The 114,066-nt window shown below is 50.2% G+C and carries 100 protein-coding genes and 40 pseudogenes (1 of these 140 cut by a window edge); 70 read left to right on the top strand and 70 right to left on the bottom strand.

Features of this window, described 5'->3' with window-relative positions:
* On the bottom strand, positions 1-386 hold the 5' portion of the coding sequence (locus tag ACQGXV_RS32795) for a hypothetical protein (RefSeq protein WP_440867845.1). 64 nt of this gene lie to the left of the window's left edge; 386 of the gene's 450 nt are visible here — the first part of the coding sequence; the start codon lies at positions 384-386; its stop codon lies beyond the left edge, outside the window.
* Positions 387-723: 337 nt separating this feature from the next.
* On the opposite strand from ACQGXV_RS32795, the gene ACQGXV_RS32790 reads away from it, so the two are divergent.
* Positions 724-1,647 (top strand): IS5 family transposase, encoded by a 924-nt coding sequence (locus tag ACQGXV_RS32790; RefSeq protein WP_440863224.1) that lies wholly within the window; start codon positions 724-726, stop codon positions 1,645-1,647.
* A 281-nt stretch (positions 1,648-1,928) separates the two neighbouring features.
* Here the strand turns inward: ACQGXV_RS32790 and ACQGXV_RS32785 are convergent, their stop codons facing one another.
* The 3 genes and pseudogenes from ACQGXV_RS32785 to ACQGXV_RS32775 all read right to left on the bottom strand — a co-directional run bounded on the left by ACQGXV_RS32785 (position 1,929) and on the right by ACQGXV_RS32775 (position 4,144).
* A complete protein-coding gene (locus ACQGXV_RS32785; protein ID WP_440864352.1) occupies positions 1,929-2,138 on the bottom strand; it encodes a leucine-rich repeat domain-containing protein in 210 nt (69 codons plus the stop codon).
* Positions 2,139-2,682: 544 nt separating this feature from the next.
* Positions 2,683-3,523 (bottom strand): annotated as a pseudogene (locus ACQGXV_RS32780) (IS5 family transposase).
* 279 nt (positions 3,524-3,802) lie between these two features.
* Complete coding sequence (locus ACQGXV_RS32775; RefSeq protein WP_440864351.1) at positions 3,803-4,144, bottom strand: YebY family protein; 342 nt, start codon at positions 4,142-4,144, stop codon at positions 3,803-3,805.
* 433 nt (positions 4,145-4,577) lie between these two features.
* On the opposite strand from ACQGXV_RS32775, the pseudogene ACQGXV_RS32770 reads away from it, so the two are divergent.
* Positions 4,578-5,785 (top strand): annotated as a pseudogene (locus ACQGXV_RS32770) (IS256 family transposase).
* 374 nt (positions 5,786-6,159) lie between these two features.
* A complete protein-coding gene (locus tag ACQGXV_RS32765; protein ID WP_440864350.1) occupies positions 6,160-7,299 on the top strand; it encodes a malate/lactate/ureidoglycolate dehydrogenase in 1,140 nt (379 codons plus the stop codon).
* Here the strand turns inward: ACQGXV_RS32765 and ACQGXV_RS32760 are convergent.
* The 3 genes and pseudogenes from ACQGXV_RS32760 to ACQGXV_RS32750 all read right to left on the bottom strand — a co-directional run.
* Positions 7,263-7,454 (bottom strand): YebW family protein, encoded by a 192-nt coding sequence (locus tag ACQGXV_RS32760; RefSeq protein ID WP_264625007.1) that lies wholly within the window; start codon positions 7,452-7,454, stop codon positions 7,263-7,265. The two genes, ACQGXV_RS32765 and ACQGXV_RS32760, sit on opposite strands and share 37 nt — an antisense overlap.
* A 74-nt stretch (positions 7,455-7,528) precedes the next feature.
* Positions 7,529-8,982, bottom strand: a pseudogene (rsmF, locus tag ACQGXV_RS32755) (16S rRNA (cytosine(1407)-C(5))-methyltransferase RsmF).
* 108 nt (positions 8,983-9,090) lie between these two features.
* Positions 9,091-9,495: pseudogene (locus tag ACQGXV_RS32750) on the bottom strand (MlaD family protein); the annotation flags it as partial.
* A gap of 35 nt (positions 9,496-9,530) precedes the next feature.
* On the opposite strand from ACQGXV_RS32750, the gene ACQGXV_RS32745 reads away from it, so the two are divergent.
* On the top strand, positions 9,531-9,896 hold the full coding sequence (locus ACQGXV_RS32745; protein WP_440862584.1) for an IS630 transposase-related protein: 366 nt from the start codon (positions 9,531-9,533) through the stop codon (positions 9,894-9,896).
* Complete coding sequence (locus ACQGXV_RS32740; protein WP_440862665.1) at positions 9,820-10,353, top strand: IS630 family transposase; 534 nt, start codon at positions 9,820-9,822, stop codon at positions 10,351-10,353. Before ACQGXV_RS32745 ends, ACQGXV_RS32740 begins: the two co-directional genes overlap by 77 nt.
* Positions 10,354-10,374: 21 nt before the next feature.
* On the opposite strand, the pseudogene ACQGXV_RS32735 reads toward ACQGXV_RS32740, so the two are convergent.
* Both ACQGXV_RS32735 and ACQGXV_RS32730 read right to left on the bottom strand, forming a co-directional pair.
* Positions 10,375-12,600: pseudogene (locus ACQGXV_RS32735) on the bottom strand (MlaD family protein); the annotation flags it as partial.
* Positions 12,554-12,976, bottom strand: a pseudogene (locus ACQGXV_RS32730) (paraquat-inducible protein A); the annotation flags it as partial. The pseudogenes ACQGXV_RS32730 and ACQGXV_RS32735, both read right to left, overlap by 47 nt.
* A gap of 18 nt (positions 12,977-12,994) precedes the next feature.
* Here ACQGXV_RS32730 and ACQGXV_RS32725 point away from each other — a divergent pair.
* Positions 12,995-13,816 carry an IS630 family transposase gene (locus ACQGXV_RS32725; RefSeq protein WP_440864349.1) on the top strand — a complete coding sequence of 274 codons (822 nt, stop codon included), beginning with the start codon at positions 12,995-12,997 and terminating at the stop codon, positions 13,814-13,816.
* A gap of 20 nt (positions 13,817-13,836) precedes the next feature.
* On the opposite strand, the pseudogene ACQGXV_RS32720 reads toward ACQGXV_RS32725, so the two are convergent.
* The 3 genes and pseudogenes from ACQGXV_RS32720 to ACQGXV_RS32710 form a co-directional block, all read right to left on the bottom strand.
* Positions 13,837-14,653 (bottom strand): annotated as a pseudogene (locus ACQGXV_RS32720) (PqiA/YebS family transporter subunit); the annotation flags it as partial.
* Between the two features lie 28 nt (positions 14,654-14,681).
* On the bottom strand, positions 14,682-15,215 hold the full coding sequence (locus ACQGXV_RS32715; RefSeq protein ID WP_440862665.1) for an IS630 family transposase: 534 nt from the start codon (positions 15,213-15,215) through the stop codon (positions 14,682-14,684).
* Positions 15,139-15,504 (bottom strand): IS630 transposase-related protein, encoded by a 366-nt coding sequence (locus ACQGXV_RS32710; RefSeq protein ID WP_440862584.1) that lies wholly within the window; start codon positions 15,502-15,504, stop codon positions 15,139-15,141. Before ACQGXV_RS32710 ends, ACQGXV_RS32715 begins: the two co-directional genes overlap by 77 nt.
* Before the next feature lie 249 nt (positions 15,505-15,753).
* Here ACQGXV_RS32710 and ACQGXV_RS32705 point away from each other — a divergent pair, with 249 nt between their 5' ends.
* The 8 genes from ACQGXV_RS32705 (at position 15,754) to ACQGXV_RS32670 (ending at position 23,849) form a co-directional block, all read left to right on the top strand.
* Positions 15,754-16,653 carry a transposase family protein gene (locus ACQGXV_RS32705; protein ID WP_440863873.1) on the top strand — a complete coding sequence of 300 codons (900 nt, stop codon included), beginning with the start codon at positions 15,754-15,756 and terminating at the stop codon, positions 16,651-16,653.
* 386 nt (positions 16,654-17,039) lie between these two features.
* The gene (locus ACQGXV_RS32700) at positions 17,040-17,546 is read left to right on the top strand and encodes a GAF domain-containing protein (protein WP_440864348.1); all 507 of its coding nucleotides are present in this window, start codon (positions 17,040-17,042) and stop codon (positions 17,544-17,546) included.
* An 84-nt stretch (positions 17,547-17,630) separates the two neighbouring features.
* The gene (proQ, locus tag ACQGXV_RS32695) at positions 17,631-18,332 is read left to right on the top strand and encodes an RNA chaperone ProQ (RefSeq protein WP_440864347.1); all 702 of its coding nucleotides are present in this window, start codon (positions 17,631-17,633) and stop codon (positions 18,330-18,332) included.
* Positions 18,333-18,352: 20 nt separating this feature from the next.
* Positions 18,353-20,404, top strand: coding sequence for a carboxy terminal-processing peptidase (gene prc, locus ACQGXV_RS32690; protein WP_440864346.1), 2,052 nt, complete (start codon positions 18,353-18,355; stop codon positions 20,402-20,404).
* A 263-nt stretch (positions 20,405-20,667) separates the two neighbouring features.
* Entirely contained in the window at positions 20,668-20,916 is a 249-nt protein-coding gene (locus ACQGXV_RS32685) for a FeoA family protein (protein ID WP_440864345.1), read from the top strand.
* A gap of 50 nt (positions 20,917-20,966) precedes the next feature.
* Complete coding sequence (locus ACQGXV_RS32680) at positions 20,967-21,194, top strand: FeoA family protein (protein WP_440864344.1); 228 nt, start codon at positions 20,967-20,969, stop codon at positions 21,192-21,194.
* A gap of 81 nt (positions 21,195-21,275) precedes the next feature.
* Positions 21,276-23,597: a Fe(2+) transporter permease subunit FeoB gene (feoB, locus tag ACQGXV_RS32675; protein WP_440864343.1), complete on the top strand. Its 2,322-nt coding sequence runs from the start codon at positions 21,276-21,278 to the stop codon at positions 23,595-23,597.
* 30 nt (positions 23,598-23,627) lie between these two features.
* Positions 23,628-23,849, top strand: a complete 222-nt coding sequence (locus ACQGXV_RS32670; protein ID WP_440864342.1) for a FeoC-like transcriptional regulator — start codon at positions 23,628-23,630, stop codon at positions 23,847-23,849.
* 48 nt (positions 23,850-23,897) lie between these two features.
* On the opposite strand, the pseudogene ACQGXV_RS32665 reads toward ACQGXV_RS32670, so the two are convergent.
* The 3 genes and pseudogenes from ACQGXV_RS32665 to ACQGXV_RS32655 all read right to left on the bottom strand — a co-directional run.
* Positions 23,898-24,533 (bottom strand): annotated as a pseudogene (locus ACQGXV_RS32665) (extracellular solute-binding protein); the annotation flags it as partial.
* A gap of 10 nt (positions 24,534-24,543) precedes the next feature.
* A protein-coding gene (locus tag ACQGXV_RS32660; protein WP_440864341.1) for an IS3 family transposase occupies positions 24,544-25,709 on the bottom strand; the annotation gives its coding sequence in 2 pieces (ribosomal slippage) (positions 24,544-25,466 and positions 25,466-25,709; 1,167 coding nt in all).
* A 57-nt stretch (positions 25,710-25,766) separates the two neighbouring features.
* A complete protein-coding gene (locus ACQGXV_RS32655; RefSeq protein ID WP_440864340.1) occupies positions 25,767-26,303 on the bottom strand; it encodes a helix-turn-helix domain-containing protein in 537 nt (178 codons plus the stop codon).
* Positions 26,304-26,385: 82 nt separating this feature from the next.
* Between ACQGXV_RS32655 and ACQGXV_RS32650 the strand changes: the two genes are divergently transcribed.
* Complete coding sequence (locus ACQGXV_RS32650) at positions 26,386-26,658, top strand: helix-turn-helix domain-containing protein (RefSeq protein ID WP_440864339.1); 273 nt, start codon at positions 26,386-26,388, stop codon at positions 26,656-26,658.
* 37 nt (positions 26,659-26,695) lie between these two features.
* Here the strand turns inward: ACQGXV_RS32650 and ACQGXV_RS32645 are convergent, their stop codons facing one another.
* Complete coding sequence (locus ACQGXV_RS32645) at positions 26,696-27,595, bottom strand: transposase family protein (protein WP_440862939.1); 900 nt, start codon at positions 27,593-27,595, stop codon at positions 26,696-26,698.
* 88 nt (positions 27,596-27,683) lie between these two features.
* Here ACQGXV_RS32645 and ACQGXV_RS32640 point away from each other — a divergent pair, with 88 nt between their 5' ends.
* The 4 genes and pseudogenes from ACQGXV_RS32640 (at position 27,684) to ACQGXV_RS32625 (ending at position 30,144) form a co-directional block, all read left to right on the top strand.
* Positions 27,684-28,133 carry an IS30 family transposase gene (locus tag ACQGXV_RS32640; protein WP_440867767.1) on the top strand — a complete coding sequence of 150 codons (450 nt, stop codon included), beginning with the start codon at positions 27,684-27,686 and terminating at the stop codon, positions 28,131-28,133.
* Positions 28,134-28,955 carry an IS630 family transposase gene (locus ACQGXV_RS32635; RefSeq protein WP_440864113.1) on the top strand — a complete coding sequence of 274 codons (822 nt, stop codon included), beginning with the start codon at positions 28,134-28,136 and terminating at the stop codon, positions 28,953-28,955. It begins immediately after the preceding gene.
* A 38-nt stretch (positions 28,956-28,993) separates the two neighbouring features.
* Positions 28,994-29,281, top strand: a pseudogene (locus tag ACQGXV_RS32630) (IS30 family transposase); the annotation flags it as partial.
* Complete coding sequence (locus tag ACQGXV_RS32625) at positions 29,281-30,144, top strand: IS30 family transposase (RefSeq protein WP_440864338.1); 864 nt, start codon at positions 29,281-29,283, stop codon at positions 30,142-30,144. The pseudogene ACQGXV_RS32630 and the gene ACQGXV_RS32625, both read left to right, overlap by 1 nt.
* 149 nt (positions 30,145-30,293) lie before the next feature.
* On the opposite strand, the gene phoQ is transcribed toward ACQGXV_RS32625, so the two are convergent.
* The 7 genes and pseudogenes from phoQ to rluE all read right to left on the bottom strand — a co-directional run bounded on the left by phoQ (position 30,294) and on the right by rluE (position 37,093).
* Positions 30,294-31,745 carry a two-component system sensor histidine kinase PhoQ gene (phoQ, locus tag ACQGXV_RS32620; RefSeq protein WP_440864337.1) on the bottom strand — a complete coding sequence of 484 codons (1,452 nt, stop codon included), beginning with the start codon at positions 31,743-31,745 and terminating at the stop codon, positions 30,294-30,296.
* A 2-nt stretch (positions 31,746-31,747) separates the two neighbouring features.
* Positions 31,748-32,428 carry a two-component system response regulator PhoP gene (gene phoP, locus ACQGXV_RS32615; protein ID WP_440864336.1) on the bottom strand — a complete coding sequence of 227 codons (681 nt, stop codon included), beginning with the start codon at positions 32,426-32,428 and terminating at the stop codon, positions 31,748-31,750.
* A gap of 216 nt (positions 32,429-32,644) precedes the next feature.
* Positions 32,645-34,015 carry an adenylosuccinate lyase gene (gene purB / locus ACQGXV_RS32610; RefSeq protein ID WP_440864335.1) on the bottom strand — a complete coding sequence of 457 codons (1,371 nt, stop codon included), beginning with the start codon at positions 34,013-34,015 and terminating at the stop codon, positions 32,645-32,647.
* 147 nt (positions 34,016-34,162) lie between these two features.
* Positions 34,163-34,789: a high frequency lysogenization protein HflD gene (hflD, locus tag ACQGXV_RS32605; RefSeq protein WP_440864334.1), complete on the bottom strand. Its 627-nt coding sequence runs from the start codon at positions 34,787-34,789 to the stop codon at positions 34,163-34,165.
* A gap of 3 nt (positions 34,790-34,792) precedes the next feature.
* Positions 34,793-35,899: a tRNA 2-thiouridine(34) synthase MnmA gene (mnmA, locus tag ACQGXV_RS32600; RefSeq protein ID WP_440867766.1), complete on the bottom strand. Its 1,107-nt coding sequence runs from the start codon at positions 35,897-35,899 to the stop codon at positions 34,793-34,795.
* Positions 35,900-36,005: 106 nt separating this feature from the next.
* Positions 36,006-36,473 carry an NUDIX hydrolase gene (locus tag ACQGXV_RS32595; protein ID WP_440864333.1) on the bottom strand — a complete coding sequence of 156 codons (468 nt, stop codon included), beginning with the start codon at positions 36,471-36,473 and terminating at the stop codon, positions 36,006-36,008.
* Positions 36,466-37,093 (bottom strand): annotated as a pseudogene (rluE, locus tag ACQGXV_RS32590) (23S rRNA pseudouridine(2457) synthase RluE). The gene ACQGXV_RS32595 and the pseudogene rluE overlap by 8 nt, the downstream one beginning before the upstream one ends.
* Positions 37,094-37,224: 131 nt before the next feature.
* Here rluE and icd point away from each other — a divergent pair.
* The gene (gene icd, locus ACQGXV_RS32585; RefSeq protein WP_440864332.1) at positions 37,225-38,478 is read left to right on the top strand and encodes an NADP-dependent isocitrate dehydrogenase; all 1,254 of its coding nucleotides are present in this window, start codon (positions 37,225-37,227) and stop codon (positions 38,476-38,478) included.
* Between the two features lie 136 nt (positions 38,479-38,614).
* On the opposite strand, the pseudogene ACQGXV_RS32580 reads toward icd, so the two are convergent.
* The 4 genes and pseudogenes from ACQGXV_RS32580 to ACQGXV_RS32565 form a co-directional block, all read right to left on the bottom strand.
* Positions 38,615-38,821: pseudogene (locus tag ACQGXV_RS32580) on the bottom strand (integrase); the annotation flags it as partial.
* A 15-nt stretch (positions 38,822-38,836) separates the two neighbouring features.
* On the bottom strand, positions 38,837-39,025 hold the full coding sequence (locus ACQGXV_RS32575) for a transposase (RefSeq protein ID WP_440867765.1): 189 nt from the start codon (positions 39,023-39,025) through the stop codon (positions 38,837-38,839).
* Positions 39,026-39,047: 22 nt separating this feature from the next.
* Positions 39,048-40,037, bottom strand: a pseudogene (locus ACQGXV_RS32570) (IS256 family transposase); the annotation flags it as partial.
* A gap of 57 nt (positions 40,038-40,094) precedes the next feature.
* Positions 40,095-40,388 carry a transposase family protein gene (locus tag ACQGXV_RS32565; RefSeq protein WP_440864331.1) on the bottom strand — a complete coding sequence of 98 codons (294 nt, stop codon included), beginning with the start codon at positions 40,386-40,388 and terminating at the stop codon, positions 40,095-40,097.
* A 3-nt stretch (positions 40,389-40,391) separates the two neighbouring features.
* Here ACQGXV_RS32565 and ACQGXV_RS32560 point away from each other — a divergent pair.
* The 6 genes and pseudogenes from ACQGXV_RS32560 to ACQGXV_RS32535 form a co-directional block, all read left to right on the top strand.
* Positions 40,392-41,036: pseudogene (locus ACQGXV_RS32560) on the top strand (IS256 family transposase); the annotation flags it as partial.
* A 35-nt stretch (positions 41,037-41,071) separates the two neighbouring features.
* On the top strand, positions 41,072-41,293 hold the full coding sequence (locus tag ACQGXV_RS32555) for an IS630 transposase-related protein (RefSeq protein WP_440864330.1): 222 nt from the start codon (positions 41,072-41,074) through the stop codon (positions 41,291-41,293).
* Between the two features lie 67 nt (positions 41,294-41,360).
* Positions 41,361-41,894, top strand: a complete 534-nt coding sequence (locus ACQGXV_RS32550; RefSeq protein WP_440862665.1) for an IS630 family transposase — start codon at positions 41,361-41,363, stop codon at positions 41,892-41,894.
* Between the two features lie 22 nt (positions 41,895-41,916).
* Positions 41,917-42,243 (top strand): annotated as a pseudogene (locus tag ACQGXV_RS32545) (transposase); the annotation flags it as partial.
* A 58-nt stretch (positions 42,244-42,301) separates the two neighbouring features.
* Positions 42,302-42,808: pseudogene (locus tag ACQGXV_RS32540) on the top strand (IS3 family transposase); the annotation flags it as partial.
* 17 nt (positions 42,809-42,825) lie between these two features.
* Positions 42,826-43,476, top strand: a pseudogene (locus ACQGXV_RS32535) (integrase core domain-containing protein); the annotation flags it as partial.
* A 201-nt stretch (positions 43,477-43,677) separates the two neighbouring features.
* Here the strand turns inward: ACQGXV_RS32535 and lpxP are convergent.
* Positions 43,678-44,601, bottom strand: coding sequence for a kdo(2)-lipid IV(A) palmitoleoyltransferase (lpxP, locus tag ACQGXV_RS32530; protein ID WP_440864329.1), 924 nt, complete (start codon positions 44,599-44,601; stop codon positions 43,678-43,680).
* Positions 44,602-45,506: 905 nt separating this feature from the next.
* Between lpxP and ACQGXV_RS32525 the strand changes: the two genes are divergently transcribed.
* The 5 genes and pseudogenes from ACQGXV_RS32525 to ACQGXV_RS32505 all read left to right on the top strand — a co-directional run.
* Positions 45,507-45,710 (top strand): hypothetical protein, encoded by a 204-nt coding sequence (locus tag ACQGXV_RS32525; RefSeq protein WP_440864328.1) that lies wholly within the window; start codon positions 45,507-45,509, stop codon positions 45,708-45,710.
* A 28-nt stretch (positions 45,711-45,738) separates the two neighbouring features.
* Positions 45,739-46,104, top strand: coding sequence for an IS630 transposase-related protein (locus tag ACQGXV_RS32520; protein ID WP_440862584.1), 366 nt, complete (start codon positions 45,739-45,741; stop codon positions 46,102-46,104).
* Entirely contained in the window at positions 46,028-46,561 is a 534-nt protein-coding gene (locus ACQGXV_RS32515; protein WP_440867764.1) for an IS630 family transposase, read from the top strand. Before ACQGXV_RS32520 ends, ACQGXV_RS32515 begins: the two co-directional genes overlap by 77 nt.
* A gap of 49 nt (positions 46,562-46,610) precedes the next feature.
* Positions 46,611-47,129: pseudogene (locus ACQGXV_RS32510) on the top strand (IS30 family transposase); the annotation flags it as partial.
* 35 nt (positions 47,130-47,164) lie between these two features.
* Positions 47,165-47,743, top strand: a pseudogene (locus ACQGXV_RS32505) (transposase); the annotation flags it as partial.
* Between the two features lie 34 nt (positions 47,744-47,777).
* Here the strand turns inward: ACQGXV_RS32505 and ACQGXV_RS32500 are convergent.
* Positions 47,778-47,954 (bottom strand): annotated as a pseudogene (locus ACQGXV_RS32500) (transposase); the annotation flags it as partial.
* 36 nt (positions 47,955-47,990) lie between these two features.
* Between ACQGXV_RS32500 and ACQGXV_RS32495 the strand changes: the two are divergent.
* Both ACQGXV_RS32495 and ACQGXV_RS32490 read left to right on the top strand, forming a co-directional pair.
* On the top strand, positions 47,991-48,356 hold the full coding sequence (locus tag ACQGXV_RS32495) for an IS630 transposase-related protein (RefSeq protein WP_440862584.1): 366 nt from the start codon (positions 47,991-47,993) through the stop codon (positions 48,354-48,356).
* Positions 48,280-48,813, top strand: coding sequence for an IS630 family transposase (locus ACQGXV_RS32490; RefSeq protein ID WP_440862665.1), 534 nt, complete (start codon positions 48,280-48,282; stop codon positions 48,811-48,813). The genes ACQGXV_RS32495 and ACQGXV_RS32490 overlap by 77 nt, the downstream gene beginning before the upstream one ends.
* 26 nt (positions 48,814-48,839) lie before the next feature.
* On the opposite strand, the pseudogene ACQGXV_RS32485 reads toward ACQGXV_RS32490, so the two are convergent.
* A pseudogene (locus ACQGXV_RS32485) lies at positions 48,840-49,103 on the bottom strand (transposase); the annotation flags it as partial.
* A gap of 44 nt (positions 49,104-49,147) precedes the next feature.
* Between ACQGXV_RS32485 and ACQGXV_RS32480 the strand changes: the two are divergent.
* From ACQGXV_RS32480 to ACQGXV_RS32445, 8 genes and pseudogenes are all read left to right on the top strand, one after another.
* Positions 49,148-49,483: pseudogene (locus tag ACQGXV_RS32480) on the top strand (MFS transporter); the annotation flags it as partial.
* A gap of 272 nt (positions 49,484-49,755) precedes the next feature.
* Entirely contained in the window at positions 49,756-50,637 is an 882-nt protein-coding gene (htpX, locus tag ACQGXV_RS32475) for a protease HtpX (RefSeq protein ID WP_440864327.1), read from the top strand.
* A gap of 301 nt (positions 50,638-50,938) precedes the next feature.
* Positions 50,939-51,424 (top strand): annotated as a pseudogene (ogl, locus tag ACQGXV_RS32470) (oligogalacturonate lyase); the annotation flags it as partial.
* A gap of 85 nt (positions 51,425-51,509) precedes the next feature.
* Positions 51,510-51,698 carry a hypothetical protein gene (locus ACQGXV_RS32465; protein ID WP_440864326.1) on the top strand — a complete coding sequence of 63 codons (189 nt, stop codon included), beginning with the start codon at positions 51,510-51,512 and terminating at the stop codon, positions 51,696-51,698.
* Positions 51,699-51,747: 49 nt separating this feature from the next.
* Entirely contained in the window at positions 51,748-52,959 is a 1,212-nt protein-coding gene (locus ACQGXV_RS32460) for an IS256 family transposase (RefSeq protein ID WP_440864325.1), read from the top strand.
* 3 nt (positions 52,960-52,962) lie between these two features.
* Positions 52,963-53,736 carry a transposase family protein gene (locus tag ACQGXV_RS32455; RefSeq protein WP_440864324.1) on the top strand — a complete coding sequence of 258 codons (774 nt, stop codon included), beginning with the start codon at positions 52,963-52,965 and terminating at the stop codon, positions 53,734-53,736.
* 52 nt (positions 53,737-53,788) lie between these two features.
* Positions 53,789-53,923, top strand: a pseudogene (locus tag ACQGXV_RS32450) (oligogalacturonate lyase family protein); the annotation flags it as partial.
* Between the two features lie 189 nt (positions 53,924-54,112).
* Positions 54,113-54,199: pseudogene (locus ACQGXV_RS32445) on the top strand (oligogalacturonate lyase family protein); the annotation flags it as partial.
* Between the two features lie 39 nt (positions 54,200-54,238).
* Here ACQGXV_RS32445 and ACQGXV_RS32440 read toward each other — a convergent pair.
* Complete coding sequence (locus ACQGXV_RS32440) at positions 54,239-55,213, bottom strand: IS30 family transposase (RefSeq protein WP_440862690.1); 975 nt, start codon at positions 55,211-55,213, stop codon at positions 54,239-54,241.
* Positions 55,214-55,302: 89 nt separating this feature from the next.
* On the opposite strand from ACQGXV_RS32440, the pseudogene ACQGXV_RS32435 reads away from it, so the two are divergent.
* Both ACQGXV_RS32435 and kdgR read left to right on the top strand, forming a co-directional pair.
* A pseudogene (locus ACQGXV_RS32435) lies at positions 55,303-55,776 on the top strand (oligogalacturonate lyase family protein); the annotation flags it as partial.
* Positions 55,777-56,111: 335 nt separating this feature from the next.
* The gene (kdgR, locus tag ACQGXV_RS32430; protein WP_440864323.1) at positions 56,112-56,903 is read left to right on the top strand and encodes a DNA-binding transcriptional regulator KdgR; all 792 of its coding nucleotides are present in this window, start codon (positions 56,112-56,114) and stop codon (positions 56,901-56,903) included.
* Positions 56,904-57,029: 126 nt separating this feature from the next.
* Here kdgR and ACQGXV_RS32425 read toward each other — a convergent pair whose 3' ends face one another.
* The 3 genes from ACQGXV_RS32425 to ACQGXV_RS32415 form a co-directional block, all read right to left on the bottom strand.
* Positions 57,030-57,743 carry an IS3 family transposase gene (locus tag ACQGXV_RS32425; protein ID WP_440864322.1) on the bottom strand — a complete coding sequence of 238 codons (714 nt, stop codon included), beginning with the start codon at positions 57,741-57,743 and terminating at the stop codon, positions 57,030-57,032.
* Between the two features lie 138 nt (positions 57,744-57,881).
* Positions 57,882-58,028: a hypothetical protein gene (locus ACQGXV_RS32420; RefSeq protein ID WP_440864296.1), complete on the bottom strand. Its 147-nt coding sequence runs from the start codon at positions 58,026-58,028 to the stop codon at positions 57,882-57,884.
* Positions 58,029-58,087: 59 nt separating this feature from the next.
* On the bottom strand, positions 58,088-58,366 hold the full coding sequence (locus ACQGXV_RS32415; protein WP_440862591.1) for a transposase: 279 nt from the start codon (positions 58,364-58,366) through the stop codon (positions 58,088-58,090).
* Positions 58,367-58,423: 57 nt separating this feature from the next.
* Between ACQGXV_RS32415 and ACQGXV_RS32410 the strand changes: the two are divergent.
* The 4 genes and pseudogenes from ACQGXV_RS32410 to ACQGXV_RS32395 all read left to right on the top strand — a co-directional run.
* Positions 58,424-58,624, top strand: a pseudogene (locus tag ACQGXV_RS32410) (GNAT family N-acetyltransferase); the annotation flags it as partial.
* A gap of 110 nt (positions 58,625-58,734) precedes the next feature.
* Positions 58,735-58,977 carry a YebO family protein gene (locus ACQGXV_RS32405; protein WP_440867763.1) on the top strand — a complete coding sequence of 81 codons (243 nt, stop codon included), beginning with the start codon at positions 58,735-58,737 and terminating at the stop codon, positions 58,975-58,977.
* A gap of 113 nt (positions 58,978-59,090) precedes the next feature.
* A complete protein-coding gene (locus tag ACQGXV_RS32400; RefSeq protein WP_440867762.1) occupies positions 59,091-60,473 on the top strand; it encodes an amino acid permease in 1,383 nt (460 codons plus the stop codon).
* A gap of 126 nt (positions 60,474-60,599) precedes the next feature.
* The gene (locus ACQGXV_RS32395; RefSeq protein ID WP_440864321.1) at positions 60,600-61,811 is read left to right on the top strand and encodes an IS256 family transposase; all 1,212 of its coding nucleotides are present in this window, start codon (positions 60,600-60,602) and stop codon (positions 61,809-61,811) included.
* A gap of 13 nt (positions 61,812-61,824) precedes the next feature.
* Here ACQGXV_RS32395 and ACQGXV_RS32390 read toward each other — a convergent pair whose 3' ends face one another.
* Together ACQGXV_RS32390 and ACQGXV_RS32385 are read right to left on the bottom strand one after the other, a co-directional pair.
* Positions 61,825-62,157 (bottom strand): transposase family protein, encoded by a 333-nt coding sequence (locus ACQGXV_RS32390; protein ID WP_440864243.1) that lies wholly within the window; start codon positions 62,155-62,157, stop codon positions 61,825-61,827.
* Positions 62,109-62,396 carry a hypothetical protein gene (locus ACQGXV_RS32385; RefSeq protein ID WP_440864320.1) on the bottom strand — a complete coding sequence of 96 codons (288 nt, stop codon included), beginning with the start codon at positions 62,394-62,396 and terminating at the stop codon, positions 62,109-62,111. Before ACQGXV_RS32385 ends, ACQGXV_RS32390 begins: the two co-directional genes overlap by 49 nt.
* A gap of 32 nt (positions 62,397-62,428) precedes the next feature.
* Between ACQGXV_RS32385 and ACQGXV_RS32380 the strand changes: the two are divergent.
* Positions 62,429-62,684: pseudogene (locus ACQGXV_RS32380) on the top strand (transposase); the annotation flags it as partial.
* A 188-nt stretch (positions 62,685-62,872) separates the two neighbouring features.
* A pseudogene (locus ACQGXV_RS32375) lies at positions 62,873-63,550 on the top strand (IS5 family transposase); the annotation flags it as partial.
* Here the strand turns inward: ACQGXV_RS32375 and ACQGXV_RS32370 are convergent.
* Together ACQGXV_RS32370 and ACQGXV_RS32365 are read right to left on the bottom strand one after the other, a co-directional pair.
* Entirely contained in the window at positions 63,537-63,746 is a 210-nt protein-coding gene (locus tag ACQGXV_RS32370; protein ID WP_440864319.1) for a transposase family protein, read from the bottom strand. The pseudogene ACQGXV_RS32375 and the gene ACQGXV_RS32370 sit on opposite strands and share 14 nt — an antisense overlap.
* Before the next feature lie 3 nt (positions 63,747-63,749).
* Positions 63,750-64,790, bottom strand: a pseudogene (locus ACQGXV_RS32365) (IS256 family transposase); the annotation flags it as partial.
* Between the two features lie 104 nt (positions 64,791-64,894).
* On the opposite strand from ACQGXV_RS32365, the gene ACQGXV_RS32360 reads away from it, so the two are divergent.
* Entirely contained in the window at positions 64,895-65,869 is a 975-nt protein-coding gene (locus ACQGXV_RS32360; protein ID WP_440862690.1) for an IS30 family transposase, read from the top strand.
* Here ACQGXV_RS32360 and ACQGXV_RS32355 read toward each other — a convergent pair.
* The 4 genes and pseudogenes from ACQGXV_RS32355 to ribA all read right to left on the bottom strand — a co-directional run bounded on the left by ACQGXV_RS32355 (position 65,821) and on the right by ribA (position 68,515).
* Positions 65,821-66,357, bottom strand: coding sequence for an IS630 family transposase (locus ACQGXV_RS32355; RefSeq protein WP_440867761.1), 537 nt, complete (start codon positions 66,355-66,357; stop codon positions 65,821-65,823). The two genes, ACQGXV_RS32360 and ACQGXV_RS32355, sit on opposite strands and share 49 nt — an antisense overlap.
* Positions 66,281-66,646, bottom strand: coding sequence for an IS630 transposase-related protein (locus ACQGXV_RS32350; RefSeq protein ID WP_440862584.1), 366 nt, complete (start codon positions 66,644-66,646; stop codon positions 66,281-66,283). The genes ACQGXV_RS32355 and ACQGXV_RS32350 overlap by 77 nt, the downstream gene beginning before the upstream one ends.
* A 104-nt stretch (positions 66,647-66,750) precedes the next feature.
* A pseudogene (locus tag ACQGXV_RS32345) lies at positions 66,751-67,791 on the bottom strand (IS481 family transposase).
* A 124-nt stretch (positions 67,792-67,915) separates the two neighbouring features.
* Positions 67,916-68,515: a GTP cyclohydrolase II gene (gene ribA / locus ACQGXV_RS32340; RefSeq protein WP_440864318.1), complete on the bottom strand. Its 600-nt coding sequence runs from the start codon at positions 68,513-68,515 to the stop codon at positions 67,916-67,918.
* A gap of 308 nt (positions 68,516-68,823) precedes the next feature.
* Between ribA and pgpB the strand changes: the two genes are divergently transcribed.
* The 7 genes from pgpB (at position 68,824) to yciH (ending at position 73,252) form a co-directional block, all read left to right on the top strand.
* Complete coding sequence (gene pgpB, locus ACQGXV_RS32335; RefSeq protein ID WP_440864317.1) at positions 68,824-69,591, top strand: phosphatidylglycerophosphatase B; 768 nt, start codon at positions 68,824-68,826, stop codon at positions 69,589-69,591.
* A 227-nt stretch (positions 69,592-69,818) separates the two neighbouring features.
* Positions 69,819-70,127: a hypothetical protein gene (locus tag ACQGXV_RS32330; RefSeq protein ID WP_440864316.1), complete on the top strand. Its 309-nt coding sequence runs from the start codon at positions 69,819-69,821 to the stop codon at positions 70,125-70,127.
* Positions 70,128-70,139: 12 nt separating this feature from the next.
* Positions 70,140-70,316, top strand: coding sequence for a hypothetical protein (locus ACQGXV_RS32325; protein ID WP_440864315.1), 177 nt, complete (start codon positions 70,140-70,142; stop codon positions 70,314-70,316).
* A 155-nt stretch (positions 70,317-70,471) separates the two neighbouring features.
* Positions 70,472-70,777, top strand: a complete 306-nt coding sequence (locus ACQGXV_RS32320; protein ID WP_440864314.1) for a LapA family protein — start codon at positions 70,472-70,474, stop codon at positions 70,775-70,777.
* A 12-nt stretch (positions 70,778-70,789) separates the two neighbouring features.
* Positions 70,790-71,959: a lipopolysaccharide assembly protein LapB gene (gene lapB, locus ACQGXV_RS32315; RefSeq protein WP_440864313.1), complete on the top strand. Its 1,170-nt coding sequence runs from the start codon at positions 70,790-70,792 to the stop codon at positions 71,957-71,959.
* 232 nt (positions 71,960-72,191) lie between these two features.
* Entirely contained in the window at positions 72,192-72,929 is a 738-nt protein-coding gene (gene pyrF / locus ACQGXV_RS32310) for an orotidine-5'-phosphate decarboxylase (protein ID WP_440864312.1), read from the top strand.
* On the top strand, positions 72,926-73,252 hold the full coding sequence (gene yciH / locus ACQGXV_RS32305) for a stress response translation initiation inhibitor YciH (protein ID WP_440864311.1): 327 nt from the start codon (positions 72,926-72,928) through the stop codon (positions 73,250-73,252). The genes pyrF and yciH overlap by 4 nt, the downstream gene beginning before the upstream one ends.
* Before the next feature lie 42 nt (positions 73,253-73,294).
* Here yciH and osmB read toward each other — a convergent pair whose 3' ends face one another.
* Positions 73,295-73,507 (bottom strand): osmotically-inducible lipoprotein OsmB, encoded by a 213-nt coding sequence (gene osmB / locus ACQGXV_RS32300; protein WP_440864310.1) that lies wholly within the window; start codon positions 73,505-73,507, stop codon positions 73,295-73,297.
* 281 nt (positions 73,508-73,788) lie between these two features.
* The gene (locus ACQGXV_RS32295) at positions 73,789-74,808 is read right to left on the bottom strand and encodes an IS110 family transposase (RefSeq protein ID WP_440864309.1); all 1,020 of its coding nucleotides are present in this window, start codon (positions 74,806-74,808) and stop codon (positions 73,789-73,791) included.
* 573 nt (positions 74,809-75,381) lie between these two features.
* Here ACQGXV_RS32295 and araD point away from each other — a divergent pair.
* On the top strand, positions 75,382-76,077 hold the full coding sequence (gene araD / locus ACQGXV_RS32290) for an L-ribulose-5-phosphate 4-epimerase (RefSeq protein ID WP_440864308.1): 696 nt from the start codon (positions 75,382-75,384) through the stop codon (positions 76,075-76,077).
* A 2-nt stretch (positions 76,078-76,079) separates the two neighbouring features.
* Here the strand turns inward: araD and yczR are convergent.
* A pseudogene (yczR, locus tag ACQGXV_RS32285) lies at positions 76,080-77,497 on the bottom strand (MocR-like transcription factor YczR).
* 139 nt (positions 77,498-77,636) lie between these two features.
* On the opposite strand from yczR, the gene yczE reads away from it, so the two are divergent.
* A complete protein-coding gene (gene yczE / locus ACQGXV_RS32280; protein ID WP_440864307.1) occupies positions 77,637-78,254 on the top strand; it encodes a membrane protein YczE in 618 nt (205 codons plus the stop codon).
* Here the strand turns inward: yczE and ACQGXV_RS32275 are convergent.
* The 5 genes and pseudogenes from ACQGXV_RS32275 to ACQGXV_RS32255 form a co-directional block, all read right to left on the bottom strand.
* Positions 78,222-79,182: pseudogene (locus ACQGXV_RS32275) on the bottom strand (carbon starvation CstA family protein); the annotation flags it as partial. The gene yczE and the pseudogene ACQGXV_RS32275 overlap by 33 nt on opposite strands.
* A 118-nt stretch (positions 79,183-79,300) precedes the next feature.
* Entirely contained in the window at positions 79,301-79,828 is a 528-nt protein-coding gene (locus ACQGXV_RS32270; protein WP_440864306.1) for an IS630 family transposase, read from the bottom strand.
* Positions 79,829-79,833: 5 nt separating this feature from the next.
* The gene (locus ACQGXV_RS32265) at positions 79,834-80,217 is read right to left on the bottom strand and encodes an IS630 transposase-related protein (RefSeq protein ID WP_440864305.1); all 384 of its coding nucleotides are present in this window, start codon (positions 80,215-80,217) and stop codon (positions 79,834-79,836) included.
* Between the two features lie 198 nt (positions 80,218-80,415).
* Positions 80,416-82,353, bottom strand: a complete 1,938-nt coding sequence (locus tag ACQGXV_RS32260; protein ID WP_440867760.1) for an exoribonuclease II — start codon at positions 82,351-82,353, stop codon at positions 80,416-80,418.
* A gap of 196 nt (positions 82,354-82,549) precedes the next feature.
* Positions 82,550-84,959 (bottom strand): annotated as a pseudogene (locus ACQGXV_RS32255) (FdhF/YdeP family oxidoreductase).
* 272 nt (positions 84,960-85,231) lie between these two features.
* On the opposite strand from ACQGXV_RS32255, the pseudogene ACQGXV_RS32250 reads away from it, so the two are divergent.
* A pseudogene (locus ACQGXV_RS32250) lies at positions 85,232-86,137 on the top strand (LysR family transcriptional regulator).
* 56 nt (positions 86,138-86,193) lie between these two features.
* On the opposite strand, the gene fabI reads toward ACQGXV_RS32250, so the two are convergent.
* The 5 genes from fabI to ACQGXV_RS32225 form a co-directional block, all read right to left on the bottom strand.
* Positions 86,194-86,982, bottom strand: coding sequence for an enoyl-ACP reductase FabI (gene fabI / locus ACQGXV_RS32245; RefSeq protein WP_440864304.1), 789 nt, complete (start codon positions 86,980-86,982; stop codon positions 86,194-86,196).
* Between the two features lie 166 nt (positions 86,983-87,148).
* The gene (gene sapF, locus ACQGXV_RS32240; protein ID WP_440867759.1) at positions 87,149-87,964 is read right to left on the bottom strand and encodes a putrescine export ABC transporter ATP-binding protein SapF; all 816 of its coding nucleotides are present in this window, start codon (positions 87,962-87,964) and stop codon (positions 87,149-87,151) included.
* A complete protein-coding gene (gene sapD / locus ACQGXV_RS32235; protein ID WP_440864303.1) occupies positions 87,964-88,956 on the bottom strand; it encodes a putrescine export ABC transporter ATP-binding protein SapD in 993 nt (330 codons plus the stop codon). Before sapD ends, sapF begins: the two co-directional genes overlap by 1 nt.
* 15 nt (positions 88,957-88,971) lie before the next feature.
* On the bottom strand, positions 88,972-89,862 hold the full coding sequence (sapC, locus tag ACQGXV_RS32230) for a putrescine export ABC transporter permease SapC (RefSeq protein WP_440864302.1): 891 nt from the start codon (positions 89,860-89,862) through the stop codon (positions 88,972-88,974).
* 313 nt (positions 89,863-90,175) lie between these two features.
* Positions 90,176-91,231 (bottom strand): linear amide C-N hydrolase, encoded by a 1,056-nt coding sequence (locus ACQGXV_RS32225; RefSeq protein ID WP_440864301.1) that lies wholly within the window; start codon positions 91,229-91,231, stop codon positions 90,176-90,178.
* 394 nt (positions 91,232-91,625) lie between these two features.
* Here ACQGXV_RS32225 and ACQGXV_RS32220 point away from each other — a divergent pair.
* Together ACQGXV_RS32220 and ACQGXV_RS32215 are read left to right on the top strand one after the other, a co-directional pair.
* Positions 91,626-92,741, top strand: a pseudogene (locus tag ACQGXV_RS32220) (IS256 family transposase); the annotation flags it as partial.
* 599 nt (positions 92,742-93,340) lie between these two features.
* Positions 93,341-94,146 (top strand): IS5 family transposase gene (locus tag ACQGXV_RS32215; protein WP_440864300.1). Its coding sequence is split into 2 segments (ribosomal slippage): positions 93,341-93,691 and positions 93,694-94,146, totalling 804 coding nucleotides; the frame shifts between segments, so codons are not numbered across the junction.
* Positions 94,147-94,532: 386 nt separating this feature from the next.
* Here the strand turns inward: ACQGXV_RS32215 and ACQGXV_RS32210 are convergent.
* From ACQGXV_RS32210 to pspF, 11 genes and pseudogenes are all read right to left on the bottom strand, one after another.
* The gene (locus ACQGXV_RS32210) at positions 94,533-95,339 is read right to left on the bottom strand and encodes an IS5 family transposase (protein ID WP_440864299.1); all 807 of its coding nucleotides are present in this window, start codon (positions 95,337-95,339) and stop codon (positions 94,533-94,535) included.
* A gap of 71 nt (positions 95,340-95,410) precedes the next feature.
* On the bottom strand, positions 95,411-95,854 hold the full coding sequence (locus ACQGXV_RS32205; RefSeq protein WP_440864298.1) for a hypothetical protein: 444 nt from the start codon (positions 95,852-95,854) through the stop codon (positions 95,411-95,413).
* Positions 95,855-96,137: 283 nt separating this feature from the next.
* A pseudogene (locus ACQGXV_RS32200) lies at positions 96,138-96,428 on the bottom strand (transposase); the annotation flags it as partial.
* Between the two features lie 11 nt (positions 96,429-96,439).
* Entirely contained in the window at positions 96,440-97,153 is a 714-nt protein-coding gene (locus ACQGXV_RS32195; protein ID WP_440864297.1) for an IS3 family transposase, read from the bottom strand.
* 175 nt (positions 97,154-97,328) lie between these two features.
* The gene (locus ACQGXV_RS32190) at positions 97,329-98,303 is read right to left on the bottom strand and encodes an IS30 family transposase (protein WP_440863602.1); all 975 of its coding nucleotides are present in this window, start codon (positions 98,301-98,303) and stop codon (positions 97,329-97,331) included.
* A 94-nt stretch (positions 98,304-98,397) separates the two neighbouring features.
* Positions 98,398-98,544 carry a hypothetical protein gene (locus ACQGXV_RS32185; RefSeq protein WP_440864296.1) on the bottom strand — a complete coding sequence of 49 codons (147 nt, stop codon included), beginning with the start codon at positions 98,542-98,544 and terminating at the stop codon, positions 98,398-98,400.
* 59 nt (positions 98,545-98,603) lie between these two features.
* Entirely contained in the window at positions 98,604-98,882 is a 279-nt protein-coding gene (locus ACQGXV_RS32180; protein ID WP_440862591.1) for a transposase, read from the bottom strand.
* 54 nt (positions 98,883-98,936) lie between these two features.
* Positions 98,937-99,674 (bottom strand): annotated as a pseudogene (locus ACQGXV_RS32175) (IS110 family transposase); the annotation flags it as partial.
* A 468-nt stretch (positions 99,675-100,142) separates the two neighbouring features.
* Positions 100,143-101,105: a putrescine export ABC transporter permease SapB gene (sapB, locus tag ACQGXV_RS32170; protein WP_440864295.1), complete on the bottom strand. Its 963-nt coding sequence runs from the start codon at positions 101,103-101,105 to the stop codon at positions 100,143-100,145.
* Positions 101,102-102,796: an ABC transporter substrate-binding protein SapA gene (gene sapA / locus ACQGXV_RS32165; protein WP_440864294.1), complete on the bottom strand. Its 1,695-nt coding sequence runs from the start codon at positions 102,794-102,796 to the stop codon at positions 101,102-101,104. Before sapA ends, sapB begins: the two co-directional genes overlap by 4 nt.
* A gap of 387 nt (positions 102,797-103,183) precedes the next feature.
* On the bottom strand, positions 103,184-104,176 hold the full coding sequence (gene pspF / locus ACQGXV_RS32160) for a phage shock protein operon transcriptional activator (protein ID WP_440864293.1): 993 nt from the start codon (positions 104,174-104,176) through the stop codon (positions 103,184-103,186).
* A 241-nt stretch (positions 104,177-104,417) separates the two neighbouring features.
* Between pspF and pspA the strand changes: the two genes are divergently transcribed.
* From pspA to pspC, 3 genes are read left to right on the top strand one after another with little or no spacing between them, the layout of a single operon-like run.
* Positions 104,418-105,083, top strand: a complete 666-nt coding sequence (gene pspA, locus ACQGXV_RS32155) for a phage shock protein PspA (RefSeq protein WP_222160511.1) — start codon at positions 104,418-104,420, stop codon at positions 105,081-105,083.
* A gap of 58 nt (positions 105,084-105,141) precedes the next feature.
* A complete protein-coding gene (pspB, locus tag ACQGXV_RS32150; protein WP_222160512.1) occupies positions 105,142-105,384 on the top strand; it encodes an envelope stress response membrane protein PspB in 243 nt (80 codons plus the stop codon).
* Between the two features lie 20 nt (positions 105,385-105,404).
* Positions 105,405-105,764, top strand: a complete 360-nt coding sequence (gene pspC, locus ACQGXV_RS32145; RefSeq protein WP_440864292.1) for an envelope stress response membrane protein PspC — start codon at positions 105,405-105,407, stop codon at positions 105,762-105,764.
* A gap of 306 nt (positions 105,765-106,070) precedes the next feature.
* On the opposite strand, the pseudogene ACQGXV_RS32140 reads toward pspC, so the two are convergent.
* Both ACQGXV_RS32140 and ACQGXV_RS32135 read right to left on the bottom strand, forming a co-directional pair.
* Positions 106,071-107,269, bottom strand: a pseudogene (locus ACQGXV_RS32140) (IS256 family transposase).
* A 224-nt stretch (positions 107,270-107,493) separates the two neighbouring features.
* Positions 107,494-107,808, bottom strand: coding sequence for a transposase family protein (locus ACQGXV_RS32135; RefSeq protein ID WP_440864291.1), 315 nt, complete (start codon positions 107,806-107,808; stop codon positions 107,494-107,496).
* 32 nt (positions 107,809-107,840) lie between these two features.
* Between ACQGXV_RS32135 and ACQGXV_RS32130 the strand changes: the two genes are divergently transcribed.
* The 5 genes and pseudogenes from ACQGXV_RS32130 (at position 107,841) to tyrR (ending at position 112,558) form a co-directional block, all read left to right on the top strand.
* Positions 107,841-108,770: an IS5 family transposase gene (locus ACQGXV_RS32130; protein WP_440864290.1), complete on the top strand. Its 930-nt coding sequence runs from the start codon at positions 107,841-107,843 to the stop codon at positions 108,768-108,770.
* Positions 108,771-108,798: 28 nt separating this feature from the next.
* Complete coding sequence (locus ACQGXV_RS32125) at positions 108,799-109,620, top strand: IS630 family transposase (RefSeq protein WP_440864113.1); 822 nt, start codon at positions 108,799-108,801, stop codon at positions 109,618-109,620.
* An 81-nt stretch (positions 109,621-109,701) separates the two neighbouring features.
* Positions 109,702-109,788 (top strand): annotated as a pseudogene (locus tag ACQGXV_RS32120) (YcjX family protein); the annotation flags it as partial.
* Positions 109,785-110,844 (top strand): annotated as a pseudogene (locus ACQGXV_RS32115) (TIGR01620 family protein). The pseudogenes ACQGXV_RS32120 and ACQGXV_RS32115, both read left to right, overlap by 4 nt.
* Positions 110,845-110,986: 142 nt before the next feature.
* Positions 110,987-112,558, top strand: a complete 1,572-nt coding sequence (gene tyrR, locus ACQGXV_RS32110) for a transcriptional regulator TyrR (protein ID WP_440864289.1) — start codon at positions 110,987-110,989, stop codon at positions 112,556-112,558.
* A 49-nt stretch (positions 112,559-112,607) separates the two neighbouring features.
* Here tyrR and tpx read toward each other — a convergent pair whose 3' ends face one another.
* Positions 112,608-113,111 carry a thiol peroxidase gene (tpx, locus tag ACQGXV_RS32105; RefSeq protein ID WP_222160515.1) on the bottom strand — a complete coding sequence of 168 codons (504 nt, stop codon included), beginning with the start codon at positions 113,109-113,111 and terminating at the stop codon, positions 112,608-112,610.
* Positions 113,112-113,164: 53 nt separating this feature from the next.
* On the bottom strand, positions 113,165-113,896 hold the full coding sequence (mpaA, locus tag ACQGXV_RS32100; protein WP_440864288.1) for a murein tripeptide amidase MpaA: 732 nt from the start codon (positions 113,894-113,896) through the stop codon (positions 113,165-113,167).
* Between the last annotated feature and the right edge of the window lie 170 nt (positions 113,897-114,066).

The following is a 114,066-nucleotide window of genomic DNA, read 5'->3' as shown; positions in this document are numbered from 1 at the left end:
TTTCTAACATTCAAAGATCTGATGGAATTCGGCAAATCATCAGGTAATTCAGTTACTACATTATTACTTATGTCTAAAAATTCTATAAAATTAGGTAAATGGCTTGGTATTGTGTTTAGCCTGTTATTTTTTAAGTTTAAACCCATAAGAGCGTCTGGTAGATTCCTGATTGTACCCTCCAATCGGTTGTTTTCAACGTAGATAATTAGAAGGGATGAAGGTAAGTTTTCAGGTAATCTTTTTAGACGATTATGTGATAGGAATAACTTAGATAAACTCGCGGGTAAGTTTTTAGGGAGAGTGATTAATTTGTTATTTTTGGCATCTATCACGGCTTTGTTGAATAATTTAAGATGCTGATTTATATAAGCATTATAAAATTTCAACGACTAATCTTTCCTCTCGGAATGCTTTTTATTGTGCTAACTATTTGATTTGTCGTTCTAACAAAATACATTCTCTGTAAATGCATTCTAACTAAAGAAGATGTAAATCAAACGGTTAAATTATTCAACAAAGCCATCTATCACTTGAAGATTTTCTGGTAAACATTCAGTCAATGTATGAAGTTGATTTCTACTAATATCCAAAGTCTTAACCTGTTTGGGAATAATGCCAGGTAATGTGCTTAAGTTCAACATGCTCAAGGCTTTGTTGAATAAATCGAACTTTCAGGGGATCGCCGGATCAAAGCACTATCATCGCTCCCGATAGCAGCTCCCCATGGCAAAGCAAAAGTTTAAAATCACCAACTGGCCCACCTACAACAAAGCACTCAGACAACGCGGCTCCCTGACGGTCTGGCTTGATGAGTCCGCCATCGCTGCATGGACTGACAGTGCTTCGCCTGAAGGTCGTGGTCGGCCGCTTTACTACACCGATATGGCTGTTACCACGGTTTTGATGATAAAGCGCGTGTTTAACCTGTCGCTCCGGGCATTACAGGGCTTTGTCGACTCGGTTTTTACACTGATGAGCCTGCCACTGCGCTGCCCGGACTACTCTCTGGTCAGTCGGCGGGCAAAAACCGTCAGTATCAGCATAAAAACGCCAACGCGTGGTGAAATCTCGCATCTGGTCATCGACAGTACCGGTCTGAAGGTCTTTGGCGAAGGTGAATGGAAAGTCAGGCAGCATGGGGCTGACAGACGAAGAGTGTGGCGCAAGCTTCATCTGGCAGCAGACAGTGCGACGCATGAGATTATCTGTGCCGACTTATCGCTCAGCGGAACGACAGATGCGCAGGCACTGCCGGGCCTGATTAACCAAACCCACCGAAAAATCAGGGAAGTGTCAGCAGACGGTGCTTATGACGCCCGTTACTGCCACGATGCGTTGCTAAGAAAGAAAATCAGGCCCCTTATCCCGCCGCGAAGCGGAGCCAAATACTGGCCGGACAAGTACCATGAACGTAACCATGCGGTGGCGAATCAGCGTCTGAGCGGGAGTAATGATATGTGGAAAAAGAAAGTGGGTTATCACCGACGTTCAGTGGCAGAAACAGCGATGTTCCGCATAAAAACTTTGCTGGGTGGCCATCTGAGCCTGCGTGACTATGAGGCTCAAGTAGGTGAAGCCATAGCGATGGTCAAAGCGCTGAACCGTATGACGTTGTTGGGTATGCCACACAGCGTCAGGATAGGATAACAGGTGTAGCAGAGGGAGTCATCCTGTAGGCTAATTCTGATTTATTCAACAAAGCCCATGCTCAAATCAAGGGAATCAGTTTTTCTTTCCAGAGCATCTCGCATTCTTCGCACTGCAACGGGCTTTGTTGAATAATTTAACCGTTTGATTTACATCTTCTTTAGTTAGAATGCATTTACAGAGAATGTATTTTGTTAGAACGACAAATCAAATAGTTAGCACAATAAAAAGCATTCCGAGAGGAAAAAATAGTCGTTGAAATTTTATAATGCTTATATAAATCAGTATCTTAAATTATTCAACAAAGCCACTGCAACGTCGCGTTGTTCCCCCATACGTTGTGAGGAATTCTTTCCCCATTCAGACCAAATCTTATAATACTCCCATTCATTTTGCTCTGATGTTGTAGCCTGCGAAGAAATAGCTATCGCTGGCGTTGTATTCATCAATGATTTTGAGTATAAAATACCCTCTTTTTTAATAGTAAGCATGTTAACTATCCTATTAATTAGTTTTTACAATTTTCGCCTAAAGAAAGAGATTTGTGATATCAAATAATAGGAATTACGGTGAAATGTGTAAAGATGCCAGAGTGTTAGGAATCTAATTTGAAGATGATAGGTAATACTATTTACTGAAACGTCTTCTCTCATGCAGGATATTATTGCCGTCCGGCGTCATGCCAAGCGTGTTCTGGCTAAAGATGGCTTTGTTGAATAATTTAAGATACTGATTTATATAAGCATTATAAAATTTCAACGACTAATTTTTCCTCTCGGAATGCTTTTTATTGTGCTAACTATTTGATTTGTCGTTCTAACAAAATACATTCTCTGTAAATGCATTCTAACTAAAGAAGATGTAAATCAAACGGTTAAATTATTCAACAAAGCCGCTAAAGATAGCTATGTAAGTTTACACTGAATACAGAATGTAGGGCTGATTTCAGACATTTGCGGGCCGAGTCAAGAAAGCATTATACAATCAATTAGATAAAAAAAGACCGAATACGATTCCTGTATTAGGCTGTGTCCCTTAATTACGTAACCGGGCGTAAAACAAGCGGATGCAGCCCAGTTTCACCATTGCTAGATAGTTTCTTGCCGTTTTTTCATAACGTGTGGCAATCCGTCTATATTCCTTTAAACGGCCAAAACATCTTTCTACAACGTTGCGACGGCGATAAGCATCACGATAAAGTTGTGAGCGTCCATCTGAAGCCAGTTTTTCATTTGATTTTCGGGGAATAACCGTTTTTATCCCTCTTCTTTTCAACTTGTTACGGAGTGCATTGCCAGAGTAGGCTTTGTCAGCCAGTACCGCATGACCACGACGCTTCATGCTACCGTTCTGCCGTTGCACGCCAATGCCGTCCAGGAGTCGTAATGCGAACAGGCTTTCGTGAGCCTGCCCAGCACTCAGTACGATATTTAGCGGGATGCCGCTTCCGTCAGTCGCCATGTGGATTTTGGTGCCATAACCACCTCGTGAGCGACCCAGGCTGTTATCGTTGGTAATATCGGGATGTTTTTTTGAGCGCCAGCCGCACATTTGAGCGCACGGATATTGCTGCCATCCAGCGCAATGGCTGACCAGTCAACAAGTCCATGAGCATCAAGAAATGAAAGTAACCTATTAAAAATAATGTTAATAACTCCAGACTTTGACCATCTATTGAAACGGTTATAAACGGTTTTCCATGGGCCGTAACGTTCAGGTAAATCACGCCATGGGGCATCTGAACACAGTATCCAGAACATGCCGTTGACGATTTTGCGATGTTCTGCCCATGGCCGGCCTGCGGAGATGTCAAAACGGTTGGTAACAAGGGCTCAATGATTGCCCATGCTTCATCAGAAAGATCGTAGCGAGCCATAATCCAAAAAGTGTCCTAGAAACAGATGGATACTATAGCTCAAGCAATTAAGGGACACAGCCTAGGTCTAGGGAAATGGCTCTTGGGAGAGAGCCTTGCGCTAAAAGTTGGCATTTGTGCAAGCTGAATCAGCCTTGCCCTTTAAAGCGTAGCCAACTTCTCACTGATTACCAGTGTTGCAGAGTAGTTCGTTTCATAACTGGAACAGCTTTCACACCTCAAGATAACGCACCATTATCCATGCATTAACATGTGGCTGAAATGTAGTCAGTTTTTAAATCACCCTGCGGCGCAAAGCTGTTCACCGCGTTCGATAAATGGCTGTAAATCTTTCTTCTTGCCCGGTTCAGTGGGGTCGTCCAGCCAGATCACGATCGGTTGCCCATTAACCTGGCCGTTTTTCATTTGCGCCTGTGCGGCCGCGTTAAGTGGGTACTGCATCAGCGTCCCGGTGCTCAACGCAAAAACAGCCTTACCCGGGCGGCAAATCAACTGGACCTCTTCACGAGTAAACGCCCAACGTTCGCCATATTGCTGGCGGCTTAACGTCACCAACTGGGCGGCGGCAATGGCATCAGCACCAAGCGTGGCAAGGGTTAGCGCTAAAATGATCTTTTTCATCGTGGTATCTCTGTGCTGAGCTGATAACGTGGCAAAACTACCTATCGTTAATCAGCGAGTTACATAAATGAATCTGAACGCGATCATAAGGGCTGCGCGCGGTGAAGTCGAGCCATGGATACCATCGGTGTGGTTGTCATCAAGCGTGTTGCTTAATAGTGAAATAAGGGTGTTTCGGTGATTGAAGTAAATTTTACGCTGTTCTGAGATGGAAATTCCAAAGACCGGCGCTAAGGAGTAAGAAGGTATCATCAATAAAGGGTCTACGATTCCGTAAAATTTGGGTCATGCAACCGAGGCGCTTGATACCCGCGATGGCGTGTTCAACTGTAATACGGATGCCCGAGATTATTTTATTTTCTTGTTTTTGTTCGAGACTGTAAAATAATCTGTGTAAATGGCATTTTGAGGAAAACCTTCAAAGGATAACAAAATGCCTATCAGCAACGAACTTATCAACTGCTTCAAGATTGTCACTCCCCTCAGGATCTGCTGGGTGAATCAGGCCTACTCAAGGTGCTGACTAAAAGACTGGCGGAACGGGTTCTTGAAGCTGAGATGGAGATGCACCTTGGGTATGCTAAGCATGACCCGGCAGGTAATCATTCAGGCAACTCCCGCAATGGCAAGACATCCAAGAGCGTACGTAGCCAAAATGGGGAGATCGAGCTCGATATTCCGCGCGACCGCAACAGTACCTTCGAGCCGGCACTGATCGGTAAGAACGAAAAACAGCTTAACGGCTTCGATGACCGCATTATTTCTCTCTATTCCAGAGGGTTATCAACCCGTGATATTCAGGCACACTTTAAAGAAGTCTACGGGGTCGATGTTTCCGCTGGCTTCATTTCTCAAGTGACCAATGCTGTGATGGATGAAGTTAAGCGCTGGCAGCAACGGCCGCTGGATGCGCTTTATCCCATTGTTTACCTTGACTGTATTGTTGTCAAAAGCCAGGACGGCGGAGCCGTGGCCAACAAGTCTGTTTATCTGGCCCTCGGCGTCAACGGCCAGGGCGAAAAAGAGCTGCTGGGGCTATGGATAGCCAAAACTGAGGGGGCCAAGTTCTGGTTATCTGTGATGACAGAACTGAAAAATCGTGGGCTAAAGGACATCTTCGTCGCCTGCTGCGATGGCCTGAAAGGCTTTCCTGATGCCATTGAAGCTGTTTACCCGCATACGCGGGTACAGCTCTGCATTGTGCATCAGGTGCGGAACTCGCTGCGCTACGTCGGCTGGAAAGAGCGTAAGGCGGTTGCTGCTGACCTGCGCACCATCTATAGTTCCGCAACGCTAGAGGGCGCTGAAGAGGCCCTGGATGCCTTCGCGGCCAAATGGGATGAGCAGTTCCCGACGATCAGCCCGTCGTGGAGAAATAATTGGGAACGTCTCATCGTCATTTTTGACTTTCCGCCGGAGATCCGCAAGGTTATCTACACCACCAACGCGATAGAGTCGTTAAATGCTTCATTGCGCAAGATAACGAAAACGCGACGAATATTTCCAACGGATGACTCGGTGATAAAATTACTCTATCTAGCCTTGCATAATATCTCTGCTAAATGGACCTTGCCAATCAGAGACTTGAAACCTGCTATGAGCCAATTCATGTTGATGTATGGAGAACGAATCTCCGGTTAAGCAATGGAGCCATTTACACAAAATTCTTTACAGACTCTGGCGAGGAGCAACCCGCTGTAAGCAACAGCAGGAGAGATAAGGGTATTACAGCGCGGTAGTTCATGGCGATCCTTGGATGATCACGGCGTACTCTTCCTATTATAGAGCAGTCAGGTACGGGGCTGAGGGCGCGAATCGTGCTGCTAACAATAGACCAGGGTTTTGATCTTGATTAACGCAATAGTGCGTCAGGCGCGATGAGGCATTTAATCCCTGCGCTTTCAGCGGTAGGATAATGAGGCAAACACAATAATCATCTATAACTCCCTCTTTTTCATGATATTAGAAAATGTGATATCTGGAGGCGGAAGGGAAACAATCAAGGAAATTGTCCTATGTTAATCTCCGAGCGTCAGCTTCGAGACGTTACGTACCTTTTATTGCAAAAGGCAGGTTCACAGGCTGATGAGGCGCGCTGTGTTTCCGATCATCTGGTCAATGCCAACCTCAAAGGTCATGATAGTCACGGCGTCGGAGTGTTGCCGCACTATGTGGCATTTATCGCCAAAGGGATCATGCATCCTAATACGCCGGTACGTTTGTTGCGTGACGGGGGAGCGGTATTGCAGTTCATCGGCGATCGTGGTTTTGGTCAGCGCACCGGTAAAGAAGCGATGGAGCAGGCGATTGCCAGAGCAAAAACCACTGGCGTGTGCCTGATGACGCTGGCCTCCACATGCCACCTCGGACGGATTGGCACCTACGGTGAAATGTCGGCCGAGGCGGGGATGGTGGCGATTCATTTTGTCAACGTGAATGATTTGGATCCGATTGTGGCACCATGGTGCGGCCGTGAGGCGCGTTTTGGTACCAACCCCATCTGCATCGCATTTCCTAAAAGTGAATATAACCCACCGTTTGTGCTCGATTTTGCCACCAGCATCGTGGCGTTGGGCAAAACGCGTGTGGCCTATCTGGCCGGCAAGACGTTTGATGAAGAGGTGATGCTCGATAGTCAGGGCGTTTCTACCAACGATCCCAAAGTGATGTGGGAAGATGAAAAACCCGGCGCGCTGAAACCCATTGCACGCCATAAAGGCGGCGGGTTGGTGCTGGCGGCAGAGATGCTGGCAGGGCTGCTCTCTGGCGGCGGTACAATCCAGCCGGATAATGAGCGTAAAGGGGCGATCATGAATAATATGACAACGATCGTTATTGACCCGGCGGCAATGGTATCGATGGACTGGCTGCAAAAAGAGTATGATGCCATGCTGGACTATGTGCGGACCTGCCCGGCGGCGGATGCTGAACATCCGGTGCTGATTGCCGGTGAGCCAGAACGTATTGCCTGCGCACAACGTCAGGCTAACGGGATAACGCTGTCCGATCAAGAGTGGGCCAATATCGTTGCTGCGGGCGTGTCTTTAGGGATGACGGAGCAGGAGTTTGCTGTCGTTTTATGCCCCATTATGGCGCGTATGCCTGCTGTGCATACGCGTCAAAACTCGGCGCGTTCATGGGCCGGGATCCAATAGCCGTCGATAAAATCCTCTATCGGAAAACATCCCGCCCGTCGTAAATGTTGCTCATCCATCGCACTCAGGCACTGCGCTTCATTGAGATAGGCATCAATGACAAGATTTTCGCAACCGTGGCCGAGATAACAGATAAAGACAACCAGTGCGTACATAGGCGTTTACCCTCCCAGTCACTGGCAGTAGCCCTAGCGAGAGTGTAGATGAAAATGAGGCACTGAGAGTTAAACTAACCCTGTTTACCGTGCTGCGTGCCGGCACCATCACGCACCAGTTCGCGCGGAAGATTGTTTTTTATACGGCTGCCGATACGTTTGGTCAATCCGACCGGTGTGTGCTGATAGGTGAGCACTACTTCATCGCCGGTAGGGAGTTCGTCGGGATAACTGTCGCGCCCCTGATACCATTCACAAGCCAGCGCGTCGCTCAGTGCGTAAGCGTGTGGTGCCTGTGCATCTGCCAGCGAAAACCTTTGGCATAGCGTTCCGCCAGTTTGAGGCCAATGCGCGAGAAGCGTATCTTGCCAAACAACGCACTGAGTGCGGTGGGAAACAGCCAGATTTCATTGTCACGCAGCCAGAGTTGCTGCTGCTCTGGATCCCAGACCAGGCCTGCCTGATTGGCAGAAAGCGTCACCGCGTGTTTATCTTTGCATGCTACTGGCGTGAAGGGGAACTTACCCACGTTAAAACGCGGTATGGGTAACAGGGGGATGGTCGCGGTTTTGCGCAACCGCGCGACAAAGAAACCTTCACTGTCGTAAATTTGCGGGAATACGTGGAGATATCCCTCTTCAGTCAGCGCATCTTCTGCGCCGGGGAAGAGGTCACCTAACGCTTCGATCGCACAGGCCTGAGGGAATGCATCGAGCAGATGCTGACACACCTGCTGGTTTTCCTGGGCGTTGAGCGTACAGGTTGAGTAAATGAGTACACCTCCAGGCTTTAATGCATGAAACGCGCTGACGATCAGTTCCTTCTGGGTTTGCGCCAACTCCGCCATACTTTCCGGTGACCAGTGGCGCATGGCATCCGGGTCTTTGCGTACCACGCCTTCGCCGGAACACGGCGCATCAAGCAGAATGGCGTCGAACGTCTCAGGCAGGGCCGCGCCGAATACGCGGCCATCAAAGTGCGTCAGCGCACTGTTGTGTACGCCGCAGCGGCTGATGTTGGCATGCAGTACCTTGACCCGGCTGGCCGAATATTCGTTAGCGACGATCCCGCAGTTATTGCCGAGCCGTGCCGCAATTTGTGTGGTTTTCGACCCTGGTGCTGCGGCCACGTCCAGCACCAATGGCGATGGGGTTATCTCTCGCGACAATAACGCGCTTTCCTGCGCGTAAAACAATGCGCTGACCGGCAGCATTGAGCTGGATTCCTGCAAATAAAACAGTCCACTTAAATGGGCAACCGTGTTGCCCAATCGCAGTTGTGTTTCATCCGGGCTGACCACCCAAAACCCTTCTTTACACCAGGGGATTGATGCCAATTGCCAGCCCCAATCCGCCGCCAGTGCCAAAAAGTCATTCACGCTAATCTTCAACGTGTTGACGCGCAGACTGCGCCTTAACGGACGCTGGCAGGCAGCAATGAATTCATCAAGGGACAGATGCGCGGGCATGATGTACTGAATCGCCTCAAGAAACGCGGAGGGCAAAGAAGGAGAGAGGGGCTTCACCACGGTGGTAATACCTCGTTACAATAGCAGAAAAATGCGGGTGATATTCTGATAGTGTAACACGGCACGTGGCTGCCGTCGCTCATCACGCGACGGCAGGATCAACGCTGGTTATTCAGGAATGGCAGTACCCCATTCGCGCCACTCTTTGGGCTCTTGTCCCAATAATAGGAAATGCTTACCGGGGGTGGCAATCGGCGCTAAGGGAACGGCGGGCGGGGTGGCAAAAGCGATACCGCCGCGAATAAATTGCTGGAAGGTACCGGTTTTCAATAAGCCGCCGCCCAAGCCAAACTCCAGTTTGTAGCCCGATGCCAGCCAGAATACCGAATTGCTGCGCACCAGATGCTGGTGTCGCTTGCTGATACGCAATGCCACCATCACCCGATCGGACAGCGGTCCCAGAGAAAGGCCAGTAACCGTCCCCACCTCAACGCCGCGAAATAGCACTGGTGTCGCCACTTGCAGCGCACCGGCTTCCGGCGCATCAACCACGATATTCAGCCCATCTTGATATAGCTAAACGACTTAATTTTGATTACATTATTTAAATGAGCTATTCAATTGATTTTAGACGTAAAGTGATATCTACACGGAAAAACGAAGGGTTGAGTATCCGAGAAACAGCGAAGCAATTTCGGATTGGCCCTGCCTCTGTATCGCGTTGGATTAATCAAATAGAGTCAAAAGCATCGACCACGCGTCAGCGAAAGATCGATAAATCCGAGTTGATAAAAGATGTTGAACAATATCCAGATGCTTACCAAAAAGAACGTGCAGAGCGTTTTGGCGTTTGTCAGAAGGCCATTTGGCAAGCGCTTAAAAAGCTGGGATTGACCTATAAAAAAAACTCTACGTCATCCGAAAGCCGACGAAAACGCCCGGCAGGGATTTCAACAAAAAAAACAACAGTATGAAAAAGAAGGTAAACCTATTGTTTTTATTGATGAAAGTGGTTTTTCACACGATGCCCCACGGACTCACGGCTATTCCCCAAAAGGTCAACGGTGTTTTGGCCTGAAGAACTGGGGAGCTAGGGGAAGAACAAATGTTATCGGCGCTTTATTAGGCACAACGCTGTTTGCTATCGGATTATTTGATATCAATATTAACAGCGATGTTTTCTATGCCTGGGTCACACAAGTCCTTATCCCAGTACTCCCTAAAAACAGTGTAATCATGATGGACAATGCCACTTTTCACAAAAAACATAATATTCAACAAGTCATCATCGATGCAGGGTATATGGTGGAGTATTTGCCTACATATTCGCCAGATCTTAACCCAATTGAGCATAAATGGGCACAAGCAAAAAGCAAAAAAAGAGAGATGGGTTGCGATACAGAGAGTTTGTTCTCAGTCCATATGGTGTAATCAAAATTAAGTCGCTTGGCTATAACGGGAATCGGAAATGGTCGCCTGTTGCAGTTCGAATTGGCGCTGTTGCGCCCCGTTGCCTGGCTCGACATTAATGTAGGGTTGGAGCAGGGTTTCCAGATGATCGACGCCAGCTGCTGAAATTTGCGGCGTCACCACTGAAAAGCGCGTGCCGGCACTAGCAAAGGCGTTAACGTACTCGGGGTAGAGCACCGCTTGCGCCAATACATCGTTGCGCTGTTCCGCCAGCTTAAGGGAGTCCAACCGACCAATCTCAATACCAAGGTAGCGAATCGGCATGCCGGCTGAGAGTGAACTGGCGTCATAAGTCCGCAATTCAATGCGGCTACCGATCGCACGTGCAGCGGTTTCAGTGTTATACAGCAGCCGCTTTCCGCCTTTGGTTTCAGGAGCCCCTTCGAGATTATCGAAACTGATGGCGCCTTTGATTGCCCGGTTAAGGGGCACGGCCTGAACCGTCAGTCCGGAGGTGCTCAGTTGCACGCGGGCTCCGCCCTCGGCCCAGAACACGCTGCGTTCAGTCAGCAGTTTGCGATACTCCGGATGCAGGTAAACCTGGACGTCGAAGGTTTCTGCACCGGGACGAATACGCATGATTTCGCCGACCTGAAACTTGCGGTATAACACAACCGAGCCTTCCTGAATGTCCGGTAGACTGTCGGTGACCAGCGTTAAGGTTGGGCTGGGCGTGCTGCCTTTGATGCCTTCTTGCGCATTATCCCGATCACTAAACAGGGTATAGTGAGCCAGCGGCTCACCTTGTGTACCGGGTAACACCATCACACCGCCGCTGAGCCACTCTTGCGGGCTGGCTCCGATCATTTGCACGCCCTCCAACCCCAGTTTGACGTTTAGCCTGCTGTTGACGATAAAGATGCTGTCTTTGTGCAGCAGAGCACGGTATTCGGGTTCGATGCTAGCATCGAAGGTGACGCCTTTTTCGGTCAGCGTGCGCTGAATGATCTGCCCGATCTGTACGCCATGTAGCAACACGGGTTGGCCAACATCAATGCCATAGCTCTGTGCGGCAGACAACTGAACGGTCAGCGTATCGGGACGTAAGGCCTGCGTGCCATCAATCAGTGGAAATATTTGGCGCGGCTCTCCGTCGCCGGGAATCAGAGTTAGCGTTGGACCGGTTAACAGGCGAGAGAGGTTAAGATCGTTCAAGGTCAGCCGTGGTTTGGTGAGTTCAATACGTGTGCCTTCACGCATCAGCGGTACAACAGAGGGGTCGATAATCAACTTTCCGGTGACATTCCCGTTGCCAGGGTCCAGCACCAGTTTTTGTACACTGCCCACTTCCAAACCCTGATAAAGCAGCGGTGTTTGTCCGGTTTTCAGCATATTGGCGGAGGGAAGCGTTAAGGTAATCGCCACACCGCGCTGGCTTTGCGCCAGATTAGGGTAGAGTCGGTATGCTTGTTCCGCGCTGGCGTTATCGCTTCCATCCGGTGAGTCAAATGCGACAGCGCCATTGACCAGTGCCGCCAGGCTTTGCATTTCTACTTTGGCGCCGCCCGGGCTGATATCCGCCTTGATGCCGGACACATTCCAAAAGCGGCTCTCTTTCTTGATTAAATGCGTGAAGCGGCGCTCGATAAGAACATCAACTGTCACGCCTTTATTATCTGGGGTTACGGTGTAATCGTACACTTTTCCGACGGGTATCTTGCGGTAATACACCAGCGAGCCCGCGTTGAGTGACCCTAGGTCATCGGCATGCAGATGCACCAGTAACTCCCCACTGTTGACCCGGTATTTCGGTTGAGTATCCAGCGCAGAAAAGTGCGCCTGCGGCTCGCCGGGGCCGGGCATCATACCTATATAGTTACCGCCAACCAGAGCGTCAAGGCCGGAAACGCCAGCTAATGAGGCTTTGGGGGTTACCAGCCAGAATTGTGTCCCGCTGCGTAGCGCTTCTTTCATGTCACTTTTAATGCTGGCTTCAACCTGAATGGTCCGCAGGTCTTCACTCAGCGAAATGTTTTGTACCGTCCCGATTTCGACACCTTGATAACGCACCGGAGTTCTGCCAGCCACGATGCCGTCAGCAGAGATAAAATCAATGGTGACCGTGGTTCCGCGCTCTTGCTGATTGGTGTAGAGCAACCAGCCGGCAATCAGCAGTGCAATAAAGGGCAGCAGACAGAACGGCGATATACGACGCCTATGCTTAATCGCGGTTCGTGTTGACTCGGGTGTTGTTGAATCGTGTTCCATGGGTATCCCACATTAATCGGCTATCCAGCCATTCCGCAGCAAGAATGGTCAAAATAACGGCCGCCCCAAAATAGAAGGCCGCCGGGCCTAAGGTAAAAGCCAACAGTTGGTCGCGATTTACCAGCGACATCATCAAGGCGATGACGAACAGATCCAGCATCGACCAGCGGCCAATCCAGATCATGGCACGTAACAAGCGCATGCGCGTCATGATAGCGCGCTGCGTGTGCAGATGTATGCTCAACAGCAGGGTGCTCAGCACGATAACCTTGGTGAAGGGCACCAGTATACTGGCGATAAAAACCACCGCCGCGACAGACACATTGCCGTTTGCCAGCGAGAGAATACCTGACAGGATATAGCTAAACGACTTAATTTTGATTACATTATTTAAATGAGCTATTCAATTGATTTTAGACGTAAAGTGATATCTACACGGAAAAACGAAGGGTTGAGTATCCGAGAAACAGCGAAGCAATTTCGGATTGGCCCTGCCTCTGTATCGCGTTGGATTAATCAAATAGAGTCAAAAGCATCGACCACGCGTCAGCGAAAGATCGATAAATCCGAGTTGATAAAAGATGTTGAACAATATCCAGATGCTTACCAAAAAGAACGTGCAGAGCGTTTTGGCGTTTGTCAGAAGGCCATTTGGCAAGCGCTTAAAAAGCTGGGATTGACCTATAAAAAAAACTCTACGTCATCCGAAAGCCGACGAAAACGCCCGGCAGGGATTTCAACAAAAAAACAACAGTATGAAAAAGAAGGTAAACCTATTGTTTTTATTGATGAAAGTGGTTTTTCACACGATGCCCCACGGACTCACGGCTATTCCCCAAAAGGTCAACGGTGTTTTGGCCTGAAGAACTGGGGAGCTAGGGGAAGAACAAATGTTATCGGCGCTTTATTAGGCACAACGCTGTTTGCTATCGGATTATTTGATATCAATATTAACAGCGATGTTTTCTATGCCTGGGTCACACAAGTCCTTATCCCAGTACTCCCTAAAAACAGTGTAATCATGATGGACAATGCCACTTTTCACAAAAAACATAATATTCAACAAGTCATCATCGATGCAGGGTATATGGTGGAGTATTTGCCTACATATTCGCCAGATCTTAACCCGATTGAGCATAAATGGGCACAAGCAAAAAGCAAAAAAAGAGAGATGGGTTGCGATACAGAGAGTTTGTTCTCAGTCCATATGGTGTAATCAAAATTAAGTCGCTTGGCTATAGTGTCCTCTTTACGTGCACCATTGACGTAGAGAATCGAGATGGGCAGAAGGTTGGCGGGCACCAGAAATACGATGGCGCTGATCAAGGCCGCCCACGATTTTTGCAGGCTGTGGCGGCGACGTGCTCGTAATGGGGTATGGCAGCGAGGGCAGCGCCCTCGAGTGGGAATGGGGCGTGAGCTGGTGAAATGGCAGGCCAGACACAGGCGATAACGTTCCGGATTGATCACCGGATGCAGCCGGGGGTAGAAACGTAGCCAGAGTTGATCTGGATTCAGGTGAATCAAGGTTAACAGACTCAGCAGGGTCAAAGTGAGATAGGCCACCATGCCGTGGCCTATCTCAATATCGGAAAACTCGCGGATCTTGATGGCTGCAACGGCCAGCCCGACCAGATAAATATCGAGCATCATCCAGGCTTTCAATTTTTCCAGCAACAGCAGAATCGGCCGCAGATTCATACCAATGCGCGGAGCAAAAAAGAGATACAGCAGGGAAATCATCAGCGTAACCGGTACGCCTACGGTACAGAACGCCACCATACTGGCGGTGACCGGGTGTCCTTGCTGGGTCATCTGCCAGATGCCTTCAAACAGGCTGGCATTGATCGCGACACCCAGCAGTCGGATATCGAGCAGGGGGGCGGTATAGGCGAAAGGCATTAACAACAACATCGTCGTGGCCATCGCGGCCAGTCGTGTCATTGACCAATCGCGCCCTGAACCGACGCGGGTGGAACATCGCGGGCAGGTGGCATACTCCCCCTTTGCGCATTGCCGGAAGCAGAAACAGCATGTCGCAACCATGACAACGGTGATATAGCCAAGCGACTTAATTTTGATTACACCATATGGACTGAGAACAAACTCTCTGTATCGCAACCCATCTCTCTTTTTTTGCTTTTTGCTTGTGCCCATTTATGCTCAATTGGGTTAAGATCTGGCGAATATGTAGGCAAATACTCCACCATATACCCTGCATCGATGATGACTTGTTGAATATTATGTTTTTTGTGAAAAGTGGCATTGTCCATCATGATTACACTGTTTTTAGGGAGTACTGGGATAAGGACTTGTGTGACCCAGGCATAGAAAACATCGCTGTTAATATTGATATCAAATAATCCGATAGCAAACAGCGTTGTGCCTAATAAAGCGCCGATAACATTTGTTCTTCCCCTAGCTCCCCAGTTCTTCAGGCCAAAACACCGTTGACCTTTTGGGGAATAGCCGTGAGTCCGTGGGGCATCGTGTGAAAAACCACTTTCATCAATAAAAACAATAGGTTTACCTTCTTTTTCATACTGTTGTTTTTTTTGTTGAAATCCCTGCCGGGCGTTTTCGTCGGCTTTCGGATGACGTAGAGTTTTTTTTATAGGTCAATCCCAGCTTTTTAAGCGCTTGCCAAATGGCCTTCTGACAAACGCCAAAACGCTCTGCACGTTCTTTTTGGTAAGCATCTGGATATTGTTCAACATCTTTTATCAACTCGGATTTATCGATCTTTCGCTGACGCGTGGTCGATGCTTTTGACTCTATTTGATTAATCCAACGCGATACAGAGGCAGGGCCAATCCGAAATTGCTTCGCTGTTTCTCGGATACTCAACCCTTCGTTTTTCCGTGTAGATATCACTTTACGTCTAAAATCAATTGAATAGCTCATTTAAATAATGTAATCAAAATTAAGTCGTTTAGCTATAACGCCCATAGGCAACGCCAGAGCGTGCCTGGGGGACGGGCGGGCGCGGAGCGCTATGCGTGGCAGAACCCACTATGCTGTATATTTTCATTACGCCGGATTGCGCTGTGAAGGTCGTCAGCATCATAAAACTAGTTGCTGAATAGAGACTTGCATTTTTTGTCAGGCTATTGAGAATAAAAAGAGGTTTAACTTAGAGAATAAAGGTTTGAAATGATCAACAAAGAGCGGTTGTTACGAGATAATCGTTTATGTAAAGCAATCATTGGATTATCAGTCGAAGAATTGAAAAATTTAGCCGCTGAATTTTCAGCTTGTTATTTGATTTATCGGCAAAAGAATCGAAAAGATCACGAGCGGCAGATGGGTGGAGGGCAGAAAGGATTTATCCCAACCCCATTAGATAAACTGCTTTTTATTTTATTGTATTTAAAATGTTATCCGACCTATGATTTGCAAGGACTTCTTTTTGGTTTAGATAGAAAACGGGTATGTCGCTGGGTAAAAATATTATTGCCGGTTTTAGAGATGACCTTGGGGCGAGAATGTGTTTTGCCCGCTCGTCAAATTCGCTCTGCTGAGGAATTTTTTCGCGCCTTTCCTGGAGTTAAAGACGTCTTTATTGATGGGACAGAGCGACCTGTCCAAAAGCCTAAGAATCTGCGTCGGCGAAAAAAAATGTATTCGGGAAAGAAAAGACAGACCACTCGAAAAGGGCTTATTATGACTGACGAAACAAGGCAAATTGGATTTATCCCCATGAGCAAAAATGGGCGCCGTCACGATAAACGCTTACTCGATAAAGTCGATATAATTCGCCATATTCCTCCTGAGGTAACCATCTGGGCAGATACCGGTTTTCAAGGTATAGATAAACAGCATCCTAATACACAAATCCCAAAAAAAGGAACTCGAAAAAGACCTTTATCGCCTGAACAAAAACAAGAAAATAAAATAATCTCGGGCATCCGTATTACAGTTGAACACGCCATCGCGGGTATCAAGCGCCTCGGTTGCATGACCCAAATTTTACGGAATCGTAGACCCTTTATTGATGATACCTTCTTACTCCTTAGCGCCGGTCTTTGGAATTTCCATCTCAGAACAGCGTAAAATTTACTTCAATCACCGAAACACCCTTATTTCACTATTAAGCAACACGCTTATAGCCTACTTCCGGGGATGCACGGTAATTGAATGTGTAGGCGTGGTTTCAGGAAAATCAGATGTCTGGCTAGGGTGAATGAAATGTGCGCAATACGCTGACGAAGCGAATGTTGTTGTGGCATGCTGTGCAGTATGTCTCAATTCATCCTGTCACGTTTATGTGAATAAAAACGCAAAAGCGTATATTCTTCTTCTCTTGTGGGAGACGCTGCCGATGTTGTCAGGCAGGGTGATTGAAATTATGGGATTATGCCCCTGAGCTAACGATACGCGTTGCGTCAATCGGTTAGGGATGGAGTGATCCGGTATTTGGAAAAACTGAATTATTATTTATGAACAAACCATCATTTTATAGGGATCTTGTCAGCGATCTTACTGCTCTGATTACGGGTGAACGCCGCTTTATCACTATTTTGGCCAATAGCAGTGCGCTTTTGTTTGAGCGTCTGGAAGGCGTCAATTGGGCGGGTTTTTATCTTCTGGATGATGACACGCTGTTTCTTGGGCCATTTCAAGGTCGGGTTGCCTGTGTGCGCATTCCTGCGGGCAAAGGCGTTTGTGTGCGCGCGATTGCGGAGAACCTCATTCAAAGTGTCGATGATGTGCATGCCTTTCCTGGTCACATCGCCTGCGATGCCGCCAGTAATGCCGAGATCGTGTTGCCGCTTTCTGTCAACGGCCAACTGATTGGCGTGCTGGATATTGATAGCACGTCCTATGCGCGTTTTGACGCGGATGACGAAGAAGGTCTTAAAGCGCTGGTCGCCGTGCTCTGCGCACAATTGCAACAGAGCGATGTGCTGATTTTTATCAATTCTCTCACGCAGAGAGAAGGATAACGTAGCAATTGCTGATGGCGTCATTATAATGTCGCCTGTTCATGCCTGCGCTGGTTGGCAAACCCGTTGTAATCAGGAAATTTCATGGAAAATCAACCTAAGTTGAACAGTAGTAAAGATGTCATTGCCTTTTTGGCAGAACGGTTTCCGCTTTGTTTCACCACTGAAGGTGACACGCGGCCTTTGAAAATCGGTATTTTTCAGGATCTTGTCACGCGTGTGTCGGAGACTGACAGTGTGAGTAAAACGCAATTGCGTTCTGCGTTGCGCCTTTATACCTCCAGTTGGCGTTACCTGTACGGCATCAAGCTGGGTGCGCAACGTGTGGATCTGGATGGCAATCCGTGCGGTGAATTGGAACAGCAGCATGTCGATCACGCTCGCAAGCAGTTGGAAGAAGCGAAAGCGCGCGTTCAGGCGCAGCGAGCTGAACAGCAAGCGAAACGTCGTGCCGCAGGTGAAACCACCGATCAACCTGCGCGTCAGCGTAAACCTGCCCCGCGCCGCGAGCGCCCAGCAGCCGACAGTGCTCCGCGTCAACCTCGTACCACTGCGCCGCGTGCTTCCGCGCCTCGTCAGCCCAAAGCGGCTACCGAGCGTGCGCCGCAACCGCAGCGCGTTAACGTGACGGATATTACCGCCCTGAAAATTGGTCAAGAGATCAAAGTTAGAGCGGGTAAAGATGCCATGGACGCTACGGTGCTTGAGATTGCCAAAGGTGAAGTTCGGGTTCAACTGGCTTCCGGTCTGGCGATGATTGTGCGTGCAGAACACTTGCAGTTCTGATACGGAGGGCCAACCAGGGCATGAACACATTAATACGAATGACGGTGCTTGCTGCCGCATTGCTCGCAGGCGTGAGCGTGGCCAAAGAAGCACCTGTCTCACGCAGTGAAGCGATTGCGCGCAGTGAGATGATCACGCGTGCAGATCAGATTCCTCAACTGCACCAGGAACTTCAGCATGCCACCGAGAGCGTTCGCATCACACTGCGTTTCTTACGCTCGCACTACCGGCAGATAGCGCTCGATGAACAATTTTCCGAGAAAATTTTCAACCGCTATCTCAATATGCTGGACTACAGCCATAACGTGCTGTTGGCTTCCGATATTGCCGAATTTTCCAACCAAAAAGGGCAGTTAGGCGAAGATCTGAAAGGCGGCAAACTGGACGTGCCCTATGCGCTCTACAATCTAGCGCAAAAGCGCCGTTTCGAGCGCTTGCAATATGCCCTCTCAGTATTAGAAAAACCCATTGATCTCGCAGGAACAGACACCATCGAGCTGGATCGCAGCAAATCGCCGTGGCCGCAAAATGTCGGTGAGCTGAACCGCCTGTGGGATGCCAAAGTAAAATTTGACTTGCTGACGTTAAAACTCACCGGTAAAGACGACAAAGAGATCAAAGAAACGCTCACCAAGCGTTACCAGTTTGCTATCCGTCGTCTGGCGCAGAGCAACAGTGAAGACGTTTTTCAACTGGTGATGAATGCGTTTGCGCGAGTAATGGATCCCCACACCAGTTATTTATCACCGCGTAATACCGAGCAGTTCAATACCGACATGAGCCTTTCTCTGGAAGGTATCGGTGCGGTGTTGCAGATGGATGATGATTACACGGTTATCAATTCCATGGTGGCGGGTGGCCCGGCGGCAAAAAGTAAAAGCATCACCGTTGGCGATCGCATTGTCGGCGTCGGGCAAAACGGCGAACCGATGGTGGAAGTGATTGGCTGGCGACTTGATGACGTGGTGGCTTTGATTAAAGGCCCCAAAGGCAGCAAGGTGCGGCTTGAAATCTTGCCCGGTGGCAAAGGCACTAAAACCAAAACCGTCACCTTGACCCGTGAGCGTATTCGTCTGGAAGATCGCGCGGTGAAAATGTCGGTTAAAACCGTGGGCAAAGAGACCATCGGGGTGCTGGATATTCCCAGTTTTTACGTTGGCTTGACGGATGACGTCAAAGTGCAATTGCAAAAGCTGGAAGAACAGAATGTGAGCAGTATTGTCATCGACCTGCGCGGCAACGGCGGCGGTGCGCTGACCGAAGCGGTAGGACTTTCCGGTCTGTTTATTCCCAGTGGTCCGGTGGTGCAAATCCGTGACAACAACGGCAAGGTGCGCGAAGACAGCGATACTGATGGTGTGGTCTACTACAAAGGTCCACTGGTCGTGTTGGTTGACCGTTTCAGTGCGTCGGCATCGGAAATTTTCGCCGCCGCCATGCAAGACTACGGTCGCGCGTTGATTGTGGGTGAACCGACCTTCGGTAAAGGCACAGTGCAACAGTATCGCTCCTTGAACCGTATTTACGATCAGATGCTGCATCCGGCGTGGCAGGGATTGGGTTCGGTCTCCTACACCATTCAGAAGTTTTACCGTATTGATGGCGGTAGCACGCAGTTGCGCGGCGTCACGCCGGATATCTTGATGCCAACAGGCACAGAAGCGGTTGAAACCGGTGAGAAATTTGAAGACAACGCCTTGGTCTGGGACAGCATCAATGCGGCACGCTACGGTAAACTGGGTGATCTGAAACCCTTCATCAATGCATTGAAGGCGCAGCACCAGTCACGCGTTGCCAAAGATCCTGAATTCCAATATATCATTCAGGATGTTGCCCGTTACAACGCCAATAAAGAGAAACGTAATATCGTTTCCCTTAATTATGCTCAGCGTGAAAAAGAGAATAACGACGATGAAGCGCTACGCCTGAATCGTCTTAACGAACGCTTCAAACGCGAAGGCAAAAAGCCGCTGAAATCTCTGGATGATTTACCCAAGGATTATCAGGCCCCGGATGCCTATCTGGAAGAGACGGTGCATATTGCCAGCGATCTGTCGCACAACGTGAAATAATCTTACTTCATGTAATAAAACCCCCAGTCAGCCTAGCGGTTGACTGGGGGTTTTATTTTTAGTGTTTTCTGATGCTTTTATTCACCTCGGAAAGCGGGAATGAGCGATATTTAATTTTTGTTTGATGTGTATCAAGTATATTTATACCTGTGCATTTATCATTGATAATCGTTATTAATTTTGTTCTTTTTCTGAGCATTTACAGCAATTATACCGCATGTATTCACCCATGGGTTCTGCGGTTTCTCTTTAAGAGCCCAACTATGACGCCAGGTATACACACTCTTCTTGATATTCCCCTCAATGTCAGCGCTGTGGTTGCGCGAATTCGTCTCAGCGGTGAGTACCACCAGCGTTTACTGGAGTTAGGTATTCGCGTCGGGGGTGAAATTCGGGTTATTCAGCGTGAAGTAAATCAGCCGTTGATGCTGGCTGCGGGCGATGGCCGTATCGCGATTAATTGGGATATGGGCAAGCAGGTTTGGGTGGCACCGCAGGTTACCCAAGGTTGATGCCATCTGGCAGCAACAGGGTGGCATTCATTCAACGAGGAGTGGTATTCATGACAGAGGACGTATTTCCCGTAGGCAGTTCTTGGCGTGTGCAAGGTTACCAAAAAGGATCGGCAGATTACCGCAAGCGCCTGCTGGCGTTAGGGGTGACACCGGGCGTGATCTTCACGGTCACCCGGGTTGCGCCGTTGGGCGATCCTATCGAATTGCGTTTGCGTGGTGCTGCTATCAGCGTGCGCAAGAGTGAAGCACAAATATTGATCCTGGAGCCGTGCTGATTTTCAGGGTCTGGATTTGCCAGGTATGTGGATTGCAAGGCATGCCTGCCTGATAAAAGCTCGTTCGAGTAAGGAACCGTTATGGTCACACATCCCGTCATTGGTGTTGTTGGCAACCCCAATTGTGGCAAAACCACCCTGTTCAACCTGCTGACAGGGGGAAAACAAACGGTGGGGAATTGGCCCGGTGTCACCGTCGAGAAAAAGGTCGGTCAGTTCCTCTACAAAGGCCAACGTTTCACTCTGGTCGATCTTCCCGGAGTCTATTCGCTCAATCCGGCCTCGGAAAGCGCGGAGGATGAGCGCGTCACGCGTGATTATATCCTCTCCGGCGAAGCACATTTGATGCTGAATATTCTTGATGCGGCCAATCTTGAGCGAAACCTGTATCTGACGGCGCAGTTGCTGGACATGAACGTGCCAATGATCGTTGCGGTGAACATGATGGACATCGCCTCTTCGCGCAAGCTGGAGATCGATATTGCCGCTCTGCAAAACCGGCTAGGTTGCCCCGTGATTCCCATTACCGCCAGCCAAAACAAAGGGATGGATGTGTTGCGCCAGGTGTGCCTGTCCGCACTGTCGGATATTCGTTCACCCAATGTTGAAGTGCCTTATGATGCGGCGCTGAAAAATGCTGCGGTGCAAATGGCGTTGCATTTAACGGATATTCCAAGCGTAACTCATCCGTATTGGTTGGCGCTGCAATTGCTGGAAGGGGATGCCACGGTTCGCACTCGCTTACCGGCGCCGCTGTTGGCAGAGATGGATGCACAGGTTGCCACGCTCACAGAAACCTATGACGATGAACTGGATATCTTCCTTGCCGATGGGCGTTATCAGTTTGTCACCTCCATCGCCAATCAGGTGGTGATTCGCCGCAGCAACGTCTCCGCAACGCTCACTGATAAAATTGACCGTGTGGTGCTGCACCGCTTTTTCGGTATTCCTATCTTCCTGCTGGTGATGTACCTGATGTTTATCTTCACCATTAAGGTGGGGAGTGCATTTATCGATTTTTTCGATCAGTTTGTCGGCGCGCTGCTGGTGGATGGATTAGGGACGCTGTTGCGCGCTATCAACACACCAGAGTGGCTGGCGACGCTGGTGGCAGACGGTATTGGTGGGGGTATCCAAACGGTTTCCACCTTTATTCCGGTTATTGGCTGCCTGTATCTGTTCCTCTCCTATCTCGAAGACTCCGGGTACATGGCGCGAGCTGCGTTTGTTATGGATCGCTTCATGCGCAGCATTGGGCTGCCAGGCAAAGCGTTCGTGCCTTTGATTGTTGGCTTCGGTTGCAACGTGCCTGCTGTCATGGCCACGCGTACCATGGAGAAGCATAGCGATCGCATGGTCACGGTAATGATGGCACCCTTTATGTCGTGCGGGGCGCGCTTACCTGTCTATGTGCTGTTTGCGACGGCATTGTTTACCAGCGGCGGACAGAATTTGGTATTCGGACTCTATCTGGTTGGTATTTTTGCCGCTATCGCCACCGGCTTTATGCTGAAAAACACCGCGCTACAAGGCGATGCATCAGCGTTTGTCATGGAGATCCCTCCGTACCATTTACCGGGGCTACGCAGCGTATTGATCCGCACCTGGGATCGGCTCAAGGGGTTTATTCTGCGTGCAGGTAAGCTGATTGTCGTGGTTGTAACTGTGCTCAGTTTTTTCAACTCCATGGGCACCGACGGGTCGTTTGGCAATCAGGACAGTGATAAATCAGTGCTTTCCTCCATCGGGCAGAAAATTGTTCCAGTGTTCGCGCCAATGGGGATAAAAGCGGAAAACTGGCCTGCCGCTGTCGGTGTTTTCACCGGCATTTTCGCCAAAGAAGCGGTGGTGGGCACACTGGATTCACTGTATGGCGCGATGGCTGACAGCCAGTCCGGTGAGCAGGAACAGGACACACCGTTTAATCTGGGCGACAGCGTTGTTGCTGCACTGGCAACCATTCCGGAGAATCTAGCCAAACTCGGTGGTGAACTTCTCGATCCGTTGGGCATCAACGTTGGCGATTTGAGCGATACCGCCGCCGTAGCAGAACAGAACGAATTTTCCGTCTCATCGCTGGATATCATTGTGCACCTGTTCGATGGTCGCTTGGGCGCGGTAGCCTACTTACTGATGGTCTTGCTGTATGTGCCTTGCGTCGCGGCATTATCCGCTATCTGGCGTGAAGTGGGTACGGCATGGGCGCTGTTCTGTTTCGTGTGGACGATAGAGCTGGGCTATGGTGCTGCGGTGCTGGTGTATCAGGCAGGGCGGTTTGCTAACCATCCCCTTTATTCTGCCTCGGCTATCGCGGCGGTGCTTGCCGTGTGGGCAATAACCGTCTTTTTCCTGCGCCGCAATGGCAACTTAAGGCAGCAATCTGCGGTGGTGCGAGCAGCGTAAAACCATGGCCGTGCGAGTCAGGAGGATGAGATGACACTGATTGAACTGCGCAATTTTGTGAAGCAAAGGCAACGCGTTTCGTTGCAAGAGATCAGCCAACGCTTCCACGTCGAAACCGGCGTGGTTGAAGGCATGATAGCGCTCTGGGTTCAGAAGGGAAAAATCAGCAGCCACGAAAACACCAGTGGCGGTTGTAGCGGCTGTTGTTCCTGTGAGAAAGGACTACGGCTTTACTATGAATGGGTCGGGTGATTATTCATCATAAAAGGCTAGCCGCGCTATGCGGCTAGCCTTCACGGATTAACGGCCGGCTTTCAACTGTTGAAAATAGTTTTCATACAGCGTGCTGGCGTTGCCAACGTCGTTTTGCCATTCCCCTTTCTGAATTGTCGCTTCATCTGGGTAGAGCGTCTTGTCATTTGCTACCTCAGCGGGCAGTAATTTTTTTGCTGCCAGATTAGGCGTCGGGTAACCGATGGTTTCGGCAACCTTTGCCGCCACATCCGGACGCAACAAGAAGTCGATGAGCTTCATGGCACCCTCTTTGTTCTTGGCGTTGGCAGGGATCGCCAAACTGTCCATCCAGAAGATGCCACCCTCTTTCGGCCAGATAACGTCGAGCGGCGTGCCCGATTGGCGGGCTACGTAAGCAGAGCCGTTACAGACCATACCCAGATTGACTTCGCCCTCGATAAACGGGTTACCGGGGTTATCGGAGTTAAAGGTGAGCACGTTTGGCATCAGCGTCTTTAACTCGGTATAGGCGGCTTCAATCTCTTTCGGATCGGTGGTATTGGCCGAGTAACCCAGTTTACGTAACGCAATCTGAAACACTTCACGGGCATCGTCGGTCAGCAACAGGCTGCCTTTATACTTCGCATCCCAAAAATCACTCCAGCCGGTTACCGTTGCCGGGTCGATGGCTTCCCGGTTGATGCTGTAGTGGTCAACTAAATTTGGCCACCCTACCTGACTGTTGATGGAACAGCCGTTCTGATTCATTTGGTGTTAACCCACCGTTATACCAGTGAGGTCTGACATCGCTATAATAATGGGTTATGTAGCGAATAATGGATGATTGAGCAGTACTAAAGCTTTGGTAGCCAGTCGTTGGCACCCATTCAGTCTTCAGACTACGGAAGAATCGCTCCATCGGACTATTATCCCAACAATTTCCTCTGCGACTCATACTTTGGGTCATCTGATAACGCCACAATGCCTGCCTATACTGACGACTGGTGTAATGGCTTCCTTGGTCACTATGAAACATGACTTGTTTGGGATGCCCACGCAGTTCCCAAGCCATTTGTAGTGCTTTGGCTGTTAATTCTGAATCTGGCGAAAACGACATTGCCCAACCCACGGGTTTTCGGGCAAATAAATCTAATACCACCGCCAGATACGCCCATCGGTCGCCTGTCCAAATATAGGTTACATCGCCGCACCAAACCTGGTCAGGCTTGGTCACAGCGAACTGCCTATTGAGCAGATTTGGAATATCAATACGTTCATTTCCACCGCGGTTGTATTGATGTTTTCTTGTTTGGCAACTAACGAGGGTTAATTCTTTCATCAACTTACCCGCTAACCACCGCCCAAGTTTCACGTCGTGTGTATTGGTAACCATCGTGGCGATAGTCCTTGCGCCCGCAGACCCGCCACTAACGTTCCACGCTTCGCTGACCAGGCTACGTTTTATCGTCCGCTCAATATCTGGCTCCTTAGGTCGACACCAATAGCGATAACTGCTTCGGTGAACATTAAAAATACGACACAACGCTTTCACTGGATAAAGCGCTCTTAGCTTTTCAACTACCGAGAATTTTTCAGTGAGTCGGACATTAAGAGCGCAGTAGCCTTTTTTAAGATGGCATTCTCCATTTCCAGTCGGTGGATTTTTTTCTTCATTTCTCTGAACTCAATTTGTTCAGGTGTTAATGGCAGACCAGGCGATGTTTTCCCTTGACGTTCTAAACGAAGGGCTCTTACCCACCGGCTAATCGCTGAAAGACTGACGTTCATGGCTTTCGCGGCTTCCTGGTAGGTATAATTTTGGTCAAGGACTAATTTGGCGGTTTCACATTTAAATTCAGCAGTAATTATTTTACTCATTTTGGCACCTATAAAAATTATGAGGTAAGCATATCACCTCTACTTAGGTGGCCAAATTCAGTATGCCACTACAACCAGCGGCTCCTGCCAGCAGCGCTCGCTCAGCACCGTTCGCTTCAGCAGTTCTGCTGCATACTCGCCGCTTTCGACCGGGTACACCTCATAACCCACTATTTTGCGACTGAACACATCTTCTATGAGATACAGGTAGAACCAGTGACCCGCCGTCAGCGACTTCAGCCAGGTGATGTCCCACGACCACACCTGGTTCGGCGCGATCGCCTTCCATGTCGACAGCGGCTTACTTTGCGGGGCCTGCTGACGCCCGCGATGACTGACCTCTCCGGCACGGCGCAACACCCGGTAAAACGTCGATTCACTGGCAACGTAACGCCCCTCATCGGCTAGTGCCGGTACGATTTGCGCCGGCGACAGACTGGCGAATCGTGGCTCATGGCAGATGGCCAGCACCTGCTGTTCCGCTTCAGCACTGAGCCTGTTTTTCGGCATCGGCCGTGATGCCGTCGGTCGCCTGTCGTCAGGACTTAGCCGCCAGCGCTGGAACGTCCGCTCGCTAATACCTACAGGCCCCATTCCCAGTCGAAATGCAACAAAGTGACCCACTGGCCAGACCCGGATAAAATCACCGTTCTGGCCCTACTGGAGATCCCGTTGCATGCAGGGAAAACATCTGACTCACAAAGAGCGGTTCTACATCGAAAAACGGCGTGGTGATGGGGTTAACCAGGCCACCATCGCCCGGGAACTGGAGCTTCCTCGTTCTACCATCAGCAGGGAACTCAGACGCAATACCGACGCCGCTTTCAACGGGGTCTATTCCTGCAGAAGGGCCGAAACGTTGGCCAGAGGGCGGCGGCAGAAAACACGGCCGGACAGCGTGATTAACCAGCTTGAACCGCACATTCAGGACTTTAAGCGTGTTGCTTAATAGTGAAATAAGGGTGTTTCGGTGATTGAAGTAAATTTTACGCTGTTCTGAGATGGAAATTCCAAAGACCGGCGCTAAGGAGTAAGAAGGTATCATCAATAAAGGGTCTACGATTCCGTAAAATTTGGGTCATGCAACCGAGGCGCTTGATACCCGCGATGGCGTGTTCAACTGTAATACGGATGCCCGAGATTATTTTATTTTCTTGTTTTTGTTCAGGCGATAAAGGTCTTTTTCGAGTTCCTTTTTTTGGGATTTGTGTATTAGGATGCTGTTTATCTATACCTTGAAAACCGGTATCTGCCCAGATGGTTACCTCAGGAGGAATATGGCGAATTATATCGACTTTATCGAGTAAGCGTTTATCGTGACGGCGCCCATTTTTGCTCATGGGGATAAATCCAATTTGCCTTGTTTCGTCAGTCATAATAAGCCCTTTTCGAGTGGTCTGTCTTTTCTTTCCCGAATACATTTTTTTTCGCCGACGCAGATTCTTAGGCTTTTGGACAGGTCGCTCTGTCCCATCAATAAAGACGTCTTTAACTCCAGGAAAGGCGCGAAAAAATTCCTCAGCAGAGCGAATTTGACGAGCGGGCAAAACACATTCTCGCCCCAAGGTCATCTCTAAAACCGGCAATAATATTTTTACCCAGCGACATACCCGTGTTCTATCTAAACCAAAAAGAAGCCCTTGCAAATCATAGGTCGGATAACATTTTAAATACAATAAAATAAAAAGCAGTTTATCTAATGGGGTTGGGATAAATCCTTTCTGCCCTGCACCCATCTGCCGCTCGTGATCTTTTCGATTCTTTTTCCGATAAATCAAATAACAAGCTGAAAATTCAGCGGCTAAATTTTTCAATTCTTCGACTGATAATCCAATGATTGCTTTACATAAACGATTATCTCGTAACAACCGCTCTTTGTTGATCATTTCAAACCTTTATTCTCTAAGTTAAACCTCTTTTTATTCTCAATAGCCTGACAAAAAATGCAAGTCTCTATTCAGCAACTAGTTTTTTATCAGAACGGCGCTGTCTACCCACACCTCACCTGAGGTCATCAGTGGGCGCCTGGTCCTGGAATTTGGCCTGTCCGTCAGCAAGAACTCGCTCTATCGCTATATCCAGCAGGAGCGCCGGGCCGGCGGTGAGCTGTATCAGCAGCTCCCTCATCGGGGTAAACGGTATAACTATCAGACCGATGAGAACAAACGCGGTCCTATTCCCAACCGTGTTGGCATTGAGCAGCGGCCGGCCGTTGCTGACCTCAAGCAGGAACCCGGGCATTTCGAGATTGACACCATCTTTGGCAAAGATCAGAAATCATTCCTGCTGACGGTGGTCGATAAAGCCGTCAAGCTGGTCATCATTCGCAAACTGCCCAACAAGCGAGCAGAGACAGTGGTAGCGGCCTTCAGGGACATCGTTGCCAATATAGCTAAACGACTTAATTTTGATTACATTATTTAAATGAGCTATTCAATTGATTTTAGACGTAAAGTGATATCTACACGGAAAAACGAAGGGTTGAGTATCCGAGAAACAGCGAAGCAATTTCGGATTGGCCCTGCCTCTGTATCGCGTTGGATTAATCAAATAGAGTCAAAAGCATCGACCACGCGTCAGCGAAAGATCGATAAATCCGAGTTGATAAAAGATGTTGAACAATATCCAGATGCTTACCAAAAAGAACGTGCAGAGCGTTTTGGCGTTTGTCAGAAGGCCATTTGGCAAGCGCTTAAAAAGCTGGGATTGACCTATAAAAAAACTCTACGTCATCCGAAAGCCGACGAAAACGCCCGGCAGGGATTTCAACAAAAAAAACAACAGTATGAAAAAGAAGGTAAACCTATTGTTTTTATTGATGAAAGTGGTTTTTCACACGATGCCCCACGGACTCACGGCTATTCCCCAAAAGGTCAACGGTGTTTTGGCCTGAAGAACTGGGGAGCTAGGGGAAGAACAAATGTTATCGGCGCTTTATTAGGCACAACGCTGTTTGCTATCGGATTATTTGATATCAATATTAACAGCGATGTTTTCTATGCCTGGGTCACACAAGTCCTTATCCCAGTACTCCCTAAAAACAGTGTAATCATGATGGACAATGCCACTTTTCACAAAAAACATAATATTCAACAAGTCATCATCGATGCAGGGTATATGGTGGAGTATTTGCCTACATATTCGCCAGATCTTAACCCAATTGAGCATAAATGGGCACAAGCAAAAAGCAAAAAAAGAGAGATGGGTTGCGATACAGAGAGTTTGTTCTCAGTCCATATGGTGTAATCAAAATTAAGTCGCTTGGCTATACCTTCTGCGAGTTTAAAACCCTGACTGCTGACAACGGTTCTGAATTTTCCCAGCACGGGGAAATTACAAAAGTCACGGGGGCACCGGTCTACTTTGCCCGGCCATATCATTCCTGGGAACGCGGGTTGAATGAGCATACCAACGGGCTGATACGGCGTTTTTACCCGAAGGGAACGGACTTCAATTATGTCACCCATCGCAAGGTTGCAGCACTCGAACACCTGCTCAATACGCGAGGCAGAAAATCGCTGGGTTATCGTTCTCCAAATGAGGTATTTTTAACGCACTTACAGGCGGCATAATGCCCTACCGTTTTGTTGCGTTTCGACTGGGAATGGGCCACGGGGTCTATTCCTGCAGAAGGGCCGAAACGTTGGCCAGAGGGCGGCGGCAGAAAACACGGCCGGACAGCGTGATTAACCAGCTTGAACCGCACATTCAGGACTTTATCAGAACGGCGCTGTCTACCCACACCTCACCTGAGGTCATCAGTGGGCGCCTGGTCCTGGAATTTGGCCTGTCCGTCAGCAAGAACTCGCTCTATCGCTATATCCAGCAGGAGCGCCGGGCCGGCGGTGAGCTGTATCAGCAGCTCCCTCATCGGGGTAAACGGTATAACTATCAGACCGATGAGAACAAACGCGGTCCTATTCCCAACCGTGTTGGCATTGAGCAGCGGCCGGCCGTTGCTGACCTCAAGCAGGAACCCGGGCATTTCGAGATTGACACCATCTTTGGCAAAGATCAGAAATCATTCCTGCTGACGGTGGTCGATAAAGCCGTCAAGCTGGTCATCATTCGCAAACTGCCCAACAAGCGAGCAGAGACAGTGGTAGCGGCCTTCAGGGACATCGTTGCCAATACCTTCTGCGAGTTTAAAACCCTGACTGCTGACAACGGTTCTGAATTTTCCCAGCACGGGGAAATTACAAAAGTCACGGGGGCACCGGTCTACTTTGCCCGGCCATATCATTCCTGGGAACGCGGGTTGAATGAGCATACCAACGGGCTGATACGGCGTTTTTACCCGAAGGGAACGGACTTCAATTATGTCACCCATCGCAAGGTTGCAGCACTCGAACACCTGCTCAATACGCGAGGCAGAAAATCGCTGGGTTATCGTTCTCCAAATGAGGTATTTTTAACGCACTTACAGGCGGCATAATGCCCTACCGTTTTGTTGCGTTTCGACTGGGAATGGGGCCAGTTGATAATCCATACCATGTGTTCCAACAAAGGGGTGCGGTAAGAGTATAACCATTTCAGCGGTGGAGTTGCAGCACGGAGCAGCTATACGGTGACAACTCGCCGAGGTTAGTCAGGATGCGGATGCTGGCGGCCAAAAATGGTTTCAACGCGGGCACCACCAAGAACACTGTCGGTGATGATAATTTCCCCTTCATATTGCTCGATAATATCCAGCGCGACGGAGAGCCCAATGCCCTGACCGGGGCGCAGCGTATCCGCCCGTTGACCACGTTGGAAAATCATTTCACGTTGGCTGCGCAGTATGCCAGGGCCATCATCATCGATCAGCAGATGCAGGCGATGGTCCGAATACTGTGCGCTCACTTCAACAAACTCAAGACTGTATTTGCAGGCATTATCGAGTACGTTACCCAGCACTTCCATAAAGTCGTTTTTCTCGCCGACAAAGGTCAATTCCGGGGAAATATCCAATGTGATGACGACGCCTTTACGCTGATACACTTTGTTTAGCGCGGAACAAAGGCCATCCAGCAATGCCGGAACGGAGTGCACCTCACGCAGCAACAGATTGTGCTCATAACGCATACTCGCGCGATGAAGATAGTAACCTATCTGCTGTGAGATGCGGCTGATTTGCGCCAGCATCACCGGTTCTGCCTGCTCAATATGCACTTCTTTATCCGTACGTAACGCACGTAATGTAGTTTGGAGCACCGCAAGCGGCGTTTTCAGGCTATGCGTTAGATCCGTTAGTGCCGTACGGTATTTTTGATAACGTTTACGTTCGTTATTGAGAAGAATGTTGAGGTTGCGCACCAGACTATAGAGCTCACGCGGTGGATTCTCATCAAGCTGTTCTCGGGTGCCATTTTCTAAATCGGCAACCTGTTCTGCCAGCGTCTTAATGGGGTGCAAGCTCCAGTGGGCGGCTAGCCAGAGTAAGGGCAGTACTAGCAGTAAATTGGCGATAAAAACATAGCTAAACCATTCCCAGACCATATCTGCCTGTTGCAGTTCCTGGGGAATTTTATCAATCACGACGATGGTTAGTGCGGGCAGACTTTCTGTAGCCGGATAGGTATTGACCGCGATGGAGTGGGTGAACGGTGTTTCTTCCACTTTACTGATAAAGCGGGTTAGCTTGCTGAGGACTTGTGCATCACCTTTGAGTACCGCACTGCTGGTCTGGGTGTTGGTATCCAGTTCGTGATAATCGGTTTTTGTCAGCCACTCGGGTTTGATCAGCGCTTCCAGTTCCGGTACTTCGCGTTCGCGCCAGAGCATTTTGCCGTCTTGATCGTAAATCAGCACCAGCGTGGGATAGCTGATATCCATGTCGGAGGGCATGGTGACGCTAAGCTGATGATCCTTGCACTGCGCCAGTCGATAAAACAAGTTGCTTTCGCCGCGCAGTAAACGGAATGACGTTTTATCGAAACTTACGCTGTAGCCAATTATAGCGACGGCCCCGTAAGACAGCGACAGGGCCAGCACTATAGCGACAGCAGCAAGCAGAAAACGAACACGTAAGGAGAATGGCAGTCTTTTTACACGCATGGCTATGAAGAGGCGACCAAATCAAAACGATAGCCTTGGCCTCGTACGGTAGTGATGACGTCGGCATCATACACCAGTTGCAATTTTTTGCGCAGACGTCCCATCAACACATCAATAGTGTGGCTTTCACGCAATTCTGCATCAGGATAAAGTTGCAGCATGAGTGACTCCTTGCTGACTACCTTACCGTTGTTACGAATCAGCGTCTCAATAATCGTGTATTCAAATGCCGTGAGTTTAATCGGTGTACCCTCCACCATTAATTCACGACGCGACAGATCAATTTCGAACGGTGGTAAACTGATTAACTGGGAAGCCAGACCGCTGTTGCGTCGCATCAGCGCCTGCATTCGTGCAACGACTTCCTCAAGATGAAAGGGTTTCGTCACATAATCATCAGCACCAGCTTCAAGCACCGCCACTTTATCCTGCCAGCTTTCTCGCGCTGTTAGCACCAAAATGGGCAGCTTCACTTGCTGATTGCGCCAACGGCGAATCAGCGTCATACCATCTTCAACAGGCAATCCCAGGTCCAGAATAGCGATATCAGGGGCATGTTCATGCAGGAAATAATCCGCTTCTTTAGCATCGGCAGCCGCATCAACCTGATGGCCCATTTCTTTCATCTGAACGGTGAGGTGATGGCGCAGCAACACATTATCTTCAACAACCAGTACGCGCATGACTTTATCCTTCATTGAACTAGACGAACCGGGCTATGCCTCCTAATTCTAACAAAAAAAGCAGAATTGAGCATCGGCGGTGGCGATGTGAATTATCCACAATCGCAGTAAACTAAATGTAAACAAACGTCGAGGGAATGGAGAAAAAGCCTAACGCGAACCAATAATCACTCGTAAAAGGGACACGAGGGGCCGTTACCCCCCCGTGCTTACGCGTTACTTTAACGTGTCTACCAGCGTCACTGCATGACCAATATAGCTCGCAGGCGTCATTGCCTTGAGGCGTGTTTTTTCTTCCTCTGGCAGCGCGAGACTGTCGATAAAGGCCTGAATGCCAGCACCGTCAATGCGTTTTCCACGCGTCAGTTCTTTCAGCTTCTCGTAAGGCTTCTCAATGCCATAACGGCGCATGACCGTTTGGATAGGTTCTGCCAGCACTTCCCAATTGCTGTCCAGCTCATCCAGCAGACGATCGCCGTTCACTTCCAGTTTGCTAATGCCCTTCAGTGTAGCTTGATAAGCGATTAGCGCATAACCGATGCCGACACCCAGATTACGAAGTACGGTTGAATCGGTTAAATCACGCTGCCAGCGTGACACAGGTAACTTAGTCGCCAAATGGCACAGCACAGCATTGGCCAATCCCAGATTGCCTTCGGAATTTTCAAAGTCGATCGGGTTCACCTTGTGCGGCATCGTGGAAGAACCAATTTCACCCGCGATGGTTTTCTGCTTGAAGTGATTCAGTGCAATATAGCCCCAGATATCTCGATCGAAATCGATCAGAATGGTATTGAAGCGGGCTACACAATCAAACAGTTCCGCGATGTAGTCGTGAGGTTCTATCTGTGTGGTGTAGGGATTCCACTGGATACCCAGCGAGGTTACAAAGCTTTCGCTGAATGCATGCCAATCCAGTGTCGGATAAGCGGCCAAATGCGCGTTGTAGTTACCCACTGCTCCATTGATTTTGCCAAGAATTTCGACCTGTTGCAGTTGACGATATTGGCGCTCCATGCGGTAAACCACGTTAGCGAACTCTTTGCCGATAGTCGACGGCGTTGCAGGCTGACCGTGGGTACGGCAGAGCAGGGGAATGTCGCGATACTGCTGCGCCAACGTTTTAAGGGCATCAATAATTTGGCGCCAGAACGGCTGAATCACCTCACGACGTGCGCAATCCAGCATCAATGCGTGAGACAGGTTGTTAATATCTTCTGACGTACAGGCGAAATGGATAAATTCATTGACTGCGTGCAGGCTAGGCACCGCCGCGACTTTTTCCTTGAGAAAATACTCTACGGCTTTCACATCATGATTGGTCGTACGTTCGATGGTTTTGATTCGCGCGGCGTCAGTTTCATTGAATTCTGCGACAATTTTATCAAGGAAAGCGTTTGCGTCGGCGTCAAATGCAGGAACTTCCTTGATTTCTGCACAGGCTGCCAATTTTTGCAGCCAGCGGACTTCAACCTGCACACGAAATTTCAGCAAACCAAATTCACTGAAAATAGCGCGTAACGTGCTGACTTTATCACCGTAGCGACCATCAATCGGGGACACGGCGGTCAGTGAGGATAATTCCATCGCAAGCAACTCCTGGGGTGTATTTATCAAAGTATAGGTTTAACAACACATAAATTAAAAACGATAACATCAGCAACGTTTAGGTGTTGTGATGATGCATGGGCGGCCACAACGCTGTTTCTTATATCGCAATCGGCCGCCTACGGATTAACAACGGGCCAGCATCTGTTTGGCTTCTTTTACCAAACGTGCGCGAGAAAACATCAGTTGCAAACGCCCACCGCCGACCTGTTGCCACAGCACGGCTGCACGGATACCCGCCAACAACGCGGCGCGCACTTTGGCCTGCACCTGCGCGTTTTTCAGCACTTCCGGGGAACCGGTGACCTGAATTCGCGGACCCAGTGCACTGATGACGTCGACATAAATCCCTGCCAGAGCACTGATAATCGTCTCTGACATCAGCTCAAAATGCTCGAGTTGTCGTGAAAGTTGGCTAATACGGTTACCCAACTCATCAAGCGCTGCACCATTGCCGCTTAACTTGCGCTCAAGGGCAATCAAACTAAAGGCATAGCGGGATAATTCTGCACCTACGCCTTTGACACTGCTGTTTAAAATACCTAGCAAGGTTTCCAATCCAACCTTTAGGTTGCGCTCATCGCCACCAAATACTGCTACGGTAGAGCCGGGATTCATATCCAACATGCTGTTGAGCGAGGTTTGCAGTACGTCATTATCACAGTGGCCATTGTGCGCCAACTGTTGAACCAGATGGGCAGATTGGCAAACGCCAGCCAGTGCCAGCGTGATGTCCTGATAATTTTTAGCCACAGGTTACTCCTGTACTCGTTCTTCGATGATGCCGCCGCCAAGGCAAACCTCTCCCTGATAAAACACCGCGGATTGACCCGGCGTGACGGCAGCAACCGGTGCATCAAAGCGAACACTGATGCGTTCGCTGTCCAGTGGGGTCACCGTACAGGGAATGTCTTCCTGACGATATCGCGTTTTCACGACGCAGCGGAAAGGTTCAAGGCGCGGTTGGCGATCGACCCAATGCAACTGTTGTGCGATGAGCCCCTGTGACATCAGGCGTGGGTGGTCGTGTCCTTGTGCAACATACAGAATATTATTCGTGACATCTTTATCAACCACATACCAAGGATCTTCGCTGCCCTCTTTGACACCGCCGATGCCTAACCCTTTGCGCTGTCCCAGCGTGTGGTACATCAAGCCCTGATGTTGCCCCATGGGTTTGCCATCATCAACGGACAGGATAGGTCCCGGTTGTGCAGGCAAGTAGCGCGCCAGAAAATCTCGAAATTTGCGTTCACCGATAAAGCAGATACCGGTGGAATCTTTCTTCTGCGCAGTTGCCAGGCCAAGGCGTTCTGCGATATGGCGCACCTCAGGTTTTTCCAACTCTCCCACAGGGGACAGGCTTTGTGAGATTTGCTGGTGGCTAAGCGTGTAAAGGAAATAACTCTGATCTTTGTTGCTGTCTTTGCCGCGTAACAAACGCGTGGCGCAGCCGCTGTCATGGCGTCGAACATAGTGGCCGGTAGCGATATAGTCGGCCCCTAAGTCTTCGGCGGCAAACTCCAAAAACGCTTTGAATTTTATCTCTTTGTTACACAGAATATCGGGGTTGGGCGTGCGGCCGGCACGGTATTCCGCCAGAAAATGTTCAAACACATTATCCCAATATTCCGCAGCAAAATTGACGGTGTGTAGCACAATGCCCAATTTGTCGCATACGGCTTGCGCATCGGCCAGATCGGTAGCGGCAGAGCAATACTCGGTGTCATCGTCTTCCTCCCAGTTCTTCATGAACAGGCCTTCAACCTGATAACCCTGTTGCTGTAACAGGTAGGCGGAAACGGAAGAATCGACACCGCCGGACATCCCGACAATGATTTTTTTCTGGCTGTTATCTGACATGGGCGTCTCACGAACTGAAGTGCTGGCGCGCGGCTCATAGGACTTCAACGCGTCAGCATGAAAAACAAGCGGCATATTTTATCATGATGTTGTCAGGGCTGCATGGCTAATCCTGCGCATTGGGTATTTCAAAATGCCAGTTAAAGGCTCCCAACAGGCTGAGCGGGTAGCGTTCTGACGTCTGATAGCAGCGAATACTTTCTGCTACCAGCGGCGATCGCAACTGCGTGGAATGCAGGATCTCCTCAGCGGCGAGCCAGTGGCAGCAACTGATATCGCTGTCATGTGGGGTGGTTGGACGTCTTGCTGGGAGATCAATGGTAAAGCAAAAACGCAGAAACGGAGTATGGTCGGGGGCAATCCATTGGTGAAGACGCAGAAAAAACTGCGGCGTGGCGCTGATGCCGGTTTCCTCCCACAGTTCGCGTCGAGCTGCCTGAATCAGTGTTTCGTTAGCCTCAAGGTGTCCCGCGGGCTGGTTCCAGGTTGCCTTACCGCGAATCTCTTCCTCAACGATTAAAAAATGGTTTTCTGCCTGTACAACACAGGCCACGGTAACATGCGGTTTAAACATCTATAATCTCTCTCCAGGTGCCAGGCGGTAGATGTTCCAGTGTCTGATTGGCCATACCTTAACTTATCAGGCGTAGGGTTGGATAGCCTCTGTGCGCGGTCATGCGATGAACCTGACGGTTTCGCCCCTCATGTAGCGTGATTTTTAGCCAACTGTATGTAACCGTTTTTCTTTCGCGAATCTGCGGCACGCGTGCCCATAGCCACTCAGGGACAGCAACAATTTCTGCGCCAGCGGGCAATGTCATGCCATCTTTCAACAGCAAGCCGCGACGAAGTTGCTGCAGATCCGTCTCTGTCGGGGTGCCTTCTACCTGAACATAATAGATTTTCGCGGTTTTTTTCCCCCGGTTGAGTGAGTCGGGCTTGCAGTTTTCCGTCATTAGTGAGAATCATTAGACCCTCGCTATCACGATCCAACCGCCCAGCGGCATAAATATCAGGAAAAGGGATATAGTCTTTCAGGGTGGTGCGGCCTGCTTCATCGGTAAACTGCGGAAGCACGTCAAAAGGTTTGTTGAACAGAACGATACGGCGCGGCGCAGTGGAAACCGCGCGTTTACGTGAAGTTTGCGAGATGAATCGCTTAAAGTTTTGATTTTTAACCGAGAATTTATTCATCATCTTTATAGCCGAGAGTTACAAAGGCATTATACTCGAAATGGTTTGCGATTGGCGCGGGCAAAATATTCAAGTAGTATTGACGCGCATCTTACAAATCATTAACAAAATTGCGCTCGAAGGAGAGGTTAATGGAAAGCAAAGTAGTTGTACCAACAGACGGACAAAAAATCACTGTTGATGCCCAAGGTAAGCTGAACGTTCCTAATAATCCGATCATCCCCTTTATCGAAGGCGACGGTATCGGCGTGGATGTGACTCCTGCGATGATCAATGTTGTTAATGCCGCAGTGAAAAAAGCTTATGACGGCAAGCGCGCTATCTCATGGATGGAAATCTACACCGGTGAAAAATCCACCCAAGTGTATGGCAACGATGTCTGGTTGCCGGAAGAGACGCTGGATTTGATTCGTGACTACCGTGTCGCCATCAAAGGCCCATTGACGACGCCGGTCGGCGGCGGTATCCGTTCTCTGAACGTTGCTCTGCGTCAACAACTGGATCTTTATATCTGCCTGCGTCCGGTTCGTTATTACGAAGGTACACCAAGCCCGGTTAAACAGCCTGAGCTGACTGATATGGTGATCTTCCGTGAAAACTCCGAAGACATTTATGCGGGGATCGAGTGGAAAGCCGGTACCGCAGAAGCTGACAAGGTGATCAAATTCCTGCGTGACGAGATTGGTGTGAGCAAAATCCGCTTCCCGCAACAGTGTAGTATTGGCATCAAGCCGTGCTCGGAAGAGGGAACCAAGCGTCTGGTACGTGCCGCCATTGAGTACGCTATCGTCAACGATCGTGAATCTGTGACGTTAGTCCACAAGGGCAACATCATGAAATTCACCGAGGGCGCGTTTAAAGATTGGGGCTACCAGTTGGCGCGTGACGAATTCGGCGGTGAGCTGATCGACGGTGGACCGTGGGTTAACATCAAGAACCCGAACAGCGGCAAAGACATTATCATCAAGGATGTGATTGCCGATGCGTTCCTGCAACAGATTCTGCTGCGTCCTGCCGAGTACGACGTTATCGCTTGTATGAACCTGAACGGTGACTACATTTCTGATGCGCTGGCGGCTCAGGTCGGCGGTATTGGTATCGCACCCGGTGCCAACATTGGTGATGAATGCGCGCTTTTCGAAGCGACTCACGGCACAGCACCGAAATATGCCGGTCAGGATAAAGTGAACCCCGGTTCAGTCATTCTTTCCGCTGAAATGATGCTGCGCCACATGCACTGGTTCGAAGCGGCCGACCTGATTGTTAAGGGTATGGAAGGCGCGATCAAGAACAAGACTGTGACCTACGATTTCGAACGTCAGCTGGAAGGCGCTAAGCTGCGGAAATGTAGTGAGTTTGCTCAGGACATCATCGATAACATGTAATCGACTTGTTGCGATAAAGATCGGCGGGGGCGTGCTGCTTCCGCTGATTTTTAACATCGAAAAAATCATTCAGTAAAATCCCAGTAAAATCCCTCAGTAAAATAGATTAAAAAATCACCGCATCAGTAACAGCCTTTCAACCCGACTTCACCTGAATTGTTAACCAATCTTTACCGCGATCATCGCTGTACGCATCGGTCTGATGCTGCGATTTATGCCCCAGCAGATGCCGGGTATCGACATCACCTTGTTCCCGATATAGCCGCTCGGACAACGAACGCTGCTCATTAAAGGTGGGCGGCGTACCGTTTTCCCAACTCAATCCTGTTTTATCTCTGGCCTTACTAGGCTGTGTCCCTTAATTACGTAACCGGGCGTAAAACAAGCGGATGCAGCCCAGTTTCACCATTGCTAGATAGTTTCTTGCCGTTTTTTCATAACGTGTGGCAATCCGTCTATATTCCTTTAAACGGCCAAAACATCTTTCTACAACGTCGCGACGGCGATAAGCATCACGATAAAGTTGTGAGCGGAGTCTGTAAAGAATTTCGTGTAAATGGCTCCATCGCTTAACCGGAAATCCGATCTCCATACATCAACATGAATTGGCTCATAGCCGGTTTCCAGTCTCTGATTGGTAGGGTCCATTTAGCCGAGATATTATGTAAGGCTAGATAGAATAATTTTAGCACCGAGTCATCCGTTGGAAATATTCGTCGCGTTTTCGTTATCTTGCGCAATGAAGCATTTAACGACTCTATCGCGTTGGTGGTGTAGATAACCTTGCGAATCTCCGGCGGAAAATCAAAAATGACGATGAGACGTTCCCAATTATTTCTCCACGATGGGCTGATCGTCGGGAACTGCTCATCCCATTTGTCCGCGAAGGCATCCAGGGCCTCTTCAGCGCCCTCTAGCGTTGCGGAACTATAGATAGTGCGGAGGTCAGCAGCAACGGCTTTACGCTCTTTCCAGCCGACGTAGCGCAGCGAGTTCCGCACCTGATGCACGATGCAGAGCTGTACCCGCGTATGCGGGTAAACAGCTTCAATGGCATCAGGAAAGCCCTTCAGGCCATCGCAGCAGGCGATGAAGATGTCCTGTAGCCCACGATTTTTCAGTTCTGTCATTACAGATAACCAGAACTTGGCCCCCTCGGTTTTGGCTATCCATAACCCCAGCAGCTCTTTTTCGCCCTGGCCGTTGATGCCTAGAGCCAAGTAAACAGACTTGTTGGTCACGGCTCCGCCGTCCTGGCTTTTGACCACAATACAGTCAAGGTAAACAATGGGATAAAACGCATCCAGCGGCCGTTGCTGCCAGCGCTTAACGTCATCCATCACGGCATTGGTCACTTGAGAAATGAAGCCAGCGGAAACATCGACCCCGTAGACTTCTTTAAAGTGAGCCTGAATATCACGGGTTGATAGCCCTCTGGAATAGAGAGAAATAATGCGGTCATCGAAGCCGTTAAGCTGCTTTTCGTGCTTACCGATCAGTGTCGGCTCGAAAGTACTGTTGCGGTCGCGCGGAATATCGAGCTCGAGCGCCCCATTTTGGCTACAAGCGTGTTGCTTAATAGTGAAATAAGGGTGTTTCGGTGATTGAAGTAAATTTTACGCTGTTCTGAGATGGAAATTCCAAAGACCGGCGCTAAGGAGTAAGAAGGTATCATCAATAAAGGGTCTACGATTCCGTAAAATTTGGGTCATGCAACCGAGGCGCTTGATACCCGCGATGGCGTGTTTAACTGTAATACGGATGCCCGAGATTATTTTATTTTCTTGTTTTTGTTCAGGCGATAAAGGTCTTTTTCGAGTTCCTTTTTTTGGGATTTGTGTATTAGGATGCTGTGAGACTGTAAAATAATCTGTGTAAATGGCATTTTGAGGAAAACCTTCAGAGGACAAAAAATGCCTATCAGCAACGAACTTATTGACCAACTGCTTCAGGATTGCCACTCCCCTCAGGAGCTTCTGGGTGAATCAGGCATACTCAAGGAGCTGACTAAAAGACTGGCGGAACGGGTTCTTCAAGCTGAGATGGAGATACACCTTGGGTATGCTAAGCATGACCCGGCTGGTAATAATTCAGGCAACTCCCGCAATGGCAAGACATCCAAGAGCGTACGTAGCCAAAATGGGGCGCTCGAGCTCGATATTCCGCGCGACCGCAACAGTACTTTCGAGCCGACACTGATCGGTAAGCACGAAAAGCAGCTTAACCGCTTCGATGACCGCATTATTTCTCTCTATTCCAGAGGGCTATCAACCCGTGATATTCAGGCTCACTTTAAAGAAGTCTACGGGGTCGATGTTTCCGCTGGCTTCATTTCTCAAGTGACCAATGCCGTGATGGATGACGTTAAGCGCTGGCAGCAACGGCCGCTGGATGCGTTTTATCCCATTGTTTACCTTGACTGTATTGTGGTCAAAAGCCAGGACGGCGGAGCCGTGACCAACAAGTCTGTTTACTTGGCTCTAGGCATCAACGGCCAGGGCGAAAAAGAGCTGCTGGGGCTATGGATAGCCAAAACCGAGGGGGTCAAGTTCTGGTTATAGCTAAACGACTTAATTTTGATTACATTATTTAAATGAGCTATTCAATTGATTTTAGACGTAAAGTGATATCTACACGGAAAAACGAAGGGTTGAGTATCCGAGAAACAGCGAAGCAATTTCGGATTGGCCCTGCCTCTGTATCGCGTTGGATTAATCAAATAGAGTCAAAAGCATCGACCACGCGTCAGCGAAAGATCGATAAATCCGAGTTGATAAAAGATGTTGAACAATATCCAGATGCTTACCAAAAATAACGTGCAGAGCGTTTTGGCGTTTGTCAGAAGGCCATTTGGCAAGCGCTTAAAAAGCTGGGATTGACCTATAAAAAAAACTCTACGTCATCCGAAAGCCGACGAAAACGCCCGGCAGGGATTTCAACAAAAAAAACAACAGTATGAAAAAGAAGGTAAACCTATTGTTTTTATTGATGAAAGTGGTTTTTCACACGATGCCCCACGGACTCACGGCTATTCCCCAAAAGGTCAACGGTGTTTTGGCCTGAAGAACTGGGGAGCTAGGGGAAGAACAAATGTTATCGGCGCTTTATTAGGCACAACGCTGTTTGCTATCGGATTATTTGATATCAATATTAACAGCGATGTTTTCTATGCCTGGGTCACACAAGTCCTTATCCCAGTACTCCCTAAAAACAGTGTAATCATGATGGACAATGCCACTTTTCACAAAAAACATAATATTCAACAAGTCATCATCGATGCAGGGTATATGGTGGAGTATTTGCCTACATATTCGCCAGATCTTAACCCAATTGAGCATAAATGGGCACAAGCAAAAAGCAAAAAAAGAGAGATGGGTTGCGATACAGAGAGTTTGTTCTCAGTCCATATGGTGTAATCAAAATTAAGTCGCTTGGCTATACTGCCACGATGCGTTGCTAAGAAAGAAAATCAGGCCCCTTATCCCGCCGCGAAGCGGAGCCAAATACTGGCCGGACAAGTACCATGAACGTAACCATGCGGTGGCGAATCAGCGTCTGAGCGGGAGTAATGATATGTGGAAAAAGAAAGTGGGTTATCACCGGCGTTCAGTGGCAGAAACAGCGATGTTCCGCATAAAAACTTTGCTGGGTGGCCATCTGAGCCTGCGTGACTATGAGGCTCAAGTAGGTGAAGCCATAGCGATGGTCAAAGCGCTGAACCGTATGACGTTGTTGGGTATGCCACACAGCGTCAGGATAGGATAACAGGTGTAGCAGAGGGAGTCATCCTGTCGGCTAATTCTGATTTATTCAACAAAGCCCCAAGCCTGACCAGGTTTGGGGCGGCGATGTAACCTATATTTGGACAGGCGACCGATGGGCGTATCTGGCGGTGGTATTAGATTTATTTGCCCGAAAACCCGTGGGTTGGGCAATGTCGTTTTCGCCAGATTCAGAATTAACAGCCAAAGCACTACAAATGGCTTGGGAACTGCGTGGGCATCCCAAACAAGTCATGTTTCATAGTGACCAAGGAAGCTATTACACCAGTCGTGAGTATAGGCAGGCATTGTGGCGTTATCAGATGACCCAAAGTATGAGTCGCAGAGGAAATTGTTGGGATAATAGTCCGATGGAGCGATTCTTCCGTAGTCTGAAGACTGAATGGGTGCCAACGACTGGCTACCAAAGCTTTAGTACTGCTCAATCATCCATTATTCGCTACATAACCCATTATTATAGCGATGTCAGACCTCACTGGTATAACGGTGGGTTAACACCAAATGAATCAGAACGGCTGTTCCATCAACAGTCAGGCAGGGTGCCAAATTTAGTTGACCACTACATGCCAGAGAAGGCATCGTGCTTACCGATGTCCAAATCGCAGCGCTGGAGAAAAAGGCGCATGATGATGAGGCCAGCGGCGAAATCGAGACGGCTCATCCGGGTTATCTCGGGTCGCAGGACACCTTCTACGTTGGCAATCTGAAAGGGGTGGGCCGTATCTACCAGCAGACGTTCGTGGATACGTACTCGAAAGTGGCACACTGCAAGCTTTATACGAGTAAAACGCCGATCACTGCCGCCGACCTGCTAAATGATCGCGTACCGCCGTTCTACGAGGCTCAGGGACTGCCGATGCTGAGAATACTGACCGACAGGGGAACGGAGTACTGTGGTAAGGTGGAGCAGCATGATTACCAGCTGTATCTAGCCATCAACGATATCGACCATACAAAAACGAAGGCGATGTCTCCGCAGACGAACGGCATCTGCGAGCGCTTCCATAAAACGATTTTGCAGGATTTTTATCAGGTTACGTTCCGCAAGAAGTTATATGGGGACCTGGAGAGCCTGCAGGCAGATCTGGACAACTGGTTGTGGCATTACAATAATGAGCGAACTCATCAGGGAAAAATGTGCTGCGGGCGAACGCCAATGGCCACGTTACTTGATGGAAAACGGGTCTGGTCAGAAAAGGATCTGAACCGGATGTAATCTGACAGACACCTGTATAAATAACCGGTAACTGTCAGATCAGGTCTGAGCTAGTACAGATAAGTGCTTGTCTATAACGTCACGGCTTCTCTGCTACCACCATCCCAGATAGCTGCCAGCGCCCACAACGATAGCCACAACATTCATGATCATTGTGATTTTACTCATTGGTACTTCTCCTTATTTCCTTGGCAGTGTCATTTATATATACAGTGACTTTTCGCCTTGAGGCCGTGTTTTAAAGCGCCGGTGAACCCAAAGATACTGCTCAGGCGCGCGCAATATTTCGCGCTCAATGACCTTGTTGATGTAGGTTGCTGCCGCAGACTCATCGTCTTTCGGGTAATCGACCAATTCTGGCTCGATAATTAGCGTATAGCCCGTAAGGTCTGGTTTTCTGATCAGCGTGATGGTCAACATAGCCGCGCCGGACAAACGGGAAAGGACGTAAGTTCCGTTGGTTGTTGCCACATCGCTGACGGCGAAGAAGGGCGCAAAGGTGCTGCCTTTCGGGCCGTAATCCTGATCGGGGGCAAACCAGACGGCTTCTCCTTGGCGCAAAGCGGCGACCATGGCCTTTAGATTTCGGCGATCGATCATCGCTTTGTTGGAACGCATTCTGCCTTTAGTCTGCACCCACTCTAACAGGCGATTATTGTGTGGGCGATACATCGCCATCATCGGCTGGCACTGGCCCATGGCACGCCCCCCCAACTCCAACGACATAAAATGCACACCAACCACCATTACACCGCGTTTGTTCTCTTGAGCACGTTGGAGGTTTTGCAAACCCTGTACGTCAAACAATTTACGAATGCGCTTGTTGGGCCAAAACCAGGCAATCCCGGTTTCAACCAGTGCCATCCCTAGCGACGCGAAGTTACTGGCAATAAGCCTTTCTTGCTCTTGGTCGTTTAACGTAGGGAAGCAGAGTTTGAGGTTCCTGCGCGCGATGGTTTCTCTTCGTTTAAGAAATGGTCTGGACAACCTACCAAAGAGGGCACCCAGACGAATCAGCACCGGGTAGGGCAGTTGAACCAAAAGGAAAAGCACCGTAACACCAAACCAGGTTAGCCAGTAGTGAGGGTGAAAAAAGGCAGGACAAAAACGAACGCTCGAACTCATGATGTTCCTATACGCACTACACAAAAAAAGGGGGATGTATCGCATAAAGAAACAGACTTTCTGTAAGCGGCACACTGGGACGAAAACCCTGATACCTGGGGGGATGTCCTCACTCCAGCAAGCTGCCTGACCTGAAGGATTCAGGAAACGGCGCACTCCTCATTCATACTCGCTCTATGATAGTGGTAAGGTATTCTGCTTATCCAGCGATTTCATTCATCAATTTGCCAATTTGCATGTTCTTTACGAATCTCTTCGATGGCGTTCTAATTTTATTGATGTTGTGCCCTACAAGGCCAAGTAGCGTAATCGGGCGATGGTGGGCAGTCATGTGGCACAACACGCTATAAAATTTGATCTCCATAGTTTTTTTTTAACAAAATATCGTTTCTTATAAAGTGAAATAATATTTCGCTTTTTTTTGGGGTGTGTGGTGTTTTATGACTCTAGGACTGGATATGATTACGTTGTTCTAACGCAGTAACCTCACAGTAAGCGCCGCGCTTCTGGTTGATCGGTATCAGATGACGGAAGTATGAAGGGGCGATTACAGAGATGGGATGATGTGAATCATATCGCTCTGCCCCATTCCCACTCGAAACGCAACAAAGTGACCCACTTGCCAGAGTCGGATAAAATCACCGTTCTGGCCCTACTGGAGAGCCTGTTGCATGCAGGGAAAACATCTGACTCAGAAAAAACGGTTCTACATCTAAAAGCGGCGTGGTGAAGGTGTCAACCAAGCTACCATCGCCAGAGAGCTTGCTCTGCCTCGCTCGACCATCAGCAGGGAACTCAGACGCAATACCGACCCTACTTTCAATGGTGTCTACTGCTGTAGAAGGGCGGACACTCTGGCCCGGGAACGCCGTCATAAGCCTCTGCCAAACAATGCTTTTTACCCGTTGGAGCCACACATTCAAAACTTCATCAGGCAGGCGCTTTCCACTCACTCTTCACCTGAAATCATCAGTGGCCGTTTGCACCTGGAATTCGGTATATCTGTCAGCAAGAATACGCTATATCGCTATATCCTGCAGGAGAGACAGGCTGGCGGGGAGCTATATCAGCAACTTCCTCATCGGGGAAAACGTTACAGGTATAGCTAAACGACTTAATTTTGATTACATTATTTAAATGAGCTATTCAATTGATTTTAGACGTAAAGTGATATCTACACGGAAAAACGAAGGGTTGAGTATCCGAGAAACAGCGAAGCAATTTCGGATTGGCCCTGCCTCTGTATCGCGTTGGATTAATCAAATAGAGTCAAAAGCATCGACCACGCGTCAGCGAAAGATCGATAAATCCGAGTTGATAAAAGATGTTGAACAATATCCAGATGCTTACCAAAAAGAACGTGCAGAGCGTTTTGGCGTTTGTCAGAAGGCCATTTGGCAAGCGCTTAAAAAGCTGGGATTGACCTATAAAAAAAACTCTACGTCATCCGAAAGCCGACGAAAACGCCCGGCAGGGATTTCAACAAAAAAAACAACAGTATGAAAAAGAAGGTAAACCTATTGTTTTTATTGATGAAAGTGGTTTTTCACACGATACCCCACGGACTCACGGCTATTCCCCAAAAGGTCAACGGTGTTTTGGCATGAAGAACTGGGGAGCTAGGGGAAGAACAAATGTTATCGGCGCTTTATTAGGCACAACGCTGTTTGCTATCGGATTATTTGATATCAATATTAACAGCGATGTTTTCTATGCCTGGGTCACACAAGTCCTTATCCCATTACTCCCTAAAAACAGTGTAATCATGATGGACAATGCCACTTTTCACAAAAAACATAATATTCAACAAGTCATCATCGATGCAGGGTATATGGTGGAGTATTTGCCTACATATTCGCCAGATCTTAACCCAATTGAGCATAAATGGGCACAAGCAAAAAGCAAAAAAAGAGAGATGGGTTGCGATACAGAGAGTTTGTTCTCAGTCCATATGGTGTAATCAAAATTAAGTCGCTTGGCTATACAATGCCGAAAACCTCAAATCAGGCCCTATTCCCAACCGTGTTGGTATTGAGTATCGCCCAGCTCAAGCCGAGCTTAAACAGGAGCCTGGCCACTTCGAAATTGACACTATTTTTGGCAAAGACCAGAAGTCATTCTTGTTAACCATCGTAGATAAAGCATTGAAAACCGTCATCATTCGCAAACTGCCTAATAAGCGTGCGGAAACTGTGGTTGCTGCTTTCAGGGACATTGAAGCTAATACCTTTTGCAAGTTTAAGACCCTAACAGCTGATAACGGCCCTGAATTCGCTCTGCACGAGCAAATTACTCAAATCACAGGGGCGCAGGTCTACTTTGCCCATCCTTATCATTCCTGGGAGAGGGGCTTGAATGAGCACACCAACGGGCTGATACGACGTTTTTACCCAAAGGGAACAGACTTCAGTCAGGTCAGTCATCGTAAGATTGCCGAACTCGAACACATACTCAATACAAGGGGCAGAAAATCGCTGGGCTATCGTTCCCCCAATGAGGTATTTTTAACGCACTTACTGGTGGCATAAGCCTCTACCGTTTTGTTGCGTTTCGAGTGGGAATGGGTCACTGGTTCTACCTGTATCTCATAGAAGATGTGTTCAGTCGCAAAATAGTGGGTTATGAGGTGTAGCCGGTCGAAAGCGGCGAGTATGCAGCAGAACTGCTGAAGCGAACGGTGCTGAGCGAGCGCTGCTGGCAGGAGCCGCTGGTACTGCATGCGGATAACGGTGCACCGATGAAGTCACAGGTGCTGCAGGTGAAGCTTGCGGAGCTGAAGATAACCCCGTCACACAGTCGGCCGCGGGTAAGCAACGACAACGCCCACGTGGAATCGCTGTTCAGGATGCTGAAATACGTGCCTGCATGGTCTGAAAAAGGCTTTGCAACGCTGGAAGATGCGCGAGCCTGGGTGGAAACCTTCGTCGGCTGGTACAACGAGGAACATCGCCATAGCGGTATCCGGTATGTCACGCCGGGCCAGCGGCACAGAGGCGAAGACAGCCAGTTGCTGGTAAAGCGAAAATCGGTGTATGAGGCAGCAAAAATGCAGAACCCGCATCGTTGGTCAGGGCCAACAAGAAACTGGGAGCGGCAGGACGAAGTGTGGCTAAATCCGGAACGGGAAAAACAGGCCGTATGAATCAACTGGGGCGACAACTACCTTGACACGCACCGATGTCCTGTAGCCCACGATTTTTCAGTTCTGTCATTACAGATAACCAGAACTTGGCCCCCTCGGTTTTGGCTATCCATAGCCCCAGCAGCTCTTTTTCGCACTGGCCGTTGATGCCTAGAGCCAAGTAAACAAACTTGTTGGTCACGGCTCCGCCGTCCTGGCTTTTGACCACAATATAGCTAAACGACTTAATTTTGATTACATTATTTAAATGAGCTATTCAATTGATTTTAGACGTAAAGTGATATCTACACGGAAAAACGAAGGGTTGAGTATCCGAGAAACAGCGAAGCAATTTCGGATTGGCCCTGCCTCTGTATCGCGTTGGATTAATCAAATAGAGTCAAAAGCATCGACCACGCGTCAGCGAAAGATCGATAAATCCGAGTTGATAAAAGATGTTGAACAATATCCAGATGCTTACCAAAAAGAACGTGCAGAGCGTTTTGGCGTTTGTCAGAAGGCCATTTGGCAAGCGCTTAAAAAGCTGGGATTGACCTATAAAAAAAACTCTACGTCATCCGAAAGCCGACGAAAACGCCCGGCAGGGATTTCAACAAAAAAAACAACAGTATGAAAAAGAAGGTAAACCTATTGTTTTTATTGATGAAAGTGGTTTTTCACACGATGCCCCACGGACTCACGGCTATTCCCCAAAAGGTCAACGGTGTTTTGGCCTGAAGAACTGGGGAGCTAGGGGAAGAACAAATGTTATCGGCGCTTTATTAGGCACAACGCTGTTTGCTATCGGATTATTTGATATCAATATTAACAGCGATGTTTTCTATGCCTGGGTCACACAAGTCCTTATCCCAGTACTCCCTAAAAACAGTGTAATCATGATGGACAATGCCACTTTTCACAAAAAACATAATATTCAACAAGTCATCATCGATGCAGGGTATATGGTGGAGTATTTGCCTACATATTCGCCAGATCTTAACCCAATTGAGCATAAATGGGCACAAGCAAAAAGCAAAAAAAGAGAGATGGGTTGCGATACAGAGAGTTTGTTCTCAGTCCATATGGTGTAATCAAAATTAAGTCGCTTGGCTATACTGTTGCGGTCGCGCGGAATATCGAGCTCGAGCGCCCCATTTTGGCTACGTACGCTCTTGGATGTCTTGCCATTGCGGGAGTTGCCTGAATTATTACCAGCCGGGTCATGCTTAGCATACCCAAGGTGTATCCCCATCTCAGCTTGAAGAACCCGTTCCGCCAGTCTTTTAGTCAGCTCCTTGAGTAGGCCTGATTCACCCAGAAGCTCCTGAGGGGAGTGGCAATCCTGAAGCAGTTGGTCAATAAGTTCGTTGCTGATAGGCATTTTTTGTCCTCTGAAGGTTTTCCTCAAAATGCCATTTACACAGATCTTTTTACACTCTCGTCACCGTGCTGTTTTTCATCTGTGTCAGCGCCATTGCCTTCTGTTTTGGCGGCAATATCACCGTGTTCCCAGCCATTGTCGGCGACTTCTTCGGTCTGAAACATCACAGTAAAAACTATGGCGTGATTTATCAGGGATTTGGTATCGGTGCGCTGTCCGGTTCTTTCATTGCGGCACGGCTGGGCGGTTTTCATGCTACCTTTATTGCGATCGCGATACTGTCAGCGCTGTCACTGCTGATTGCGCTGTGAATCAAACCGCCCAAGCATATCCGCTCGCAACCCGATATGCCTGCGACAGTGGCGCATGCCCGCGGATAATACGCTGTACTAACCACATAAATCCCTTATTATGCAGAGCCCCTGGGTTTTTACCCGGGGGCTTTTTTATGGCGCTGTTTCACGGGTATGATTCCGGCGCGATGACAGGCTGAGCGGTTGTAAGGCGTGTCGCGACGGAGCAGGTTATTACAAAATGTAAAGTTATGTCGTTTTAGCGATAGGAAGATTAAGAATGCTTGAAAACGGCGTGATAACCCATACCATCGTGTTGTGAACGATGTTAATCCCTTTAAAGAGGAAATCAGACTGTTATGATGCGTATTGCGCTTTTCCTGATCACCAACCTGGCGGTGATGTTGGTCTTCGGGCTGATTCTCAGCCTGACGGGAATTCGGTCCAGCAGTGTCCAGGGGCTTATGATCATGGCTGGCCTGTTTGGCTTTGGTGGTGCGTTCGTTTCACTGCTGATGTCCAAATGGATGGCTCTACGCTCGGTGGGCGGTGAACTGATCGAACAACCGCGTAATGAAACGGAGCGTTGGTTGCTTGACACCGTGCGGGTACAATCGCAGCAGGCTGGCATTGCGATGCCGCAGGTTGCTATTTATCACGCACCTGATATCAACGCCTTCGCGACGGGGGCACGACGTGATGCGTCGCTGGTGGCCGTCAGCACCTGTTTGCTGCAAAACATGAGCCGTGATGAAGCCGAGGCGGTCATTGCCCACGAAATCAGTCACGTGGCGAACGGTGATATGGTGACCATGACGCTGATTCAAGGCATAGTGAACACCTTTGTTATATTCATCTCGCGCCTGATTGCACAGGTGGCATCCGGTTTCCTTTCAGGCAACCGCGACGAAGGTGAAAGCAGCAACGGTAACCCGCTGGTCTATTTTGCCGTGGCAACGGTACTGGAGCTGGTGTTTGGTATTCTGGCCAGCATCATTACCATGTGGTTCTCCCGCTATCGCGAGTTCTATGCGGATGCAGGATCGGCCAAGTTGGTGGGCCGTGAGAAGATGATTGCCGCATTGCAGCGCTTGAAAACCAGCTACGAACCGCAGGAAGAAGGTAGCATGATGGCGTTTTGTATCAACGGTAAATCAAAATCTTTCAGTGAGTTATTTATGTCACACCCGCCGTTGGATAAGCGCATCGAAGCGCTGCGGAGCGGTGCATATTTGAAATAAAACTTCCGCAAAAACAAACCATTCCACAACAGGGAGCCCATTGCGGGCTCCCTGTTTGCTATAACGTGTTATTCTCTATACCTCTGTCTTGATAGCATAAATTCCTTTTTTACTGGGAAAACAGGGGATGAAAATAAGGAGAATGTTTCATAAAATAAAACCGTGATCACGGAAAATTGAAACGCTTTTTCTATAATACTGGTATTACAGATCTATCGCATCAGTGTGGCTGTGAGTCGCAAGACTTGTGTCCTCTGCTGGTGCTAGCCGTATTCTTTTCGATATGTTCTAAGGATTTACGATGGCCAAAGGCAAAAAGATTCCCCTCTCGTTTCATACCTATCAAGACGCAGCAACTGGCACCGAAGTGGTGCGTTTAACGCCTCCCGATGTTATTTGCCATCGAAACTATTTCTACCAGAAGTGCTTCTCCAATGACGGAAGCAAACTGTTGTTCGGCAGCGCATTTGATGGCCCCTGGAACTACTACCTGCTGGATCTGAACACGCAGGAAGCGACACAACTGACGGAAGGCAAAGGTGACAACACCTTTGGTGGTTTCATGTCTCCTGAAGATGATGCGCTGTACTATGTGAAGAACACCCGCAACCTGATGCGTGTTGATCTGAACACGTTGGAAGAAACCACCATTTATCAAGTACCGGATGAGTGGGTAGGTTACGGCACCTGGGTTGCCAACTCCGATTGCACCAAGATGGTGCGGATCGAGATCAAGAAAGAAGACTGGCAGCCGCTGACCGACTGGAAAAAATTTCAAGAGTTCTATAAACTAGTTGCTGAATAGAGACTTGCATTTTTTGTCAGGCTATTGAGAATAAAAAGAGGTTTAACTTAGAGAATAAAGGTTTGAAATGATCAACAAAGAGCGGTTGTTACGAGATAATCGTTTATGTAAAGCAATCATTGGATTATCAGTCGAAGAATTGAAAAATTTAGCCGCTGAATTTTCAGCTTGTTATTTGATTTATCGGAAAAAGAATCGAAAAGATCACGAGCGGCAGATGGGTGCAGGGCAGAAAGGATTTATCCCGAGAGTGTAAAAAGATCTGTGTAAATGGCATTTTGAGGAAAACCTTCAGAGGACAAAAAATGCCTATCAGCAACGAACTTATTGACCAACTGCTTCAGGATTGCCACTCCCCTCAGGAGCTTCTGGGTGAATCAGGCCTACTCAAGGAACTGACTAAAAGACTGGCGGAACGGGTTCTTGAAGCTGATATGGAGATACACCTTGGGTATGCTAAGCATGACCCGGCTGGTAATAATTCAGGCAACTCCCGCAATGGCAAGACATCCAAGAGCGTACGTAGCCAAAATGGGGCGCTCGAGCTCGATATTCCGCGCGACCGCAACAGTACCTTCGAGCCGACACTGATCGGTAAGCACGAAAAGCAGCTTAACGGCTTCGATGACCGCATTATTTCTCTCGATTCCAGAGGGCTATCAACCCGTGATATTCAGGCTCACTTTAAAGAAGTCTACGGGGTCGATGTTTCCGCTGGCTTCATTTCTCAAGTGACCAATGCCGTGATGGATGACGTTAAGCGCTGGCAGCAACGGCCGCTGGATGCGTTTTATCCCATTGTTTACCTTGACTGTATTGTGGTCAAAAGCCAGGACGGCGGAGCCGTGACCAACAAGTCTGTTTATGTGGCCCTCGGCGTCAACGGCCAGGGCGAAAAAGAGCTGCTGGGGCTATGGATAGCCAAAACTGAGGGGGCCAAGTTCTGGTTATCTGTGATGACAGAACTGAAAAATCGTGGGCTAAAGGACATCTTCGTCGCCTGCTGCGATGGCCTGAAAGGCTTTCCTGATGCCATTGAAGCTGTTTACCCGCATACGCGGGTACAGCTTTGCATTGTGCATCAGGTGCGGAACTCGCTGCGCTACGTCGGCTGGAAAGAGCGTAAGGCCGTTGCTGCTGACCTGCGCACCATCTATAGTTCCGCAACGATAGAGGGCGCTGAAGAGGCCCTGGATGCCTTCGCGGCCAAATGGGATGAGCAGTTCCCGACGATCAGCCCGTCGTGGAGAAATAATTGGGAACGTCTCATCGTCATTTTTGACTTTCCGCCGGAGATCCGCAAGGTTATCTACACCACCAACGCGATAGAGTCGTTAAATGCTTCATTGCGCAAGATAACGAAAACGCGACGAATATTTCCAACGGATGACTCGGTGCTAAAATTATTCTATCTAGCCTTGCATAATATCTCGGCTAAATGGACCCTACCAATCAGAGACTGGAAACCGGCTATGAGCCAATTCATGTTGATGTATGGAGATCGGATTTCCGGTTAAGCGATGGAGCCATTTACACGAAATTCTTTACAGACTCGGCAGAAAGGATTTATCCCAACCCCATTAGATAAACTGCTTTTTATTTTATTGTATTTAAAATGTTATCCGACCTATGATTTGCAAGGACTTCTTTTTGGTTTAGATAGAACACGGGTATGTCGCTGGGTAAAAATATTATTGCCGGTTTTAGAGATGACCTTGGGGCGAGAATGTGTTTTGCCCGCTCGTCAAATTCGCTCTGCTGAGGAATTTTTTCGCGCCTTTCCTGGAGTTAAAGACGTCTTTATTGATGGGACAGAGCGACCTGTCCAAAAGCCTAAGAATCTGCGTCGGCGAAAAAAAATGTATTCGGGAAAGAAAAGACAGACCACTCGAAAAGGGCTTATTATGACTGACGAAACAAGGCAAATTGGATTTATCCCCATGAGCAAAAATGGGCGCCGTCACGATAAACGCTTACTCGATAAAGTCGATATAATTCGCCATATTCCTCCTGAGGTAACCATCTGGGCAGATACCGGTTTTCAAGGTATAGATAAACAGTATCCTAATACACAAATCCCAAAAAAAGGAACTCGAAAAAGACCTTTATCGCCTGAACAAAAACAAGAAAATAAAATAATCTCGGGCATCCGTATTACAGTTGAACACGCCATCGCGGGTATCAAGCGCCTCGGTTGCATGACCCAAATTTTACGGAATCGTAGACCCTTTATTGATGATACCTTCTTACTCCTTAGCGCCGGTCTTTGGAATTTCCATCTCAGAACAGCGTAAAATTTACTTCAATCACCGAAACACCCTTATTTCACTATTAAGCAACACGCTTTATTTCACCAATCCGTGCTGCCGACTGATCCGTATCGATCTGAAAACCGGTGAAGCGCAGACCATTCTGCAAGAAAAACGCTGGCTGGGTCACCCGATCTATCGTCCTGGCGATGACAACACTGTCGCGTTCTGCGGCTTTGTTGAATAATTTAAGATACTGATTTATATAAGCATTATAAAATTTCAACGACTAATTTTTCCTCTCGGAATGCTTTTTATTGTGCTAACTATTTGATTTGTCGTTCTAACAAAATACATTCTCTGTAAATGCATTCTAACTAAAGAAGATGTAAATCAAACGGTTAAATTATTCAACAAAGCCGCGTTCTGCCATGAAGGTCCACATGACCTGGTTGATGCCCGTATGTGGTTCATCAATGAAGACGGCAGCAACATGCGTAAAGTCAAAGCCCCATTCCCAGTCGAAACGCAACAAAACGGTAGGGCATTATGCCGCCTGTAAGTGCGTTAAAAATACCTCATTTGGAGAACGATAACCCAGCGATTTTCGGCCTCGCGTATTGAGCAGGTGTTCGAGTGCTGCAACCTTGCGATGGGTGACATAATTGAAGTCCGTTCCCTTCGGGTAAAAACGCCGTATCAGCCCGTTGGTATGCTCATTCAACCCGCGTTCCCAGGAATGATATGGCCGGGCAAAGTAGACCGGTGCCCCCGTGACTTTTGTAATTTCCCCGTGCTGGGAAAATTCAGAACCGTTGTCAGCAGTCAGGGTTTTAAACTCGCAGAAGGTATTGGCAACGATGTCCCTGAAGGCCGCTACCACTGTCTCTGCTCGCTTGTTGGGCAGTTTGCGAATGATGACCAGCTTGACGGCTTTATCGACCACCGTCAGCAGGAATGATTTCTGATCTTTGCCAAAGATGGTGTCAATCTCGAAATGCCCGGGTTCCTGCTTGAGGTCAGCAACGGCCGGCCGCTGCTCAATGCCAACACGGTTGGGAATAGGACCGCGTTTGTTCTCATCGGTCTGATAGTTATACCGTTTACCCCGATGAGGGAGCTGCTGATACAGCTCACCGCCGGCCCGGCGCTCCTGCTGGATATAGCGATAGAGCGAGTTCTTGCTGACGGACAGGCCAAATTCCAGGACCAGGCGCCCACTGATGACCTCAGGTGAGGTGTGGGTAGACAGCGCCGTTCTGATAAAGTCCTGAATGTGCGGTTCAAGCTGGTTAATCACGCTGTCCGGCCGAGTTTTCTGCCGCCGCCCTCTGGCCAACGTTTCGGCCCTTCTGCAGGAATAGACCCCGTTGAAAGCGGCGTCGGTATTGCGTCTGAGTTCCCTGCTGATGGTAGAACGAGGAAGCTCCAGTTCCCGGGCGATGGTGGCCTGGTTAACCCCATCACCACGCCGTTTTTCGATGTAGAACCGCTCTTTGTGAGTCAGATGTTTTCCCTGCATGCAACGGGATCTCCAGTAGGGCCAGAACGGTGATTTTATCCGACTCTGGCCAGTGGGTCACTTTGTTGCGTTTCGAGTGGGAATGGGGCAAAGAGCATGCGGAAGGTGAAAGCTGCACGCACGAATTCTGGGTGCCGGATGGCTCTGCCATGATCTATGTGTCTTATCTGAAAGATGACACCAACCGTTATATACGCAGCATCAACCCGGTTACGCTGGAAGATACGCAACTGCGCGTTATGCCGCCTTGTTCTCACCTGATGAGTAACTATGACGGCACGCTCCTGGTGGGTGACGGTTCTGATGCACCGGTTGATGTACAAGATGACGGCGGTTACAAAATCGAAAACGATCCGTTCCTGTATGTGTTTAACCTGCAAACCGGCAAAGAGCACCGCGTTGCACAGCACAACACCTCGTGGAATGTGTTGGAAGGCGATCGTCAGGTAACACACCCGCATCCGTCCTTTACGCCGGACAATAAACGCATCCTGTTAACCTCGGATGTGTATGGCAAACCAGCCCTTTATCTTGCCGCCGTACCTGATTCAGTTTGGAAGTAAACCCAGAACCCCATCCCGGCAACGGAATGGGGTTTTTTCTATTCGTCGCTGTGTTCTCGGTGACGAATAGAATAAGCCCTGAATATTTCGCGTTGCAGTAACATCGTTAGCAAGCGAGTAGCGTCCGATAAGCTTATAAAGATAAGTGATTCGGGCCAGCGAGCGTCGCTAACGCCGCCGTAGTGTGAGGTGTAACGGGTATAATAACTTTAATAATAAGCAAGTCCCTTGATTATCGTTATTGTTCCATTGCCATAATCAGTGTGTTCCCTTTATACTAAAACCATCGTTCTATTTTTTTTAAAACAAAAAAACTGAGTAGGGTACCCAAAAAAATGGCTATTGCAGATTTAGATAAACAGCCCGATTCCGTGTCGTCCGTTTTGAAAGTTTTTGGTATTTTGCAGGCATTAGGTGAGGAAAGAGAGATCGGTATTACGGAACTCTCCCAGCGCGTCATGATGTCTAAAAGTACAGTCTACCGTTTTTTGCAGACGATGAAGTCCTTGGGATATGTCGCGCAGGAAGGAGAATCCGAGAAGTATTCGTTAACGCTTAAGTTGTTCGAACTGGGCGCCAAGGCGTTGCAAAACGTAGATTTGATTCGTAGTGCTGATATTCAGATGCGCGAATTGTCCGCGCTGACGAAAGAAACCATCCACCTCGGTGCGTTGGATGAAGATGGTATCGTTTATATTCACAAGATCGATTCCATGTACAATCTACGTATGTATTCTCGCATTGGTCGTCGCAACCCGCTGCACAGTACCGCCATTGGTAAAGTGTTGCTGGCCTGGCGCGATCGTGACGAAGTGGTTGAAATCCTGAGTAAAGTGGAATTTACCCGCAGTACGCCGCATACGGTGGGTAGCGCGGATGAATTGTTACCTCTGCTGGATACCGTACGTGTGCAAGGGTATGGGGAAGATAAGGAAGAACAGGAAGAAGGCTTGCGCTGTATCGCTGTGCCCGTCTTTGACCGTTTCGGCGTGGTGATTGCCGGATTGAGTATTTCATTCCCTACCATTCGCTTTGCAGAAGAAAGCATGCACGAATATGTTGCCATGTTGCATCACGCAGCAAAAAACATCTCCGAGCAGATGGGCTATCACGACTATCCGTTCTGAATCGTCTTTCGCTGAACAAACGATTGCTTCTCAAAAAGCCTGCCTGACGGTGGGTTTTTTAACATCTGGGGGATGGGAATAATGACTGAGCATGTGAACCTCTACGGGCTGCAGTGGTCAAGTAAATCAGGACAGTTTTTTCTCAGCCATTTGTTCATAACGCACCGGAGACAGATCCCCGTTAGCGGCATGATGCCTGTGTAGGTTGTAGTAGCGGATATACGTCGCCACATCCTGCTCCATGTAAGCCCGTGTTGGCTGGGGTACCAGCAGCAACCATTCATGTTTCAGACTGCCCCAGAAGCGCTCCATCACCGCATTATCCCAGCAGGTACCCACGTCTCCCATACTGCTCCTCAGCCTGTAGCTGCTCAGCAGCGCCTGAAAGCGTTGTCCCGTGTACTGCGCCCCCCTGTCCGTATGCACCACCAGGCCCGGCGGTGGAGTTCGCAGGTTATATGCCTTCATCAGGGCCCCGCAGACCAGCGATGAGGTCATCCGTCTGTCCACCTGCCAGCCCACTATCTGCCGGGAGTACAAATCCATAATAGCCGCCAGATACAGCCAGCCTTCACCGGTCTTCAGATACGTGATGTCACTCGCCCACACCTGATTTGGCCCCGGCGGGTTAAAATTCTGGTTCAGCAGGTTTGGGGCCACCCCTGCACCCGGGCGGGGTTTTGTCGTGACCTTATAAGTCCGGCGCTGTCGGCAGACCAGCCCCTCTTCCTGCATGAGTTTCCTCACCCGCCAGCGGCTGATTATGATGCCTTCTCCACGAAGCCTTTTGACCAGCGTCCGGCTTCCTGCTCCCTGCGGCTTTGTTGAATGATTTAACATACTGATTTAAATGGGTATTATAAAATTTTAACGACTAAATTTTACTACCGTAATGCTTTTTATTGTGCTAACTATTTGATTTATCGCTCTAACAAAATACATTTTCTGTACATGCATCCCACCTAAAGAAGTTGTAAATCAAAACGTTAAATTATTCAACAAAGCCGCTCCCTGCCTGCTGGCGGCGAACAGCGCCTTTAACCTGACCCGGACCTCCACGTCTTTTTGCAGCGGTTCGGCGGGCTTTTTTCGCCATGCATACCAGGCAGAGGCCGTCACACGCATGACCCGACAGAGTGTACGAACGCTGAAGTCAGTGGCATTGTCGAGAATGAACCGGTATCTCACGACATATGTTTCGCGAAGAAGGCACTCGCCTTTTTTAGTATCTCCTTCTCTGTACGTAACTCTTTGTTTTCCTTTTGTAACCGTTTTAACTCTGCACGTTCATCATCGCTGAGTACGCCGTTGCTCTGCTCGCGTGCCAGCGAGACCCATGTATGCAGGGTTTTGTTGCTTATGCCAAGCGATGCTGCTGCCCTGGCTATCGTATAGCCCTGCTCTGTTACCAGGGCAACGGCTTCCTTTTTAAACTCAGGGGTAAATTGTCGTTTATGGTTCACTAAACACCTCCGTTTTGGATGTAAGTTTAGTGTCCTGATTATTCAACCACTACAACCTTTGAAGGCATTTTCCGTCAGGCTATTGTTTATAAAGGACGTGCGCGTGACACTGCCTGGTTCTCCTTGTTGGATAATGAGTGGCCACAGCGCAAGCAAGATTTTCTCGATTGGCTGGCGCAGGGTAACTTCGATACTGAAGGAAAACAGGTCCAATCGCTGGCCGAGATCAGACGGTCTCGTCTGAAAGGCGGTTCATGAGCAGGATGTAATAGGCGTGGGCGGCTACGAAGTGATAGTATGACCCGGATATGCTTGGGTTGAGAGTATGAGTTGGGGTTGTTGTGAATATTTTACAGATTGTTTTTATCATGTTGATGGTGCTGTTTGCTGCGTTGGTCTGGTTTTTTGTCAATCGCGCCAGTGTTCGTGCCAATGAAAAGATCCGCCTGCTACAAGAAATTTTGGAACAGCAACGTATTCAAACCGCGTTGCTTCAATCGTTAGCGCCTGTCACCGCGGATAGTACACCGTCTGAGCCTGAAACCATGTTGCACCCGTCGGCCGCACCCGCGCCAGAATTTGATGCGTTCAACGTAATTCCCGAACGCTAAGGCAAATTGCAACGGTTCTACGCTGGCCTGCATTGCTTATACATAGCGCACGTAACCAACGTGATGCCGTGCGTACAATAATCAAAAACAGCAAATGGAAAAGTGAATACAACATGGCAGTAGATAGTGAGCTGGTGTTAAAACGGGGATTGAAGAATCGCCATATTCAATTAATCGCCTTGGGCGGTGCGATAGGCACGGGGCTGTTTATAGGGATCTCGCAAACCATTCAGATGGCGGGGCCTTCCGTACTCTTGGGATACGGTGTCGCGGGCATTATTGCTTTCCTGATCATGCGCCAGTTGGGCGAAATGGTGGTTGAAGAGCCGGTTGCAGGGTCGTTTAGCCATTTTGCCTATAAGTATTGGGGCAGCTTCGCCGGTTTCCTCGCTGGCTGGAACTACTGGGCAATGTTTATCCTGGTGGGTATGGCTGAACTCACAGCCGTCGGGATCTACATTCAGTATTGGTGGCCTGATGTGCCCACATGGGGATCGGCAGCGGTATTTTTTGTACTGATCAATGCCATCAATCTGGTGAACGTGAAAGTGTATGGTGAAACCGAATTCTGGTTCGCCATCATCAAAGTCCTGGCGATCCTTGGCATGATTGGCTTTGGGGCCTGGTTGCTGCTAAGTGGGCAGGGCGGAGAGCAGGCTACGGTACGCAACCTGTGGCAGCATGGTGGCTTTTTCCCGCACGGCGTCAATAGCCTGGTGATGGCGATGGCAGTTATCATGTTCTCTTTCGGTGGATTGGAACTGGTCGGGATCACTGCCGCTGAAGCCGCCGATCCTAAGCGCTCCATCCCGCAAGCGACTAATCAGGTCGTCTACCGCATTCTGATCTTTTATATTGGTTCGCTCGGTATCTTACTGTCGCTCTATCCGTGGCAGAACGTCGTCAGCGGCGGCAGCCCATTTGTGATGATTTTCCATGCGCTGGACAGTAACGCTATCGCCAATGTGCTGAATCTGGTGGTATTGACCGCTGCGTTATCGGTATACAACAGTGGGGTATACTGCAACAGCCGCATGTTATTCGGCCTCGCGACGCAGGGGAATGCGCCGCGCTGGTTGTCTCGCGTGAATAGTCGCGGTGTACCAGTGCGGTCCATTGCGCTTTCTGAGCTGGCGACCTCGATTGGTGTGCTGATTAACTATGTGATGCCAGGTAAGGCCTTTGAGCTTCTGATGGCGCTGGTAGTCTCAACGCTGGTGATTAACTGGATCATGATTTGCGTGGCGCATCTGCGTTTCCGCCATGCGATGGACCAGCGCGGCGTGGTGACCCATTTCAAGGCAATTTTCTATCCTTATGGTAACTACCTGTGCTTACTTTTCCTGGCAGCCATTCTGGTCATTATGTTAATGACGCCAGGCATTCGGATTTCTGTGTTGTTAATCCCGGTTTGGGTAGGCGTTATCTGGTTGGGTTTTTACTGGTCTCAACGTCGTAAAGCGGCAGAAATGCTGGCGCATGGCGTGAAAGAATAGCAGGATTACGCGGGATTTCGCCTCATCGCCGGTGTCATCATATCGACACCGGCGATGAACGCAGTGATAGAGTGTAAAAAGATCTGTGTAAATGGCATTTTGAGGAAAACCTTCAGAGGACAAAAAATGCCTATCAGCAACGAACTTATTGACCAACTGCTTCAGGATTGCAACTCCCCTCAGGAGCTTCTGGGTGAATCAGGCCTACTCAAGGAGCTGACTAAAAGACTGGCGGAACGGGTTCTTCAAGCTGAGATGGAGATACACCTTGGGTATGCTAAGCATGACCCGGCTGGTAATAATTCAGGCAACTCCCGCAATGGCAAGACATCCAAGAGCGTACGTAACCAAAATGGGGCGCTCGAGCTCGATATTCCGCGCGACCGCAACAGTACCTTCGAGCCGACACTGATCGGTAAGCACGAAAAGCAGCTTAACGGCTTCGATGACCGCATTATTTCTCTCTATTCCAGAGGGCTATCAACCCGTGATATTCAGGCTCACTTTAAAGAAGTCTACGGGGTCGATGTTTCCGCTGGCTTCATTTCTCAAGTGACCAATGCCGTGATGGATGACGTTAAGCGCTGGCAGCAACGGCAGCTGGATGCGTTTTATCCCATTGTTTACCTTGACTGTTTTGTGGTCAAAAGCCAGGACGGCGGAGCCGTGACCAACAAGTCTGTATACTTGGCTCTAGGCATCAACGGCCAGTGCGAAAAAGAGCTGCTGGGGCTATGGATAGCCAAAATCGAGGGGGCCAAGTTCTGGTTATCTGTAATGACAGAACTGAAAAATCGTGGGCTACAGGACATCTTCATCGCCTGCTGCGATGGCCTGAAGGGCTTTCCTGATGCCATTGAAGCTGTTTACCCGCATACGCGGGTACAGCTCTGCATCGTGCATCAGGTGCGGAACTCGCTGCGCTACGTCGGCTGGAAAGAGCGTAAAGCCGTTGCTGCTGACCTCCGCACTATCTATAGTTCCGCAACGCTAGAGGGCGCTGAAGAGGCCCTGGATGCCTTCGCGGCCAAATGGGATGAGCAGTTCCCGACGATCAGCCCATCGTGGAGAAATAATTGGGAACGTCTCATCGTCATTTTTGATTTTCCGCCGGAGATCCGCAAGGTTATCTACACCACCAACGCGATAGAGTCGTTAAATGCTTCATTGCGCAAGATAACGAAAACGCGACGAATATTTCCAACGGATGACTCGGTGCTAAAATTATTCTATCTAGCCTTGCATAATATCTCGGCTAAATGGACCCTACCAATCAGAGACTGGAAACCTGCTATGAGCCAATTCATGTTGATGTATGGAGATCGGATTTCCGGTTAAGCGATGGAGCCATTTACACGAAATTCTTTACAGACTCGTGTTCAACTGTAATACGGATGCCCGAGATTATTTTATTTTCTTGTTTTTGTTCAGGCGATAAAGGTCTTTTTCGAGTTCCTTTTTTTGGGATTTGTGTATTAGGATGCTGTTTATCTATACCTTGAAAACCGGTATCTGCCCAGATGGTTACCTCAGGAGGAATATGGCGAATTATATCGACTTTATCGAGTAAGCGTTTATCGTGACGGCGCCCATTTTTGCTCATGGGGATAAATCCAATTTGCCTTGTTTCGTCAGTCATAATAAGCCCTTTTCGAGTGGTCTGTCTTTTCTTTCCCGAATACATTTTTTTCGCCGACGCAGATTCTTAGGCTTTTGGACAGGTCGCTCTGTCCCATCAATAAAGACGTCTTTAACTCCAGGAAAGGCGCGAAAAAATTCCTCAGCAGAGCGAATTTGACGAGCGGGCAAAACACATTCTCGCCCCAAGGTCATCTCTAAAACCGGCAATAATATTTTTACCCAGCGACATACCCGTGTTGGCTTTGTTGAATAAATCGAACTTTCAGGGGATCGCGGGATCAAAGCACTATCATCGCTCCCGATAGCAGCTCCCCATGGCAAAGCAAAAGTTTAAAATCACCAACTGGCCCACCTACAACAAAGCACTCAGACAACGCGGCTCCCTGACGGTCTGGCTTGATGAGTCGGCCATCGCTGCATGGACTGACAGTTCTTCGCCTCAAGGTCGTGGTCGGCCGCTTTACTACACCGATATGGCTGTTACCACGGTTTTGATGATAAAGCGCGTGTTTAACCTGTCGCTCCGGGCATTACAGGGCTTTGTCGACTCGGTTTTTACACTGATGAGCGGCTTTGTTGAATAATTTAACCGTTTGATTTACATCTTCTTTAGTTAGAATGCATTTACAGAGAATGTATTTTGTTAGAACGACAAATCAAATAGTTAGCACAATAAAAAGCATTCCGAGAGGAAAAATTAGTCGTTGAAATTTTATAATGCTTATATAAATCAGTATCTTAAATTATTCAACAAAGCCCTGATGAGCCTGCCACTGCGCTGCCCGGACTACTCTCTGGTCAGTCGGCGGGCAAAAACCGTCAGTATCAGCATAAAAACGCCAACGCGTGGTGAAATCTCGCATCTGGTCATCGACAGTACCGGTCTGAAGGTCTTTGGCGAAGGTGAATGGAAAGTCATGCAGCATGGGGCTGACAGACGAAGAGTGTGGCGCAAGCTTCATCTGGCAGCAGACAGTGCGACGCATGAGATTATCTGTGCCGACTTGTCGCTCAGCGGAACGACAGATGCGCAGGCACTGCCGGGCCTGATTAACCAAACCCACCTAAAAATCAGGGAAGTGTCAGCAGACGGTGCTTATGACGCCCGTTACTGCCACGATGCGTTGCTAAGAAAGAAAATCAGGCCCCTTATCCCGCCGCGAAGCGGAGCCAAATACTGGCCGGACAAGTACCATGAACGTAACCATGCGGTGGCGAATCAGCGTCTGAGCGGGAGTAATGATATGTGGAAAAAGAAAGTGGGTTATCACCGGCGTTCAGTGGCAGAAACAGCGATGTTCCGCATAAAAACTTTGCTGGGTGGCCATCTGAGCCTGCGTGACTATGAGGCTCAAGTAGGTGAAGCCATAGCGATGGTCAAAGCGCTGAACCGTATGACGTTGTTGGGTATGCCACACAGCGTCAGGATAGGATAACAGGTGTAGCAGAGGGAGTCATCCTGTCGGCTAATTCTGATTTATTCAACAAAGCCACCCGTGTTCTATCTAAACCAAAAAGAAGTCCTTGCAAATCATAGGTCGGATAACATTTTAAATACAATAAAATAAAAAGCAGTTTATCTAATGGGGTTGGGATAAGAGTCTGTAAAGAATTTTGTGTAAATGGCTCCATTGCTTAACCGGAGATTCGTTCTCCATACATCAACATGAATTGGCTCATAGCAGGTTTCCAGTCTCTGATTGGCAAGGTCCATTTAGCAGAGATATTATGCAAGGCTAGATAGAATAATTTTAGCACCGAGTCATCCGTTGGAAATATTCGTCGCGTTTTCGTTATCTTGCGTAATGAAGCATTTAACGACTCTATTGCGTTGGTGGTGTAGATAACCTTGCGGATCTCCGGCGGAAAGTCAAAAATGACGATGAGACGTTCCCAATTATTTCTCCACGACGGGCTGATCGTCGGGAACTGCTCATCCCATTTGGCCGCGAAGGCATCCAGGGCCTCTTCAGCGCCCTCTATCGTTGCGGAACTATAGATGGTGCGCAGGTCAGCAGCAACGGCCTTACGCTCTTTCCAGCCGACGTAGCGCAGCGAGTTCCGCACCTGATGCACAATGCAGAGCTGTACCCGCGTATGCGGGTAAACAGCTTCAATGGCATCAGGAAAGCCTTTCAGGCCATCGCAGCAGGCGACGAAGATGTCCTTTAGCCCACGATTTTTCAGTTCTGTCATCACACATAACCAGAACTTGGCCCCCTCAGTTTTGGCTATCCATAGCCCCAGCAGCTCTTTTTCGCCCTGGCCGTTGACGCCGAGGGCCAGATAAACAGACTTGTTGGCCACGGCTCCGCCGTCCTGGCTTTTGACAACAATACAGTCAAGGTAAACAATGGGATAAAGCGCATCCAGCGGCCGTTGCTGCCAGCGCTTAACGTCATCCATCACAGCATTGGTCACTTGAGAAATGAAGCCAGCGGAAACATCGACCCCGTAGACTTCTTTAAAGTGTGCCTGAATATCACGGGTTGATAACCCTCTGGAATAGAGAGAAATAATGCGGTCATCGAAGCCGTTAAGCTGTTTTTCGTTCTTACCGATCAGTGTCGGCTCGAAGGTATAGCCAAGCGACTTAATTTTGATTACACCATATGGACTGAGAACAAACTCTCTGTATCGCAACCCATCTCTCTTTTTTTGCTTTTTGCTTGTGCCCATTTATGCTCAATTGCCCCATTCCCACTCGAAACGCAACAAAGTGACCCACTGGCCAGAGTCGGATAAAATCACCGTTCTGGCCCTACTGGAGATCCCGTTGCATGCAGGGAAAACATCTGACTCACAAAGAACGGTTCTACATCGAAAAGCGGCGTGGTGATGGGGTTAACCAGGCCACCATCGCCCGGGAACTGGAGCTTCCTCGTTCTACCATCAGCAGGGAACTCAGACGCAATACCGACGCCGCTTTCAACGGGGTCTATTCCTGCAGAAGGGCCGAAACGTTGGCCAGAGGGCGGCGGCAGAAAACACGGCCGGACAGCGTGATTAACCAGCTTGAACCGCACATTCAGGACTTTATCAGAACGGCGCTGTCTACCCACACCTCACCTGAGGTCATCAGTGGGCGCCTGGTCCTGGAATTTGGCCTGTCCGTCAGCAAGAACTCGCTCTATCGCTATATCCAGCAGGAGCGCCGGGCCGGCGGTGAGCTGTATCAGCAGCTCCCTCATCGGGGTAAACGGTATAACTATCAGACCGATGAGAACAAACGCGGTCCTATTCCCAACCGTGTTGGCATTGAGCAGCGGCCGGCCGTTGCTGACCTCAAGCAGGAACCCGGGCATTTCGAGATTGACACCATCTTTGGCAAAGATCAGAAATCATTCCTGCTGACGGTGGTCGATAAAGCCGTCAAGCTGGTCATCATTCGCAAACTGCCCAACAAGCGAGCAGAGACAGTGGTAGCGGCCTTCAGGGACATCGTTGCCAATACCTTCTGCGAGTTTAAAACCCTGACTGCTGACAACGGTTCTGAATTTTCCCAGCACGGGGAAATTACAAAAGTCACGGGGGCACCGGTCTACTTTGCCCGGCCATATCATTCCTGGGAACGCGGGTTGAATGAGCATACCAACGGGCTGATACGGCGTTTTTACCCGAAGGGAACGGACTTCAATTATGTCACCCATCGCAAGGTTGCAGCACTCGAACACCTGCTCAATACGCGAGGCAGAAAATCGCTGGGTTATCGTTCTCCAAATGAGGTATTTTTAACGCACTTACAGGCGGCATAATGCCCTACCGTTTTGTTGCGTTTCGACTGGGAATGGGGCATTGGGTTAAGATCTGGCGAATATGTAGGCAAATACTCCACCATATACCCTGCATCGATGATGACTTGTTGAATATTATGTTTTTTGTGAAAAGTGGCATTGTCCATCATGATTACACTGTTTTTAGGGAGTACTGGGATAAGGACTTGTGTGACCCAGGCATAGAAAACATCGCTGTTAATATTGATATCAAATAATCCGATAGCAAACAGCGTTGTGCCTAATAAAGCGCCGATAACATTTGTTCTTCCCCTAGCTCCCCAGTTCTTCAGGCCAAAACACCGTTGACCTTTTGGGGAATAGCCGTGAGTCCGTGGGGCATCGTGTGAAAAACCACTTTCATCAATAAAAACAATAGGTTTACCTTCTTTTTCATACTGTTGTTTTTTTTGTTGAAATCCCTGCCGGGCGTTTTCGTCGGCTTTCGGATGACGTAGAGTTTTTTTTATAGGTCAATCCCAGCTTTTTAAGCGCTTGCCAAATGGCCTTCTGACAAACGCCAAAACGCTCTGCACGTTCTTTTTGGTAAGCATCTGGATATTGTTCAACATCTTTTATCAACTCGGATTTATCGATCTTTCGCTGACGCGTGGTCGATGCTTTTGACTCTATTTGATTAATCCAACGCGATACAGAGGCAGGGCCAATCCGAAATTGCTTCGCTGTTTCTCGGATACTCAACCCTTCGTTTTTCCGTGTAGATATCACTTTACGTCTAAAATCAATTGAATAGCTCATTTAAATAATGTAATCAAAATTAAGTCGTTTAGCTATAACGATAAATTGTACTAGCTCAGACCTGATCTGACAGTTACTGGTTATTTATACAGGTGTCTGTCAGATTACATCCGGTTCAGATCCTTTTCTGCCCAGACCCCTTTTCCATCAAGTAACGTGGCCATTGGCGTTCGCCCGCAGCACATTTTTCCCTGATGAGTTCGCTCATTATTGTAATGCCACAACCAGTTGTCCAGATCTGCCTGCAGGCTCTCCAGGTCCCCATATAACTTCTTTCGGAACGTAACCTGATAAAAATCCTGCAAAATCGTTTTATGGAAGCGCTCTCAGATGCCGTTCGTCTGCGGAGACATCGCCTTCGTTTTTGTATGGTCGATATCGTTGATGGCCAGATACAGCTGGTAATCATGCTGCTCCACCTTACCACAGTACTCCGTTCCCCTGTCGGTCAGTATTCTCAGCATCGGCAGTCCCTGAGCCTCGTAGAACGGCAGTACGCGATCATTTAGCAGGTCGGCGGCAGTGATCGGCGTTTTACTCGTATAAAGCTTGCAGTGTGCCACTTTCGAGTACGTATCCACGAACGTCTGCTGGTAGATACGGCCCACCGCTTTCAGATTGCCAACGTAGAAGGTGTCCTGCGACCCGAGATAACCCGGATGAACCGTCTCGATTTCGCCGCTGGCCTCATCATCATGCACCTTTTTCTCCAGCGCTGCGATTTGGACATCGGTAAGCACGATGCCTTCTCTGGCAACTTTTTCCTCAAGCGCCTTCAGGCGTTTACGGAAGCTCTCCAGATCGTGCCGTTGCCAGATGGACCGCACGCCGCTGGCGGAGATAAATACGCCTTTTTTACGCAGCTCATTACTGGTCCGGTGCTGCCCGTGGGCCGGGAAGTCAACGGCATATTCAACAACCGCGCGTTCAGTGGCTTCGTCGGCGCGGTTCTTCAGGTTGGGAACCCGGCGGTTCTGGTTAACCAGTGCATCGATGCCACCTTCAGCAGCCAGTTCCTGATAACGGTAAAACGTGTCGCGCGACACGCCCATGATCTTGCAGGCTTTTGATACGTTACCAAGTTCTTCGGCGAGATTGAGCAGGCCGGTTTTGTGTTTGATGATGGGATTGTTAGTATGAAGCATGAGAGTTACCTCGCGTTTTGTTTAAGGATTAGACACCCATATCAAAACCGGTAACTCTCAACCTTTCAAGGTCATGTGTCAGATCAAGTCGCGACTAATACAGATAAATCGTTATAGACACAGATTAACGCGGAGGGAGATCCAACATATGGCCCATCTTGGCCGCTTTCGTTGCCAGATAGCGCTCATTTTTCGGGTTGCGTCCCACGACTAACGGCACACGTTCAACAATGTTGATGCCTGCGTCATTGAGGATTTTTACTTTTTGCGGATTGTTGGTCAGTAAGCGGACTTCATTCACGCCCAATAGCTTGAACATGTCCGCACACAGCGTGAAATCGCGCTCATCAGCCGCAAACCCGAGCTGATGATTTGCTTCGAAGGTATCCGCCCCCAGGTCTTGTAACGCATAGGCGCGAATCTTGTTCAACAAGCCGATATTACGCCCTTCTTGTCGGTGATAGAGCAGTACACCACGCCCTTCTTCAGCAATATGGCCCAATGCGGCTTCCAGTTGGAATCCGCAATCGCAGCGCAGGCTGAACAATGCATCACCGGTTAAACATTCGGAATGGACACGAGCTAAAACAGGCGCTGGACCGGAGATATCACCGAAAACCAGTGCGAGGTGATCGTGTCCTGTGGCTAACTCTTCGAATCCTACCATGAGGAAATCGCCCCAGGGGGTGGGTAATTTTGCTTCGGCCACCCGTTTAAGCTGCATTTTACATCTCCAACACAAAAAGATTGCGCATATCCTACTGCCGGATAACGCAATTAACCAGTAAAAACGCCATTGAGGAATAAAACCAAGCGTAAACCGTGCAGGTGCCCTGCTGTGTTCATCCGGACTGTGCCGCAGCACGATGTATGTACAGCAGCACAGGTACTGACATAACGATGGAGTAGTTTACGTTCCATTTACGAAGGCGGGGCGATTTCATGATAAATTTATGAAAAAATTGCGATTTACGCCCACGCTTCAACCGTGTGTATCTGCGTTTGTGGGTGAAGGATGAAACAGGGGAAGCTATGTACGACATTGCCAAGCGCACTGCCCTCGGTGCGGGAATTTTGCTGATATTGCCGATTGCCGTAGGGGTGAGCGGCTGGCAATGGCAACCCGAAACACAGGGACTTTGGCTGCGTGGACTGTTCTGGGTCACGGAAACGGTGACGCGCCCCTGGGGAATAGTGACCAGCGCACTCTTGGCGCTCTGGTTTTTGTTGTGTTTACGTTTTCGTTTCAAACCGGCGTTGGGCGTGCTGGCAATCATGGAGCTGACGGTGCTGGTTGGTCAGGGCATGAAGTCGTTAATTAAAGAGCGGCTTCAGGAGCCGCGCCCTTTTGTCGTCTGGCTGGAAAAAACGTACCATGTCGACGAACGCTATTTTTATTCTTTGCAGCGTCCTGAACGCGCGCGTCTGGTGGCGCAGCAACTGAGGGCACAAACGCAGATCCCTGAATGGCTGCGCGCCCACTGGCAATTTGAAACCGGCTTTGCCTTTCCATCGGGGCATACCCTGTTCGCGGCAACCTGGGCGATGCTGGCGGTAGGGTTGTTGTGGGCGCGGCGGCACTATAAAACCGTGGCGGTATTGATGGTGTGGGCATCGGGGGTGATGGCCAGTCGTTTAGCCTTGGGCATGCATTGGCCGCAGGATTTGATCGCGGCCACCCTGATGAGCTGGGTGTTAGTGGTGCTGGCGTGTACGCTCGCGCAGTGCTGGTGCGGTCCATTATCGCGAACGTCTCAGGAAAAACAAGGTGATGATAACGTGAAGCAGGAGCACCAGTGACGCCGTTTATGATGTCAGGCATTGCGGTTCAGACCCTGAACCCGACGGGTGTTTCAGGCCGATGGGCTTTGGTCAGCGATCATCACTTACGCCGCCTATCCTTGAACGGTCTGATACGTAAAATCGTCTCTGTGACCAATACACATAACCGTAAACGGAAGTTGGTCTCTGCGGTGCAGAAATAACCAAGGTGCATAAAGGTGGGGATACGGGCAAGGCTAAATCATGTGATTGCCAAAGATGGAACCATATTGCAAGATGCGCTAGAGAGTATACATCTGAGGTTGAACGTCACCCTGGCGTCTCAGCACTCCCTCGTCAAAGGTAAAACGGTGCAATTGCCTTACGGCCCGACCGATATTTTCACATTGGAAAAGTGGGGGGCAGAGTACCGCATTGTCAATGCGATCGAGGGGGTAACCTCACACATTGACGGTTATTATGTTTTCATTATCCCTGTCGACGCGCCGTATAAAATCCAGTGCGCAGCGCTAGCCTGCCTCAAAGAACCGCTAAGCAGATTCCCCCTAAAATGACATTCTTCCTTTGTGAATGTCACCAAGGTGCATTTCGCCGGGGTGTTGAAATTCGTGCAACAGCTGCTGGCTTTTTGGAGTAATGCCAGCGGCCATTTCATGCCTCCGGCGGAAGCTCGCCACGCGCTCTTGCCCTATATAAAATTGCTTTTGCCTGAATCGCGTTTTGTCGATCATCGCTTTTTGTAAGCAGATGGTGCAAAAACAGGCGGCGCCGCCGCTCTTGCCTGATGCTACCTCCGTTAGTCGTGCCCTTTCTCCGGCTATAATGGATAATTCTATGGGGTTTAGCGCCAACATTTGGCATAATCATTAGGTTAAGGCGATATCTCAGGAACAAGAATGTGAAATACTTGCTGATCTTCTTATTGGTACTGGCGATATTCATCATTTCCATTACGTTGGGGGCACACAACGAGCAGGTTGTTACCTTCAACTATCTGTTGGCGCAGGGCGAATATCGTGTTTCCACGCTACTTGCGACGCTGTTTGCAGTGGGGTTTGTGCTGGGGTGGGTGATCTGCGGTTTATTTTACCTGCGATTACGCATCACACTGAGTCGTGCGCAGCGTAAAATCAAACGCCTGGAACAGCAGCAGTCTGTAACAGAGAGCGAACCATCGCCCTTTGCGCCCTCTGTTTCCCACTAAGGATCCTCCTCTATGTTAGAACTGCTGTTTCTGTTATTGCCGGTGGCCGCCGCATACGGGTGGTACATGGGCCACAGAAGCGCGCAGCAGGACAAAGATCAGGAAGCCAACCGCTTGTCGCTAGAATATGTGACAGGTGTAAACTTTTTGCTTTCTAATCAGCAAGATAAAGCGGTGGAACTGTTCCTTGACATGATCAAGGACGAAAGTAACACCTTTGAAGAACACCTGACGCTCGGTAACCTGTTCCGCTCTCGCGGTGAGGTTGACCGTGCTATTCGCATTCATCAGGCATTGACGGAAAGTGCGTCGTTATCTTTCGAACAGCGCTTGTTGGCGGTGCAGCAACTGGGGCGTGATTACATGGCCGCCGGGCTGTATGACCGCGCTGAAGAGATCTTCACCCAGCTAGTGGATGAAGAAGATTTTCGTCGCAGCGCGCTTCAACAACTGTTGCAGATTTATCAGGCTACCAGCGAGTGGCAGAAGGCGATCGATATTGCGGAAAAACTGGTCAAACTCGGTCAACCGCAGTTGAATACGGAAATCGCCCATTTCTACTGCGAACTGGCGCTACAAGCGATGAGCAGTGACGATCTGGATAAAGCCCTGACGCTACTCAAAAAGGGCGCAGCAACGGACAAAGCGTGCGCACGTGCATCGATCATGATGGGGCGTATTCATATTGCCCAGGAACGCTATGGGCCTGCGGCAGAGGTGCTCCAGCAGGTTAAGGAACAAGATAAAGCCTTTGTCAGTGAAATCTTGCCGATGCTGGAAACCTGCTATCAGCATTTGCCTGCGTCGGAGGCATGGGAAGATTTTCTCAAACGCTGTGTTGAAGAGAACACTGGCGCCAGCGCCGATCTGATGTTAGCGGATATCCTTGAGCGTAAAGAAGGGGCTGAGGTGGCGCAGGTCTACATCAACCGCCAGTTACAGCGCCACCCGACTATGCGTGTTTTCCATCGCTTGATGGATTTTCACCTGAGTGAAGCCGAAGATGGTCGAGCTAAAGAGAGCTTGCTGGTGCTGCGCGATATGGTGGGAGAACAGATACGGACCAAACCGCGCTACAGCTGCCAGAAGTGTGGTTTCACCTCGCAATCCCTATACTGGCACTGTCCTTCATGCCGCTCCTGGGACAGCATCAAACCGATCCGTGGTCTGGATGGACAATAGCCTGAGGCGTGCAGTGTGCCTAATGCGTGTTGTCCATTTTATAAAACGCGATTTAGTTACAACATGCTTTTAATTAAGCACGAATCCGCGGTGAACACCGCGCGAAATGCGGCACAGTCCGGCAGGGTCGCTGGGCTTTCGCGGGCGAGAAGGGTAAAATGCGGCGGAAAATTTTTATACGCGGACCAATTTCACTCCACGGATTTAATCGCAAAGCAAAACTGAGGGCCACATGAGCGAACACATCACCCCACCGCATGCCGTTACGTCGCCGATCGTTGTCGCATTGGACTATGCTGACCAGAATCAGGCGTTGGCGTTTGTCGATCGCATCAATCCACAGGATTGTCGGCTGAAAGTGGGCAAAGAGATGTTTACCCTCTTCGGTCCGCAATTTGTTAAGGCATTACAGCAGCGCGGTTTTGACGTTTTTCTCGACCTCAAGTTTCACGATATCCCTAACACAGCTGCGCATGCGGTGGCGGCGGCGGCAGAATTAGGGGTGTGGATGGTCAACGTCCATGCCAGTGGCGGCCGACGGATGATGGAAGCGGCGAAAGCGGCATTGCAGCCCTTTGGTGCCGATGCGCCGATGCTGATTGCTGTTACCTTATTGACCAGCATGGAAGCTGACGATCTGCTGGCGTTAGGCATCACTGCGACACCGGCGCAGCAAGCGGAGCGCCTTGCGGTGCTGACCCGTGATTGTGGATTGGATGGTGTGGTGTGTTCTGCCCAGGAAGCGCAGCGCCTGAAACAGGTTTGTGGTAGCGCATTTCAACTGGTCACGCCGGGTATTCGCCCAGCGGGCAGTGCCAGTGGCGATCAGCGTCGCATTATGACGCCGGAACAGGCGCAGGCGGCCGGCGTTGATTATATGGTCATTGGGCGTCCGATCACCCAATCTGCCGATCCGGCGCACACGCTGGCGCAGATTCGGCGTTCGTTATTGGCGGGAGGGCAGGGATGAGTGACAGTAACAGCCGGTTGGTCTATTCCACCGACACCGGACGCATCAAGGAAGAACACGCTCCGGTGGCGCGTGCCAAAGGCGACGGCGTGGTGCGCATTCAACGACAAACCAGCGGACGCAAAGGAAAAGGGGTGTGTATTATCACAGGTCTCGATCTGGATGATGCCGCGCTTACTGCGTTGGGTGCAGAGCTGAAAAAGAAATGTGGCTGTGGTGGCGCGGTGAAAGAGGGCACCATTGAGATTCAGGGCGACAAGCGCGATCTGTTAAAACAGCTATTAGAAGCGAAGGGGTTGAAGGTCAAACTGGCGGGCGGTTAATACAGAACCTGACAGCAGGGCGGCCCCTGCTGTCACTCGCTATTAGTCGACCTGATGACCAATAATGCCGCCAATGGCTGCTCCGCCCAGTGTGCCCAGCGTGCCGCCACCGGTCAGGATTGCCCCACCGACTGCGCCAGCCCCAGCGCCAATGGCGGTATTACGATCGCGTTTGGACATGTTGGAACAGTCGCTGAGCGTCATGACTAATGCAACGGCAAGGGCAGTAACGACGAAACCTTTTTTTACAACCATGGTGATCTATATGAACGCATCCCGTTTGCAAAGCATTCGTGGTGTTGACATTGACAGTAGGTTGCAGCTCTATATTCGGCCTTGTTGCAGCCGCTGCTGCGGGCCTCGATGAGATTCGCTGACTCACACCTCATTCTCCTGGCGAGCTTTAAGCTCAACGCCCCATTCAGGTTTAGTGAGTCACGGTCTTACCTGTCGTTGTCATCACTACGGCTGCCCTAGCAACCTTTCAGCATTCACCCTTCTATTAAAAGAGTTAATGTTTTGCCAGTATCTGTCGTTCAGAACGGCCTGACACTGACGTGTTTTTTGTCGTAAGTTCGGCTATGTGCCACCAGGGCCCACACCGTGCGCGCTATCTTGTTAGCCATCCCCACCACCGCAACGCTGGTTGTCCGTCTTTTCAGCAGCTCCGTAACCCACGGGTTCGGCTCTTTCGCCAGCAGCGTCGCAGCCCTGGCTCCGTGGATAAACAGCGTCCGGAGATAAGCATCGCCGCGTTTACTGATGCCCAGAAGCCTCACTTTGCCGCCGGTGCCTGTTTGCTTTGGCACCAAGCCGATGTAGGCTGCGAACTCCCGTCCTGATCGGAAGGCTCCCGCATCTCCCATGATGGTAACTGCTGCGGTGGCAACCAGTGGGCCAACACCTGGAATGTCCATAATCCGCCGACAGACCTCATTCTGTTTCGCCCAAGTGGCAAGCTGTTTTTCGATACCCTCTATCTGCATATCCAGGTCATTGAGGCGCCGATGCTGGTCTTCAAACTGGTAGATCAGGAACGGTGGCAGTTTTTCCTTAAGTCGCTCAAGCACCTCTGGCATCGCCTTGTCCAGTGACGCCCGGCCTTTACGCACAGTTTCGCCGAACTCCAACAGCAATCCGTGCAGCGAGTTGATTTGCGCGGTGCGGAACTTCACTAACTGGCGGCGCATTTTGTGCAGCGACAGTACTGCCTGCTGTTCCTCAGTTTTGACGGCAACGGCTTTAGCTGGCTGCTGGACCGCCATCCAGATAGCACGGACATCCATCACGTCATTTTTATTGCCCATCACGAAGGCCTTGACGAATTTGCCCTGGAGTAGTCTGACCTTATGCCCCAGTTTTTCCAGCTCCCGCGCCCAGTACTGGGAACCGCCGCAAGCTTCCATGCCAATCAGGCAAGGCTCACGATTGCTGAAGTATTCCAGCAGCGCGTCGCGCTTTATCTGTTTATCGATGACTTCACCGGTATGTTCATTAATGAAATGAACCTGCATCAGATGTTTTGCGATATCGACGCCAACAGGGGTATATTTCATGTCGTGGATCCTCCAGTTATCAGGGAGCTTTATGCATCCCGTGTTGGGCACAATGATGCAGTAAGTCTGCGAGGATCCACACCTTACCTGCCGAACCCTTCGCTGCTCTCAAATGTGTGGGATGCGTTCATCTCATTCTCCTGATGTTTTCGCCCGCTCCTGATGTTTTCGCCCGCGGCGCCGGAAAATATCGCATTACACGATATTTGAACTATTTAATTTGACCTTGTCGGCCATCTCTCTCTTTCTCTCAGTATAATCGTCGGAAGTGCTCTGGGCAGGTGGAAAAATCCTAATTGCTTCACGCCGAGTGTCTCGTAAATGCCCGTAGTACCATCACGCTGTGCATGGTGATAAATGACTTCCCTGTCATAAACGGTAATGCGCAGCAGAACGTAGCAGGGTTTTTAGCCAGTTATAGCCAACCGACTTAAAAATGATTACATCCTATGCCCTGATATGCGGCAAAGAAGCATAGCTGGCTGTTATCAAAATAATGTCGCTTGGCTATAGCCCATAGGTGTGGCCCCCCGACTCCCCGACAATATCCTATCGGATGAAAGGGGGCGAACGATGTTAGAAGAACTCAAACAGCAGGTGTTGGAGGCGAATTTGGCGCTGCGAGCGCATCACCTGGTGACGTTTACCTGGGGAAATGTCAGTGCAGTCGATCGTCAGCAGGGGTTGATGGTGATTAAACCGTCGGGTGTGGCTTACCCGGTGATGACCGCTGAAGATATGGTGGTGGTGGAGCTGGCAACCGGGCGCGTGGTTGAAGGCAGCAAGAAGCCCTCATCGGATTCAGACACTCATCGCGTACTCTATCTGGCGTTTGATCAAATTGGTGGCATTGTGCATACGCATTCGCGTCATGCGACAATTTGGGCGCAGGCGGGCAAAGATTTACCGGCCTTTGGTACTACCCATGCTGATTACTTTTACGGCGCAATCCCTTGCACCCGTCTGATTACCGACGCGGAGATCGACGGCCGTTATGAGTGGGAAACGGGGAATGTGATTGTAGAGACTTTTCATCAACGCCAGCTTTCGCCCTTGGATATCCCCGCCGTGCTCGTCAACGCGCACGGTCCCTTCGCCTGGGGAAAAGACGCTGACAGTGCGGTGCACAACGCGGTGGTGCTGGAAGAAATTGCCTATATGGGCATCTTTACCCGCCAGTTGACACCGGACGTCGGCCCGATGCAGCAGCAACTGCTGGATAAACACTACCTGCGTAAGCACGGTAAAAACGCCTATTACGGACAATAACCTTAAATCAACCCACCTCGTGGATAACTGACGCGGTGGGCTGCAATGCGATCCCACACTGGCCTGATGCGTGTCAGCGCATCTTCAATTCGACTGACTGGCAGCGTAAAAGGGACGCGTAAAAAGCGTTCAAAAGCCCCTTCAATCCCAAAACGCGGCCCTGCGCCAATTCGTATCCCCAAGGTTTCTGCATTGGCTGCCAACATGGTGGAGACCGGCTGTGGCAGTTCTGCCCACCAACAGAGGCCACCACTGGGCGTATTCAACTGCCACTCAGGAAAATGGCGCGCGATAGCAGCCCCGGTTTGGTCCCGCTGCTGGCGCAAACCGGCGCGGCGTGCAGGTAAGATCTGTTCTGCATCCTGCAACAATTCCGCACAGGCGAGCTGTTCCAATAGCGGAGAGCCCAAATCCACGGTATCGCGCATCTGTATCAGTGCGGCGATGGTGCGAGCGCTGGCACGAATCCAACCGAGTCGTAGCCCACCCCAAAAGCTTTTGCCCGCCGAACCCAGCATGATGACGTGTCCGCTGTCATCAAAGGCGGCGGTGGCGGAACGTCGTACCACAGTTCAGACATGGTTTCATCCACCACCATCGGCGTGCGCGTACGTGCCGCGATCTCCGCCACAATCTGGCGCGTAGCGCTGTCCATGCAGCGACCGGTGGGGTTGTGAAAATCGGCGATCAGGTAAGCGAGGCGTGGAGCGGCCTGAGCAATCGTGATGGCAAGGCCATCGGTATCCCATCCCTGAGCGGGCAGTGCTAAGGGAATCGGGCGACAAGCTGCGCCTTTTATCGCCCCAATTGCGTGAGGATAGGTCGGGTGTTCAATAATTACGCGGTCTCCCGGGCCGGTCAGCAGCCGCAGCAGCAAGGTAAAACCGCTGACCGCGCCGTTCACCACCATGATTTGATCCGCGGTGGTGTGCAGACCACGCTCGTTGTAGCGTTGCGCAATCGCTGTGCGCAGTCGTGGCAGTCCAGCGGCGTCGTAGCCGCTGTGTTCGAGATACTCTGGCAACTGAGACAGGGCGCGGGTATAGGCCTGATGGATTTCTGGACCTGCGGGCAGGGCGGCGCAAGAGAGATCGACTGCAGGCAACGGCAAACGGGCTATATCCGGCTCAGTGCGCGCAATGGGCAGCGTTGTGAGAGAGCCAGAACCTTGGCGGCTGGCAAGATAGCCCTCGCTGCGCAGTTCGGTCAAGGCACCGGTTACCGTGGTACGGCTGATGTGCAGTATTTCTGCCACGTCGCGCTCGCCCGGAAGGCGGGTATCCAACGGCAAACGTCCATCCAGGATCAGCAACCGCAATCCATCTGCCAACTGGCGATAAGCCGGAGTGCGTGATTCGGGTTGCTGCCAGTTACCGAGCAGACGCTGTAATGAGGCCGAGCCGATTCGCCGTGCAGCCATGGTAAACTCCGAGACGGATTAAAAGCCACTTTCGATAAACTGAACCTTAAAATAAAGTCCATTTTGCGTTAATGTAGCACAACTTCCTTGATGACGTCATCCTGTTGGTGACGAAGGGTTTATGGTGGGGTGAAGTACTATGGCGTATCGGCTTGGATTACTGTATGTGGGATTGGCTCTGTACGGCATTGCAATCGCCATGATGATCCGGGGAAATTTAGGGGTGGACCCGTGGGACGTCTTTCACCTCGGGTTAGCGCAGCATTTGCCACTGAGTGTGGGGACTATCATCATCCTGATGGGCGCGTTGGTGCTGCTGCTGTGGATCCCGCTGCGCCAGCGACCGGGATTGGGGACCATCAGTAACGTTATCGTGATTGGGCTGGCCACCAACGTGGGATTGGATTTACTGCCAGAAATAGAACACCTCGGAGCACGCACGGCGCTGTTGGTTGGGGGTGTCATCACCAATGGGCTTGCCACGGGCATGTATATCGGTGCTGGTTTTGGCCCTGGTCCTCGCGATGGCTTGATGACCGGCATCGTGGCGCGCACCGGATGGCAAATTCGCTATGTGCGAACCGGCATCGAACTGACGGTGCTGGTGGTGGGGTGGATACTCGGCGGCACGATCGGCGTGGGTACGGTGGTGTATGCCTTTGCGATTGGCCCGCTGATCCAACTGTTTTTACCCTATTTTGTCGGGCAGTCGCGCGAACGCACCCGGGCCGCTACCGTCAATAAAGCGAGTGACTGATGGCATTTTCAGTTCTGGCGTGGCGAGCACAATACCCACGGCCAGACCGACAATCACACCAATTTTCAGGAATTTAGAAAGATAATCACGGGGAGCCAACAGCAGCCACACTGGCAGCACCGAAGCGATAAAGCTATAGATCATCAGCGCCCAGGTCAGCGTGGTGCCTTGCAGGGTAAAGAAGGGGCCCCAGTACGGATGGACTGAGATGTCGCCGCCGTACACGATGGCCATCATCATCAATACAAAACCGATCAGTGAGACTTCAGCAATTTTTCCGGGGCGCAGAAAGCGCATGTAAACACCCATAAACAGCGCAATCGGGATCGTGGCTGCAATGGTGAACACCCCCCAGGGGCTGTGTGCCAGCGCTTTGACCACCACCAGGGCCAGTGCGGAAAGAATGATGATCATCACGCCCAGCGCGCCCAGCATGGTGACCATGCCTGCAAAGGTGCCCAACTCTTGTTTTGCCATCTCCCCGAGCGAACGGCCATCGCGGCGCGTCGAGATAAACAGGACCAGAAAATCCTGTAACGCACCAGCGAACATTACCCCGACCAAAATCCAGATGGTGCCCGGCAGAAAACCCATCTGCGCGGCGAGAATCGGGCCAACCAACGGGCCTGCCCCGACGATAGCGGCAAAGTGGTGACCAAACAGCACCCATTTGTTGGTAGGAACATAATCTAACCCTTCATTGTGACGTTCAGCCGGCGTGACACGGCGGTCATCCAGTTCAAACACTTTTTTAGCAATAAACAGACTGTAAAAGCGGTAGGCAATGCTGTAGCAGGATACGGCGGCAATGACCAACCACACGGCATTAACATGCTCTCCGCGGCTTAAGGCCAGCATGGCGAAGGCGATAGATAGCCCCCGCTAATGCGACCAACAGCCAGATCACTATGCTCTTGACATTATTCATGACAACGGCTCCTTCGTTACCCAACTAATGGGGCGAGAGTTTTGCTGGCTTTTAGGGCATAACGCCATAGCAAACGGCGCAGCCCTTAAAAACATATAGCCAAGCGACTTAATTTTGATTACACCATATGGACTGAGAACAAACTCTCTGTATCGCAACCCATCTCTCTTTTTTTGCTTTTCGCTTGTGCCCATTTATGCTCAATTGGGTTAAGATCTGGCGAATATGTAGGCAAATACTCCACCATATACCCTGCATCGATGATGACTTGTTGAATATTATGTTTTTTGTGAAAAGTGGCATTGTCCATCATGATTACACTGTTTTTAGGGAGTACTGGGATAAGGACTTGTGTGACCCAGGCATAGAAAACATCGCTGTTAATATTGATATCAAATAATCCGATAGCAAACAGCGTTGTGCCTAATAAAGCGCCGATAACATTTGTTCTTCCCCTAGCTCCCCAGTTCTTCAGGCCAAAACACCGTTGACCTTTTGGGGAATAGCCGTGAGTCCGTGGGGTATCGTGTGAAAAACCACTTTCATCAATAAAAACAATAGGTTTACCTTCTTTTTCATACTGTTGTTTTTTTTGTTGAAATCCCTGCCGGGCGTTTTCGTCGGCTTTCGGATGACGTATAGCCAACCGACTTAAAAATGATTACATCCTATGCCCTGATATGCGGCAAAGAAGCATAGCTGGCTGTTATCAAAATAATGTCGCTTGGCTATAGAGTTTTTTTTATAGGTCAATCCCAGCTTTTTAAGCGCTTGCCAAATGGCCTTCTGACAAACGCCAAAACGCTCTGCACGTTCTTTTTGGTAAGCATCTGGATATTGTTCAACATCTTTTATCAACTCGGATTTATCGATCTTTCGCTGACGCGTGGTCGATGCTTTTGACTCTATTTGATTAATCCAACGCGATACAGAGGCAGGGCCAATCCGAAATTGCTTCGCTGTTTCTCGGATACTCAACCCTTCGTTTTTCCGTGTAGATATCACTTTACGTCTAAAATCAATTGAATAGCTCATTTAAATAATGTAATCAAAATTAAGTCGTTTAGCTATAGTGTATTTCAGCGTGATGCGCGGCAGGTGCAGATGAGAAAATGTGAGCAAGAGTGGATTTTTGTAAATTAAATTCAGATTTAGCTACTGACGATGCGTGAGGAGAGAGCCTGATGCGGGAAAAACGGTGTCGCCAACCCACAGGCTGGCGACACCAGAGGATTATGCTGCTGGTTTGGCAATGATACTACGCGTTTCCATGCGCACGTCGGTCAATACCACGTCCAGCGTATCGCTTTGGCGGTAGACCACTTCACCTTTCACGGAGACCGTACCGGTTTCCTGGCTGCTGACTAATTCATCGCGCACTGCGTGAATAAACGAAGCCGGGATAAACGCAACGGCACCGTTGTCCAGCAAACGCACGCGCAGACCTCCACGCGTCACATCGATGATCTCGGCACGGAAACGGGCAGCGGTACCGGCTTTCGGTTTCAGGAAACGGGCATACAGCCAGTCACCAACGTCACGCTCTGCCATACGGTTCAAACGGCGGCGTTCCGCCATGTGTTGCGTGCTGTCATCTTGCGGTTTCTCAGCTGGTTGCTGGCAAATAATGGCTTTCAACAGGCGATGGTTGATCATGTCACCGAACTTACGAATGGGCGAGGTCCAGGTGGCATACGCATCCAGCCCCAGACCGAAATGCGGCCCCGGCGTGGTAGAGACTTCAGCGAAGGTTTGGAAGCGGCGAATGCGGCTGTCTAAGAATGACGTCGGTAACGCATCCAGCTCACGGCGCAGTTTGCAAAAACCGTCTAGCGTTAACAGCGCGGAAGCATCCGCTTCAATACCGTTGTTGCTTAACACTGTCACGGCCTGATCGACCTGTGTCGGTTCGAAGCCGTTATGCACGTTGTAAATGCCAAAGCCCAGCTTCTCTTTAAGCATGCGCGCAGCGCAGATATTGGCGGTGATCATGGTTTCTTCGACGATGCGATTGGCGATACGGCGTTGCTCAACCACGATATCCAACACATCGCCCTGCTCGCCGAGCAGGAAACGGTAATCAGAACGGTCTTTAAACACCAGCGCATGGGTGGCGCGCCAGGTGCTACGGGCCAGACCGATGCGGTGCAACAAACGGATTTGTTCGGCAACGGCATCGTTCTCCGGCTGCCATTCACCCTGTTGCTCCAGCCAGTCTGAAACGTTGTCGTAAACCAGCTTGGCCTTGGATTCTACCCAGGCGGCAAAGAACTGCACATCATCACCCAGCGTACCGTCAGCCGCGACGGTGACGCGGCACACCACTGCCGGGCGGCGCGCTAGCGCGCGCAGGGAGCAGAGATCGTCGGAAAGCACGCGCGGCAGCATCGGAATATTGAATCCCGGCAGATAGTTGGTAAACGCACGTTGACGCGCCAGCGTATCCAGCGTACTGCCCGCTTCCACATAGGAGGTAGGATCGGCAATGGCGATAGTGAGTTCCAGGGTGCCGTCGCCGTTGTCTTTGGCATACAGCGCATCGTCCATGTCTTCGGTGCTGGCGCTGTCGATGGTAACAAAGGTCAATGCGGTTAAATCTTCGCGCGTCAGGTTACTATCATTGAGCGTCAATTCACTGTCCATTTCTGGCGCAGTAAGCTCAAGATTATGACGTGACAACGTCACCCACCACGGCGCCAGCGGATCGTCGCCAGTGGTGATGTATTGCGTTAATTCTGCATGAAAACTGCGATCGCCTTTGAGCGGATGGCGGCGCATTTCCGCCACCGCCCAATCACCATCCTGAAAGGTGTGATTTATGTCGCGCCCGGTACGGCAGGGAATCGCCTCTTTCAACAGCGGATGATCGGGCAGGACGGCAAAGCGGTCATCCTTTTTCTGCACGCGGCCAACAAAGCGCGTCAAAAAAGGTTCAATCAGGGATTCCGGTTCTGCAATTTCGCGATCTTTGTCGGTGTGCAGCGTCGCAACGATACGATCGCCATGCATCACCTTCTTCATCTGCGGCGGTGGAATAAAGTAGCTTTTTTGTGCGTCGACTTCTAAAAAGCCGAACCCTTTATCAGTGCCTTTCACCACGCCTTCAGCACGCGGAGTTTGGGAGTGAAGTTGCTGTTTTAGCTGGGCAAGCAGCGGATTATCTTGAAACATAATGAGTAAAAGAGATGTCCAGATGCGGTTATTAACGACACTAATCAATGGCAGACAGTTTTACGCGAAACCCGTGCTGGCGGCAAGCGTGATGTATATCAATAAGAGCAATCTTCGCGTTTTGAGAGTAACCGCAATGCAGCGCGTAACGGGCGCAGAACACAGGCGTCCCGGCCAGTGCCGAGACGCCTGTGTATCAGGCGATACGTCGCTCAGTGTCTGTATTGCGTTGACTGCGGGTTATGGTCACAGGTACGGATTTTGAGGTCGGCGTAAAGGTTTCATCACCTACGCTTGAGAGTGGCACCAACGGATTGGTTTCCGGATAGTAGGCGGCCAGATTACCGCTAGGAATGTTGTAGCTGACCAGCCGAAATCCGCTTACCTTGCGTGTGATGCCATCGTGCCACACTGTCTCGATATCCACGTTGTCACCGTCAGCCAACCCCAATGCGGCGATATACTGCGGATTGATAAACAGCACCTCGCGTTGTCCGTAAACGCCACGATAGCGGTCATCAAGGCCATAAATGGTGGTGTTGTACTGATCGTGCGAGCGCAGGGTTTGCAGGGTAAAAGGAGCCTGCTGAGAGACAAGCTGCGGAAACAGGGTTTTCGGCAGTTCGGCGGCACCGAAGTTGGCCTTCTGGTTCGGCGTATTGAAACGTAGTTCAGCTGCTGCATTGCCTAAATAGAATCCGCCGGGTTGTTCGCAACGGAGGTTGAAATCGTTGAAGCCGGGCAAGGTGGCGGCTATATGATCGCGGATCAGAGAATAATCCCCCGCAAGTGCCAGCCAATCCACCGGTTGGTCGCCCAGCGTCGCATTGGCAATGCCAGCCACGATTGCGGTCTCAGAGCGCTGCTGCTCAGACAGGGGATAGCCTACACCTTCCGAGGCGTGCACCATGCTGAATGAGTCCTCGACGGTCACAAACTGTGGGCCGCTGGCTTGGATATAGCCAACCGACTTAAAAATGATTACATCCTATGCCCTGATATGCGGCAAAGAAGCATAGCTGGCTGTTATCAAAATAATGTCGCTTGGCTATATCACGCTCGGTGCGTCCCTGTGTCGGCAGGATCAGCGCGTCTTGTTTACCCGTGATCAGGTGGCTGCGGTTAAGTTTGGTGCTGATGTGTACCGTAAGCTGAAAGCGCTGCAATGCAGCTTCGGTACGAGGCGAATCCGGCGCGGCGGCGGCAAGGTTACCGCCCAACGCGATCAACACGCGAGCCTCATCGCGCAGCATGGCTTCCAGCGCTTCCACGGTATTATGGCCGGGTTGTTGCGCAGGGGTGAAACCAAAATGCGCACCAAGGCTGTCAAGAAACGCCTGACTCGGTTTCTCATCAATGCCCATGGTGCGATTACCCTGCACGTTGCTGTGTCCGCGCACCGGGCATAGCCCTGCGCCCGGCTTGCCTAACTGACCAAACAACAGTTGCAGATTGGCGATCTCTCGCACCGTGGCAACGGAGTGTTTATGCTGTGTGACACCCATGGCCCAGGTACAAATGACGCGCGGCGAGCGTTGATAGATATCGGCCACGGCGCGTAATTGTGCTTCGCGTAAACCCGATTGCTGTTCAATCTCGGCCCACGTGGTGGCATCGACCACTGCCAGATACGCCTCAACGTTGGCCGTGTGGCTGGCGATAAACGCACGGTCAAACAGTCCCGGTTGCTGCTGTGCCAGACGCTGGCGATCTGTTTCAAGCAGGGCTTTGACCATGCCGCGCACTGCGGCCATATCGCCGCCGAGATGGGGTTGTAGGTAAGTTTCGCTGCTAGTGCCGGACAGCGGTGTCAGCAGTTCCAACGGGTTTTGCGGGTTGGCAAAGCGTTCCAGACCGCGTTCGCGCAGCGTATTGAATGACACGATGTGCGCGCCGCGATCAGCGGCATGGCACAGGCTGTGAAGCATCCGCGGATGGTTGGTGCCGGGATTTTGTCCAAAGACGAAAATGGCATCGGCATGTTCAAAATCTTCAAGGCGAATGGTGCCTTTACCGACACCGATGCTTTGCTTTAAACCGGTGCCGCTGGCTTCGTGACACATATTGGAACAGTCGGGGAAATTGTTGGTGCCAAACAGGCGACCAAACAGCTGATACAGGTAAGAGGCCTAGTTACTGGCCCATCCCGAGGTGTACAGATCCAACTGATTGGGGGGTTCCAGGGCGTGGAGATGCCGGGCGATCAGCGCAAAAGCATCCTGCCACTCAATCGGGACATAGCGATCGCTGGCGCGATCATAGCGCATCGGATGGGTCAACCGCCCCTGATACTCGAGAAAATAGTCGCTCTGCTGGCGCAGCCTGCTCACGCTGTGGGCGGCAAAGAACGCCGGATCGATGACTTTGCGCGTGGCTTCCCAGCTCACTGCTTTGGCCCCGTTTTCGCAAAAACTGAAGGTGCTGCTGTTATCATCACCCCAGGCGCAGCCGGGACAGTCAAAACCTTTCGATTTATTGACGCGGAGCAAGTTTCGGATATTTCTCAGCGCTTGCTTGCTGTCGAGCACAAAGCGGGTTGTGGCTTCTAAAGAGCCCCAACCACCTGCTGCGCTCTGGTATGGTTTGATGGCGTGTTTAAATTTCATAGTGGTATCCGCAGGTGTTGAATGTTTGTGTTATGTAAATTTTATATTAAATATTTGCGATGTGTGGCCAGTCTAAGAGTGAGGGCGTCGGTCGTCTAATCGACTGTGACTATGGCGCGATTGGTCAGGGTTATTAAATTTATATGCTTGGTATCTTTGGTATTTTATAACCCCTTATCGGCGAATGACTTGCGGTACACGGAGAAATTGGTTTCACTGTCACTTCAATGGGACGTTCCCCTTAATGTTCACGCCAGACAGGAAGCGACATCATCGACATCAAACAGCTCATTTATCTGTGCAATCTCGAGAAAGAACGTCATTTTGGCCGTGCGGCGGAGGCCAGTTTCGTCAGCCAGCCCACGCTCTCAATGCGGCTGAAAAACCTGGAGCGCGAGCTCGATTTGGCGCTGATCAAGCGCGGGAACAATTTTGAAGGGTTCACGGCAGAGGGTGAGCGCGTTTTGGCCTGGGCGCGAGAAATTGTGTCGATTTATCAGGGATTGAAGCTGGAAGTGGCGTCGCTCAAGCGTGGCGTGAGCGGCGTATTGCGCATTGGTGCGGTGCCGCAATCGGGAATGGTGCTGCCACAACTGCTGGCTGCTGCCCATGAGATCTACCCGCAGCTCGACTATCAGGTCTCCTTGTTCAGTGCCGATCAGCTTCTTGAGGCGTTGAATGCCCATGCGGTTGATATCGGTCTGGTTTTTTTCGAGTTTGCCACGCTCAACGAGCTGGCTTTTCAGGCGGCTCCCGTGCACCGCAGTGAGATTTCTCTGGTGTACCACCCGCAGGCATTCCCGCAGATGGTCGGAGAAACGCCGCTGGCATTATCGGATTTGGCGGATTTACCGCTGTGTCTGGCTGAGCCCAGCCGCTATTTTCGGCGTTATCTTGATGGACACTTTCGCGAGTTGGGCGTGACGCCGACGGTGAAAGTGGAAAGTGCCTCGGTGATGCAATTGGTGCAAAGCGTATTTTTAGGATTGGGCTGCGCCGTTGTGCCTTAGGGAAGCCTGTTGCCGGAAATGACGCCCGCACTGCGTTTTCGCCCACTCACGCTGCCACCGATGCAGCGTCAGGCGGCGCTGGTTGTGGCTCCGGTTGGCAAGGTTACGGCCCTGGCGCAAAATTTCTTTGTTTTCGCGCAGACCTGGCTGGCAGCACACGCGGATTGAGTTGGACGAAAAAAAACCACCGGATACCGGTGGTTTTTGCTAATAGCAGTTGGAAATTAATCCAGTTCCAGCTCATTCATGGCGGCGATGTTGAAGCCGCCATCCACGTGCAGGACTTCACCGGAGATACCCGCAGCCAGATTCGAGCACAAGAACGCAGCCGTGTTGCCCACGTCTTCAATAGTGACCACACGGCGGATAGGCGTAACGGCCTCGCAGTGGGAGAGCATTTTTTTGAAGTTCTTGATGCCAGACGCCGCGAGCGTGCGGATAGGGCCTGCGGAAATGGCGTTAACGCGCACACCTTGCGCGCCCATGGCGTTCGCCATGTAGCGAACGTTAGCTTCCAGAGACGCTTTGGCCAGGCCCATCACGTTGTAGTTCGGGATAGCGCGCTCGGCACCCAGATAGGAGAGCGTGACCAGTGCAGAGTTCGGGTTCAGCATGGCGCGGCAGGCTTTTGCCATCGCCACGAAGCTGTAGGAACTGATATCGTGTGCAACGCTGAACCCTTCACGGGTCACTGCGTCGACGTAATCACCATCCAGTTGATCGCCCGGGGCGAACGCGATGGAGTGGACAAAACCGTCAAAGGTCGGCCATACGTTAGCCAGTTCGGCAAACAGCGCTTCAATGCTGGCATCTTCCGCAACGTCGCACGGCAGTACGATGCTGGAACCCAGCTCTTGTGCGAAGCCTTCAACACGCGATTTCAGCTTATCGTTCTGGTACGTAAACGCCAGTTCAGCGCCTTCGCGTTGCATCGCCTGTGCGATACCGAATGCAATTGAGCGGTTACTGGCAACACCCGTTACCAAAATGCGCTTACCGGTTAGAAAACCCATAGCAGTAATCCTTGTGATTATAGTTGCTGCGAACGCCTGCACAGAATGCGTTAATCAGGGCGTTCGAAGTGAGTAAACCGGGCGATTCTAGCATGGTTGCCCCTCGTGGGGTACTCCGAGCAGTATCGCCCATGCGTTTGCCGCGATGTCGCGCTGGCGAATCTGGCTAAAACTGCGCGCCGTCACGGCGCCAGGAATCGGCACTGAGCGCTTCGCCAAAGTAGCTGGCAATCAGGCGTTTGGTCAAATCGTGCAGCGGTGCGGCCAACACGTCTACGGTGCTGCCTCGTTCGACCACTTTACCGTCGTGCATTACCACGATCTGATCGCTGATGTGCTTCATCATGCCCAGATGCTGAGTGACATAAATATAGGAGATCCCTTGTTCTTCCTGAAGTTCCAGCATCAAATTAATGATTTGCGAGCGCATCGACATGTCTAACGAGGCCAGCGCCTCATCAGCCACGATCACCTTGGGCTGCAAGATTAACGCCCGAGCCAATCCCACGCGTTGTTTTTGGCCAGGCGCCAGCGCCTGCGGGTAGTAGTAAGCGTGGTCCGGGCGCAGGCCTACCTGTTGCAGCGTCTGGTTGATAATTTTTTCCCGCTCATGACCGTTCAATGTGGTATTCAACCGCAGCGGCATATCAAGCAGTTGGCCGATACGCTGACGTGGGTTGAGCGCATTACCCGCGTCCTGAAAAATCATGCGCACCTGCTGGCAGCGGAAGCGATAATCGCCGTAGCACAAAGGGTGGTCGTTAATCAGCAGTTCACCGGAGGTCGGTGGAATGACGCCCGCCAACATTTTCGCCAGGGTCGATTTGCCGGAGCCGTTCTCACCGATAATCGCCAGCGTCTGCCGTTCGCGCAGCGTGAAACTCACCGATTTCACGGCTTCAACGTGTTGGCGGTGAAACAACCCGGTGCGATAGCGGAACGTTTTGGTCAGGTTGCGCGCTTCGAGTAGAATGTCATCCATCATTGCTCCTCCGTATTAAGCGGGAAATGACAGGCAAACCAGTGATTTTTGGTCGAGACCAACAGCGGTGTCTGCATGCATTTTTTCTGCGAATAGGGGCAGCGTGGGCCCAAACGGCAGCCTACCGGCAGGTACTCCAGAGACGGAATCGCACCCGGCAGCGTGTTGAGTCTGCTTTTGTGCGGCAACGAACGCCCGAAATCGGGCATGGCGCGGATCAGCGCCTGGGTATAAGGGTGGTGGGGCGCGGTGATCAATTCTTCGCTTGGCGCGCTTTCCAGCGTCTGTCCACAGTAAAGCACGTTGATGCGATCGGCCCATTTGCTCATGGTTTGCAGGTCATGACTGATCAATAAAATGGTGGTGTTATTGTTTTGGTTCAGCCGCGACAGTAGCCGGAAAATCTGTGCCTGCGTGGTCGACTCCATCGCATTGGTTGGTTCATCGGCGATCAGCAGACGCGGCTGATTCGCCAAGGCGATGGCAATCATTACCTTCTGGCATTCACCCTCCGTCAATTCATAGGGGTAACTGCGCATGATATCTTTATGATCTTTAATGCCGACCCGGTGCAACAGTTCGATGGCGCGGCGTTTGCGCCACTGAAAACGCTGCCACCAACGACCTTTGTAGGTCCAGCCGGGAATGGCAAGCATCAGCTGTTTGCCAATGTGCTCGGAGGGATCGAGACAGGATTGCGGCTCCTGAAAAATCATCGACACGTTGTGGCCCATCAGCTTACGCCGTGCGCGGGGTGAGAGTTGCAGCAAGTCGATATCATCAAAACGGAAGCGATCAGCCGTCACTCGCCAGTTATCTTTGGTTACGCCGCAGATGGCTTTAGCGATAAGGCTCTTACCCGATCCTGATTCGCCGACCAGGCCGCGGATTTCCCCTTCTGTCAGGGTAATGCTGACGCGATCGACGGCCTTGACCGGACCGTCAGGCGTAAGGAATTCAATGGTCAGATTACGAATATCAAGTAGTGCCATGGTTCGTCTCCGCCATTAATCCATTTGCGACAGCAGGGAACGGCGGATGCCATCGCCCAGCAGATTCACAATCAGTACGCTGAGGGTAATGACCACACCCGGCAACATCACCGTCCAGGGCGCGGCATACACCAGTTCCAGCGAATTGCCTAACATTGCACCCCATTCGGGCGTTGGCATTTGAGCGCCCAGATCGAGAAAGCCCAAGGCTGAAATATCCAGAATGGCGATAGAGAGTGCGCGGGTAAACTCGGACACCAGCACCGGTCCGATATTGGGTAACACCACGTACCAAATGATATAGGGGGTTGATGCGCCGTCTAACCGGGCGGCGATCACATATTCCTTATCCATCTCATCGTGTACGGCAGTGTAGAGCGTTCTCACCATGCGCGGCAGCAGCGCCAGCCACACGGTCAGCATAGCGTGCGTCAAATCCGGGCCGATAAAGGCAATCACCACGATAGCCAGCAGTAATGAGGGTATAGACAGTAACGTGTCAAGAATATGGTTCAACAATGCGGAGCGCAGGCCGTGCGTTACGCCTGCTAATGTGCCCAGCACAATGCCGCAGAAGGCCGCCGCATAGGTGACGATCAGCGCTGAACCGACGGTCGCCGCAGTACCGGTCAATAACCGGCTCAATAGGTCGCGCCCCAGATCATCTGTACCGAGAAAAAAGGAGACTTCACCGTAATGTGACCAGGAAGGGGGCAACAACTGGTAGCCCAGAAACTGCTGATCGACAGCATAAGGGGCGATGGCCGAACCAAACAGACACAGAAACAGCAGCGCCAAAAATCCGTATAGCCCAATCATCGCCAGCGTATCGCGATGGAAAAATTGCCAGATATCCCGCACGCGGCTGGGCAGGCGCTTTTCACTGTAAACGTTATCGAAGGGCATATGATTTCACTTGAACTGCTTTTGATGCATGTGGTGTTACTCTACATATATCAATCATATCATTACCTTGGGTCAGAAAAATACCGAGACAAAGTAGAGATAATCGCTGATTCACACGGACTGGATGTCAGGTTCGTGATTTCCTGTGCTGCCGCTTTTTTACCTATACCGCCGGGGAAAGAAGTCCATAGCGTTAAGCATAGGTGATTATCCTTCTATATCCCTGTCGCAGGCAAGAGAGCGCGGGCAGCAATTTGCTCTCTGGAGGAGAGCCGACGGTTATGACCTGTGTGACGAGCTACCGGAATGCCGTTTACTGCTCAGCATTTATTCTTTCAAAATAAGGCATTTTTTTGTCTTTCATTTTATCAAAAGAGAACTCGGTATAGTTAATATCAGCATATCCTTTCACCAGCATCTTTCCTTCCTTAAGGTCAGACAAGCTGGTCCATACGGTATATTCCGTCTGTGACGTTTTGACTTCTCCGCGCGCCTGCCGCTCGTCCACCGTGATGTCTTTAATACGATCAAACCTGTTCATAATATGAGCTAGCGTATTCATTGCGAGCGCAGCATTTACCGGCTTAGGTACAGAGGTGGTATAAAATACACCACGAATGAATCGGCCTACAGACGTGTCTGAAGAGGGGAGTGCCGCAATGGCAATACCGCTGTCTGGTTGACTGATTGATACGTTGCCAAGCGTTGCGTGAGAACGATCTATATTGGTCAGATGCGTATAGTTATTGAGATTCTGCAAGTGCCAGGGAAAATCCGGTCCATTGGTCATAACCCGAGTTGGATTTTCATAAACGGTTAATTTACCATCAACGGCTTCAATCACGATACTGCCGCCATCTTTATCATAGAAAGCATAATGGAGTGGCGCTTTAATATTACCAAATCCTTTAATCACAGGAGACCGGAATTTGGTCTTTTCGACAGAGGCTTTGAGTTCACTGACGCGAGAAAATTGAGACAGGGCCCATTCGCCGATCGCCGTTACCGGGATGGCATTTTGATATTCATTAGGATTTACATCATCAAGATCCGCACTGTTTATCAGATTCGCACTGAATGAAAGCCCCCCGCTGTTCATACCCTGGAAAATGTTATAAATATCACCGTCGTCATATACCTTGGTACTAATGGCAAGTATTTTATAGTGAGACTGATAGCGAGCTCCCGCTTTGCCATCGGGTGTTTTCTTCTGAAAAAGGGTATTTTCTGGGTAATAGGTTATCCATGAAGGTAAATCTGTGGTTAATTCAAGCGTGCGGCCATGATAGAGATTATTATTGATGTCCTGAATGGCCAGGCTGGTAGAGGGTTCTGCGCTAAAGGGGGCAGAGGAAATCAGCAGAAACATAAAAAAAAGAAGGTGTTTTTTCATTCAAGATACTCCTTATGATTAAAGTAATAATGATTATCAATTAAGTATCTCTACCGCATACAGCTGACAGTCTATTGTAATGATACTCGATCAGAGCGCTAAATCAGTTCAAGTTAGAGCAACATATCAAAGGATTCAACGCTGTTAATTATATCAGAACACGTGATTATTTCGAGTGTCAGAGCACCCTTTGGCAGAGGGAAGATCTTTTTGAAGAGCAGCGTCAATCACTGGCAAGTATCGCGCTGTTAGCCGATATGAGAGCTGTGATGATACACGCGGGAAGAAACCTAACGCCGATTATCGCTGCCGAGAGTGTAAAAAGATCTGTGTAAATGGCATTTTGAGGAAAACCTTCAGAGAAGAAAAAATGCCTATCAGCAACGAACTTATTGACCAACTGCTTCAGGATTGCCACTCCCCTCAGGAGCTTCTGGGTGAATCAGGCCTACTCAAGGAGCTGACTAAAAGACTGGCGGAACGGGTTCTTCAAGCTGAGATGGAGATACACCTTGGGTATGCTAAGCATGACCCGGCTGGTAATAATTCAGGCAACTCCCGCAATGGCAAGACATCCAAGAGCGTACGTAGCCAAAATGGGGCGCTCGAGCTCGATATTCCGCGCGACCGCAACAGTACCTTCGAGCCGACACTGCTCGGTAAGCACGAAAAGCAGCTTAACTGCTTCGATGACCGCATTATTTCTCTCTATTCCAGAGGGCTATCAACCCGTGATATTCAGGCTCACTTTAAAGAAGTCTACGGGGTCGATGTTTCCGCTGGCTTCATTTCTCAAGTGACCAATGCCGTGATGGATGACGTTAAGCGCTGGCAGCAACGGCCGCTGGATGCGTTTTATCCCATTGTTTACCTTGACTGTATTGTGGTCAAAAGCCAGGACGGCGGAGCCGTGACCAACAAGTCTTTTTACTTGGCTCTAGGCATCAACGGCCAGGGCGAAAAAGAGCTGCTGGGGCTATGGATAGCCAAAACCGAGGGGGCCAAGTTCTGGTTATCTGTAATGACAGAACTGAAAAATCGTGGGCTACAGGACATCTTCATCGCCTGCTGCGATGGCCTGAAGGGCTTTCCTGATGCCATTGAAGCTGTTTACCCGCATACGCGGGTACAGCTCTGCATCGTGCATCAGGTGCGGAACTCGCTGCGCTACGTCGGCTGGAAAGAGCGTAAAGCCGTTGCTGCTGACCTCCGCACTATCTATAGTTCCGCAACGCTAGAGGGCGCTGAAGAGGCCCTGGATGCCTTCGCGGCCAAATGGGATGAACAGTTCCCGACGATCAGCCCATCGTGGAGAAATAATTGGGAACGTCTCATCGTCATTTTTGATTTTCCGCCGGAGATTCGCAAGGTTATCTACACCACCAACGCGATAGAGTCGTTAAATGCTTCATTGCGCAAGATAACGAAAACGCGACGAATATTTCCAACGGATGACTCGGTGCTAAAATTATTCTATCTAGCCTTGGCTTTGTTGAATAATTTAACCGTTTGATTTACATCTTCTTTAGTTATAGCCAAGCGACATTATTTTGATAACAGCCAGCTATGCTTCTTTGCCGCATATCAGGGCATAGGATGTAATCATTTTTAAGTCGGTTGGCTATAGAATGCATTTACAGAGAATGTATTTTGTTAGAACGACAAATCAAATAGTTAGCACAATAAAAAGCATTCCGAGAGGAAAAATTAGTCGTTGAAATTTTATAATGCTTATATAAATCAGTGTCTTAAATTATTCAACAAAGCCTCTAGCCTTGCATAATATCTCGGCTAAATGGACCCTACCAATCAGAGACTGGAAACCGGCTATGAGCCAATTCATATTGATGTATGGAGATCGGATTTCCGGTTAAGCGATGGAGCCATTTACACGAAATTCTTTACAGACTCTCGCTGCCCGAGAGCACCGGCTGTGCACCACCCTGTGGTGATCGTGGTGCCCATTGCAGTGAACGGAAACCTGAAAGTCTGCGGAAATACCGTCGCGTTAATCGATAAAATTATTAAGAACCTATCCCAAAAGGAATTGTCAGTTAATAAGTAATGGCAATTTCTGAGGGAAGTATGGCAAGCAATAAGTGGCAGATCAGCGATGAACTCTGGGGGAAAATGGTTCCGTTGCTCCCGGAACACAAAACCCACCATCCGCTGGGTACGCATCGCAGGCGGGTTGATAATCGTGCCGCAATGAACGCCATTCTCTTTGTGCTCAGAACGGGTTGCCAGTGGAATGCCCTGAATGCCACCGGGATATGCTCGTCAAGCTCCGCTCACCGCCGCTTCCAGGAGTGGCGGGATGCAGGAGTTTTTGAACGGTTCTGGCAGAACGGGTTGCTGGCCTGCGAGCAGCTGGATGCTATCGACTGGTCATGGCTGTCGATGGATGGTTGTATGACGAAGTCACCGCTGACAGGCTCAAAAAAACAGGACGGAATCCCACAGACCGGGGGAAACAGGGTGTAAAGCGTAGCCTGATGACCGATGCGAACGGGCTTCCCCTCTCTCTGGTTGTCTCAGGGGCAAATACCCACGACATAAAGCTGGTTGCTGATACTCTCGACGCCCTTCAGACGGGCAGACCCGGCAGAAAGCTCCGCCTCTGTCTGGACAAAGGCTATGAAGCCGGATGGCAGGAGGCCTGTCTGAAAAGTCGTCGTTACGAACCTCATATCCAGTCAAGGAAAGAGGAGTCGGAAGCCATCAAAAACACGGATTTTAAAGCTCACCGCTGGGTAGTGGAGAGAACGCACAGCTGGATGAATCGCTTTCGTCGGGTTCTGACTCGCTGGGAGAAGAAAGTCGAAAATTATGAGGCGATGCTGCATTTTACCTGCGGCATCATTGTCTGGAATAAAATCCTATTGGGATAGGTTCTAAGTCAAAACCACCTCATTCTCCAATCGCCATCGTGATGACGATAAACGAAATGGCAACGATATAAAGTGACGACGGTAACCGTTCGGTTTCTTGATATATATCGTACATTATGTTTCTGCATCACGCTTCATGGCGATCACTGGGTTGTATTCTGGATGCGTTTAAACTCTCACCAGACTCTTATTGAAGGAAAAAAAAGGAACCATTTTGGGAGCTTTAGAGTTTCAAGCACTTTCAGACATAATCATAAAAAGTGCTTTCAGATCGCCGTAAAGTGCAGTGCTATGGTCAAGTGAATGCGTGCCTGTGATTTGCTTAAAACAAGACATGGTCTGAATGAAAGAGATGTAGGGTCCTTAAACGCTGGGATATTTAGAACCTATCCCAATAGCATTTTATTCCAGACAATGATGCCGCAGGTAAAATGCAGCATCGCCTCATAATTTTCGACTTTCTTCTCCCAGCGAGTCAGAACCCGACGAAAGCGATTCATCCAGCTGTGCGTTCTCTCCACTACCCAGCGGTGAGCTTTAAAATCCGTGTTTTTGATGGCTTCCGACTCCTCTTTCCTTGACTGGATATGAGGTTCGTAACGACGACTTTTCAGACAGGCCTCCAGCCATCCGGCTTCATAGCCTTTGTACAGACAGAAGCGGAGCTTTCTGCCGGGTCTGCCCGTCTGAAGGGCGTCGAGAGTATCAGCAACCAGCTTTATGTCGTGGGTATTTGCCCCTGAGACAACCAGAGAGAGGGGAAGCCCGTTCGCATCGGTCATCAGGCTACGCTTTACACCCTGTTTCCCCCGGTCTGTGGGATTCCGTCCTGTTTTTTTTGAGCCTGTCAGCGGTGACTTCGTCATACAACCATCCATCGACAGCCATGACCAGTCGATAGCATCCAGCTGCTCGCAGGCCAGCAACCCGTTCTGCCAGAACCGTTCAAAAACTCCTGCATCCCGCCACTCCTGGAAGCGGCGGTGAGCGGAGCTTGACGAGCATATCCCGGTGGCATTCAGGGCATTCCACTGGCAACCCGTTCTGAGCACAAAGAGAATGGCGTTCATTGCGGCACGATTATCAACCCGCCTGCGATGCGTACCCAGCGGATGGTGGGTTTTGCGTTCCGGGAGCAACGGAACCATTTTCCCCCAGAGTTCATCGCTGATCTGCCACTTATTGCTTGCCATACTTCCCTCAGAAATTGCCATTACTTATTAACTGACAATTCCTTTTGGGATAGGTTCTTAGAGTGATAGTACTATGGCGTGTCAGCCAGTTGGTTAACGTCGTTGATTATTTCATGTAGATTAACGACACTTTTCACATAGTTATCGCGATCATTGGTTGTGCAGTTATTTGCCAAAACCCCATAAACATCTTTGGTATACTCATTATGTATCACGAATGTGTTATGTCGTGTTAGCGCTATATCCCCAATGAGACCTTCTATAGCCGTGTTTAAGTCGGTTTTTAAAGAAGATCGTACGTCATCACTGTCGGCATGCTTCATGTTAGCGATTAATTCAGAAATGTATTTTCTTTGGCTATCATCCGGATCGGGTTTGTGATAAGCATTTAATTCGGTTACGTAAGAATTAATGATCCCTTTGTTATAGGTTGCTGCTCCTGGGTTGGTTGCGACATCGTCTTGTAATGTCCGCCACATAGGGTGTTGATGAAGTTCTGAACCGACTCTGTTCATGGAGAGTTATATATGAACGCATCCCGTTTGCAAAGCATTCGTGGTGTTGACATTGACGGTAGGTTGCAGCTCTATATTCGGCCTTGTTGCAGCCGCTGCTGCGGGCCTCGATGAGATTCGCTGACTCAGACCTCATTCTCCTGGCGAGCTTTAAGCTCAACACCCCATTCAGGTTTAGTGAGTCACGGTCTTACACGTCGTTGTCATCACTACGGCTGCCCTAGCAACCTTTCAGCATTCACCCTTCTATTAAAAGAGTTAATGTTTTGCCAGCATCTGTCGTTCAGAACGGCCTGACGCTGACGTGTTTTTTGTCGTAAGTTCGGCCATGTGCCACCAGGGCCCACACCGTGCGCGCTATCTTGTTAGCCATTCCCACCACCGCAACGCTGGTTGTCCGTCTTTTCAGCAGCTCCGTAACCCACGGGTTCGGCTCTTTCGCCAGCAGCGTCGCAGCACTGGCTCCGTGGATAAACAGCGTCCGCAGATAAGCAACGCCGCGTTTACTGATGCCCAGAAGCCGCACTTTGCCGCCGGTGCCTGTTTGCTTTGGCACCAAGCCGATGTATGCACTGGTCAAGTAAATCAGGACACTTTTTTCTCAGCCATTTGTTCATAACGCACCGGAGACAGATCCCCGTTAGCGGCATGATGCCTGTCTAGGTTGTAGTAGCGGATATACGTCGCCACATCCTGCTCCATGTAAGCCCGTGTTGGCTGGGGTACCAGCAGCAACCATTCATGTTTCAGACTGCCCCAGAAGCGCTCCATCACCGCATTATCCCAGCAGGCACCCACGTCTCCCATACTGCTCCTCAGCCTGTAGCTGCTCAGCAGCGCCTGAAAGCGTTGTCCCGTGTACTGCGCCCCACTGTCCGTATGCACCACCAGGCCCGGCGGGGGAGTTCGCAGGTTATATGCCTTCATCAGGGCCACGCAGACCAGCGATGAGGTCATCCGTCTGTCCACCTGCCAGCCCACTATCTGCCGGGAGTACAAATCCATAATAGCCGCCAGATACAGCCAGCCTTCACCGGTCTTCAGATACGTGATGTCACTCGCCCACACCTGATTTGGCCCCGGCGGGTTAAAATTCTGGTTCAGCAGGTTTGGGGTCACCTCTGCACCCGGGCGGGGTTTTGTCGTGACCTTATAAGTCCGGCGCTGTCGGCAGACCAGCCCCTCTTCCTGCATGAGTTTCCTCACCCGCCAGCGGCTGATTATGATGCCTTCTCCACGAAGCCTTTTGACCAGCGTCCGGCTTCCTGCTCCCTGCGGCTTTGTTGAATGATTTAACATACTGATTTAAATGGGTATTATAAAATTTTAACGACTAAATTTTACTACCGTAATGCTTTTTATTGTGCTAACTATTTGATTTATCGCTCTAACAAAATACATTTTCTGTACATGCATCCCACCTAAAGAAGTTGTAGCCCCATTCCCAGTCGAAACGCAACAAAACGGTAGGGCATTATGCCGCCTGTAAGTGCGTTAAAAATACCTCATTTGGAGAACGATAACCCAGCGATTTTCGGCCTCGCGTATTGAGCAGGTGTTCGAGTGCTGCAACCTTGCGATGGGTGACATAATTGAAGTCCGTTCCCTTCGGGTAAAAACGCCGTATCAGCCCGTTGGTATGCTCATTCAACCCGCGTTCCCAGGAATGATATGGCCGGGCAAAGTAGACCGGTGCCCCCGTGACTTTTGTAATTTCCCCGTGCTGGGAAAATTCAGAACCGTTGTCAGCAGTCAGGGTTTTAAACTCGCAGAAGGTATTGGCAACGATGTCCCTGAAGGCCGCTACCACTGTCTCTGCTCGCTTGTTGGGCAGTTTGCGAATGATGACCAGCTTGACGGCTTTATCGACCACCGTCAGCAGGAATGATTTCTGATCTTTGCCAAAGATGGTGTCAATCTCGAAATGCCCGGGTTCCTGCTTGAGGTCAGCAACGGCCGGCCGCTGCTCAATGCCAACACGGTTGGGAATAGGACCGCGTTTGTTCTCATCGGTCTGATAGTTATACCGTTTACCCCGATGAGGGAGCTGCTGATACAGCTCACCGCCGGCCCGGCGCTCCTGCTGGATATAGCGATAGAGCGAGTTCTTGCTGACGGACAGGCCAAATTCCAGGACCAGGCGCCCACTGATGACCTCAGGTGAGGTGTGGGTAGACAGCGCCGTTATGATAAAGTCCTGAATGTGCGGTTCAAGCTGGTTAATCACGCTGTCCGGCCGTGTTTTCTGCCGCCGCCCTCTGGCCAACGTTTCGGCCCTTCTGCAGGAATAGACCCCGTTGAAAGCGGCGTCGGTATTGCGTCTGAGTTCCCTGCTGATGGTAGAACGAGGAAGCTCCAGTTCCCGGGCGATGGTGGCCTGGTTAACCCCATCACCACGCCGCTTTTCGATGTAGAACCGTTCTTTGTGAGTCAGATGTTTTCCCTGCATGCAACGGGATCTCCAGTAGGGCCAGAACGGTGATTTTATCCGACTCTGGCCAGTGGGTCACTTTGTTGCGTTTCGAGTGGGAATGGGGCGTAAATCAAAACGTTAAATTATTCAACAAAGCCGCTCCCTGCCTGCTGGCGGCGAACAGCGCCTTTAACCTGACCCGGACCTCCACGTCTTTTTGCAGCGGTTCGGCGGGCTTTTTTCGCCATGCATACCAGGCAGAGGCCGTCACACGCATGACCCGACAGAGTGTACGAACGCTGAAGTCAGTGGCATTGTCGAGAATGAACCGGTATCTCACGACATATGTTTCGCGAAGAAGGCACTCGCCTTTTTTAGTATCTCCTTCTCTGTACGTAACTCTTTGTTTTCCTTTTGTAACCGTTTTAACTCTGCACGTTCATCATCGCTGAGTACGCCGTTGCTCTGCTCGCGTGCCAGCGAGACCCATGTATGCAGGGTTTTGTTGCTTATGCCAAGCGATGCTGCTGCCCTGGCTATCGTATAGCCCTGCTCTGTTACCAGGGCAACGGCTTCCTTTTTAAACTCAGGGGTAAATTGTCGTTTATGGTTCACTAAACACCTCCGTTTTGGATGTAAGTTTAGTGTCCTGATTATTCAACCACTACAGTAGGCTGCGAACTCCCGTCCTGATCGGAAGACTCGCGCATCTCCCATGATGGTAATTGCTGCGGTCGCAACCAGTGGGCCAACACCTGGAATGTGCATAATCCGCCGACAGGCCTCATTCTGTTTCGCCCAAGTGGCAAGCTGTTTTTCGATACCCTCTATCTGCATATCCAGGTCATTGAGGCGCCGATGCTGGTCTTCAAACTGGTAGTTCAGGAACGGTGGCAGCTTTTCCTTAAGTCGCTCAAGCACCTCTGGCATCGCCTTGTCCAGTGACGCCCGGCCTTTACGCACAGTTTCGCCGAACTCCAACAGCAATCCGTGCAGCGCGTTGATTTGCGCGGTGCGGAACTTCACTAACTGGCGGTGCATTTTGTGCAGCGACAGTACTGCCTGCTGTTCCTCAGTTTTGACGGCAACGGCTTTAGCTGGCTGCTGGACCGCCATCCAGATAGCACGGGCATCCATCACGTCATTTTTATTGCCCATCACGAAGGCCTTGACGAATTTGCCCTGGAGTAGTCTGACCTTATGCCCCAGTTTTTCCAGCTCCCGCGCCCAGTGCTGGGAACCGCCGCAAGCTTCCATGCCAATCAGGCAAGGCTCCCGATTGCTGAAGTATTCCAGCAGCGCGTCGCGCTTTATCTGTTTATCGATGACTTCACCGGTATGTTCATTAATGAAATGAACCTGCATCAGATGTTTTGCGATATCGACGCCAACAGGGGTATATTTCATGTCGTGGATCCTCCAGTTATCAGGGAGCTTTATGCATCCGGTGTTGGGCACAATGATGCAGTAAGTCTGCGAGGATCCACACCTTACCTGCCGAACCCTTCGCTGCTCTCAAATGTGTGGGATGCGTTCATCTCATTCTCCTTAATGAATATCGTATCGTCGTGCTCCGCCAATGAGTGTACTGCTGAATATTCTCCCCGAAAAAGGGAATAAGTAATATCAAAAAACATTATTGCGCACCGCTGCCGACGCATGCTGAACCTGCTAAATGAAAATGCCTCAGCGCACGCCGATAATGTCGAGTGCATCCTCATGCGTGAAAAGCGGGTTGAGGTGAGGAGTCCTTGTAGGGCTAGCCATAAAGGTCTTCACTCATGATGAGATGTAGATAACGGTGTTTTGATCGCCTTAACGTATGGGTGATTACTCAATCGTTTGATGTCTATTTATTATTCTGTGATAGCCCTATCACAGGGCATACCATTCTTTATGTTTCAGTGAATTTGCCATTGCGCCCCAAATATCGGACAGCACATTAACAGTAATCACCATCGCTCCGACCACCATAACGCCGGCGGAGATAGCGGAATAATCCTGCTGGCGAATGGCATCCACCAGCCAGCGTCCTATACCGGGCCAACTGAACACCACTTCGGTAATGATCGCCAGCGTCAACATGGTGGAAAACTGAAGTCCCAGTTGCGGTGCAATGGGCGGCAGCGCATTACGCAGCACATGGCGGCGAATAATGGTAAGGCGCGACAGACCGCGGGTGGCGGCAGCTTTGACATAATTCTTGCTGATCACATCTGTGGTGCTAATGCGCATCAGACGAATGACTTCCATTGTGGGGCCGACGGCCAGCACAATAATCGGCAAAATAAGATGGCGCACGGCGCTGACCAGCATTTCATCGCGATAGGGAGAATTGGACAACCAGGCGTCAATGAGCGCAAAACCGGTCACCGGTTCAACCTGATAAAGCAGATCAAAACGGCCTGAAACCGGCAGCCAGCCGAGTTGCAGTGAGAACAGTAACGTCAGTAGCAGTGCCAGCCAAAATACCGGAATAGAGAAACCCACCAACGCGATGGCGCTGATGATGATGTCAGGCGTTTTATTACGCATAATACACGCTGTGACACCGAGCGGGATGCCGACTAACAAAGAGAGTGAGAACGCCAACACGCACAGTTCAATGGTGGCGGGAAGCACTTCATTTAATTGCACACTGATCGATTCGCCGTTAATCGATGAAATACCCAGATCGCCGCGCATCAGGCTGCGCATAAAGAAGCCGTAGGCGTCGAACAGCGTGGCGCCGCCCAGTGGGGCGTTGGGGGTGTAATAGCAGATGCTGAAACCGACCAACGTGAGCAGCATCAGGGTTATCAGCAACAGCAACAGGCGACGCAGGGTAAAAATGATCATGGCAGCTCTCCCTCTTTACCCACCTGCGGTGGTGCTTCCGGCGTCGGGGTCTCACCTAACTCGCGATACACGCCGGCGAAAGAGGCATTGCCGAACGGACTTAATATCAGCCCTTTCATGTCATAACGGTAAGCCAGCATACGTAGCGAAGAGGCCAAAGGCAGCACTGGTAATTGCTGCGCTAATATCTGTTGGGCCTGTTGGTAGTACTCAATGCGTTTGGACAACTGCTGTGAGGTAAGGGCGCTTTGCAGCACGCTGTCGAACGTAGGATCGCACCAATGCGTGTAATTGGTTTGCGAGTGAATGGCAGCGCAACTGAGCAGCGGGCGGAAAAAACTGTCAGGATCGTTACTGTCGGTGGTCCAGCCGGAGAGCGTCAGGTCATGGCTCATCTCCATCAGGCGAGCCTCCTGAAAACGGCCTTCGACCGGAACAATGGTCACTTTAACGCCCACTTGCGCCAAATCCGCCTGAATCAGCTCAGCGGTCTTTAACGGGCTGGGATTATAGGATTGCGATGCAACCGGCACCCACAGCTTGAGGTTAAGGTCGGTTGCCCCAAGCGTTGTCAGCAGGTGGCGCGCTTCTTCCGGGTTGTATTCGGTAATGCGCGATTCGCTGTCATAGGCCCAGGAGGCGCGGGGTAGCAGAGACGCCGCAGTTTCTGCCGTGCCGTAATAGATGGACTGCATCAAACGATCATTGTTGATTGCCAGCGCAATGGCGCGGCGAATGCGCATGTCATCCAACGGCGGTTTACGCACATTGAAGGCGAGATACGCGATATTCATCCCGGGACGCAGCGAGAGCCGCAACCGCGGATCGTTGCGCAAAATAGGCAACTGATTGGCGGCAGGGTAAGCCAGCACATCGCACTCGCCGGTCAGTAATTTAGAGAGACGACCTGTGCCTCCGACGCCTAAATCGACAACTACCTGCTGCATTCGTGGTTTTCCACGCCAGTAGCGATCGTTGCGCATCAGGCGCAGATACTGACCGCTGCGATAGGCTTCCAGTCGATAAGGACCGGTACCGACGGGTTCACGATCTAACAGTTCCTTTCTGTCTTGTTTGATCAACTGCTGGCCATACTCGGCAGAAAGTACCGGTGCATAGTGGGTTGCCAGGTGCCACAAAAACGAGGCATCCGGGCTGTTAAGGCGGATTTCCAGCGCATAATCGCCCAGCTTGCGGATGCTTTGTACCACATCGGCAAACTGCAAACTGGTGAAATAGGGGTATTCACCGCCGTTCACGTCATGATACGGGTGGGTTTTATCCAGCATTCGTTGCAGGCTGAAAATCACATCATCGGCGTTTAACGGGCGCGTAGGCTTAAACCAGTCGGTGGTTTGAAACGGCACATCGTGGTGCAGATATAAACGGTAGGTCGCACCGTTATCCAGAACCTCCCAACGCTGGGCCAGTTCCGGCATCAAGCGATAGGTGTATGGATCCACATCCAGCAGCCGATCGTAAAGCTGTGCCGCCAGCGTATCGATGATCACGCCGCTGCGAGCCATCTGCGGGTTGAATGTATTGACTACGCCGTTGACGCAGTATACGAAACCGCTGTGGCGGATATCTTCCCGCTGCGTCTGTGCGGGGGCTGCGGCGAACGCAGACCCTATCAGGCAGGCGGAGAACAGCGCGCCTATTTTGATCAGGCAGGAGGTGTATCCAGACATACGATGCGCTTACGTTGGCTAAAAAACAGAGTTGTCATGATAAGAGTGTACCGCACTCTGCTAAAGTGCCCCACTCTATAGACGCTTACCTGCTGTATTTTCCACCAAATTCGATAAAACATGAACAAGGCACATCACCGGGTTGGCCAATAACTTGCCGGGTGCATCGTGTCACGTAGGTAAACCTGAGTGAGAAAGAACCCTACCGTTACTACGGAAATGAGAAAAATTCTCAACAAAGCGCTTTACAACTGATACTGATAACTATTATCATTCATCTCGCACTCCAAGCGGCTTCTCGTAAGCGCGCAAGGGGAGCACGACATTGCTCACATTGCTTCCAGTATTATTTTAGCCAGCGTTTGCTGGCTTTTTTTTGTCTGCAATTTATGCCTCACCGCTGGTGATATCATGCTTTTTCAGCAGCCCACGCAGCTGATGGTAGGTTAACCCTAGTAGTGAAGCTGCTTTGCGTTGATTAAAACGCGCGTGAGACAGTGCCTGTTCGATCAGGGCTTTTTCTTGCACCTGCTGCCATTCTCGTAAGGCTAAGGGTAGAGACGGTAGGGCGCTTTCCTCAGACGGTTCAGCGAGAGGCGTTTCAACAGCGCGTTGAAACGGATTAATGATGATGGCATCCAGTGGTTCGGCAGTTGCACCGTGTCGATAGACCGAACGCTCTACCACGTTTTTCAATTCACGCACGTTGCCGGGCCAGGCGTAATTCAGCAGGGCATGACGAGCGCGTGCAGAAAATCCGGTGAACAACGGGAGATGCAATTCCCGGCACATTTGGATAGCGAAGTGTTCTGCTAATAACATGATATCCTGTTGGCGTTCGCGCAGCGGGGGCAGTTGCACCACATCAAAGGCCAGCCTGTCGAGCAGATCGGCGCGAAACTTGCCAGCCGTAGCTAGTGCGGGCAGATCTTCATTGGTTGCACACACCAGACGGACATCAACCTGAAGCGGCTGGCTGCCTCCCACACGCTCCAATACGCCATATTGAATGACGCGCAGCAATTTCTCCTGCACCAGCATTGGCGCCGTTGCCAGCTCATCAAGGAACAGCGTGCCGCCGTCAGCGCGCTCAAAACGCCCCAGATGACGGCGTTGCGCACCGGTAAACGCGCCGGCTTCATGGCCGAACAGCTCTGAATCCAGCAGATTTTCATTAAGCGCCGCACAGTTCAGGGAGATAAACGGGCCTTGCCAACGTGGCGACAGGTAGTGCAGGCGGCTGGCAATCAACTCCTTGCCGGTGCCGCGCTCGCCTAACACCAGCACTGGCTTGGTGAGCTGCGCCAATTGTGAAACCTGTTCCAGCATCTCAACAAAGCTGTTGGCTTCGCCCAGTAGATTCTCCTGACCTTTGTCCATCAGATACCACCTTTACTGCGGTTAATTTTACCAACTGTTGGTGTATTTAACTAATCTATCCGATGGAGTTTATTTGTCAAAAAAATAATAATCAATAAATTCATATGGATATTTTTTAGCCATATTGGCACGCATCTTGTAATAGCAAGGGAGAACGCTAAGGTTGGTCGACATAAAGCATGACGAATCAACATCACCACCCAGTGCATGCGCACTGTGATATGACCAAGAGGACACTGTAATGGGTATTTTTTCTCGTTTTGCCGATATCGTGAACGCAAACATCAATTCGTTACTGGACAAAGCGGAAGATCCGCAAAAGCTGGTGCGCTTGATGATCCAGGAAATGGAAGACACACTGGTAGAAGTACGTTCCACCTCGGCGCGGGCGCTGGCGGAGAAAAAGCAGATTGCGCGTCGTGTCGAGCAGGCAGAATCCCAGCAGGGGCAATGGCAAGAAAAAGCCGAACTGGCGTTGCGCAAAGACAAAGACGATCTGGCACGTGCAGCACTGCTTGAAAAGCAGAAACTGGCCGACGTGATTGTGGTGCTGACCCGCGAAGCGGAAAATGTGGATGAAACGCTGACGCGCATGAAACGTGAAATTGGTGAGTTGGAAAACAAACTCACGGAAACCCGCGCTCGCCAGCAGGCGCTTTCGCTGCGCCATCAGGCAGCTTCTTCCTCTCGCGATGTGCGTCGTCAACTCGACAGCGGTAAACTAGATGAAGCGATGGCCCGTTTCGAGCAGTTCGAACGTCGTATCGATTCGATGGAAGCGGAAGCAGAGAGCGTCGGTTTCGGTAAGCAGAAATCGTTGGATCAGCAATTTGCCGAGTTGCAGGCTGATGATGAAATCAGCGCTCAGTTGGCCGCGTTAAAAGCAAAAATTAAACCAGAAGCCTGATGGCGGCGAGTTTGTTGGACCGCTCGCACCACACTAATACGCCTATCAAGGAGATATAATGAGTGCTTTGTTTCTTGCCATCCCATTGACCATTTTCATGTTGTTCGTGGCCCCGGTATGGCTTTGGCTGCACTACAGTCAGCGCAAACAACGTGATGCGGCGCAAGGGGAGGCATCCTGGGGGCAAGGCGATCTCCAGCGTTTGACGACGCTGTCTCAAGAAGCGAAGCAGATGCGCGAGCGGATCCAGGCATTGGAAGAGATTCTGGATGCAGAACATCCCCACTGGAGGCAATCATGATAAAAGGAAAATTGAACACGATGATCAATTCGCACGGTCGCAAGCTGTACCGGTTACCGCAAGAGGGCATGATTAAAGGCGTGTGCGCCGGGCTGGCGCGCTATCTGGATGTTCCGGTGAAACTGCTGCGTGTCATTGTGGTACTGTCGCTGTTCTTTGGTCTGTTTTTCTTTACGCTGGTGGCGTATATCGTGCTGACCTTTGTCCTCGATCCGGCACCGGAGGGCGCTTATGACCACGATGATAATGCCGTGCGACCAAGCCAAACGCTGAGCGATGCCGATGCAGTACTGCGTGACAGTGAAGCGCGTTTGCGTGACATGGAGCGCTATGTCACCTCGGAGACCTTTGCGGTACAGAGCCGTTTTCGTCAACTGTGATGTCATCTACTGGCGTATGAATCATGAGGTATAGAACAAGGAGTGACGGATTGCCCGAGTCTGTAAAGAATTTCGTGTAAATGGCTCCATCGCTTAACCGGAAATCCGATCTCCATACATCAACATGAATTGGGCTTTGTTGAATAATTTAACCGTTTGATTTACATCTTCTTTAGTTAGAATGCATTTACAGAGAATGTATTTTGTTAGAACGACAAATCAAATAGTTAGCACAATAAAAAGCATTCCGAGAGGAAAAATTAGTCGTTGAAATTTTATAATGCTTATATAAATCAGTATCTTAAATTATTCAACAAAGCCCATGAATTGGCTCATAGCCGGTTTCCAGTCTCTGATTGGTAGGGTCCATTTAGCCGAGATATTATGCAAGGCTAGATAGAATAATTTTAGCACCGAGTCATCCGTTGGAAATATTCGTCGCGTTTTCGTTATCTTGCGCAATGAAGCATTTAACGACTCTATCGCGTTGGTGGTGTAGATAACCTTGCGGATCTCCGGCGGAAAGTCAAAAATGACGATGAGACGTTCCCAATTATTTCTCCACGATGGGCTGATCGTCGGGAACTGCTCATCCCATTTGTCCGCGAAGACATCCAGGGCCTCTTCAGCGCCCTCTAGCGTTGCGGAACTATAGATAGTGCGGAGGTCAGCAGCAACGGCTTTAAGCTCTTTCCAGCCGACGTAGCGCAGCGAGTTCCGCACCTGATGCACGATGCAGAGCTGTACCCGCGTATGCGGGTAAACAGCTTCAATGGCATCAGGAAAGCCCTTCAGGCCATCGCAGCAGGCGATGAAGATGTCCTGTAGCCCACGATTTTTCAGTTCTGTCATTACAGATAACCAGAACTTGGCGCCCTCGGTTTTGGCTATCCATAGCCCCAGCAGCTCTTTTTCGCCCTGGCCGTTGATGCCTAGAGCCAAGTAAACAGACTTGTTGGTCACGGCTCCGCCGTCCTGGCTTTTGACCACAATACAGTCAAGGTAAACAATGGGATAAAACGCATCCAGCGGCCGTTGCTGCCAGCGCTTAGCGTCATCCATCACGGCATTGGTCACTTGAGAAATGAAGCCAGCGGAAACATCGACCCCGTAGACTTCTTTAAAGTGAGCCTGAATATCACGGGTTGATAGCCCTCTGGAATAGAGAGAAATAATGCGGTCATCGAAGCCGTTAAGCTGCTTTTCGTGCTTACCGATCAGTGTCGGCTCGAAGGTACTGTTGCGGTCGCGCGGAATATCGAGCTCGAGCGCCCCATTTTGGCTACGTACGCTCTTGGATGTCTTGCCATTGCGGGAGTTGCCTGAATTATTACCAGCCGGGTCATGCTTAGCATACCCAAGGTGTATCTCCATCTCAGCTTGAAGAACCCGTTCCGCCAGTCTTTTAGTCAGCTCCTTGGAAGTAGGCCTGATTCACCCAGAAGCTCCTGAGGGGAGTGGCAATCCTGAAGCAGTTGGTCAATAAGTTCGTTGCTGATAGGCATTTTTTGTCCTCTGAAGGTTTTCCTCAAAATGCCATTTACACAGATCTTTTTACACTCTCCGAGGGCTTTGTTGAATAATTTAAGATACTGATTTATATAAGCATTATAAAATTTCAACGACTAGTTTTTCCTCTCGGAATGCTTTTTATTGTGCTAACTATTTGATTTGTCGTTCTAACAAAATACATTCTCTGTAAATGCATTCTAACTAAAGAAGATGTAAATCAAACGGTTAAATTATTCAACAAAGCCCTCTCCGAGATTATTTTATTTTCTTGTTTTTGTTCAGGCGATAAAGGTCTTTTTCGAGTTCCTTTTTTTGGGATTTGTGTATTAAGATGCTGTTTATCTATACCTTGAAAACCGGTATCTGCCCAGATGGTTACCTCAGGAGGAATATGGCGAATTATATCGACTTTATCGAGTAAGCGTTTATCGTGACGGCGCCCATTTTTGCTCATGGGGATAAATCCAATTTGCCTTGTTTCGTCAGTCGGCTTTGTTGAATAAATCGAACTTTCAGGGGATCGCCGGATCAAAGCACTATCATCGCTCCCGATAGCAGCTCCCCATGGCAAAGCAAAAGTTTAAAATCACCAACTGGCCCACCTACAACAAAGCACTCAGACAACGCGGCTCCCTGACGGTCTGGCTTGATGAGTCGGCCATCGCTGCATGGACTGACAGTTCTTCGCCTGAAGGTCGTGGTCGGCCGCTTTACTACACCGATATGGCTGTTACCACGGTTTTGATGATAAAGCGCGTGTTTAACCTGTCGCTCCGGGCATTACAGGGCTTTGTCGACTCGGTTTTTACACTGATGAGCCTGCCACTGCGCTGCCCGGACTACTCTCTGGTCAGTCGGCGGGCAAAAACCGTCAGTATCAGCATAAAAACGCCAACGCGTGGTGAAATCTCGCATCTGGTCATCGACAGTACCGATCTGAAGGTCTTTGGCGAAGGTGAATGGAAAGTCAGGCAGCATGGGGCTGACAGACGAAGAGTGTGGCGCAAGCTTCATCTGGCAGCAGACAGTGCGACGCATGAGATTATCTGTGCCGACTTATCGCTCAGCGGAACGACAGATGCGCAGGCACTGCCGGGCCTGATTAACCAAACCCACCGAAAAATCAGGGAAGTGTCAGCAGACGGTGCTTATGACGCCCGTTACTGCCACGATGCGTTGCTAAGAAAGAAAATCAGGCCCCTTATCCCGCCGCGAAGCGGAGCCAAATACTGGCCGGACAAGTACCATGAACGTAACCATGCGGTGGCGAATCAGCGTCTGAGCGGGAGTAATGATATGTGGAAAAAGAAAGTGGGTTATCACCGGCGTTCAGTGGCAGAAACAGCGATGTTCCGCATAAAAACTTTGCTGGGTGGCCATCTGAGCCTGCGTGACTATGAGGCTCAAGTAGGTGAAGCCATAGCGATGGTCAAAGCGCTGAACCGTATGACGTTGTTGGGTATGCCACACAGCGTCAGGATAGGATATAGCTAAACGACTTAATTTTGATTACATTATTTAAATGAGCTATTCAATTGATTTTAGACGTAAAGTGATATCTACACGGAAAAACGAAGGGTTGAGTATCCGAGAAACAGCGAAGCAATTTCGGATTGGCCCTGCCTCTGTATCGCGTTGGATTAATCAAATAGAGTCAAAAGCATCGACCACGCGTCAGCGAAAGATCGATAAATCCGAGTTGATAAAAGATGTTGAACAATATCCAGATGCTTACCAAAAAGAACGTGCAGAGCGTTTTGGCGTTTGTCAGAAGGCCATTTGGCAAGCGCTTAAAAAGCTGGGATTGACCTATAAAAAAACTCTACGTCATCCGAAAGCCGACGAAAACGCCCGGCAGGGATTTCAACAAAAAAAACAACAGTATGAAAAAGAAGGTAAACCTATTGTTTTTATTGATGAAAGTGGTTTTTCACACGATGCCCCACGGACTCACGGCTATTCCCCAAAAGGTCAACGGTGTTTTGGCCTGAAGAACTGGGGAGCTAGGGGAAGAACAAATGTTATCGGCGCTTTATTAGGCACAACGCTGTTTGCTATCGGATTATTTGATATCAATATTAACAGCGATGTTTTCTATGCCTGGGTCACACAAGTCCTTATCCCAGTACTCCCTAAAAACAGTGTAATCATGATGGACAATGCCACTTTTCACAAAAAACATAATATTCAACAAGTCATCATCGATGCAGGGTATATGGTGGAGTATTTGCCTACATATTCGCCAGATCTTAACCCAATTGAGCATAAATGGGCACAAGCAAAAAGCAAAAAAAGAGAGATGGGTTGCGATACAGAGAGTTTGTTCTCAGTCCATATGGTGTAATCAAAATTAAGTCGCTTGGCTATAACAGGTGTAGCAGAGGGAGTCATCCTGTCGGCTAATTCTGATTTATTCAACAAAGCCCCTCAAGCGATGAACGTTGATACGCCGCTGCCACACATTCGGCTGGACAGCGTCATGGAATTTTTATTGGGGGATAAATTGCGATGAGTAAACCGTTAAAGCCGCGGATCACCTTTGATGACGAGGCACCCTTGGCAACCGCCCCCACGCTACGCAGTACCGTTGCCTTTGATGATGATACCTCGCGTCACTTCTCCCCGACGGTGCCCGAAGCGGAATTGAGCCGTGAGGGCGAGGCGGAAGCCGCCGTTGAGGCGGCATTGCGACCACGCCGCAGCCTATGGCGCAAGCTGGTGATGGCGGGTCTCACCTTATTCGGCGCCAGCGCGGTTGCGCAGGGCATCCAATCGGTACATACCAGCTTGGCTGGAACAGCAGTGGATTGTGCTGGGTGGGTTGGCGGCAGGCGGCATGATAGTGGTCGCCGGTGCAGGCTCCCTGATTGCCGAATGGCGGCGTTTGTACCGTTTGCGGGCGCGTGCCGAAGCGCGTGATAAAGCCCGTGAGTTGCTCAGCAGCCTCGCTGTTGGGCAGGGGCGCGATTTTTGTGAAAGGCTGGCGCAGCAGGCCGGGTTGGATGACGGGCATCCTGCACTCCAGCGTTGGCGAGCCTCGCTGCATGAGACTCACAACGATAAAGAAGTGCTGGTACTGTACGCCAATCTGGTGCAACCGGTGCTGGATAACCGCGCCCGTCGCGAGATCAGCCGTTCGGCTGCCGAATCGACGCTGATGATCGCGCTCAGCACACTGGCGCTGGTGGACATTGCTTTTATCGCCTTGCGGAACCTGCGTCTGATCAATCGTATTGCCGCGCTTTACGGTATCGAACTGGGTTATTTTAGCCGCATTCGTCTGTTTAAATTGGTGTTGCTGAATATCGCTTTCGCCGGCGCGTCAGATATGGTGCGTGAAATTGGCATGGACTGGATGTCGCAGGATCTGGCTGCGCGCCTCTCGGCCCGCGCTGCACAGGGCATTGGTGCTGGTTTGCTGACTGCGCGACTCGGCATCAAGGCGATGGAACTCTGTCGTCCATTGCCCTGGCTCGATGACAAGCCGCAGCTTGGGGATTTCCGACGTGAGTTGGTCGGGCAGATCAAAGCTGTGGTACAGAAAAAAACCACACCAACGCCGCCGTAACGCCCACAAACGCTCGAAATAGCGCCAACGGGAAAAAAGATGAAGCCACCTGTCAACTTTTGCTGACAGGTGGCTTCATCCGTGGAAGGGGACGCGGTATGATGCCAGGGATATCCATTCCCCTGGAAGAAGGTAGCTGTTAATGCGTCTGGAAGTCTTTTGTGAAGATCGAATTGGCCTGACGCGCGAGTTGCTGGATTTGCTGGCCTCGCGCGCTATTGATTTACGGGGCATTGAAATTGACCCCGCCGGACGGATTTACCTGAATTTTGCTACGCTCGGTTTTGACGATTTTCGCGTACTGATGGCGGAGATTCGACGTACCGAAAGCGTGCGCGACGTGCGCACCGTGGCATTTATGCCTTCCGAGCGAGAGCAGCGCGCGATGAGCGCCGTATTGGAATCGATGCCTGAGCCGGTTTTCTCTCTCGATCTGAAAGGCAACATTGAATTGTTCAATCCGGCGATGCTGGTGCTGTTCGAACAATCGGCTGACAGCATCAGCTCTGTCACCATTAGCCAGTTGATCCCCAATTACAACTTCACACGCTGGTTGGAGCGCGATGATCGAAGGCTGGAAGCAGAACGTGTCGTGATCCGTGGACAAGATTTCCTGTTGGAAATCACGCCGGTGTATTTGGATAATGACGCGGGCGAAAGCGTGATTGCTGGCGCGTTGGTCATGCTGAAATCGGCAGTGCGTATGGGCCGCCAGTTACAAGATCTGGCGGTTAACGATGAAAATGAATTCAACCATATCGTCGCCGTCAGCCCCAAAATGCGTCAGGTGGTTGATCAATGTAAAAAACTGGCCATGCTCGATGCGCCGCTGTTGATCGTCGGTGATACCGGAACCGGTAAAGATATGCTGGCCCGTGCATGCCATCTGCGCAGTTCTCGCGGCAAAAAGCCTTTCCTGGCGCTCAATTGCGCTTCATTGCCTGACGATGTGATGGAAAGTGAACTGTACGGCCACGCACCGGGGGCTTATCCCAATGCGCTGGAAGGCAAAAAAGGCTTCTTTGAGCAGGCTAATGGGGGGTCTGTACTGCTGGATCAGGTGGGCGAAATGTCGCCGCAGATGCAAACCAAGCTGCTGCGTTTTCTCAATGACGGTACTTTCCGCCGGGTAGGGAAAGAGCACGAAGTGCACGTTGATGTCCGGGTGATTTGCGCCACGCAGAAAAATCTGCTGGAACTGGTGCAACGCGGTGAGTTTCGTGAGGATCTCTACTACCGGCTTAACGTGTTGATGCTTGCCTTGCCGCCGCTGCGTGAACGTCCAGCAGATATCATGGCGCTCACCGAACTGTTTGTGGCGCGTTTTGCTGATGAGCAGGGCATTGCCAGACCGCGCATTGCGCCGGAACTGTATCACCTGCTGCCGCAGTACGGGTGGCCGGGCAATGTGCGTCAGTTGAAAAACACCGTTTATCGTGCGTTAACCCAGTTGGAAGGGCGCGAACTGCGCGTGCAGGATATCGATCTGCCCTCGTTCACCCTTGATACCGTACAGAACGATGATTTGCTTGAAGGTTCACTGGACGATATCAGCAAGCGCTTTGAACGTTCGGTGCTGATCCGCCTTTATCAGGCTTATCCCAGCACGCGGAAACTGGCAAAACGTCTGGGTGTTTCCCATACCGCCATCGCCAACAAATTGCGCGAATACGGGTTGAGCCAGCGTAAAGCCGCCGATGAGGCGGAGGAGTAATCCAACAAAAACGGCTGCCGAGGCAGCCGTTTTTTTTATCCGCGGAGAGTTATTTCAGTGCAGCCAGCGCGGCATCATAATCGGGCTCGGTGGTGATCTCGTTCACCAACTCGCTGTGCAGCACGTTGTCTTGCTCATCCAATACCACCACAGCGCGCGCTGTCAGTCCGTGCAGCGGACCAGCAGCGATAGCAACACCGTAGTTGTCCTTAAATTCCGCACCGCGCAGCAAAGAGAGCACTACCACGTTGTTGAGACCTTCTGCTCCACAGAAACGCGATTGCGCAAACGGCAGATCGGCAGAGATACAGAGAACCACGGTGTTATCCAGCTCGGAAGCCAATTGGTTAAATTTGCGCACGGAAGCGGCGCATACACCCGTATCGATACTTGGGAAGATATTCAGGATCTTACGCTTACCTGCGAACTGGGTCAGCGCGACATCGGAAAGGTCCTTGGCAACCAGTGTGAAGGCGGCAGCCTTAGCGCCTTTCTCTGGAAAGTTTCCGGCTACAGCGACAGGATTGCCTTGAAAATGCACATTTTTTGACATTTCTTTGTCCTTTAATTACAGGTGGTTAACACGCTCATCAGTGTAGGGCAACATTAGCAACATTGATATAAAAACTTTTGTTGCAACAAGGTGACACAGGTGGACAAGTAGCGTTCGCTCGCGTCGTCGGCGGAAATCGCAGGCAGCTCTAACGTGATGCAGGGCAATTGGCGCTCTGCGCACCAACTGCCAAAAGAGCCCGGCGTGGGATAACCAATATGTTCGACCTGCGGCAACGAGAAGGCCTGTGAAAGCCATGCTGCCAGCGCAGAACTGTCCGGATCGTCAACCCAGGCAAGCGGTTCGTGGAAGGTGACAACCCAGGCCGGATCGAGACGTTCAATTAGCGAACACAATGCCTGGGTTTCTGGCTCTGAGCCTGGAGACGCACCGGTGGACAGTTGCACGTCGCGTTCAGGCGTGGCGCTGTTCCAGCGATAGACCGTATTGGCTTCCTGCCAGTTAGCGGTGGGGAAATTGCGGTTCAGATCAACGCCATTGGCATTGGCGCGCAGACCAAGCTGGCAGCCGTCCGGATTGACGCACAGCACCAGATGTTGATGACGTTGTCCGCGGAGCAGCGTTCGCAGGGCGCAGGAGAGGGCGGCGATTGACGCGGCTTCATCACCGTGCGTGCCGGCGAGAATTAGACCGGTATCGCTGCTGGCGTGTTCGGCAGGAAAGTAGAGTAACGGCGCGCCCAACGCGGATGAACCATAGCGTTCACCGGATACCTTAAGGGGTCCACGCTGGTGGCGTGGTGTCAGCAAACACGTGCCCGTCATAATGATGCCAAAGCCTCATTGTGGTCATACATCAGCATACTTCATCATAAAAGGGGTGATGAAAAAAGCCTTATTCGTGCCCCGTTTCGCATTGATACACACTGAGCGCTAAACCAATAAGGCGACATAGCCCATTTCCCGCTATCATGGTTGCAATACACTGTGACTGA

It is taken from the genome of Symbiopectobacterium purcellii, from assembly GCF_052050035.1.
Classification (GTDB): Bacteria; Pseudomonadota; Gammaproteobacteria; order Enterobacterales; family Enterobacteriaceae; genus Symbiopectobacterium; species Symbiopectobacterium purcellii_A.
The sequence above is the reverse complement of the archived record's forward strand: the minus strand, read 5'-3'. Positions and strand labels throughout refer to the sequence as shown.

Bases quoted from the DNA above. Each gene is read 5' to 3' on its own strand.
- ACQGXV_RS32790 (WP_440863224.1), top strand. From the start codon at position 724: ATGGCAAAGCAAAAGTTTAAAATCACCAACTGGCCCACCTACAACAAA.
- ACQGXV_RS32785 (WP_440864352.1), bottom strand. From the start codon at position 2,138: ATGCTTACTATTAAAAAAGAGGGTATTTTATACTCAAAATCATTGATG.
- ACQGXV_RS32775 (WP_440864351.1), bottom strand. From the start codon at position 4,144: ATGAAAAAGATCATTTTAGCGCTAACCCTTGCCACGCTTGGTGCTGAT.
- ACQGXV_RS32765 (WP_440864350.1), top strand. From the start codon at position 6,160: ATGTTAATCTCCGAGCGTCAGCTTCGAGACGTTACGTACCTTTTATTG.
- ACQGXV_RS32760 (WP_264625007.1), bottom strand. From the start codon at position 7,454: ATGTACGCACTGGTTGTCTTTATCTGTTATCTCGGCCACGGTTGCGAA.
- ACQGXV_RS32745 (WP_440862584.1), top strand. From the start codon at position 9,531: ATGAGCTATTCAATTGATTTTAGACGTAAAGTGATATCTACACGGAAA.
- ACQGXV_RS32725 (WP_440864349.1), top strand. From the start codon at position 12,995: ATGAGCTATTCAATTGATTTTAGACGTAAAGTGATATCTACACGGAAA.
- ACQGXV_RS32710 (WP_440862584.1), bottom strand. From the start codon at position 15,504: ATGAGCTATTCAATTGATTTTAGACGTAAAGTGATATCTACACGGAAA.
- ACQGXV_RS32705 (WP_440863873.1), top strand. From the start codon at position 15,754: ATGATCAACAAAGAGCGGTTGTTACGAGATAATCGTTTATGTAAAGCA.
- ACQGXV_RS32700 (WP_440864348.1), top strand. From the start codon at position 17,040: ATGAACAAACCATCATTTTATAGGGATCTTGTCAGCGATCTTACTGCT.
- proQ (WP_440864347.1), top strand. From the start codon at position 17,631: ATGGAAAATCAACCTAAGTTGAACAGTAGTAAAGATGTCATTGCCTTT.
- prc (WP_440864346.1), top strand. From the start codon at position 18,353: ATGAACACATTAATACGAATGACGGTGCTTGCTGCCGCATTGCTCGCA.
- ACQGXV_RS32685 (WP_440864345.1), top strand. From the start codon at position 20,668: ATGACGCCAGGTATACACACTCTTCTTGATATTCCCCTCAATGTCAGC.
- ACQGXV_RS32680 (WP_440864344.1), top strand. From the start codon at position 20,967: ATGACAGAGGACGTATTTCCCGTAGGCAGTTCTTGGCGTGTGCAAGGT.
- feoB (WP_440864343.1), top strand. From the start codon at position 21,276: ATGGTCACACATCCCGTCATTGGTGTTGTTGGCAACCCCAATTGTGGC.
- ACQGXV_RS32670 (WP_440864342.1), top strand. From the start codon at position 23,628: ATGACACTGATTGAACTGCGCAATTTTGTGAAGCAAAGGCAACGCGTT.
- ACQGXV_RS32655 (WP_440864340.1), bottom strand. From the start codon at position 26,303: ATGGGGCCTGTAGGTATTAGCGAGCGGACGTTCCAGCGCTGGCGGCTA.
- ACQGXV_RS32650 (WP_440864339.1), top strand. From the start codon at position 26,386: ATGCAGGGAAAACATCTGACTCACAAAGAGCGGTTCTACATCGAAAAA.
- ACQGXV_RS32645 (WP_440862939.1), bottom strand. From the start codon at position 27,595: ATGATCAACAAAGAGCGGTTGTTACGAGATAATCGTTTATGTAAAGCA.
- ACQGXV_RS32635 (WP_440864113.1), top strand. From the start codon at position 28,134: ATGAGCTATTCAATTGATTTTAGACGTAAAGTGATATCTACACGGAAA.
- ACQGXV_RS32625 (WP_440864338.1), top strand. From the start codon at position 29,281: ATGCCCTACCGTTTTGTTGCGTTTCGACTGGGAATGGGCCACGGGGTC.
- phoQ (WP_440864337.1), bottom strand. From the start codon at position 31,745: ATGCGTGTAAAAAGACTGCCATTCTCCTTACGTGTTCGTTTTCTGCTT.
- phoP (WP_440864336.1), bottom strand. From the start codon at position 32,428: ATGCGCGTACTGGTTGTTGAAGATAATGTGTTGCTGCGCCATCACCTC.
- purB (WP_440864335.1), bottom strand. From the start codon at position 34,015: ATGGAATTATCCTCACTGACCGCCGTGTCCCCGATTGATGGTCGCTAC.
- mnmA (WP_440867766.1), bottom strand. From the start codon at position 35,899: ATGTCAGATAACAGCCAGAAAAAAATCATTGTCGGGATGTCCGGCGGT.
- ACQGXV_RS32595 (WP_440864333.1), bottom strand. From the start codon at position 36,473: ATGTTTAAACCGCATGTTACCGTGGCCTGTGTTGTACAGGCAGAAAAC.
- icd (WP_440864332.1), top strand. From the start codon at position 37,225: ATGGAAAGCAAAGTAGTTGTACCAACAGACGGACAAAAAATCACTGTT.
- ACQGXV_RS32555 (WP_440864330.1), top strand. From the start codon at position 41,072: ATGAGCTATTCAATTGATTTTAGACGTAAAGTGATATCTACACGGAAA.
- lpxP (WP_440864329.1), bottom strand. From the start codon at position 44,601: ATGAGTTCGAGCGTTCGTTTTTGTCCTGCCTTTTTTCACCCTCACTAC.
- ACQGXV_RS32520 (WP_440862584.1), top strand. From the start codon at position 45,739: ATGAGCTATTCAATTGATTTTAGACGTAAAGTGATATCTACACGGAAA.
- ACQGXV_RS32495 (WP_440862584.1), top strand. From the start codon at position 47,991: ATGAGCTATTCAATTGATTTTAGACGTAAAGTGATATCTACACGGAAA.
- htpX (WP_440864327.1), top strand. From the start codon at position 49,756: ATGATGCGTATTGCGCTTTTCCTGATCACCAACCTGGCGGTGATGTTG.
- ACQGXV_RS32465 (WP_440864326.1), top strand. From the start codon at position 51,510: ATGATCAACAAAGAGCGGTTGTTACGAGATAATCGTTTATGTAAAGCA.
- ACQGXV_RS32460 (WP_440864325.1), top strand. From the start codon at position 51,748: ATGCCTATCAGCAACGAACTTATTGACCAACTGCTTCAGGATTGCCAC.
- ACQGXV_RS32455 (WP_440864324.1), top strand. From the start codon at position 52,963: ATGGAGCCATTTACACGAAATTCTTTACAGACTCGGCAGAAAGGATTT.
- ACQGXV_RS32440 (WP_440862690.1), bottom strand. From the start codon at position 55,213: ATGCAGGGAAAACATCTGACTCACAAAGAGCGGTTCTACATCGAAAAA.
- kdgR (WP_440864323.1), top strand. From the start codon at position 56,112: ATGGCTATTGCAGATTTAGATAAACAGCCCGATTCCGTGTCGTCCGTT.
- ACQGXV_RS32425 (WP_440864322.1), bottom strand. From the start codon at position 57,743: ATGTTAAATCATTCAACAAAGCCGCAGGGAGCAGGAAGCCGGACGCTG.
- ACQGXV_RS32420 (WP_440864296.1), bottom strand. From the start codon at position 58,028: ATGCGTGTGACGGCCTCTGCCTGGTATGCATGGCGAAAAAAGCCCGCC.
- ACQGXV_RS32405 (WP_440867763.1), top strand. From the start codon at position 58,735: ATGTTGATGGTGCTGTTTGCTGCGTTGGTCTGGTTTTTTGTCAATCGC.
- ACQGXV_RS32400 (WP_440867762.1), top strand. From the start codon at position 59,091: ATGGCAGTAGATAGTGAGCTGGTGTTAAAACGGGGATTGAAGAATCGC.
- ACQGXV_RS32395 (WP_440864321.1), top strand. From the start codon at position 60,600: ATGCCTATCAGCAACGAACTTATTGACCAACTGCTTCAGGATTGCAAC.
- ACQGXV_RS32390 (WP_440864243.1), bottom strand. From the start codon at position 62,157: ATGTATTCGGGAAAGAAAAGACAGACCACTCGAAAAGGGCTTATTATG.
- ACQGXV_RS32370 (WP_440864319.1), bottom strand. From the start codon at position 63,746: ATGGAGCCATTTACACAAAATTCTTTACAGACTCTTATCCCAACCCCA.
- ACQGXV_RS32360 (WP_440862690.1), top strand. From the start codon at position 64,895: ATGCAGGGAAAACATCTGACTCACAAAGAACGGTTCTACATCGAAAAG.
- ACQGXV_RS32350 (WP_440862584.1), bottom strand. From the start codon at position 66,646: ATGAGCTATTCAATTGATTTTAGACGTAAAGTGATATCTACACGGAAA.
- ribA (WP_440864318.1), bottom strand. From the start codon at position 68,515: ATGCAGCTTAAACGGGTGGCCGAAGCAAAATTACCCACCCCCTGGGGC.
- pgpB (WP_440864317.1), top strand. From the start codon at position 68,824: ATGTACGACATTGCCAAGCGCACTGCCCTCGGTGCGGGAATTTTGCTG.
- lapB (WP_440864313.1), top strand. From the start codon at position 70,790: ATGTTAGAACTGCTGTTTCTGTTATTGCCGGTGGCCGCCGCATACGGG.
- pyrF (WP_440864312.1), top strand. From the start codon at position 72,192: ATGAGCGAACACATCACCCCACCGCATGCCGTTACGTCGCCGATCGTT.
- yciH (WP_440864311.1), top strand. From the start codon at position 72,926: ATGAGTGACAGTAACAGCCGGTTGGTCTATTCCACCGACACCGGACGC.
- osmB (WP_440864310.1), bottom strand. From the start codon at position 73,507: ATGGTTGTAAAAAAAGGTTTCGTCGTTACTGCCCTTGCCGTTGCATTA.
- ACQGXV_RS32295 (WP_440864309.1), bottom strand. From the start codon at position 74,808: ATGAAATATACCCCTGTTGGCGTCGATATCGCAAAACATCTGATGCAG.
- araD (WP_440864308.1), top strand. From the start codon at position 75,382: ATGTTAGAAGAACTCAAACAGCAGGTGTTGGAGGCGAATTTGGCGCTG.
- yczE (WP_440864307.1), top strand. From the start codon at position 77,637: ATGGCGTATCGGCTTGGATTACTGTATGTGGGATTGGCTCTGTACGGC.
- ACQGXV_RS32265 (WP_440864305.1), bottom strand. From the start codon at position 80,217: ATGAGCTATTCAATTGATTTTAGACGTAAAGTGATATCTACACGGAAA.
- ACQGXV_RS32260 (WP_440867760.1), bottom strand. From the start codon at position 82,353: ATGTTTCAAGATAATCCGCTGCTTGCCCAGCTAAAACAGCAACTTCAC.
- fabI (WP_440864304.1), bottom strand. From the start codon at position 86,982: ATGGGTTTTCTAACCGGTAAGCGCATTTTGGTAACGGGTGTTGCCAGT.
- sapF (WP_440867759.1), bottom strand. From the start codon at position 87,964: ATGGATGACATTCTACTCGAAGCGCGCAACCTGACCAAAACGTTCCGC.
- sapD (WP_440864303.1), bottom strand. From the start codon at position 88,956: ATGGCACTACTTGATATTCGTAATCTGACCATTGAATTCCTTACGCCT.
- sapC (WP_440864302.1), bottom strand. From the start codon at position 89,862: ATGCCCTTCGATAACGTTTACAGTGAAAAGCGCCTGCCCAGCCGCGTG.
- ACQGXV_RS32225 (WP_440864301.1), bottom strand. From the start codon at position 91,231: ATGTTTCTGCTGATTTCCTCTGCCCCCTTTAGCGCAGAACCCTCTACC.
- ACQGXV_RS32210 (WP_440864299.1), bottom strand. From the start codon at position 95,339: ATGGCAAGCAATAAGTGGCAGATCAGCGATGAACTCTGGGGGAAAATG.
- ACQGXV_RS32205 (WP_440864298.1), bottom strand. From the start codon at position 95,854: ATGAACAGAGTCGGTTCAGAACTTCATCAACACCCTATGTGGCGGACA.
- ACQGXV_RS32195 (WP_440864297.1), bottom strand. From the start codon at position 97,153: ATGTTAAATCATTCAACAAAGCCGCAGGGAGCAGGAAGCCGGACGCTG.
- ACQGXV_RS32190 (WP_440863602.1), bottom strand. From the start codon at position 98,303: ATGCAGGGAAAACATCTGACTCACAAAGAACGGTTCTACATCGAAAAG.
- ACQGXV_RS32185 (WP_440864296.1), bottom strand. From the start codon at position 98,544: ATGCGTGTGACGGCCTCTGCCTGGTATGCATGGCGAAAAAAGCCCGCC.
- sapB (WP_440864295.1), bottom strand. From the start codon at position 101,105: ATGATCATTTTTACCCTGCGTCGCCTGTTGCTGTTGCTGATAACCCTG.
- sapA (WP_440864294.1), bottom strand. From the start codon at position 102,796: ATGTCTGGATACACCTCCTGCCTGATCAAAATAGGCGCGCTGTTCTCC.
- pspF (WP_440864293.1), bottom strand. From the start codon at position 104,176: ATGGACAAAGGTCAGGAGAATCTACTGGGCGAAGCCAACAGCTTTGTT.
- pspA (WP_222160511.1), top strand. From the start codon at position 104,418: ATGGGTATTTTTTCTCGTTTTGCCGATATCGTGAACGCAAACATCAAT.
- pspB (WP_222160512.1), top strand. From the start codon at position 105,142: ATGAGTGCTTTGTTTCTTGCCATCCCATTGACCATTTTCATGTTGTTC.
- pspC (WP_440864292.1), top strand. From the start codon at position 105,405: ATGATCAATTCGCACGGTCGCAAGCTGTACCGGTTACCGCAAGAGGGC.
- ACQGXV_RS32130 (WP_440864290.1), top strand. From the start codon at position 107,841: ATGGCAAAGCAAAAGTTTAAAATCACCAACTGGCCCACCTACAACAAA.
- ACQGXV_RS32125 (WP_440864113.1), top strand. From the start codon at position 108,799: ATGAGCTATTCAATTGATTTTAGACGTAAAGTGATATCTACACGGAAA.
- tyrR (WP_440864289.1), top strand. From the start codon at position 110,987: ATGCGTCTGGAAGTCTTTTGTGAAGATCGAATTGGCCTGACGCGCGAG.
- tpx (WP_222160515.1), bottom strand. From the start codon at position 113,111: ATGTCAAAAAATGTGCATTTTCAAGGCAATCCTGTCGCTGTAGCCGGA.
- mpaA (WP_440864288.1), bottom strand. From the start codon at position 113,896: ATGACGGGCACGTGTTTGCTGACACCACGCCACCAGCGTGGACCCCTT.